This window comes from Caulobacter sp. SRI_008 (assembly GCF_057586355.1).
This window is the reverse complement of sequence record NZ_JBYCZS010000007.1, coordinates 54,281-165,124: the sequence shown is the minus strand read 5'-3', so window position 1 is coordinate 165,124 and position 110,844 is coordinate 54,281. Positions and strand designations below refer to the sequence as shown.

Sequence of the window (110,844 nt, the reverse complement as noted above, 5' to 3'; positions counted from 1 at the left end):
CCATCGGCCCGCCTCGCCGCTTCCAGCCGGTCCAAATCACGATCGCCGCCGCCAATCCCCGTCCGCCCGTCCGCGCCACTCTCGCCGCCCAACCGGAGAGCCCTCATGTCCGCCCAGCCCGCCATCGATCTTCGCCGTCGCCGCCTGTTCCAGGCCGCCGCCGTCCTGGGCGGAGCCGCCGCCCTCACCGCCCTGGCCGCCTCCTCCGCCCGCGCCGCGCCCGCCCAGCCGGGCTGGACCCTGCGCCAGGTCGAGGCTGGCGACCTCGTGGTCGGCTACGCCGAGCAGGGCCCCGCCGACGGCGCCCCGGTGATCCTGCTGCACGGCTGGCCATACGACATCCACGCCTTCGCCGAAGTAGCCCCGATCCTGGCGGCGGCCGGCAAGCGGGTGATCGTCCCGCATCTGCGCGGCTACGGAACGACCCGCTTCCGCTCGGAGGCGACGCCCCGCAACGGCCAGCAGGCCGCCCTGGCGGCCGACGTCATCGCCCTGATGGACGCGCTGAACATCCCCAAGGCCGTGATCGCCGGCTTCGACTGGGGCGCGCGCACCGCCGACATCGTCGCGGCCCTGTGGCCCGGGCGCTGCCAGGCCCTGGTCAGCGTCAGCGGCTACCTGATCGGCAGCCAGCAGGCCAACGCCGCCCCGCTGCCGCCGCAGGCCGAGCTTTCCTGGTGGTACCAGTTCTATTTCGCCACCGAGCGCGGCGCGAAGGGCTACGCCCAGAACACCGACGCCTTCGCCCGGCTGATCTGGAAGACCGCCTCGCCCAAATGGGCCTTCGACGACGCCACCTTCGCCCGCTCGGCCGCCTCGCTGGCCAATCCCGACCACGTGACCATCACGATCCACAACTACCGCTGGCGGCTGGGTTTGGCCCAGGGCGAAACCCGCTTCGACGCGATGGAGGCGAAACTCGCCCAGGCCCCCGTCATCACCGTCCCGACCATCACGATGGAAGGCGACGCCAACGCCGCGCCCCACCCCGCCCCCGCCGCCTACGCCGGCAAGTTCAAGGGCCGCTACGAGCACCGCCTGATCGGCGGCGGCGTCGGCCACAACCTGCCGCAGGAAGCGCCCCAGGCCTTCGCCAAGGCCGTCCTCGACGTCGCCCGCTGGGCCTGACGCTTACCGGAGAAGGAGCCATCGCCATGGCCGATCCGAACCCGCTGTCGCGCCGCGCCTGGCTGAAGGCCGCCGGCCTTAGCGCCCTGTCGCTGGGCGGCGTGCTGGCCCTGCCGCCGGCCCGCCAGGCCCTGGCCCGGGCGCTGGAGCCCTCGCCGGCGCTCAATGCCCTGCGCCTGTCGGGACCCTGGCTCAACAGCCCACCGCTCGACGCCGCCGCCCTGAACGGCAAGGTCGTCGTGGTCTGCTTCTGGACCTATTCCTGCATCAACAGCCTGCGCGCCCTGCCTTACCTGCGCGCCTGGCGGGCCCGCTATGGCGAGCGCCTGGCGATCGTCGGCGTCCACACCCCCGAGTTCGCCTTCGAGGCCGACACCGCCAATGTGCGCCGGGCGCTCACTGATCTCGACGTCGACTTCCCCGTCGTGCTCGACAGCGAGCGACGGATCTGGAGCGCCTTTGGCAACAACGCCTGGCCGTCGTTCCACTTCATCGGCGCCGACGGCCGCCCGCGCGGCCATATCGACGGCGAAGGCGGCTATGACGCCTGCGACCGCCGGATCCAGGAGCTGCTGGCGCAGATCCCCGGCCCCGCCGTTCCCACCGGCCCGACATCGGCCATAGGGCGCGGTCCCGAGGCGGCCGCCGACTGGAACGACCTCGGCTCGGGCGAAAGCTATGTCGGCTATGGCCAGGCCCAGGCCTGCGTCTCGCCGGGCGGCCTGCTCCCCGACCACAGCCACCTCTACAAGGCGCCCGACCGCCTGCCGCTGAACGGCTGGGGCCTGACCGGCGAGTGGACGGCGGGCCGCGAGTTCGCCACCTCCGCCGCCCCGGCCGCCGGCCTCGTCCACCGCTTCCACGCCCGCGACCTGCACATGGTGCTGGCCCCGTCCGATCGGCCGGTGCGCTTCCGCGTCACGCTCGACGGCGCCGCGCCCGGCAAGGATCACGGCTGGGACGTCGCCGCCGACGGCTCGGGCGTGATCGACCGCCCCCGCATGCACCAGCTGATCCGCCAGGCCGGCTCCATCACCGACCGCACCTTCCAGATCGAGTTCCTCGACCCCGGCGCCCGCGCCTACGTCTTCACCTTCGGCTGACCGCCCTTCCCCACGCCTCCAGGAGACCTCCCATGTCCAAGACCGCCCTCGCCTTCGCCCTGGCTTTCAGCCTCACGGGCGTCGCCGCCCAAGCCGCCCCGCCCGCCGCCAAGCCGACCATCGTGCTGGTGCACGGCGCCTTCGCCGACTCCAGCAGCTGGGACGGCGTGGTCGCCGACCTGACCCGCGACGGCTACCACGTGGTGGCCGCCGCCAACCCGCTGCGCGGCGCGGCCTCCGACGCCGCCGCCGTGCGCACGGTGATCAATTCGATCCCCGGCCCGGTGGTGCTGGTCGGCCACTCCTACGGCGGCACGGTGATCTCGGCCGCCGCCGACGGCGCGCCCAACGTCAAGGGCCTCGTCTATGTCGCCGCCTTCGCGCCCGAGGTCGGCGAAAGCACCTTCGACCTGGCCGGCAAGTTCCCGGGCGGCACGCTGGGTGAGGCCCTCGACAAGCCGGTCGACCTGCCCGGCGGCGCCCACGACCTCTACATCCAGCAAGACAAGTTCCCGGCCCAGTTCGCCGCCGACGTGCCGCTGGCCAAGGCCCGGCTGATGGCGATCGCCCAGCGCCCCCTGACCGACGCCGCCGGCGCCGAGAAGGCCGTGGCGACGGCCTGGAAGACCATCCCCTCCTGGTGGGTCTATGGCGAGGCTGACCGCAACATCCCGCCGGCCGCCATGGCCTGGATGGCGAAGCGCGCCCACGCCCGCCAGGTCGTCACCGTGCCCGGCGCCTCGCACGTGGTGATGATCTCGCACCCGCACGCCGTCTCGGCCCTGATCGAGACCGCGGCCCGCTGAGCCGGGCCTGAAAGGAGAACCGCCATGTCCCGCAGATGGCTGATCACCGGCGCCTCGCGCGGCCTTGGCCGGGCCCTGGCCAAGGCCGCGCTCGAGGCCGGCCAGCGCGTCGTCGCCACCGCCCGCGATCCGGCCGCCCTGGCCGACCTCGCCGAGCAGTACGGCGACGCCGTTCGCCTGGCCGCCCTCGACGTCACCGATCCCGAAGCGGCCGAGCGCGCCGTCGCCCTGGCGGCGCGCGACTTCGGCGGCCTCGACGTCGTCGTCAACAACGCCGGCTACGGCGACATCGGCTCGGTGGAGGACACGTCACTCGACGACTTCCGCAAGCAGATCGACGCCAACCTGTTCGGCGCGATCAACGTCACCAAGGCGGCGATCCCGCTGCTGCGCGAGCAGGGCTTTGGCCACTTCATCCAGCTGTCGTCGGTGGGCGGACGCCTGGGCGCCCCCGGCCGCGCGGCCTATTCGGCCGCCAAGTGGGCGATCGAGGGCTTCTCCGAAGTCCTGGCCCAGGAGATGGCCCAAGTCGGGGTGAAGGTGACGATCGTCGAGCCGGGCGGCTTTCGCACCGACTTCGCAGGGTCCTCGACCACCCTGGCCGCCGGCCGGGCCGAGTACGACGCCGTCGTCGGCGCCGCCGCGCGGATGCAGGCCCAGTACCACGGCCGCCAGCCCGGCGATCCGGCGCGGGCCGCCCAGGCCATCCTGCAGCTGGCCGCGATGGACGCGCCGCCCCTGCGCCTGCCCCTCGGCTCCGACGCCCTCGCCGCCATCCGCGCCGCCAGCGCCCGCCGCGCGGCCGAGCTGGAACGCTGGGCGGACTTGAGCGCGTCTACGGATTTCTAGGCCTAGGTTACGGGAGCCATTTTTTCACCGAGCATCCCCGCGAAGGCGGGGACCCAAGCCGAGTCAGCGGGTCGTCCACGGCCGCGCCACATCCGGAACGTCAGCTTGGGTCCCCGCCTTCGCGGGGATTTCACGGGTGGGGTGGCGAACCAGGAGCCCCCCCAACGAAAAAGGGTAGCGCCCTCGCAGGCGCTCCCCCCTCCTCGAACCTTCCGAAGAAGCCCGAGCCTTACTTCCCGGCCTTGGTCGCGGCGATGTAGTCGTCGACCACGCGGTCCAGCACGGTCAGCGGGGTCATGCCCGACAGCAGGCCCGCGTCGTGGAACTTCTTGATGTCGAACTTCTTGCCCAGTTCCTTCTTGGCGCGCTCGCGGGCCCGCAGCCAGGTGATCTTGCCCAGCATGTACGAGCAGGCCTGGCCCGGCCACACGACGTAGCGTTCGATCTCGGTGATCGTGCCGCTTTCCTCGTCGCCCATGGTCTCGGACATGTACTTGACGGCCTGTTCGCGGCTCCACTTCTTGTAGTGCATGCCGCTGTCGACCACGAGGCGGACGGCGCGGAACAGGGCGTCGTGCAGCATGCCGATGTGGCCGCGCGGGTCGCCCTTGTAGATGCCCATCTCGACGGCCAGCTGCTCGGAATAGAGCGCCCAGCCCTCGGCGTAGCCCGAGAAGCCGATCACCTTGCGGATCATCGGCAGGCCTTGCGCCTCGTTCGACAGCGACAGCTGCAGGTGGTGGCCCGGAACGCCTTCGTGCACCGTCAGGGTGGTCAGGGTGTACTTGGCCTGCTCCTTGGTGTCGCGCAGGTTGATCCAGTAGATCCCCGGGCGCTTGCCGTCGAGCGAAGGCGAGTTGTAGTAGCCGCCCGGCGCGCCGGCCTCGATGGCCTTGGGCACGCGACGGATCTCGAGTTCAGCCTTCGGCAGGGCGCCGAAATAGGCCGGCAGCTGCTTCTCGATCCACTTGGCCTTGACGTTCAGGTCGGCGATCAGCTGTTCCTTGGCCGCGTCGGTGTTCTCGTAGATGTCCTTGCCCAGCTCGGCCATCCGCTCGCCGACCGTGCCCTTGGACATGCCGATCGACTTGAACAGCTTGTCGGCCTCGACCGAGATCGACTTCACCAAATCCAGGCCCAGCTGGTGGATGTCGTCCGGGCTCATGGTCGCGGTCGTGTAGTTCTTCAGCGACACGGCGTAGTAGTCGCCGCCGTCCTTCAGGCGCCACACGCCGGCGTCGTGGGTGGCCTTCGGGCGCACGCTTTCCAGCAGGGCGATCTGGCGCTTCAGGGCCGGCAGCACCGAGTTCTCGTAGACCTTCGAAGCCTCGCCGGCCCAGTCGCCGTCGATCTTCTTTTCCTTGGTGCGGCGGGCCACCGACTTGACCAGCGGCGCGTCAGCCGTGGGCGTGTCGGCGAAGGCCTTCATCTGCACCAGGGCCTTGTCGATGACGAAGTCCGGCGGGATCACGCCGTCGGCGTAGTCCTTCTTGGCGATCAGGGTCTCCTGATCCATCAGTCGGGCGAAGCCTTCCATGCGCTGCAGGTAGGCGTCGGCGTCGGCCTTGGTCTCGATGCTGTGCTGGGTGTCGAGGAAGTCGGGCATCGACTGGTAGGCGCCGGTCAGCTGGCTGAGGATGTAGGGCGCGCCCGAACCGCCGCCGGCGTAGCTGAACTTGCGATTGCCCTCGTCCTGCACCGCCAGGGTGAACTCGACGGTGTCGTAGTTGACGGCGTCCATGCCGCTCAGCGCCTTGCGGTCGATCGAGCGCAGCTGGGCCAGTTGCGCCGTCGTCTGGGCCGAGCCGGCGGCGATCGCCTCGAACGAGCGGTCGCTCAGCAGGCCCTTGGTCCAGGCCAGGTCGCCGCTGTCGAGACCGAGGCCCGTCGCCAGTTCGGGGGCCTGGCGCAGCAGCTTGGCCATGGCGTCGTCGAAGAAGGCGTTCAGCTTGGCGGCTTCACCGGCGTTGGACGCCGGCTGGGCGAAGCCCAGCGAGGGCGCGGCGGCGGCGGCGAGGCCGGCGGCCACGGTCGACAGCAGAAGTTCGCGGCGGTTTTGCAAGAGAGAGTCCCCTTCCCTGGAGCCCCTCCCCCAAGGGCGGGCTCGATCCTTACGTCCGGGCGCGACCATGCCGCGCCCAAAACAGCTGGGGCGAAGGCGTAAATGCCCACGTCAGGCGGGGCAACCGGGGACGGATTAATTCCGTGTCATCAAGACCCTGGAAGATCCGTCCCCGCGCGGTCGTTTCAGCGAGCGCCCTTGTAGAGGCGCCACAGGGCCGCGCCGATCTGGCAGGCGAAGATGATCCCGGCCACGAACATCCCGATGTGGAAGCCGGTGTCGACCATGTGCTGCAGCTGGCCCACGTCCTTGGCCGTAGCGGTCACCGGCGTCAGGGAAAACAGCGGCAGAGACTTCCACAGCAGGGTGGTCAGGACCATGCCGCCGATGGCCGTCAGCAGGTCGAACACCGCCCGCGCCCGCACCAGGCCCGGCCGGACCAGGGCGATCAGCGAGGCGACCAGGCTCAAGCCCGCCCAGACCAGGATCGGCCAGTAGAGGGTGGCCCACACCGGCGACGGCGTCAGGGCGATCGCGCCTTTCAGGGTCACGGCCCCGGTCAGGTCCACCCGCCACAGCCCCGTCCACCACAGGATGAACAGCGCCGTGGCGACCACCTCGAACAGGGCCTCGAAGCGCGCCTCGAACATCCCCTTCTTGCGGGTCAGCTGCGGCAGGTCGCGGACGTTCCAGTCGGTCAGGCCGGTCAGCGGCACCCAGCCGCGCTCGATGCCGGCGGCGACCAGGGTCACCAGCCCCGCCAGCATCAGGGCCGAGCGCGGGAAGTCGTGGGTCAGGGCGTCCAGCGTCACGTCCAGCGCCTCGCCCCGGCCCAGCAGGGCGACCACCACCGCCGGCACGACGGTGACGATCGCCGCCAGGGCCACCGCCAGCTTCAGGGCGAAGACGTAGAACGGATAGAGCGTCGGGCCGATCAGGCTCTGCTGCGGGCCGTAGCGGCCGGCCACGGCCAGCGGATGGCCGAAGTCCTTGAGCACCGCCTCGCGCTCCTTGTCGGTCAGGGGAGCGCCCTTGGCCTCCTCCTTTTCCTCGATGCGGTTGAGCAGCACGTCGCGCAGTTCGGCGACGATGTCCTCGCGTTGCGCCTTGGGCAGCAGGGCGCCCACGGCGCCGAGATAGCGGTCGAGCAGGTCCATGTGGGATCCCCTCAGATCAGGTTTTGCAGGGTGTCGTTGATGGCGCGCCACTCGGCGGCCAGGCGGGTCAGTACGGCTTCGCCCTCGGGCGACAGGCGGTAGAAGCGCTTCTTGCGCTTCTCCTCCTCGCGCCATTCGGAGGTCAGCAGGCCCTGGCCCTCGAGCCGGCGCAGCATCGGGTAGAGCGCGCCTTCGTCGATCTCCAGGCCCACTTCCGAAAGGGCCTGGCGCAGGCTGTAGCCGTAGCGCTCGACCTTCAGCTGGGCCAGCACGGCCAGGATCAGCGTCCCGCGACGCAGCTCCTGGCGCAGGGATTCGAAGATGTCGGTATCGGTCGGCATGAGCCTTCCTGTCTTGGTGTGCGCCGCATGGTGTGCAGCACATAGTGTGTGATACACACTGTGTGTCACACAGTAGATTTGCACGCAACCGCCGTTCGCTGAATCTTTCGTAATGTGCGAGGAGCGGAGCGATCACGGCCCCGACCGTCGGCGCCCGGCGTTGCGGCGCGAAGGGCGTCGTGGTCTTAAGGTCCCGCTTAAGTTGGGGGCTTTCGATGAGACGCGTTTCGATCCTGGGGGCGGCCTTGGCCGCGGGACTGTCTGTGGGATCCGCCGCCCGGGCCGACGAAGCGGCCCTGCGGGCGCGCAGCGAGGCGCTCCTCGCCGGACTGCAAGGCGCCCGGCTCCGCGCCTGCGAGGGCGACCTCGCCCAACGCCTGCAAACCGTGATCGACGATCCCGACTTCGATCGCCTCGCGGCCGACCGTCGCGAGAGCCTGCTGTTCGCCGAGCTCGGCTGCCAGCAAAAGGCCAAGGATCCCCCCGCCGTCATCGCGACGGCGCGACGGCTGCTCGGGGTGGCGGTGCGCCCGGAGGTCCGCGCTCAGGCGGCCCTGGCCCTGGTGATCGACGCCAGCCGCCGCGGCGCGCCCGCCGACATGGCGGCCAATGTCCAGATCGTGCTCGAGACCAGCCCGGAGCTGCTCACCCGGGCGCCGGTCCAACTGTTCGACTGGTCTCTGACCGGGCTGACCGACGACCCGGCCGCCGCCGGCGCCTTCGTCTCGGTCCTGCGCCGCGCGCCCTGGACCACCGAGGACGCCCACCAGGCCGTCGACAACCGCTGGGCCCTGCGCGAGGCGACCTTCGCCGCCGACGCGGGCGACATGACCCGCGCCGCCGCCGTCCTGTCCCGGGCCACCGAACTGCCGACCCTGATGGCCGTCTACCAGGACCGCCGCTTCGAGCCCCTGTGGCCGGACATGGCCGCGGCCGGCCGCTTCGACTGGCGCGCCCTGGAGACCGCCCGCCTGGCCGGGATCGACGAACGCATCCGCCGCGAACCGCGCCGCCTGGAGCTCGTCGTCCAGCGCATCCAGGCCCTGCACAATCTCCAGCGCTATGACGAGGCCCGCGCCGTCGGGGTCGACTACATGGCCCGCATGCGGCGCAAGGACGCCTTCGACGATCAGGCCGAACAGAAGGCCTGGGTGCTCTACGCCTACGCCGGCGTGCTCAGCGCCCTGGGCGAGCGCTCGCCCGCCGACCAGGCCCTGGCCGAAGGCGCCCAGGGGCAGGACAAGATCAGCCAGAACGTCAACCGCGCCGCCCTGCAGCTGACCCTCGGACATCCGGCCCAGGCCCTGGAGGCGATCGAGCAGGTTCCTCCGGACTACGGCACGGCCTACGGCCGCATGGTCGTCGCCAGCAACAAGCTGTGCGCCCTGGCCATGCTCGACCGGCGGCCGGAAGCCGAGGCCGAACTACCCGGGCTGCAATCGAACTGGCGCGACGCTCCCGGCGCGACGATCGAAGGCCTGGCCTGCCTCGAACGCGACGACGAGGCGGCCGCCGTTCTCGTCCGCTGGCTGCAGGACCCGGCCTTGCGGGGCGACGCGCTCGCCTGGTTCCGCCATGGCCAGAAGTCGCCCGCCGCCAAGGCCGCCGAGCCGACCCGGCCGGCCTACCTGCGCCGCCAGGGCGCCCTGAAGACCCGCCCCGAGGTCAAGGAGGCCCTGGACAAGGTCGGCCGCGCGCTCTCCGTCGACCTGGGCGGCGAATACGGCGGCTGACGGTCCGGCGGCACGCGGGCGCGAGACAAACGCCCTCACCCGGCCCAAACTCTCGCCATGGCCCACGACCTCCAGCGCTTCGTCGACGCCCAGGCGAGCACCTACGCCGCCGCCCTGGCCGAGCTGCGCGCCGGCGCCAAGCGCAGCCATTGGATGTGGTTCGTCTTCCCGCAGGTCGAAGGCCTGGGCCGCAGTTCGACGGCCCGGTTCTATGCGGTCGCGGGCCTCGACGAGGCCCGCGCCTATCTCGCCCATCCGGTGCTGGGCGCGCGGCTGGCCGAGGTCGTCGACGCCATCCTCGCCCTGCCCGGAAACGACGCCCACGCCGTGTTCGGCTCGCCCGACGACCTCAAGCTGCGCTCCAGCCTGACCCTGTTCGCCGCCGCCGCGCCCGGCGAAGCCCGCTTCCGCGCCGCCCTCGACAAGTACTTCGGCGGCAGGGACGATCCCGCCACCCTGGAGCGCCTGTGACATTCGCCACACCCGCATAGAGCGAATCTGTGCTTTTGTGACTCCTGATTGTTCAACCAGGGGGCCTTGGCCATGCACAGACTCACACCCGCGCGGCTCGTCGTCGCCGGACTCGCCGTCGCGACGCTCGCCCTCGCGCCACAGGCCCTGGCCTTCGGCACGATCCGCAGCCTCGGCCAGAACGCCGAGCACGAGCGCATCACCCGCACGGGCCTGGGCGGCGCCGGCTTCGGCGCCGCCACCCTCGACCTGCTGGCCGGCAAGAACGGAACCTTCGGCGCCGTCGGCGCCCCCGACCGTCCCGGCCGCGGCCTGATCAGCGTCTCCCAGGCCCATTGCGACGACGGCGACTGGTTCGACAGGCCCGGCTACGCCCAGAGCCTGTCCCAGGCCAACGCCGCCCTGCGCGCCTGTCGCAGCCTGATGTACAGCAACCTCGACCAGGCCCTGCTCCGCGCGGGCGACCTGGTTCGTCCCGACCTCTCCTACGGCGACACCACCACCGGCTCGGACTGCCCGTTCGACGGCGAGAAGGGCTCGCCCAAGTGCCGGACCCTGGAATATCTCGGCCTGGCCCTGCACGCCTCGCAGGACTTCTACTCGCACAGCAACTGGGTCGACGCCCCGCGTCCCAAGCCCACCGTCGAGAACCCGCCAGGCCTCAACAACAACGGCCCCGCAGACTGGCTCGGCCCCAGCCTGCCCGCCCAGGTCCCGGCCGGCCTGATCACCGGCTGCTACGGCTTTCCCGAGTGGGCCAGTTGCCGCGGCCGGGTCAAGCACGACTACCTGAACAAGGACACCGCCGGCACGAGCCGCGGCGGCTACGACAAGGCCATGCGCGTCGCCGCCCAGGACACCCGCGCCAAGTGGGACCAGTTCTCCGGCAAGGTCCGCGCCCGCTACGGCGACACCCGGGGCAACAAGATCCTCTGCGTCATCCGCTCGGACCGTCCGCGCGAGAGCTGCGGCTGAGGCTTGAGCAAGCTTCCTGAGTAATTTTTCACCGAGCATCCCCGCGAAGGCGGGGATCCAAGCCGAGCCGGCGGGTCTTTCGACGACTGCGCCTCATCCTGAAAGTCAGCTTGGATCCCCGCCTTCGCGGGGAACACGGATCTAGGGACTGGCGTCGGGCGACCTCCCTTTCGCCCCCTACTTCTTCTTCCTTCCCGCAACCGGCCCCACCTGGAAGCTGCCCAGCCGCGCCTCGCCGTTCTGGCCAGCCTTCAGCTCGATCTCGAACCGCTCCTCGGCCTGGTCCGGCCGGCCCCAGTGGCGGAACAGCCGCACCCGCACCACGGTCGGTCCGTTGGGATCCAGCCGGTCGGGGGCGAAGACATTGGCCCGCACCACGTACTGGCCCGCCGGCGCCCGGCGCAGCAGATACTCCTCGGGGCCATAGCCGGCGGTCATGTCGTTCGACAGCCGCCCGCCGATGCCGGTCGCCGGATTGTCGTAGATCGCCCGTTCACCGGTCGGCTCGTCCACCCACAGGTCCATGTCGCTGTGGTCGGTGTTCCACTCCAGCACCACGCGGATATCGACGTCGAGCAGGGCCGTCAGGCGCGGATCCAGCACGTCCTGCTTCATGCCCTGGGCCGCCATGCGGGCGACCAGGGCGTTGGCCTCCATCAGCGCCGCCATCTCGATGCCGTCATAGGCGCCGTTCCACGGCTTGACGATCACCGCGTTCAGCAAGCCCAGCGCCCGCCGCCAGTCGGCCTCGCGCGCCGCGCCCTTTCGGGCCTCGCCACGCGCGATCAGGGCCAGAGCCAGGTCGCGCCGCGGCTGCGGCCGGTCGGGCTCCAGGAACAGGATCCGCTCCTGCAGCCAGATCGCCCGGTCGAGATCGCCGTAGCGCGCCAGCCGGTCGGCCAGAATGGCCAGGGTCTTCACGCCCGAAGACGGCAGGTCCACGGCGTTGACCGCCACGGCGATCGCCTGCTCGCGGCGGCCGGCGCGGAACGCCTGCTCGGCGACGTCGAAATAGAAGGCCGGCGCGTCGCCGTCGGTCTTCTCCAGCGCCGCGAACCGCTCGGCCCAGGCCTCCGGCGTCTTGGCCGCCGCCAGCGCCTTCAGATAGGGCCGGTCGGGATTCCACTCGGCCGCCTGGATGGCGATGGTCGGCCCGGCCCGCGTCCCGGCCACCACGATGCTTTCGGCGACCGAATCCGCCTCGGCGTTCGCGGCCGGCGCCCGGGCCTCCATGAACCCGTGGGCCGGCTGCGGAGGCGGCGGCGCGGGCGCCGACATCGCCGGCGGCGGGACCGGCACATACATGGCCGGCGGCGCCCACGTCTTCTTCGGCTTGCCGCTCGGCTTGCTCGCCCACCAGGTCTTCTGCGCCGCCCAGGCCGCGACCATCCGGTCCAGGCGCTCGGCGGCGGCCAGGGTGTCGCCCTGCTTCTTGTCGGCCATGCCCTCGCGCCAGGCCGCGATGATCGCCTCGCCGGCCGAGGCGGGCGGCGCGACCCCGGCGTCGACATAGTCCTGAGCGTTCTCCAGCACCACGAAGCTGGCCTCGCCGCTGGCCACGTTGTAGCGCCGCGCCAGGGCCAGGGCCTCGTCGCGGTCGGGGCGGTCGGCAGCCAGCAGATCAGCGATCGCCTCGCGCCCCCACAGCGCCCCCGCGCCGTCGAAAGTCCGCACCGGCAGGCCGGCCAGCGGCAAGGTCCGCCGCGTCCCGTCGGCGCCGGTGAAGACCAGGTCCCCGGCCGGCGTCTTGCCGACGATCTGCCAGCGGCCGGCCGGCCCGGCGATCAGCCGGCTCTCCACCGCCTGGCCGTCGGCCGTGGCCAGGGTGAAGGCCGGGGCCCCGGCGCTGGTCAGCCGCGCCAGGGCCGCCTCCGGGTTCACCGCCGTCAGGTCCACGTGCTGGCCGCCGCCGCGCGTCGCCAGCACGCCCAGGAGGTTGCGGTCGGCGTCCCTGGCGCTCGACAGGGAAAAGGTCCGGCAGGGCGGCGGCCTGGCCGTCCACGCGCCCAGGGTCATGCGGCCGTCCGACACGAAGACGCAGGTGTCGGCCGGCTCCCGCCCGGCCGCGAACACCCCCTCCAGCGTGGTCGCCCCGCCGTAGCTGACGCCGCGCAGCGCCGCGGCCAGGGCCTCGCCCGTCGGCGCCGAAAGCCGCGTCGCCCTGGCCCCGTCGCTGGCGAAGGTCACCAGTTCGACGCCGGCCGGCCGCGCGGCGTCGACATAGCGGGCCAGCAGCGCGATCTCGCCGGCCAGGTCGTCGTCGCGGCGCGAGCGCGAGCGGTCCCAGTAGATCCGCAGGCTCCGCACCGTCGCCGCCCTGGCGTCATAGGGCAGCCGCAGCTCGAAGAAGCGCTCGCCGCTCGCATGGCGGCTCAGCTCCAGCGGCGAGGCCGCGCGCCACGCCCCCACGGCCAGGGCGCCGTCCAGGCTCACGCCCTTGGCCTCGCCCACGGCGGTCGCGCCCTCGGGGCCGTCGCTCCAGGCCAGGGCCAGGCCCGCCGGCGCGGTCACGGCCGGACGCTCGGCCGCCCCGGCGATCGTCACCTTCACCGCCGCCTCGCCCACCGGCTGGTCCGAGGCCAGCGGCAGGCTGAACGACCCATCGGCGGCCAGCGGCGCCACATAGGACAGGCGGATCGTCCGCCCGGATCCCGGCAGAACCGGGAACACCCGCGTGTGGAACGCCCCGTCGTCGGTCACCTCGGCCAGGCCCGGGTCGATCCCGGCCCGCACGCGGTTCTCGTAGACCTCCCTGGCCTGGCGCTTGCCGGTCAGCACCCCGTCGACCATCCGCCCGTCGACGTCGAGGGCGTAGCCGTCGACCACGGCCCCGGCCGGCAGGGCCAGGGTGAAGTCGCCTTCCAGCGCCTGCTTGGTCGGATTGTCGAACCGCGCCTCGACCGTGGTCCTGGCCAGACCCCCAACCAGCACCACCTCCACCTTCAGCCGTGACAGCTTCAGGGCCCTGGCCGGCGCGTCCGGATCGCCGCCGTTGTAGATCTTCGCGGTCAGCGTGGGATTGGCGGCCGGCCCCGCCTGGACGGCGCCTCCACTGATCAAGGCGACGGCGAAAACGGCGATCCAGACGCGGCGCATGACCGGCTCCCAAGCTTAATACTACATTTGTAATCAGATATCGCGACGCTCGCCAAGGGCGAAAAGCCAAGCTCGCACGCCAGAATGTTGTCCCCGGCGTTGCGGCGCGAACGGCGCCGTGATTTCTGAGCCGTCAGTAACGCGGGGGCTTCGCATGATCCGGAAATTCGACCTGGCCGCCCTGGCCGCGGGCGTCGCCATGGCGCTGGCGGCGGCTTCGCCCGCCTCGGCCGCCAAAGCCCCGTCGGCCGGCCTGACCGCCGACGCCGATGCGCTCCTGGCCCGGATCACCGCCCTGCCGGACGACGCCGGTTGCCCCGCCGCCCTGGCCGACCAGATCGACGCCCTGGTCGCCCGCAAGGACTTCGCCAGGCTCGACGCCCCGCGCCGCGACGCGCTGCTGTTCGACGTCCTGGTCTGCCGGGGGTACGACGCCCGGGCGACCGCCGCCGCCCGCCTCCTCGACCGCGACGACGCCGCCCCGCCGCTGGTCGTCCAGGCCAACATCGTGCTGATGATCGACGCCGCCGACCACGAGGACGGCGCGGGCCAGCTGCGCGCCATGCAGCGGGTCGCCGCCCTCGACCCGACGCGCCTGGCCGCCTTCCCGCCCGACAGCTTCAACCAGGCGGTCTCCGACCTGAAGACCGATCCCGCCGGCCAGGCCCGCGCGCTGGACCTGCTGCGCGGTCTGGAATGGCCCACCGAGGACGGCCATCGCCTGGTCGACAACGGCTGGGCCCTGAGGCGCGCCGAGCTGGCCGCCGACGCCGGCGACATGACCCGCGCCGCCGCCGTGCTCGACCGCGCCTCCGACGTCGCCGTCCTGGCCGCCGTCGCCCAGGACCTGCGCTTCGCGCCGCTCTGGCCCGACATGCAGGCCGCCGGCCGCTTCGACTGGATCAAGCTGGTCGAGGCCCAGCTGGCCCGCGGCGAGGAGCAGTCCCGCCGCGAGCCCGGCCGCCTCGACCGCGTCGTCGACCGCATCGACACGCTGCGGGTCCTCGGCCGCTGGGAGGAGGCGCGCGCCCTCGGCGCCGACTACGCCGCCCGTCTGGCCCGCGGCGAGCGCTTCGACGATCTAGACGACCAGCGCCCCTGGCTGCTGACCAGCTACGCCCAGATCCTGGCCGATCTGGGCCAGATCGATGCGGCCGACGCCCAGATGGTCGCCTCGGTCGGCGAGGACAGGATCAGCCAGCACCTCGCCCGCGCCGGCCTGCTGGTCGACGCCGGCCGCGACGCCCAGGCGCTGAAGGTGCTGGCCGACGCCGACATGGCCAACGCCCGCATCGTCGGGCTGCAGTGGGCGCGCGCGCTGCGGGCCTGCGCCAACGTCCACCTGGGCGACAAGGCGGCCGGCGAGCGCGAGCTGCCCGCCCTGCGCAAGGATCGCCGCCAGGAGGCCGCGGCCCTGTCCACCGCCCTGCTGTGCCTGGGCCGCCAGGACGAGGCCGCCGCCCTGATGGTCGAACGCCTGGACGATCCGGAAATGCGCCGCGAAGCCCTCAACGCCTTCCGCACCGGCCGCCAGCCGCCGGTGATCAGCCCGGGCTCGAAGGAGCTGAACGCCCTGCGCGCCGCCCTGCTGGCCCGGCCCGAGGTGCGGGCGACGCTGCGCAAGTACGGCCGGACGCTGGATCTGCCCCTGGCCGGCCCCTACGACGGCGGCGTCTGAGCCTCTCCCGCCACCTGCCGCCAGCCTGCTGACAGGGCCTGTCAGCAGGACCCCTGGCCTTGAGGCCTCCGCGCCCCTAGATTTGGCCCATGCCCAGCAGCCAGAACCCCGGCGTCTCCGACGCCTCGACGCCCTTCGTGCTCGACGCCTCCCCAGAGGCCATGGGAGAAGCCATGGGGGCCGAGGGCATGCCGATGCTGTGGACGCCCCACCGCCCGGCCCGGCCGGAGAAGTCGGAAGGCGGCAAGACCTTCAAGCTGGTGTCGTCCTACGAGCCGGCCGGCGACCAGCCGACCGCCATCAAGGAGCTGGTCGAGGGCATCGAGAACAACGACCAGGACCAGGTGCTGCTCGGCGTCACCGGCTCGGGCAAGACCTTCACCATGGCCAAGGTCATCGAGGCCACCCAGCGCCCGGCGCTGATCCTGGCCCCCAACAAGACCCTGGCGGCCCAGCTCTACAGCGAGATGAAGGCCTTCTTCCCAGAGAACGCGGTCGAGTACTTCGTCAGCTACTACGACTACTACCAGCCCGAAGCCTACGTCCCGCGCACCGACACCTATATCGAGAAGGACAGCTCCATCAACGAGCAGATCGACCGCATGCGCCACTCGGCGACGCGGGCGATCCTGGAGCGCGACGACGTCATCGTCGTGGCCTCGGTGTCGTGCATCTACGGCATCGGCTCGGTCGAGACCTACACCGCCATGACCTTCACCCTGACGGTGGGCGACCGGGTCGACGAGAAGCAGCTGATGGCCGACCTGGTGGCCCAGCAGTACAAGCGCAACGACGCCGCCTTCGAGCGCGGGACCTTCCGCCGCCGCGGCGACACCATCGAGATCTTCCCCGCCCACTACGAGGACCGCGCCTGGCGCGTCACCCTGTTCGGCGACGAGGTCGAGGCCCTGTCGGAATTCGACACCCTGACCGGCAGGAAGACCGCCGAGCTGGAGACCATCAAGGTCTACGCCAACAGCCACCACGTCACCCCGCGCCCCACCCTGCGCCAGGCGATCATCGAGATCCGCAAGGAGCTGAAGGAACGCCTGGAGTGGCTGACCGCCAACGGCAAGCTCCTGGAGGCCCAGCGCCTGGAGCAGCGCACCACCTTCGACCTGGAGATGATCGAGACCACCGGCTCCTGCGCCGGCATCGAGAACTACAGCCGCTATCTCTCGGGCCGCCAGCCCGGCGAGCCGCCGCCGACCTTCTTCGAATACATCCCCGACAACGCCCTCCTCTTCACCGACGAGAGCCACCAGACGGTTCCGCAGATCGGCGCCATGTACAAGGGCGACCGCAACCGCAAATGGACCCTGGCCGAGTTCGGCTTCCGCCTGCCCTCGGCCCTCGATAACCGCCCCCTCAAGTTCGAGGAATGGGACGCCATGCGTCCCCAGTCGGTGCACGTCTCGGCCACCCCCGCCAACTGGGAGCTGGAGCGGGCCGGCGGCGTCTTCGCCGAGCAGGTCATCCGCCCCACCGGCCTGATCGACCCGCCGGTCGAGGTGCGCCCGGTCTCCAAGGACGGCGCCTCACAGGTCGACGACGTCGTCGACGAGATCCGCCAGACCATCCAGAAGGGCTACCGCACCCTGGTCACCGTCCTGACCAAGAAGATGGCCGAGGACCTGACCGAATATCTCAACGAGCAGGGGATCCGCGTCCGCTACATGCACTCGGACGTTGATACTCTGGAGCGCATCGAGATCATCCGCGACCTGCGCCTGGGCAATTTCGACGTGCTGGTCGGCATCAACCTGCTGCGCGAGGGCCTCGACATCCCCGAATGCGGCCTGGTCGCCATCCTCGACGCCGACAAGGAAGGCTTCCTGCGCTCGGAGACCTCCCTGGTGCAGACCATCGGCCGCGCGGCCCGCAACGTCGACGGCAAGGTCATCCTCTACGCCGACCGGATCACCGGCAGCATGGAGCGGGCCATGGCCGAGACCACCCGCCGCCGCGACAAGCAGAACGCCTACAACATCGAGCACGGCATCACGCCCGAGAGCGTCAAGCGCGACATCAAGGACATCCTCGCCAGCCCCTACGAGCGCGGCGACCGCGTCCTGGCGCCCATGGGCGTCAGCGACGCCTCCGGCGCCGAAAAGCCCTTCAGCGGCGACAACTTCAAGTCCGCCCTCCGCGACCTCGAAGCCAAGATGCGCGAAGCCGCCGCCAACCTGGAGTTCGAGACGGCCGCCCGCCTGCGCGACGAGATCAAGCGCATGAAGCTGCTGGACCTGGAGTTCGCCAACGAGATCCTGACGGGGGCTGGGGAGGCGGTGGACAAGTCGGCGCCGAAGCGCGTGCGGGCGGAGCACCGGGCGGAGCAGGCGGAGGCGTTTCGGAAGGGGCGGCGGTAGGGGGGCGACAATTGCCCCTAAAGCATCAGACGCACAGGCATTGGGGGAACGGGTATCATCGAGGCGAAGCCGGCCGCCAAAGGCGCCTCGCAATAGCTGGACAGCGAATGCGGCACACTCGTAAGGTGCAAAACGCAGACAACAACATCGAAGGTATTTTAGATGTCCAGCAATGCCTCGGACAATGAGAAACGCCACCAATCTCAGATTATTTCCGAGCAAATAGCAGGGCGCCTCCATCAGATATTTGATGACCTTGTTATTGTTTTGAAGCAAGGCGGAATGAACGACGCCGATGTAGAGAACAGATTTTTAACTCGCTCCTACGCAGCCCTGACACTACTTAACATGTCTGACGCGAACGTATCGGATGCCGCTCAGTCAATTACTGACGGAGGCAATGATGACGGTATAGACGCTATATATGTAAGTGAAGGGCATAGAAAAATATTTCTTGTCCAATCAAAATGGTTCAACAACACCCGCAACGGAGTCAAACTACCGGACTTCACGCGATTTCGAGATGGCGTAAAAAGACTAGTTAACCTTGTGTGGGATGAAAAAAATAGCGACCTGCACACACAGCGCAGCAAAATTGAACTATTACTGAAAGACATAGATACAGAAATTGTACTTATATTCTGCCACAACAGCGAAAACGGCCTATCCGACGACATTATCAGAGCAAAAGACGAATATCTATCCGAAGCCAATAAATATGGCGAATTAATTTCATTCACTGAATTTACCCTGAAAGAAGCCAGAGAAACAGCACGCTCCCGCACTCGCCCAGAAAATATCAATCTTTCCCTCATGCTCAAAAACTGGGGAATTTTCGAACGTCCATACAAGTCCGTCTACGGCGCCATTGCCGGAACGGAATTGGTGACATGGGCCGATGACAATAAAGAAAAGTTATTCGCGGAGAATTTGCGCTTCGGAATCGAAAAATCTGAAGTGAATGACGGAATTAGGCAAACAGCAAGCGAAGACCCTAATCATTTTTGGTATTTCAATAACGGCGTCACCGCCATATGCGATGAAATAACAAAGCAGCCGGTCGGCGGAAACAACACAGACAGCGGCGTATTTGATGTAAAAAAGATAAGCGTCATAAACGGCGCACAAACCATATCATCATTAGCACGCGCAAAGTCTGAAGGAGCAAATCTTAACGAAGTATTCGTTCACCTCAGGATTATATCACTATCAAATACGCCAGAGAATTTCTCAACAGACGTTACAACCGCCAACAATACTCAAAATGATCTAAGCCCAATTGACTTCGTGGCCGCAGACCCCCACCAAGATCGGATTCGACGTGAAGCGAGCCAACTTGGATTGGTATATACATACCGGAGAGGGGATAAAGACCCCGCCCCAGAGACAGGATTTACAGTCCGGGAAGCCACCGTCGCATCCGCCTGCGCTTCAGGCGAGTTGCGCTTAGCCGTATCCGCCAAGAGATACATTAGTGGACTTTGGGAAAGCACAAAAAAAGAGCCATATACGAAGCTTTTCAACGAAAACACATCAGCTGAATGGCTCTGGAAAACAGTTCGCATAAGCCGAATTGTGGACAGTTCACTTGAATCTAAGGCTAAGAATCTGGAAGGTAGAGAGCGCCTAGTCGCCATCCATGCCAATAGATTCCTCCTGTTTCAGGTTTTTCGATTTATAGAAAAGGAATATTCTATAGATGAAATTGATGATAAATTTTTAGAAATAATACCAGCCATTCTAGATAGCAAATTCGACGACCTATATAAGCTAGTTGAGGAAAAATTCCCCGATGGATACCCGGGAAATTTGTTCAAAAATAGCGAACGGCAAGCAGAACTATCCAAGGATATGGACTGACCACGCTACCCACTGAATTCATCAATCTTAACTCGTAAAAGTTCCTACGGACGCCCCCCCTCCTCGTTTTGGAAAAGACGTTGGCAGAACGAGGGTGGGGGATACCGCCGAAAGCCGGCAGCTGGCATCTCCGAAAACCTACAAAGGCAAAATCGACTCCCCAATCCCCAACCATCGCCGTACAAACCCCAACCCAATCAACGCCCTACACAAAAACACACGTTTCCCATCCGACAGCTCCAAACCGCCCGCATAATCTTCTCCATCCCGTCGCGGGGAGAGGGCGCTAGGATCCGGCCCGATGCGTGCGAGGGGATGCGATCGAGCGGGGCCTCCTGGAGCGGCGTGAGCCGGGCCGGCGGGGCTTGAACGGAGGGCGGGGGACGTAAACCCGCCTATCGGGGGCTTGCCTGCAATAGGCTCCCGCCCGCCCGAGGGTCCGCGCCATACGCGCCTCCCGGCCGTCAAGAAACGGGGAGCCTGCGCGGTGGAAGGGGTGAAGGGCGGAAGAGGCCCGCGCGCCCCGGCCTGAGGTCAAACGATCGCGCGGGGCGTCATGGCTTCGTCGAAACGGTAAACAACACAAAGCTCCGGACGCGGTCCGGACGCCCCGCGCCCTCTCCATTCCCTCAGCGGTTTTCCGCGTGAGCGCGAAGCCGCGTGTCAGTCCGTGCAGACCCCCTCCGGCCCTCCGGGCCACCTCCCCCAAAGGGGGAGGATCCAGCTCGGTAGATGCTCCCCCTCTGGGGGAGCTGTCGCGGAGCGACTGAGGGGGTCTTCGCGGCGGCGACCCCGAACAACGGAAGGAGACGAGCCCATGTCCAACCGCCGCAATCCCCTCCCCGCCCGTCCGCACCGCAAGCGCGGCCTGCCCGACGCCGACGGCGTGATCTGGACCAAGGCCAGGATGGAGGGCCTGAAGGCCGAGCTGGTCGCCCGCATGGCGGCCTTCAAGCAGTCCGCAGAATACAGGCGCCTGCGCGAGCAGGCGAGCCGCGCGGATCCGCAAGGCGCCGCGCCTCCCTCGTGGACGCCCTGATCCCCCGCCCCCAACCGCCCCCAAGGTTGAGCCCGCTCGCGCGGCGGTCCATGGTGGCGCCTCCCGAGGGGGCTCGGGAATTCTTCGCGTATCGGGGGCTTTGCACATGACCGACATCACCGCGGGCGCCGCGCCCGAACTCGAACCCACGCCCACGCCCGAGGCCACGCCGGAAACGGCCGCGCCCGAGACGGCGCCTGCCGCCCGCAAGCCGCATCCGTGGACCGACGCCTCGCCCCAGCCCTGGCGGCGCTATTTCGCCCGCGCGGTCGACACCTTCGTGTTCGGCATGCTCGGCATCGTGCTGGTCGGCGGCTTCGGCGGCCTCTTCGCCCCCGTGCTCACCGAGCAGTTCCTCGGCCTGTTCGACCTGGACATCGTCGGCCGGCTGATCGCCGGGCCGGTCTCGGTGCTGCTGGCCGCGCCGTTCGTGGCCGTTTCGATGGCGCTCAGCGGCGGCAGCCTCGGCAAGTGGCTGTTCGGGGTGCGCGTGGTCCGCGCCGACGGCAACCGCCTCAGCCTGATCCAGTCGATCAAGCGCGAGGCCCGGGTGGCGGTGTTCGGCATGGGCCTCGGCGCGCCGCTGATCTGCCTCTACACCATGTGGCAGGGCAAGGAGACCCTGGAAGACAAGCGCGTCGCCCCGTGGGACGCCGACGGCGACTACCGCGTCACCCACCGGCCGATGGGGATCTGGCAGGGAACGCTGATGGTGGTCGGCGGCCTGATCTGGGGCGGCGAGCGGCTGCTGGGCGTCATCGACCGCTTCTCGTCGATGGCGGGCTAGGCTTCCCGCCGGGACGAGGACCACGCACCGGGGGCGAGGGTCAGAAACTGCAAGACGGGGCGCGCGGGCCGTGGGACTTTCCGGCCCGCGCAACCGCCTCCCCCGGACCGACACGGAGCCCCCCATGATCGACCTCGTCATCGACGCCCGCCGCCGCGACATCGGCGGTTTCGAGGTCGGGCGGGTGCTGCCCTTCGCGCGGCGGCGGATGGTCGGGCCGTTCGTGTTCCTCGACCACATGGGGCCGGCCCACTTCCAGCCGGGCTTTCCCCGGAGCGTCGACGTGCGGCCGCATCCGCACATCGGCCTGTCCACCCTGACCTACCTGTTCGACGGGGCCATCACCCACAAGGACAGCGTCGGCTCCGACATCGAGATCCTGCCCGGCGAGGTCAACTGGATGACCGCCGGCTCGGGCATCACCCACTCCGAGCGCTTCGAGACCCTGCGCCACGACGGCGGGCTGATGGACGGCATGCAGGCCTGGATCGCCCTGCCCACCGAGCTGGAGGAGATCGACCCCGGCTTCACCCACCACGCCGGCGACCTGGACCTGCCCTTCTACGAAAGCGGCGGCCTCAAGGCCCGGCTGATCGCCGGCGAGGCCTTCGGCGCCAAGTCCAAGGTGCCGGTGCATTCGCCGCTGTTCTACGTCCACTGGCAGCTGGCCGCCGGCGCCAAGGCCGCCCTGCCCGCCGAATATCCCGAACGCGCCGCCTACGTCTCCAGCGGCCGGGTGGAGGTCGCCGGCCGCGTGCTGGAAGCCGCCCAGATGGCCGTGTTCGAACCCGGCGAGACCGTGGTCTTCGAGGCCCTGGAGCCCTCGGTCGTCATGCTGCTCGGCGGCGAGCCGATCGGCCCGCGCTTCATCGAGTGGAACTTCGTCTCGACGTCCAAGGACCGCATCGAACAGGCCAAGGCCGACTGGCGCGCCGGGCGCATGAAGCTGCCGGATCTGGACAACGGCGAGTTCATCCCGCTGCCGGAGGATCCGACGCCCCCGGCGCCGCCGATGTCCTAGCCGCTGCGCGGCCCCCTCCGGCCCTCCGGGCCACCTCCCCCAGAGGGGGAGGATCTAGTTAAGCAGATGCTCCCCCTCTGGGGGAGCTGTCGCGGAGCGACTGAGGGGGTCGGCCGCCAGGCCGGCTACGCCGCCTCCTCGAACGCCGCGTAGACCAGCGTCCTAAGCTCCCGCCGGATCGGATAGACGCTCGACGGCATCAGCTGGGTCATGAACACCACCGCCAGGTCCTCGATCGGATCCACCCAGAAGGCGGTCGAGGCCATGCCGCCCCAATAGGCCTCGCCGGGGCTGCCGATATTGCGGGTGCGGGCGAGATCCACGGTGACGGCGAAGCCGAGGCCAAAGCCCAGGCCCTCGAAGACGCTCTCGCTGAACAGCGACTTCGACAGCTCGGTCAGCTCGCGCCCGCCCGGCAGGTGATTGAGCATCATCGCCTTCAGCGTCTTGGGGCTGACGATGCGGGCGCCGTCCAGCTGGCCGCCGTTCAGGATCATGCGGCAGAAGCGCATATAGTCCGAGGCCGTCGAGACCAGCCCGCCGCCGCCCGACTTGAACAGCGGATCCTTCAGGAACGGGCTGGTCGCCGGATCGTCCTGCAGCACCACCCGGCCCTTGGGATCCAGGCTGTAGCAGGCGGCCAGGCGCCCGTGATCAGCCTCGGGCGCGAAGAACCCGGTGTCGACCATCTTCAGCGGCTCGAAGATCCGGGTCTTGAAAAACTCATCCAGCGGCTGGCCGGAGATCTGCTGGACGAGGTAGCCCAGCACGTCGGTGCAGACCGAATAGTTCCAGGCCTCGCCCGGGCTGAACTCCAGGGGCAGCTTGGCCAGCTCGGCGATGAAGCCGTCCAGGTCGCGCGGCCCCGGCAGGTCGTCCAGGTGCAGCTTGCGATAGGCCGCGTCGATATTGCCCCGCTGCTGGAAGCCGTAGGTGAAGCCGGCCGTGTGCCGCAGCAGGTCGATCATCCGCATCGGCTCGGCCAGCGGCCTGGTCTGGAACGCGCCCAGCGCCCCGGCGGCGAAGACGCCGAGATCCTTGAAGGCCGGGATGAAGCGGTGGACCGGATCCTCCAGCGCCACCCTGCCCTCCTCGACCAGCATCATGAAGGCGATCGAGGTGATCGGCTTGGTCATCGAGTAGATGCGATAGAGGCTGTCGGCCTTCAGCGGCGCGCCGCGCTCACGGTCGGCCAGGCCCAGCACGGCCTCGTGGGCCAGCTGTCCGCGCCGCCAGACCTGCACCTGGGCGCCGGGCAGCAGGCCGGGTCCGACGTACTTTTCCTGCAGAAAGGCGTCGATGCGTTTCAGTCGGCTGGATGACAGACCGACGGATTCAGGCGTGCTCACTTGCGTTCTTCCCCACACTGGCGCGACCTTGCGTCACGGTCGCCTTCTTTTCGCGGATCGAATAGGCGGTACGGATAACGCAACCTTCACCTCATCCTGCGTTGATCGATTGAAGACGAGGGGAGCTTGATGGGCAAGGGGCCGGACGAAGAGACGCCCGCCACCAGCACCGACCGCGCCGCGGCCGACTGGTTTTTCCGCAGCAGCCTCGACATGTTCGTGGTGGTGCAGGGCCGCGCCATCGTCCGCGTCAATCCGGCCTGGAGCCAGATCGCCGGCTGGAGCGCCGAGGAGAGTCTCGGCCGCCACATCCGCGACTTCCTGCATCTGCACGACACCGAGGTGCTGGAAAGCGCCGGCCGCATCCTGCGGGCCGAGGGCCAGGTGCAGTCCGAGCACCGCCTGGCCCGCAAGGGCGGCGGCTGGCTGTGGGTGCGCTCGCGTTCGAAGATCCTGCCCGACGGGGCGCTGCTGATCGTCTTCCAGGACTTCTCCGAGGAGCGCGTGCGCCGCCTCCAGCGCCAGCAGGCCGACCGCGCCAACGAGATGCTGCGCAACGCCGCCGGCGTCTATGTCTGGCGGTTCGAGACCCGCAAGGGGATCTATTTCTTCGAGCAGGAGATCACCACCCTGGCCGCCCCGATGGGCGACGCCCGGCAGATGACCGTGCCGGAGATGATGGCCGCCATCCACCCCGACGACCGGACGATGATGAGCCAGGCCTTCGTCCGCACCCAGGAGACCGGCGAGCACGCCCAGCTGGTCTATCGCCACGCCGACCCGACCAGCCGCAACTGGATCTGGATGCGCACCGACTGGCGCGGCGTGCGGGCCGGGGCCGGTGAGCTCTTCGACGTCATCGGCATCAGCCAGGACGTCACCGAACTGCTGGTCGCCCGCAACGCCGCCCTCGACGCCGCCGAGGCCAAGTCGCGCTTCCTGGCCAATATGAGCCACGAGATCCGCACCCCGATGAACGGGGTGCTGGGCGTGCTGCACCTGCTGGAGCACGAGCGCCTGTCCGACGACGGCCGCAACCTGCTGGCCGAGGCCCAGGGCTGCGGCGCCATGCTGGCGGAGCTGCTCAACGACATCATCGACTTCTCCAAAATCGAGGCCGGCAAGCTGGAGCTTTCCCCCGAGCCGCTCGATCCGTCGGCCCTGCTGCGCAGCGTCGCCCACCTGCTGGAGCCCCAGGCCGACCAGAAGGGCCTGCGTTTGACGGTCGAGGCCCCGCCCGTGGGCGCCGGCTGGGCCCTGGCCGACCCGGTCCGCCTGCGCCAGGCGCTGTTCAACCTGATCGGCAACGCCGTGAAGTTCACCCTGGAGGGCGGCGTCACCGCGCGCCTTTCCGTCTCGCCCGACCCTGATGGCCTGCGCCTGCGCTTCGAGGTCGAGGACACCGGCGTCGGCATCTCGCCCGAGGCGGCCGAAAACCTGTTCGAGCGCTTCAGCCAGGCCGACGGCTCGACCACCCGGCGGTTCGGCGGGGCGGGCCTTGGCCTGTCGATCACCCGCCGGCTGGCGGGGATGATGGGCGGCGATATCGGCTTTTCCAGCACGCCGGGCCAGGGCTCGACCTTCTGGCTGGAGATCCTGGCCGCCCCGGCCGAGGCCCCGGCCCGCAACCCCGCTCCCGCCGAGCCCGACGCGCCGATGCTGGCGGGCCTGGACGTGCTGCTGGTCGAGGACAACGCGGTCAACCGGCTGATCGCCACCCGCATGCTCGAGGCCCTCGGGGCCCGCGTGGCCACGGCCGAGGACGGCGCGGCCGGCATCGCCGCCGCCCGCCTGGGCTACGACCTGATCTTCATGGACATCCAGATGCCGGTGATGGACGGCGTCGAGGCCACCCGCGCCATCCGCAAGCTGCCTGGCCGGGCCGGCGCCGCGCCGATCCTGGCCATGACCGCCAACGCCATGGCCCACCAGCAGGCCGCCTATGTCGAGGCCGGCATGAACGGCGCGGTGGCCAAGCCGCTGTCGCCGGCCGCCCTGATCCGCGCGGTCGCCAACGCCCTGCCTGCCCGCACGCTGGAGACCTCCTGAACGAAGGCCTTTCTGCCGCCTCGTTCCAGGCCTAGATTGGACCAGAGAGTCCAACGCCTGCACGAGGCGTTGCAGGGGGCCTGACCATGGACGACGGCCACACCGTCACCGCCGCGACGGCGCGTTACGCACAGAAGAAGGAAGCCATACTGGCGGCCGCGACGGCGGTGCTGAACCGCCAGGGCGTCAAGGGCATGACCCTGGCCGACGTCGCCGCCAAGGTCGGGCTGATCACCACCAGCGTCACCTACTACTACCGCAAGAAGGACGACCTGGCCGCCGCCTGCTTCATCCGCGGGCTGGAGCGGTTGGACGCCATGATCGACGAGGCCGCGGCGCAGCCGGACGCCGCCGCGCGCATCCGCAAGTTCCTGACCCTCTATCTCGATCTTTCCCGCCAGGTCCGCGCCGGCGAGGCCCCGCCCCTGGCCAGCTTCACCGAGATCCGCGCCCTCAAGGAGCCGATGCGGGCCTCGGTCCAGGCCGCCTTCGCCGACATCTTCCGCCGGGTGCGCGGCTTCTTCGACGGCGAGGCCTTCGCTCATCTCGACAAGGCCGAGCGCAACGCCCGCGCCCACCTGCTGCTCGAACAGGTCTTCTGGACCGGCGCCTGGCTGCGCCGCTTCGACCTGGACGACTACGAGCGGGTGCGCGAGCGGATGTACGACATTCTCGTGGGCGGCATCGCCGCGGCCGGCCGCGACTGGGCGCCGCCCGCCCTGCCCGACCCGACCCCGGCCTCCGACGAAGGACAGGAATGGCGCGAGACCTTCCTCGTGGCCGCCACCCGCCTGATCAACCAGCGCGGCTATCGCGGAGCCTCGGTCGAGGACATCTCGGCGGCGCTGAACGTCACCAAGGGCTCGTTCTACCACCACCACGATGACAAGGACGCCCTGGTGGTCGAGTGCTTCAAGCGCACCTTCGCGGTCACCCGCCGCGCGCAGCTTGCTGCTCTGAGCCTGCCCCAGTCAGATCTTCAAGGCGGCGGCTGGACGGCGGTGTCGGCGGCGACGGCGGCCCTGGTCGAGTACCAGCTGTCCGACCACGGCCCGCTGCTGCGCGCCTCGTCGATGGGCGCCCTGCCGATCGAGATCCGCCACGAGATGAGCGACGGCTACGCCCGCGGCTCCAACCGCTTCGCCGGCATGATCGCCGATGGGATCGCCGACGGCTCGGTGCGCGCGGTCGATCCGCTGGTGGCCGCCCACATGATCAACTCCATGCTCAACGCCGCCGCCTCGCTGCAGGCCTGGGCGCCGGGGGTGACGCGCGAAGACGCCGCGCGGCTGTTCGCCCGGCCGCTGCTGATGGGGCTGATGGCGCGGTAGGGGTCCGCGTCCTTACCCTCCACGCACCGAAAGCTCGTCATCCCGGAAAGCGCGCAGCGCTTATCCGGGACCCAGGGGACTGGGCTCGACGGTCAGATCAACCGCCGCTGACGCTCGCCATCGCATTGCGCCGGCCCCTGGGTCCCGGCTCTACGCTTCGCTTCGGCCGGGATGACGGCGGGAGTGGGTCGCGACCGCCCTTTAGGCGAAGGCGCCAATTCAACGGCTCATGCCGAGGTTTGCCCTGTACGGCGGCCCAGGCTTGCGCCAAGCCGGAAGCGTTCATTTCGGGGAAGCGTCCATGCCCAAGTCCACGATCCGCGCCCTCCTGCTGGCGAGCGCGGCCCTGCTCGCCGCGCCCGGCCTGGCCAGCGCCGCCGACAAGGCCGTCCAGGCTGGCAAGCTGTTCGATGGCGCCAAGCTGCGCGGCCCCAGCACCGTCGTGATCCGCGACGACCGCGTGATCGCCGTCGAGGACGGCTGGACCGCCCCGGCGGGCGCGGAGATCGTCGACCTGAAGACCCAGACCGTCCTGCCCGGCCTGATCGACGCCCACGTCCACATCGGCGCGGCCCTGCCCAGCAAGACCAACGCCGTCGAGTACGGCGTCACCCACTCCGACATCGACCGCGCCTTCGACGGCGCGCTCTATGCCCGCCAGATGCTGCTGCAGGGCTTCACCACCGCCCGCGACCTCGGCGGCGGCCCGGAGACGGCGGCCGTCCGCGACGCCATCGACGGCGGCAAGATCGCCGGGCCGCGCCTGTGGATCGCCCTGGAGCCGCTCGGCCCCACCGCCGGCCATGGCGACAGCCGCAGCGGCGTCGACCCGGCCCTCTCCAACCCCGGCTGGGATAACGGGATCGTCAACTCGCCGCTGGAGGCCCGGCTGAAGGTGCGTGAGCATAAGCGCCGCGGGGCCACGGTGATCAAGCTGATGCCGTCCGGCGGCATCGCCTCGATCGGCGACGATCCGCGCCACCAGACCATGGCCCAGGACGAGATCGAGGAAGCCGTCCGCACCGCCCACGGCCTGGGCCTCAAGGTCGCCGCCCACATCTATCCCGCCCCCGCCATCGAGACGGCGGTCAAGGCCGGGATCGACTCCGTCGAGCACGGCTCGTTCGCCACGCCCGAGGCGCTGAAGCTGATGAAGGAGCGCGGCGTCTATCTGGTGCCGACGCTCAGCGTCTACGACGTCTTCTACGAGACGGCCTCCAAGCATCCCGAGTTGCTGCCGCCCGGCACGGCCGAGAAGGAGCTCGCCAACGACCTGATCCCCAAGCGGAACTTCCCCAACGCCGTGAAGGCCGGGGTCAAGATCGCCTACGGCACCGACCTGGGCGAAGGCGACCACACGCTGGAGTTCGACCTCTTGGTCCAGGGCGGCCTCACACCCACCCAGGCCCTGACCGCCGCCACCGGCGCCGCCGGCGACCTGATCGGCGATCCCGCCGTGGGCCGGGTGGCGCCGGGTAGCTGGGCCGACCTCGTGGCCGTGAGCGGTGATCCGACCGCCGACATCAGCCTGATGCGCAAGGTGGCGTTCGTGATGAAGGGCGGGGTGGTCTACAAGGCCGGCGGGGTGGAAGTGCTGCCGCACTGACCGCTCCGCCAGACCCCTCTCTCTTTGAGAGAGGGAGGGGCCCGCCGCGCAGCGGTGGGAGGGTGAGAGGTTTCACCGCTGGCAGGCAAACCCGCGGGGGGAACCGCAGCCCAACCACCGCGCCTCATCCGGAGAGAGTGTAACCTCTCACCCTCCCACGCCTTCGGCGTGGGCCCCTCCCTCTCTCTCAGAGAGAGGGATTTTCAGCCACGTACGCATCCACCTGCGCCAGCCGCCGCGCCTTCTCAGCCTCGTCGAGGAACGAGCCAGAGAAGCTGTTCTTCGCCAGCACCACCAGGTCGTCGCGCGTCAGGTCCACGGCCTTGGCCGTCTGCAGATAGTTGTCCAGCAGGTAGCCGCCGAAATAGGCCGGGTCGTCGGAGTTCACCGTCGCCTTCAGGCCGAGATCCAGCATCTTCCGCATCGGGTGCGCCGTCAGATCCGGCACCACGCAGAGCTTCAGGTTCGACAGCGGGCAGACCGTCAGGGTCGTCCCGTCCGCGACCAGACGGGCCGTCAGCGCCTCGTCCTCCAGCGCCCGGTTGCCGTGGTCGATGCGGTCGACGCCCACCAGGTCGATGGCTTCCCAGACATATTCCGGCGGCCCCTCCTCGCCCGCGTGGGCGACGATCTTCAGGCCCAGCTCGCGCGCGGCCTTGAACACCCGGGCGAACTTGGCCGGCGGATGGCCGACCTCCGAGGAGTCCAGGCCCACGCCGGCGATCTTGGAAAGGTGCGGCTTGGCCAGTTCCAGCGTCTCGAAGGCGCTGTCTTCCGACAGGTGGCGCAGGAAGCAGAGGATCAGCTTCGACGTCACGCCCCAGCGGCTTTCGGCTTCCGCCATGCCGTCCAGCAGGCCGTCGATCACCGTCTCGAAGGCGATCCCGCGCTCGGTGTGGGTCTGCGGGTCGAAGAAGATCTCGGCGTGGACTCCACCATCAGCCGCCAGGCGCTCGAAATAGGCCAGCGCCAGGTCCTTGAAGTCGACCCGCGTGATCAGCACGCCCGCGCCCTGGTAATAGATATCCAGGAAGTCCTGCAGGTTCGAAAAGGCGTAGGCCGCGCGGATCTCCTCCACCGACTTGTACGGCAGGGCGATCCCGTTGCGTTCGGCCAGGGCGAACATCAGTTCCGGTTCGAGGCTGCCCTCGATGTGCATGTGCAGTTCGGCCTTGGGCAGGCCGCGGGCGAAGGCTTCGAGCGTGGTGTCGGTCATGGGAATTCCATCGGCTCGCGACGTGGCGGGGTCAAGTCCGCACGTCAGGCCCACACGTCAGGCCCGCACAAGGCGGCGCGGGAACCTTGAGCTCCCGCGCCGAGGTGCGCTTCACCTCTTAGTTTCGACGCGTCGTATGCACCGCGTCGCGCTCGCGCCTGAAACGGTCTTGGAATGTCCCGCACGCCTGCAAGCGGCGGCGGCCGGCCGGTCCTGGTGCGAACTCCCTCCCCAGTTTGGCCGATTATCTTGGGAGACCGTAGGCTTACGCGCCGACGTGGGCGTCACGTCGGCCCGCACCGGCAGGTGCTCTCTCGGCCGAAACTGAACCCTTCGAATGTCCAGTACGACGCCCACGGCGTCAACCTGCGGCGCCCGAAAAAGCGGCGCCGTCCGCGCCCCTCTGGACTCTCGCGCGGCGTCGTGCAGGCTAGGATCAAACAAGCGTTCAAACGAACCAAAAGGGTGGAACCGCATGGCCGCGATCAACGCCGTCACCGATCTGACCATCGAAGGCGACATCGGCATCGTCACGCTGAACTCGCCTCCCGTCAACGCCCTGTCGGCCCAGGTCCGCGAAGGGCTGAAGAACGCCTTCGAGGCGGCGATCGGCGATCCGGCCGTCCAGGCCATCGTGCTGATCTGCGAGGGCAAGACCTTCATCGCCGGCGCCGACATCAGCGAGTTCGGCAAGGCCATGACCGGCCCGTCGCTGCAGGACGTGCAGAACACCATCGAAAACTCGCCCAAGCCGGTGATCGCCGCCATCCACGGCACGGTGCTGGGCGGCGGGCTGGAGGTGGCGCTGGTCGCCCACTACCGCGTCGCCGTGCCGTCCGCGAAGGCGGGCCTGCCGGAAGTGAACATCGGCCTGCTGCCCGGCGCCGGCGGCACCCAGCGCCTGCCGCGCATCGTCGGCGTCGAGAAGGCGCTGGAGATGGTCACCACCGGCCAGCACGTGCCGGCCAAGGCGGCTCTCGCCATGGGCCTGTTCGACAGCCTGGTCGAGGAAGGCGCCCTGCGCGACGGGGCCATCGCCTTCGCCCGCGTGGTGCTGGCCGAGGACAAGCCGCTGGCCAAGGTCCGCGACCTTTCCGCCAAGGTCGAGGCCGCCCGCGGCAAGCCCGAGATCTTCGCCGAATTCCGCAAGGCCAACGCCAAGAAGTTCCGCGGCTTCCTCGCGCCCGAGAACAACATCAAGTGCATCGAGGCGGCGGTGAACCTGCCCTTCGACGAGGGCCTGAAGGAAGAGCGGCGCCTGTTCATGGAGCTGATGACCGGCAGCCAGTCGGCCGCCCAGCGCTACGTGTTCTTCGCCGAGCGCCAGGCCGCCAAGATCCCCGACGTGCCGGACGACACCCCGACCATTCCCGTCAAGAAGGTCGGCGTCATCGGGGCCGGCACCATGGGCGGCGGCATCTCGATGAACTTCCTCAACGCCGGCGTCCCGGTGACGATCATCGAGGCCAAGTCGGAGAACCTCGACCGCGGCGTCGCCACCATCCGCAAGAACTACGAGAACACCGCCAAGAAGGGCCGCCTCACCCAGGACGACGTCGAAAAGCGCATGGGGCTGCTGACCCCCTCCATGCATCTGGAAGACCTGGCCGACTGCGACCTGATCATCGAGGCCGTGTTCGAGCTGATGGAGATCAAGAAGGAGGTCTTCACCAAGCTCGACAAGATCGCCAAGCCGGGCGCGATCCTCGCCACCAACACCTCCTATCTCGACGTCGACGCCATCGCCGCCGTCACCAGCCGGCCGGAAAGCGTGATCGGCCTGCACTTCTTCTCGCCGGCCAACGTCATGCGCCTGCTGGAGATCGTGCGCGGCGAAAAGACCGACAAGTCGGTGATCGCCACCGCCATGCAGACCGGCAAGAAGATCGGCAAGGTCGCGGTGCTGGTCGGCAACTGCTTCGGCTTCGTCGGCAACCGCATGCTGGCCCAGCGCCAGCGCGAGGCCCAGAAGCTGATCCTCGAAGGCGCCATGCCCTGGGACGTCGACCGCGTGCTCTACGACTTCGGCCTGCCGATGGGGCCGTTCGCCATGAGCGACCTGGCCGGCCTCGACATCGGCTGGGACCCGGCCAAGACCAGCTCCTCCACCGTCCGCGAAGTGCTGTGCGAGATGGACCGCCGCGGCCAGAAGAACGGCAAGGGCTTCTACGACTACGACGAAAACCGCGTCGCCAAACCGTCGGCCGAAGTCGAGAAGGTCATCCTCGACTTCGCCGAGAAGCGCCAGATCCAGCGCCGGCCGATCAGCGACGAAGAGATCCTCGAGCGCTGCCTCTACCCGATGGTCAACGAGGGCGCGAAGATCCTCGAAGAGGGCAAGGCCATCCGCGCCTCGGACATCGATATCGTGTGGATCAACGGCTACGGCTGGCCCGTCTATCGCGGCGGCCCGATGTTCTGGGGCGAACTGGTCGGGCTCGACAAGGTCCTGGCCAAGATGAAGGAGTTCCAGGCCAAGCACGGCGACGACTTCAAGCCGTCGGCCCTGCTGGAACGGCTGGTCGCCGAGGGCAAGGGCTTCAAGGACGCGTAGCCGCCGCTGCGCGGCGCCCCCTCAGTCGCTCCGCGACAGCTCCCCCAGAAGGGGAGCATCTACGCCGCAAGATCCTCCCCCTCTGGGGGAGGTGGCCCGGAGGGCCGGAGGGGGCCAGCGCAGGCGCCCGCAAAGTGCAAGGAGTCCCCATGACCATCCCCTCCATGATCACCGCCGACTACGGCGTGATGGGCGACATCCTCCGCGAGCGCGCCCTTGAGGCCCCAGACCACCCCGCCGTGATCATGGAGACTGGCGAGGCCGTCACTTACCGCCAGTTCAACGCCCTGGCCGACCGCGTCGCCGCCGCCCTGCAGCGCGACGGCGTCCAGCCCGGCGAGGCGGTCGCCATCTGCGCCCTGTCGTCGATCCCCTATGCGGCCGTGTTCCTCGGCGGCCTGCGAGCCGGGGTGGCGGTCGCGCCGCTGGCGCCGTCCTCCACGCCGCAGGCCATCGCCGGCATGGTCGCCGACTGCGGGGCCCGGCTGTTCTTTGTCGACGCCGGCGTCGCCGAAGCGCAGAAGCCCGCCCCGGTCGCCACCCGCACCATCGCGCTGGACGGCTCGGCCGCCGGCGAGGCGTTCGACGCCTGGCTAGCGCCTGAAGGCGCGACGCCGACGCCGGTCGAGATCGGCCCCGAGCATCCGTTCAACATCATCTATTCCAGCGGCACCACCGGCGCGCCCAAGGGCATCGTCCAGTCGCACGGCATGCGCTGGAAGCACGTCTTCCGCGGCGACGCCGTCGGCTATGGGGCGGACGCGGTCACCCTGCTGTCGACCCCGCTCTATTCCAACACCACCCTGGTCTGCTTCTTCCCCACCCTGGCCGGCGGCGGGACCGTGGTGCTGATGAAGAAGTTCGACGCCGGCCGCTTCCTGGAGCTGGCCCAGCAGCACCGCATGACCCACGCCATGCTAGTGCCCGTGCAGTACCGCCGCCTGCTGGCCCTTCCGGACTTCGACGCCTTCGACCTGTCGACCACGCGCCTGAAGTTCTGCACCAGCGCCCCGTTCGCCCCCGAACTGAAGGCCGAGGTCCTGCGCCGCTGGCCCGGCGGCCTCGTCGAATATTTCGGCATGACCGAGGGCGGCGGCACCTGCATCCTCATGGCCCACGAGCACCCCGACAAGCTGCACACGGTGGGTCGTCCCGCCCCTGGCCACGACATCCGCCTGATCGACGAGGACGGCGTAGAGGTCGGTCCCGGCGTGGTCGGCGAGATCGTCGGCCGCTCGGCCGGCATGATGAACGGCTATCACGGCCAGCCCGGCAAGACGGCCGAGGCGACCTGGACCTCGCCCGAGGGCCTCTCCTTCATCCGCACCGGCGACGTCGGCCGCTTCGACGACGAGGGCTTCCTCACCCTGATGGATCGCAAGAAGGACATGATCATCAGCGGCGGCTTCAACATCTATCCCAGCGACCTGGAGGCCGTGATCGCCGCCCATCCCGACGTGCTGGAGGCCGCCGTGGTCGGCGTGCCGTCCGAGGCCTGGGGCGAGACCCCCATCGCCTTCGTCGCCCTGCGGCCCGGCGCCGCGGCCGACGCGCAGACCGTCCACGCCTTCGCCAACGAGCGCCTGGGCAAGACCCAGCGCCTGGCCGACCTCGTCCTCGTCGACGCCCTGCCCCGCAGCCACATCGGCAAGGTGCTCAAGCGCGAACTGCGCGACGGGTGGAACGCCAAGACCCCTCTCTCATAGAGAGAGGGAGGGGCCCATGGCGAAGCCATGGGAGGGTGAGAGGTTACACTCTCACAGGATAAGGCGCTGCAATTCGGCCCGCGGCCCCTCGCCGGCGATCTTGGTGGACATCGCACCAGCGCCCATAGCCGATCGGAAGGCGACGAGGATTGACCCGCCAACGGTGAAACCTCTCACCCTCCCACCGCTTCGCGGCGGGTCCCTCCCTCTCTCAAAGAGAGAGGGATCAAAGTGCAAAACCCGCAAAAGCCGCAATCTGCACCGCGACGGCGCGCCGCATCGGGCGGCCCCGAGTCACTCGATACCTTCAGTTAACCATGATGGCGTCGTCGGGGCGCCTTTGTTGCGGAAGCGTTGATCGCATGTCCTCTCTCACAGCCGCCGTTCTGGCGTCGCAGCCGAAAGTCCAGGGTCCAGCCTCCGACGCGCCGATCGATTTCGACGCCGTCTCCCGCGCCCTGGTCCCGGCCGACGACCTGAACGGGCGACTGGCCCAGCGCTTCTCCCGCCCCACCGCCGTGCGCGCCGCCGCCGACCGCGCCGCCGCCACCGCCGACCTGCTGGCCGCCCAGGGCGCCCGCCCCGGCGGGGTCTGCATCGTCTCGGCCCTGGCCGGCCGCGAAACCCTCGAAGGCGTCGCCGCCGCCGGCCTGACGCCGTGGCTGGTCGACGTCGATCCGTTCACCTGGATGGTCGACACCGCCCACCTGCGCGAGCGCCTGACCGAGGCCCCCTGCCCGCTCGAGGCCATCGTCACCACCTGCGCCTTCGGCCGCGCCCCCGACCTCGCCGCCCTGGCCGCCTTCCAGGCCGAGACCGGCCTGCCGATCGTGGTCGACGCCACCTTCGGCTACGACGTGATCATGGACGCCCCGGTCCCGGTGGTCGTCGGCCTGCCGGGCGGCCAGGGCGTGTTCGTCGCCGCCGAGGACGCCGACCTGATTAGCCGCCTCGAAGCCCCCGCCTTCGAAGGCGAGGCCGGCCTCGACGGCTGGACCCTCAAGCGCCAGCAGCTGGCCACCAACGCCCAGCGCCTGCGCATGCTGCTGCTCGGCTCGCCGATCCAGTTCCAGCCCGGCTGGGGCCTGTCGTGGGTGTCCAGCGCCTGTGTCGTCAGCGTCGCCGAGGGCTGCGCCCCGGCCGTCGCCGCCCTGCTGGCCGTCGAGGGCCGCTTCGTCACCTGCGTCGGCGTGCGCGACCCCGAAGCCGCCGCCGACGCCGTTCCCGTCGTCGACCACCTGGCCGGCAAGATGCTCGGCCTGCCCTTCGCCGCCGACCTCGACATCGCCGACCTCGACGACCTGGCCGAAGCGGTGCGGCGGGCGGTGGCGCAGGTCTGAGCTGAAAGACCCCCTCCGGCCCTCCGGGCCACCTCCCCCAGAGGGGGAGGATCTTGGCGCTTCAGATGCTCCCCCTCTGGGGGAGCTGTCGCGGAGCGACTGAGGGGGCCGCCCTCAGGGCGAAGCAACAGAAAGGCCGGAGACTTTCGCCTCCGGCCCAGGGAGATCGACGGAGGAAGTCGATCGCCAGTTCCCCGAGGCGGGGATCTCAAAACTTTTTACGCAGGCTCAGCTTGTAGGTCCGGCCCAGCGGATCGCCGGTGAACGGGTCGTAGCCGAGGTCGAGGCGGGCGTAGGACGGGTCCTTGTCGAACAGGTTGGTGATCGCGATGCTCGCCGTCGCATCCCGCGGCAGGATCACGCGATAGGCCAGGTCGGTCAGCACCTGGGCGTCGATGGTCTTGCCGTTGGCCACCGTCACGGCCGCCCCGGTCGTGTCCTTGTAGGCCCCGGTCGCGAACGGCGCGGTGCGCTGGTCGGTGTACTCGCCGATGTAGTGCACCGTCAGGCGCAGGTTGTGCGGCCCCCGGCTCCATTCGGCGAAGACGTCGCCCTTCCACTGCGGGATCGGCACGACGGTGGTCTGGTAGTTCAGCAGGCCCACCGCGTCGAAGGCCTTCTCGACCACCACGCCCTCGACGCTGGTCGCCCCCACCTCGTACTTCTGGATCCAGGTCGCGCTGCCGCCGACGGCCAGCTCCCCGCCCAGCACGCCCTGGAAGGCGTAGTCGGCCGAGAAGTCGAAGCCCGAATTCTCGATCGGCGCGCCGTTGATGTAGAAGGTCTTCAGCCGCGCGATGCTGGTGGTCGGCGTGCCGCACGCGCCGTTGAAGGTGAAGCGCGCCTGCAAGGCCGCGTAAGCGCTGTTCCCGCAGTTGTTGGTCCCCGCCGCCCCGTTCGGATAGAGCGCGCTGGTGATGCCCGCCACCGGCTCGGCCACGATCGGGTTTTTGAAGTCGAACCGGAAGTAGTCGACGCTGGCCTTGAAGGCGCCGGCCTTGAACAGCAGGCCGAAATTGTAGGTGTTGGCCTTCTCGGGCTTCAGGTCCGGATTGCCGAAGATGTCGACCGCCCGGAAGACGCCCAGGATCCCCTGCAGCGAGGTCACCGAGGTCGTGGTGGTCAGCGGGTCCGGCGGCCCGCGGAAGGTCGAGCCGGCCGAGGCCCGCACCGCCATCCACGGCGTCGCCTGCCAGCGCACCGAGGCCTTGGGGTTGAAGGTCGAACCCACCGCCCCGCCATAGTCCTCGTAGCGCGCCGCCAGCTGGGCCTGCACCGTCTCTGTGATCGGCAGGCTGAGTTCGCCAAAGGTCGCCACCACGTCGCTCTGATTATCAGCCGGGGTGTTGACGCCCAGGAACATGAACGGCCCGTTCCGCGCCGAGCCCGTGCAGTTGGTCACGCCGTAGTCCGGCGTGTTGACGCACGGATTGATCAGGGCGTTGGAGATGTCGTTGAAGGTCGAGGTGAAATAGGTCCGGCGGTACTGCACCCCGGCCGCCCAGGCGATGTCGCCGCCCGGCAGGGTGATGACCGTCTTGCCGTTCAGCACCGCCTCGGCCACGAACAATCGCGAGGTCTGCTTGGTCGACAGCTTCTTGAAGAACCAGTCGGTCAGTTCCTTGCTGTTGGCCAGGCTGGAGACGTAGCCGGGATTGGCGACGCCGGTGATGGCGTTGCCCGGGATCGCGCTGGCGAAGGGGTTGTAATACAGGCACCCGCCGACGCCCGGCGTGCCCTGGATCCCCGCGGTGTTCGGATCGGTGTCGCAGTTGGGCCCGCCCAGCCCGCGCAGCGCCAGGGCGAAGCGGTTGACCAGGGTGTCGTAGCCGGTGCGGATCCCCACCTCCTGGGAATAGGTCAGCGCCGCCTCCCAGCCGATGCCGTTGGAGAACTCGCCCTTCAGGTCGGCCGAGACGCGATAGGCGTCGAACGAACGCGAGCCGATCGACGGGCCGTAGCCGAACTTGGGATTGCCGCCGATGCCGTAGGGCCGGTTGGCCGCGTTGATGGCCCCGAAGGCGAACACCGTCGCCGTCGGCACGGTGATCTGGGCGCCGGTGCCCAGGCCCGTCAGGGTCACGGTCGGGTTGGCGGCGATGAAGGCGGCCAGGCCCGGATTGGTCGCCGGCACGTAATAGCGGCCGATCAGGCTGGTCGAGGCCGCCACCTCGGCGGTCGGCACGGCCAGGGCGGCGTAGGACGGCGAGGTGTTCCAGTCGGGCACGTCGGTGTGCGACCACAGGGCCTCGACGTGCAGCTTGGTGGTGTCGGAAAGCCTGGCGTTGACCTCGCCATAGACCTGCACGGCGTTGGACTTTTCCACCAGGTTGTCGAACGGCGTGTAGTGCCAGTAGCAGACCGGCGTCAGGCCGCTGAAGCCGGGAAAGCCGCCCAGGCTGGCGCATGCCGGATCGCGCATGCCGTTGGTCGGACTGGCGGCCGGGATGAAGGTCGAGGGATTGCCCGCCGCCGACCAGCCGGCTTCCGGATTGTCGAGATAGCCGCGATTGGCCCAGTCGCGCTCGGCGACGCTGAGCTTGGAGCGGTGCTGCCAGCCGGCGCTCAGCAGCATGTCGCCGTGCTCCCACCGCTTGCCGTAGGTCAGGCTGAGGCCGTAGTCGCCGTCCGAGCCGTCGATGGCCCGGTAGTCGGCGGCCATCTCCAGCCCGTCGACGTTCTTCTTGGTGATGAAGTTGACCACCCCGGCGATGGCGTCCGAGCCATAGGTCGCCGCCGCCCCGTCCTTCAGCACCTCGACGCGCCCGATGGCGGCGGCGGGAATGATGTTGGTGTCGACGATGCCCGCCCCGGCCGCGGCCAGCGGATTGATCGCCAGGCGCCGGCCGTTCAGCAAGACGAGCGTGCGTTGCGAGCCCAACCCCCGCAGGTTCACCGAGCCCGAGCCTTCCGAGCCCTGGGCGCGGCTGTCGAACTGGTTGGTGTCGCCCAGCACCCCGTTCGACACCGACAGGGCCTTGATCATCTCGACGGTCGAGGGCGAGCCGCGCTTCTGCAGTTCCTCGGCCCCGATCACGTCCACCGGCAGGGCCGCGTCCTCGGGCGTGCCGCGGATGAACGAGCCGGTGACCACCACCTCCTCGACCTGCGTCGCCTCCTGCCCCCACGCCGCGCCCGCCGTCGCGGCGAGCGCCATCGCCAGCGCGCCGGCCGAGCCCGCGCGCAGATAGGTCTTCCTGGTCATCTTCCCTCTCCCGGTCTGTCTCTTCTTTTTCGGAGCGCTTGGGCGAGGACGGATCTCTCTCTAGGGGTCGACGGTATCCTCCACGCGCCAACGCCTCGGACGGCCGCCCGCCGTCGCGAAATCACGCGTTTCGAAAATGGAAGATGCGAACTTAGACGCCGACACCTTGGGATCCCCCTCTCGCCGGATACTTTGTACGCAAAGCTTTCTTGGCCGCTCGGCCGCAGGACGAGCGGGCTCGACATCGAGAGTCGAACGACTGTTTCGATGATTGAGTATGTTTTCCCAAGCGTCAACCGCCGTAATTTTCCGGCAAGCTCGGGCGTCTTGAATTCCGGGTATCGAGACGCAGCGACCACCCCGGGCGTCCGCCGCGCAGGCGCCAAGCCGGGACGAGGTCATCTACGTAGTGACCGCAATCGGGGACAATTCCCGTCGCACAGCGGCGAGACGGGCTTTTTTCCTGTGAGTTGTCGCCCTAATTGAGCGAACGACGGTCCTGTCTATCCGTTATGGGTCGGTCGTCCGACAGTGTGGGGTGAAATCTCGATGAGTTCCGACGCGATCGCGGATCGCCGGCCGACGGCTGCGCGCCTCTCCGCCCTGGCGGGCGCGAGCCTGGCCGCCCTGCTGCTGGCCGGCTGCAACACCGCCGCCCCGCGCACGCCCGACACCCGCCTGCCGACGGCCTTCGAGGCCCCGGCCGGCGCGCCCCTGCCCGCCGCCGCCCTCGACCAGTGGTGGACCCAGTTCGGCGATCCCCAGCTCGACGCCCTGATCGCCACCGCCCTGGAGCGCAGCCCCGACGCCCGCAGCGCCGCCGCCGTGCTGGAAGAGGCCCGCGCCGTCCGCAAGAGCAACATCCGCCAGCTCTACATCCCGTCGGGTCAGGTGAAGGGCGCGGCCAGCCGCAAGCACACCGAGATCCTCGACCAGAGCGGCGGGACCAGCTTCACCCTCGGCGGCGACACCGACAGCTACAGCGCCAATTTCGACGTCTCGTGGGAGCTCGACTATCTGGGCCGCCGCAAGGCCGGCCTCCAGGTGGTGAACAACGACCTGGCCGCCGCCCGCTTCGCCTATGAGGGCGCCCGCGCGGCCCTGGCCGCCAACGTCGCCCAGTCCTATTTCGAGGCCAAGGGTCTGGCCGTGCAGCTGGCCGACGCCCGCGAGAGCGCCCGCATCAGCCAGTCGCTGGGCGAGCTGGCGACCAGGAAGGCCAGGCTTGGCCTGTCGGCCGGTTCGGAAGCCGACAGCGCCGCCGCCACCCTGGCTCAATCCGAGGCCCAGGCGGCCGACTACGAAGCCCAGCTCCAGGCCGCCCGCCGCAGCCTGCTGATCCTGGTCGGACGCGGGATCGACCCGCTGGCCAGCCTGAACGTCGAGGCCGCCCTCGACGCCCCGCCGCCGGTTCCGGCCACCGTGCCGGGCGCCCTGCTGGAGCGCCGTCCCGACGTGCGCGAGGCCCAGGCCCGCCTGGCCTCGGCCGCCGGCAATCTCAAGGTCAACCAGCTGGCCCTCTTCCCGACCTTCAACCTGACCCCGGGTCTGGGCTGGGCCAAGAGCGTCTCGCCGGCCTTCGACTTCACCGGCAGCGGCGCCAGCGGCGGCACGACCTCGACCACCACCGGCTCCTGGACCCTCGGCGGCGGCCTCACCATCCCGCTGCTCAACATCCCCCAGCTGCTGGCCGACATCGACGCCCAGGACGCCCGCACCGAGCAGGCCGCCGTCGCCTACGAGAAGGCCGTGCAGACGGCCTATGGCGAGGCCGAGAACGCCATCACCCAGCTGGCCGCCGACAACCGCCGCGTCGCCCTGCTGAAGGCCGGCGAGGCCCGCGCCGCCAGCGCCTACGCCGCCAGCCGCAAGGGCTATGGCCTGGGGCTCGTCGATCAGACGACCAACCTGCAGAACGAGCAGACCTGGCGCAGCGCCCGCAGCGCCCTGACCGGCGCCCAGACCCAGGCCCTGCAACGCGCCGTCCAGACCTACAAGGCGCTCGGCGGCGGCTGGTCGCCGAACGTCCCCGCCCCGCTTCCGCCCCGCGCGTCCGCCGACGCCGCCGCTTCCGAACGCGCTCCGCGATGAGAACCCCGCCCATGACGATGAAAACCGCCCGCGCGCTCGCCCTGCTGACCGCGTCCGCCCTGGTCCTGACGGCTTGCGGCGGCAAGGACGAGAAGAAGACCGCGCCCGCCAGCCAGGCCCGCGCCGTCAGCGTCGGCGAGGTCCAGACCCGCCCCCTGGGCGGCGGGATCGAGGCCTCGGGCGTGCTGATCGCCCGCGACGAGGCCGCCGTCGGCTCCGAACTCTCCGGCTACCGCGTCGCCCGCATCTACGCCGACGAAGGCGACTGGGTGCGCGCCGGCCAGCCGCTGGTCCAGCTCGACGCCACCCTGCTGAGCGCCCAGATCGGCCAGCAGGCCGCCGTCGCCGCCCAGGCCCAGGCCGAATCCGCCCGCGTCTCGGGCCTCGACGGCCAGGGCGTGCTCAGCCAGGAACAGATCGAAAGCCGCCGCTACAACGCCAAGGCCCAGGCCGCGGCGCTGGCCGAACTCCAGACCCGCCAGGGCCGCCTGACCATCGTCGCCCCCGTCGGCGGCCGGGTCATCGAACGCGGCGTCAAGCCGGGCGAGATCGCCGGCAGCGGCACGACGGCCTGGTTCCGCATCGTCCGCGACGGTCTCGTCGAACTGGAAGCCGACGTCAACGAAAGCGACCTGGCGGGCCTGTCGGTCGGCCAGCCGGCCACCGTCACACTGCCCGGCGGCGCGCAGGTCTCGGGCGCGATCCGCCTGATCAGCCCGCGCGTCAATTCCGACACCCGCCTGGGCAAGGTCCGCATCCGCCTGCCCGTGCGCGAGGACCTGCGGGCCGGCGGCTTCGGCAAGGCGATCTTCGGCGCTTCGGGCGCGGCGGTCGTCGCCGTGCCGGAGGCGGCCATCCGCTACGACGCCTCGGGCCTGTCGGTGGTCGTCATCGACGCCCAGAACCGCGCCAAGCAGGTTCCGGTCCGCACCGGCCGCCGCGGCGGCGGCTGGGTCGAGCTGGTCCAGGGCCCCGCCCCCGGCGCGCGCGTCGTGATCGGCTCGGGCGCCTTCATCGGCGACGGCGACGTCGTCAAGCCGATCCCGGTGGCCGCCAACGGGCAGAAGGCCGCCAACTGATGGCCGACCTCCGCATCTCAGCCTGGTCGATCAGGAACCCGATCCCGGTCGCGGTCGTCTTCATCGCCCTGATCATCGCCGGCGTCGGGGCCTACCTGTCGCTGCCGGTCAAGCAGTTCCCGAACGTCACCTTCCCGGCCGTGACCGTCTCGGTCACCCAGAGCGGCGCGGCCCCGGGCGAGCTTGAGACCCAGGTCACCCGCGTCGTCGAGGACGCGGTCTCGGGCATCTCCAACGTCAAGACGATCCGCTCGTCGGTGACGCAGGGCGCCTCGACCACCACCATCGAGTTCGAACTCGGCGAGGACCTGCAGAAGGTCACCGACGAGGTCCGCTCCAAGGTCGACCAGGCCCGCGCCAGCCTGCCCAAGGAGGTCGACGAGCCGATCGTCCAGCGCCTCGAGATCGACAGCGCCCCGATCATCACCTACGCGGTCTCGGCCCCGTCGATGAGCACGGCCGACCTGTCGTGGTTCGTCGACGACACCATCACCCGCGCCCTCCAGGGCGAAAAGGGCGTGGCCCAGGTGGCCCGCGTCGGCGGCGCCGAGCGCGAGATCAACGTCGTCCTCGATCCGGCCCGCATGGCCGCCTTCGGCGTGACCGCGCCCCAGCTCAACCAGGCCCTGGCCAATTTCAGCCTCGACGCCCCCGGCGGCCGGGCCACGGTCGGCGGTCGCGAGCAGACCCTGCGGGTGCTCGGCGCGGCCAACACCCTGGAGCAGCTGCAGCAGATCACCATCCCGGTCGGCTCGCGCTACGTGAAGCTGACCGACGTCGCCGACGTCGGCCAGGGCGCCGGCGAGGAACGCGGCTTCGCTCGCCTCGACGGCAAGCCCGTCGTCGCCTTCCAGGTGATGAAGACCCGCGAGTCCAGCGACGTCGAGGTCGAGGACCGCGTCAAGCAGGCCGTCGAGACCCTGGGCCAGAAGCACGCCGGGGTGAGCTTCACCAAGATCTACTCCACCGTCGACGAAACCCGCGCCAGCTTCGAGGCCACCAAGCACACCCTGCTGGAAGGCATGCTGCTGGCCTCGCTGGTGGTGTTCCTGTTCCTGCGCGAGTGGCGCGCCACCCTGATCACCGCCATCGCCATGCCGGTGTCGCTGATCCCGACCTTCGCCTTCATGGGCATGGTCGGCTTCTCGCTGAACGTCGTCACCCTGCTGGCCCTGACCCTGGTCATCGGCATCCTCGTCGACGACGCCATCGTCGAGATCGAGAACATCGAAAAACGCGTCGCCAAGGGCCAGCGGCCCTATCACGCGGCGATGGAGGGGGCCGACGCCATCGGCCTGGCCGTGGTCGCCACCACCTTCACCATCGTCGCGGTGTTCGTGCCGGTGTCGTACATGCCCGGCATCCCCGGCCAGTTCTTCAAGGAATTCGGCCTGACGGTCGCCGTCGCGGTGCTGTTCTCGCTGGTCGTGGCCCGCCTGCTGACCCCGCTGCTGGCCGCCTACTTCCTCAAGCCCGTCCTGCGCCCGCACGAGCGCAAGCCGTTCGAGGGCCTCTATCGCAAGAGCCTCGACTGGGCGCTGGACCACCGGATCATCGCCTTCATCATCGGCGGCGTGCTGACCCTTGGCTCGATCGCCGGCGCCGGCTTCCTGGCCTCGATCGGCGTCCTGGCCGTCGGCTTCCAGCCGGCCGGCAACGCCAACTACTACTACATCAAGCTGCAAGGCCCGCCCGGCGCGACCATCGCCGACATGGACCGCACGGCCCAGGCGGCGACGAAGATGTTCGCGGCCCGGCCTGAGACCGCCCACGTCTTCGTCCAGGTCGGCTCCAACATCGCCAGCGGCTTCAGCGGCCAGAGCGGCGCCGACGTTCGCGACGGCACCGTCACCGTGGTGCTCAAGGGCGACCGCAAGCTGACCGTCACGGAGATCAAGCAGGAGATCCGCGCCGGCCTGCGCGACATCCCCGACGCCCGCGTCAACCTGCAGGGCGATTGGGGCTCGTCCGACATCCAGAACATCATCACCTCGGACGACGGCGCGGCCCTCGACAAGGCGGCTCTCCAGATCGAACGCGAGATGCGCGGCCTGAAAACCGTCGCCGACCCGCGTCCGTCCTCGCCGCCCAGCGGTCCGGAGATCGTCATCCGGCCCCGCGCCGACGAGGCCGCGCGCCTGGGCGTCTCGGTCACCGACATCGCCTCCATCGCCCGCGTGGCCACGGTGGGCGACATCGACGCCAACGTCGCCAAGATGACCCAGGGCGAGCGCCGGATCCCGATCCGCATCCGCCTGCCGGAAGGCGCGCGATCGGACCTGGCGGCCATCGGCGCCCTGCAGGTGCCCACCGCCGCCGGCGGGATCACCCGCCTCGACAGCGTCGCCGACATCAGCTTCCAGGCCGGTCCGGCCAAGATCGACCGCTTCGGCCGCAAGCGGCAGCTGACCATCGAGGCCGACCTCAACGGCGGCGCCCAGCTGGGCCAGGCCCTGGCCGAGATCAACGCCCTGCCGACCATGAAGAACATGCCCGCCGGCGTGGCCCCGGCCTCGGCCGGCGACCAGGAGGCCTTCACCGAGCTCTTCACGGGCTTCGCGGTGGCCCTGCTGTCGGCCGTGGGCCTGGTGTTCGGCGTGCTGGTGCTGCTGTTCCGCAGCTTCTTCAAGCCGATCACCATCCTCTCGGCCCTGCCGCTGGCGATCAGCGGCGCCCTGGTGGCCCTGGTGGTCTGCGGCCAGCCGCTGTCGATGCCGTCGCTGATCGGCTTCCTGATGCTGATGGGCCTGGCGGCCAAGAACTCGATCCTGCTGGTCGAGTACGCCATCGAGCAGGAGCGGGCCGGCATGAGCCAGCGCGAGGCCCTGATCGACGCCTGCCACGAACGGGCCCGCCCGATCGTCATGACCACCCTGGCCATGATGGCCGGCATGCTGCCCACCGCGCTCGGCCTCGGCCAGGGCTCGGAGTTCCGCCAGCCCATGGCAGTGGCGGTGATCGGCGGCCTGATCACCTCGACCATCCTGTCGCTGGTGCTGGTGCCGGTGGTTTACGAGGTGATCGACGACTTCGAGCGCTGGATCACCCCCAAGATGGCCCGCTGGACCACGCCGCGAGAAGCCTCGGGCGAAGCCGCGACGCCGGTCGACAGGCTCTGATCCCTCTCCCCTTGCGGGAGAGGGTGGCCCCCGAAGGGGGTCGGGTGAGGGGTCTCTCAAAAGCAAAACGCCGCGACAGCCGATCAGCCGTCGCGGCGTTTTCATTCGTGTAACCCCTCATCCGTCGCCTTTCGGCGACACCTTCTCCCGCAAGGGGAGAAGGATCACTCGACCGCCGTCGTCTCCGGCCCCACCGTCCCGCCGCAGGCCGCGCAGATCACCACCGCCTCCAGCCGCTGGCCGCACGGAACGTGGGTCAGCACCTCCGGCGGACCTTCCGGCTCCGCCAGCCACCGATCCCCCCAGGCCATCAGCGCCACGATCAGCGGGAAGAGCTCGCGCCCCACCCCGGTCAGCCGATACTCCCAGCGCTCGGGCCGCTCCTGGTAGCGGACCTTCTCCAGCACCCCCAGCGCCACCAGCCGCGCCAGGCGGTCCGACAGGATGTTGCTGGCCACGTTCAACTCGGCCTGGAAATCGCCGAACCGCCTCAGGCCGTAGAAGGCCGCCGCCGCCAGGTACGAGGTCCAGCGGTCGCCGAGCACCGCCACGGCCCGCTCCACCGCCGGGTCGCCCCGCCCCTCCCCTTCGGCGATCGAGCGGCGCTGGGCGCGCGGCGGGGGCGCGGGATCGAAACCGGCGCCCGGTCCCGGGGCCACGGTCACCTCGCGCGCGCTCACCACCCCGCCGCAGGCCTTGCAGGCCATTTCGGTCTTCAGCACGCAGCCGCAGGGCTTGTGGATCACCCGCTGGGCGGGCTCGCCGCTGCGCCTTTCCTCCCAGCGCAGGATCATCAGGGCCGCGTCGAACAGCCCCCGGCCCTTTTCGGTCAGATGATAGCCGTGCCGCGCCGGCCGCTCCTGGTAGAGCCGCTTCTCCAGCACGCCGGCCGCCTCCAGCCGCGCCAGGCGGTCGGTCAGCAGCGAGCGGGCCATGCCGGTCTGCGCCACGAAGCCGTCGAACCGGTTCACGCCCCGGAACGCCGCGTACAGCACCAGCAGCGTCCAGCGGTCACCGATCAGATTCAGAGCCCGCGCCGCCGAACTCGCGCGCACCGTGCGAAAACTGTGGTTTTCAGGCGACATCGTTCTGTCGTGATGGCGTTCGCCCATCCCTGTCAATTGCCTCGCCGCACCCTCGCTTTTATAACGAGACTAACAAGAGCGGGGGACGGGAAACTCGCCTGCCGGTGCGGAGAAGAGCGATGGCCTACATCCTGGGGGGATGGCAGAGCGACTTTTCCGCCAACTGGTCGCGCCAGGGTTGGGGCCTGGCCGACGCTTTCAGCGAGGCGGTGGCGCAGGGACTTACCGCCACCGACCTCGCGCCTTCCGACATCGACACCGGCCACGTCGGCAACTTCGCCGGCGAGCTGTTCGCGGGCCAGGGCCTGCTGGGCGGCTTCTTCGGCCTCGTCCATCCCGACCTCGACGGCCTGCCGACCATGCGCCACGAGGCCGCCTGCGCCTCGGGCAGCGTCGCCATCCTGTCGGCCGCCGCCGAGCTCGAGGCCGGCCGCTACGACCTGGCCTGCGTGGTCGGCATCGAGCAGATGCGCAACGTCTCTGGCCAGACCGCCGCCGAGCACCTGGGCGCGGCCGCCTGGACCGGCCACGAGCACCAGGACGCCCGCTTCCTGTGGCCCGCCGCCTTCTCCGACCTGGCCGACGTCTACGACCAGCGCTTCGGCCTGCGTTACGAACACCTGATGGCGATCTCGGAAAACAACTTCGCCAACGCCCGCCGCAATCCCAACGCCCAGACCCGCGACTGGCGCTTTCCGCCCGAGGCCTTCACCGCCGACGACGTCGCCAATCCGGTCGTCGAGGGCCGCACCCGCAAGCAGGACTGCGGCCAGGTCACCGACGGAACCGCCGTGCTCTTCCTGGCCTCGCCCGAACGCGCCCGGTCCTACGCCGAGGCTCGCGGGATCCCGCTCGACAGCCTGCCGCGCATCAAGGGCTGGGGCCATCGCTCGGCGCCCATCCCGCTCGACCGCAAGCTGGCCAAGAGCCAGGAGGGCGGTCACGTCTTCCCGCAGGTGCGCCGCGCCATCGACGACGCCCGCGCCCGGGCCGGGATCGGCCACCTGTCGGAGATCCACGCCGTCGAGACCCACGACTGCTTCGCCATCACCGAATACATGGCCATCGACCATCTGGGCCTCACCGCGCCGGGCGAGGCCTGGAAGGCGATCGAGACTGGCGACATCGCCATGGGTGGACGCCTGCCGGTCAATCCGTCCGGCGGGCTGATCGGCGCCGGCCATCCGGTCGGGGCCACGGGGGTGCGCATGGCGCTGGACGCCTTCAAGCAGACCACGGGAACGGCCGGCGACGGCCAGGTTGAGGGCGCCCGCACCGTCCAGACCCTCAATATCGGCGGCTCGACCACCACCACGGTCAGCCTGGTGATCGGAACCTGAGATGCTGCAGATCCTGCTCGTCGACGCCGCCGTCTCGGCGCTGGCCTTCCTGGTCCTGTGGGGCGTCAGCTTGAAGATCCGCGACGTCAGCTTCATCGACGCCTGGTGGGGCGTCGGCATGGCCCTGATCGCCTGGACCGCCTTCCTGCAAGGCCCGCCCACCCCGCGCGGCCTGCTGCTGACCGCGCTCTGCACCGTCTGGGCCGCGCGCCTGGGCGGCTATCTCTTCTGGCGCTGGCGCAAGCACGGGGCCGACCGCCGCTATGTCGCCATGCTGGGCCACGCCGAGAAGGCGCGCGGCTGGAGCTTCGCCAAGGCCTCGTTGCTGCTCGTTTTCGCCCTGCAATACGCCATGCAGTACGTCGTCGCCCTGCCCGTCCAGCTCGGCCAGGCGGCCGGACCGCTCGGCCCGCTGGCCGCGATCGGCGCGGCCCTGGCGGTGCTGGGTATCGCCTTCGAGACCGTCGGCGACGCCCAGCTCGTGCGCTTCAAGGCCGATCCCGCCAACGCCGGCAAGGTGATGGACCGAGGCCTGTGGCGCTACACCCGCCACCCCAACTATTTCGGCGACGCCTGCGTCTGGTGGGGCCTCTTCCTGATCGCCGCCGAAGCCCTGCCCTGGGGCGCGGCCTCGATCGTCGGCCCGATCCTGCTGACCATCACCCTGACCCGCTGGAGCGGCGTGCCGACGACGGAGGGCCGCCTGAAGAAGACGCGGCCGGAGTATGCGGCGTACGTGGCGCGGACCTCGGGGTTCGTGCCGTGGTTTCCTCAGAAAACCCCTCTCCCATAGGGAGAGGGAGGGGCCCATGGCGAAGCCATGGGAGGGTGAGGGGTTAGGAACCCTGGCCGCCTTGCCTAAGATCGTGCCAGCACGCCGGCCGACGGTGTAACCCCTCATCCTCCCACGCCTGCGGCGCGGGCCCCTCCTTCTCCCTATGGGAGAAGGGCCTGAAGGATATCCCTCCCTCTCCCTATGGGAGAGGTTTCAGCTCCGACCGCCCCGCCCAGACGCTGTGCGTCCCGCTGCTGATCTTGTGCGGCAGCGCCACGCGACACACCGGCTCCATGCTCCGCGCATCCACGATCAAACACTCCGACGTGCCGGCAGTCTCGTCGATGACGAAGCTCACCAGCCAGCCGTCGTCTTCCTCCACCGCCCCCGGCCGCGCCGCGAACGGCGCTTCGCTGGCGTAGCGGCCTTCCGGCAGCTTCAGTTCGAGGCTCTCGCCCGAAACCAGGTCGTGCTTGACGAAGCCGTCGAACAGGAACCACCCCGGCTTGGCCGTAGTCGAATAGGCGTAGCGATAGGGCTTGCCCGCCCAGGCCTGGTTGAACATGCCGAACTCCAGCACCCGGTCGTCCAGCCGCTGCTCGAGCGTCTGCCCGGTCGCCAGGTTGAACCGCCAGCGATGGAGCTTGGGCCGAAAGCTGTGCTCGTCCAGATAGGCCATCAGATGGGCGTACTGTTCGGGCGCGTCGGCCAGGGGCCTGGGCGTCGGGTTCTCCTGGAAATAGCCGTCGACCACCACCTCGTCGCCCTCCTCATAGGCATTGAGGAAGTGCAGCACATAGGTCGGCGCGGCCTCGAACCAGCGAGGCTCCCCGCCCTGGCGCGGCACGAGGGCGAAGCGCGACGGCACGCCCTTGTGCAGCCGCACCGCGTGGATCCCCCGCTCCAGCAGGCCCGCATCCCAGAACACCGGCAGGTCGTTGAAGATCGCCCAGTTGGCGCTGAACGCCATGTCGTGCGGCAGGCGCGGCCCCGGCAGCGGCACGGGCTGGTACAGCGTCCGCCGTCCGCTCGCGTCGACCACGCCATAATGCATGTAGGGCGCGTGCTTGGAGTAGTTGAAGAACAACAGCTCCCCGGTCGCCGGATCGACCTTGGTATGGGCCGAGACCCCGTCGATCGGGGCCCAGGGCGCCGGCCCCAGGGTCTCCAGCGTCAGGGGATCCAGCCGATAGGCCTCGCCGCACTGGTAGAAGGTGGCGATCGCCTCGCCGGCGTGGACGACGATGTCGGTGCTGGCGCTGTCCTTCAGCCCCCCATGGGCGCCGAAGCCCTGCCGCAGAGACACGCCCGGACCATCGGCCAGGCCGCCCCACAGGCTCTGGCCCGCCTCCTGCTCGGCCTCGAAGCCGCGCGTGCGCACGAACCGGTTGCGATACCGCGCCCGGCCGCCCTGGAAGTCGATCTGGTGCACCATGCCGTCGCCGTCGAACGGGTGGTAGCGACCCAGCGGGTCGTGCACCGGGTTCTCGGTGTTGCGCAGATAGACCCCGTCCAGCTCCGCCGGGATCGCGCCCTCCAGCACCACCAGGTCCTCGGCGTTGAGCTCCTCGTGCTGCGGCGTCCAGGCGCCGGTCATGTACGGATGGTCGGTAGGTCGCAGCGATGTGCGGACCGATGGTTGGCGCGCGACTTTCATGCCGTCCTCCCCAGGCTGGCCCGGGAAGCTTAGACCCCAAGTCTCGTTATGCAAGCTTCATCATTCGGCGGCCGACTTGCTGCATCGCAAACAAAAGAAAGGCCCGCGTGCCGGAGCGCGCGGGCCATTTCCTCGGACGCCCCGAAAGAGGCGCTTACGCAGCCGAAATCAGAGGACGGCGCGGTTCTTGTAGGCCGAAACGGCCAGGGCGATCAGGGTCAGCATGGGAGATCCAGTCATCTTCGTCGCCAGGGCCGAATTGCCCCGACGCCCGCCATGTATGCTGACAACGTTGTCATTTCAAGGCCGAATGCTGCGACGCAACAACGCATCCTTTCGCGTGAAACGGGGGAGAGGGACCACGAAGTGGTGGAGGGGGCGAGACTGGGCTCCGTGCCTGACCGCTCTCTCCTCCGTAAAATCCCCGCGAAAGCGGGGACCCAGGTGTTTTATCGTCGAGCGCCTCGCGTTTCAGAAAAAGCCTGGGTCCCCGCTTTCGCGGGGATTTTACGGTTGGGGGTCTGCGGACGGGGACAGACGAAGCTGGATCCCCGTCGCGTCCGGACCAAACCTCAACCAATCCAACCCCTTACAACTTTCTCACCGCCCTGGATCAGACGCGCTCAAACCAGCCGCATAATCACTGGGTCTCGCCGCACCGAAGGGGCGCGCGGCCAGCGACCAAGCGGCGGCGGGATGCGATCGAGCGGGACTGGGGCGGATTGGGAAGATCCGTCGCGTCCGGGGACCTGGCGCTGGCCAGGCCCGCCCGCCGTCGGCTTGGGCGAGGATTACAGAGCACCCCTCTCCTCGTCGCCGCTTGAAAGGGAAACCTCGAAGGCGGTCCTGGTAAGGCGTTAAGAGCGCCGCCGCCCGGGAAGCCGGCAGCCAAACGACCGCGCGGAGCGCCTGGGCTTCGTCGAAACGGTAACAACACACAGCACCTCCGGGCGTCGCCCGGGCGCTCCGCTCCCCTTCATCAGCTCGCAGCGAAAGCGCGGGGACGAAGCGCCGTGCTTACCCCCTCAGTCGCTCCGCGACAGCTCCCCCAGAGGGGGAGCATCTTGGAGAGCGCCGCGCCAACCAGATCCTCCCCCTCTGGGGGAGGTGGCCCGGAGGGCCGGAGGGGGCCCGCGAAGCGGGTCTACTCCCCCCTCGCCTCCTCGCCCAGGAACCGCACCTTGGCTCCTTTCTCCACCGCCGCCCCCAGCTGCTGCGCGTCCCAGTTGGTCAGGCGCACGCAGCCGTGCGAGGCGCGCTTGTTGACCAGCTTGGGATCAGGCGTGCCGTGGATGCCGTAGGTGTCCTTGGTCAGGTCGATCCAGGTCGAGCCGACCGGATTGTTCGGCCCGGCCTTGATGGTCAGCTTGCCCTTGGGCTTGCCGAAGGTCAGGCGCGAGGGGTCGTAGGTGTAGGTCGGGCGCGGCGCGACGGTGCGCACCGCCCACTCGCCGCTCGGGGCCGGACGCTCGGTGCTGCCCACCGTGGCCGGATAGACCGCCAGCAGGTTGTCCTGGCCGTCATAGGCCCGCACCTGGCCGACGCCCTTGTCGATGTCGATCCGCGTCACCTTGGCCGGCAGCTCGCTCGGACCCAGGGCCGCCACGGCGATGCGGGTCCCGACCTTGCCGAAGTCGGCCCCGGGATTGAGGGCCTGCAGCAGCGCCTCGTCCATGTGGAAGCGCTCGGCCAGGGCTTCCAGCGGACTGGTGTAGGAAAGCGCCGGCAGCCTGGCCATCGCCTCATAGTCGTCCTTGGGAATCGTCTTTGCGTACGGCCCGTCCGCGTCCGCCTGCGTGATCACGTAGTCGGTCAGCACCTGGCCGCCGTCGGCCTCGATCAGCGCCTTCCACAGGTCGGGCGTCACCTCGCCGTCGACCGTGAGGCCCTGCGCCTGCTGGAAGGCCTCGATGGCCAGCCTCAGGTTCGTGCCGGTCACCCCGTCGATCGATCCCGGCGAGAAGCGGGCCCGGTCGAGCAGCACCTGCACCCGCACGAGGGAAGGCGCGATCATCGACGGATCGGCCGGCGGCGCGGTCTGCGGGCCGGCCGCCTCGACGGCCTGGGCCAGGGGCGAGCGGTCGGCCGAAGCGACCTTCGACGACTGTGGGGCCTGAGCCGCCGCGGGCGGCGGCGGCGCCTCGGCCTTCCGCTCCCCGCGCGAGCAGGCCGCCGCCAGGACGCATCCGGCCAGCAGGGCCGCGAGACGAAGGGTCGAAGGCATCGCATACTCCACGCACGAGGAACGTCTTGCAGGTCTCAAGCCTTGAGCCATGGCGAAGTTCCGGAGGCGGTGCGCTTGGCGGCTCGATGGCGAAGGGGGACGAGGGAACGGCGGCGCGGCCGGCGGCTGGGCTCGATCCTGCTCGTCCTGCTGCTGACCGGCTGCGTCGGGACCGGCGCCTGGCTGCTGTGGCCGACGGACGCCCCACCGGCCCCGGAGACCCCGACCGGCGACGGCGCCGACGAGCCGGTCGCCGCCGCCCCGCAATACGTGCCGTCCAACGATCCGCCGGCCGCGCCGCTGGCGCCCCTGCCGCTGGACGAGACCTGCGAAGGCTCCGCCCCGCCCGGCGCGGCCCAGGCCAACGCCGACAGCCTCAACACCATGAGCTGGGCGCCGTTCGGCCGCCAGGAGGTCGGCTGGACGATCTACGCCCCGCGCATCGGCGCCGAGCTGGCCACCGCCTGCGGCCCCGGCACGACCCGCTTCGCCGGCGCCCTGGCCGGCTGGCAGGCCGGCCATCGCCTGGCGCCCACCGGCGTGCTCGACGGCGCCACCTTCGACGTCATGAAAACCCGCTGGACCCTGGCCCGCCCCTTCGCGGCCATCAACGCCCGCGGCGAATGCCCCAACGCCCCCGCCCTCTCGGGCCTGAACGCCGCCCGTTCTGACGAAGTCTATGGGAGCAAGCCGGCCTATCTGCGGCCCGGCGCGCTCGACGCCTATCGCCGGCTTGTGGAGGCCGCGCGGAAGGACGGCGTGGTCTCGGCCCGCGACCCGCGCGTGCTGACCATCTTCTCCAGCTTCCGCGACCCCGCCGCCGACGCCGCCCGCTGCGCCCGCGACAACAACTGCCAGGGCGTCAGCCGCACCATCTGCTCGGCCCACCGCACGGGCCTGGCCATCGACCTCTTCGTCGCCGCCGCCCCGGGCTACGGCCCCGACTCCAGCGCCGACGACAACCGCCGCTTCATGGCCCGATCGGACGTCTATCGCTGGCTGGTGGTCAACGCCGGCCGCTTCGGCTTCATCAACTACGTGTTCGAGCCCTGGCACTGGGAATGGACCGGCGAACCGCCCCTGCCCGGCGTGCCGATCTCAAGCCTGCCTCAAGAAGGATCACAACCTCTCGATCAGGGGGCGCCTGCGCCTCAACCCGGCCAGAAAGCCTCCCCAAGTAAGACGCATGAAGTTCGCTGACGCTCACATGCCCGGCCGGCGCGAGATCTTGGCCGGCCTCTTCGCCCTCCCCGCCGGCTCGGTCCTGGCGGCGCCGCGCGTGGCCGCCCCGCCGCGCCCGCCGATCGTCACCGTGCTGGGCGACTCGATCACCGCCGGCCTGGGCGTGCGCCCCGGCGAGGCGATGCCGGCCCGCTTGCAAGCGGCACTGGCCGCGCGCGGCGTGAACGTCCAGGTGCGCGCCGCCGGCCGCAACGGCGACACCAGCGCCGGCGGTCTCTCCCGCCTGGAAGGGGCGTTGGGCGCCGACACCACCCTCTGCGTCGTGGCCCTGGGCGGCAACGACCTGCTGCAAGGTCTGCGCCCCGAGGCGACGCGCGCCAACCTGCGGGCCATCCTCACCCGCCTGCGCGAACGGCGCATCCCCGCCGTCCTGGCCGGCGTCAACGCCCCGGCCCTGCTCGGCGCCGACTACGCCCGCCGCTTCAACGCCGTCTACACCGACCTGGCCCGCGACTTCGCCGTCCCCCTGCTGCCCAACCTCCTGGCCGGCATCGGCGGCTCCCGCCGCTACATGCAGAACGACGGCATCCACCCCAATGCGGAAGGCGCGAGGGTGATCGCGGCCAACCTGGCGCCGGTCGTGGCCCAGGCCCTGGCGCGGGGGACGGTGGTGGCGGTGCGCTGACCCCCTCAGTCGGCTTCGCCGACAGCTCCCCCAGAGGGGGAGCATCTTGGCGCTCAGATCCTCCCCCTCTGGGGGAGGTGGCCCGGAGGGCCGGAGGGGGTCGCCGTCAGGCGATCAAAGGAAGAACTCCACCGCCACCAGCACTACCCCGGCTATCCAGGCCGTCTCCACGACCATCAGCGCCACGGGCCGCCAGCCGGCGGTCATCACGTCCTTGAACGAGGTCTTCATGCCCAGGCCCGCGATCGCCGTGACCAGGCACCAGCGGCTGATCTCGGCCGCGCCGTCGACAGCGACTTTCGGCAGCCAGCCCAGGCTGTTCACCACCACCAGGGCCGCGAAGGCCACCAGGAACAGCGGCAGCTGCGGCCTGGCCCCCGCTCCGCCGCCCGGCAGCATCCGCGCCGCCAGGAAGGCGATGGTGAACACCACCGGCAGCAGCATCGAGACGCGAAGGAGCTTCACATAGGTCGCCACGTCGCCGGTGTGCGGCGAGATCATGTAGCCAGCCCCAACCACCTGGGCGACGTCATGGATCGTGCCGCCCAGGAACACCCCGGCCTTGGTCTGGTCCAGGTGCAGGGCCGCCGTCAGCAGCGGATAGGTGATCATGGCGATGGTCGACAGGGTGGTGACCACCACCACGGTCAGGATCGTGTCGCGCTCGCCGTCCTTGTCGCGCGGCAAAACGGACGCGATCGCCAGGGCCGCCGAGGCGCCGCAGATGCCCACAGCCCCGCCCGACAGCACGCCGAAGCCCTGCCGCAGCCCCATCCGCTTGGACAGGAACGCCCCCAGCAGGATCGTCGAGACCACCGCCACGATCACGGTGACGATCGGCGTCAGGCCCAGGCTCAGGATCTGCCCCGCCGTGATCCGCGCCCCCAGCAGGGCGACGCCGAACCGCAGTATGGCCTTGGACGAGAACTCGATGCCCGGAACGCAGCGCCCCTCCTGGTGCAGAAAGTGGAACGTCATGCCCAGCAGCAGCGAGAACAGCATCACCGGCGCGCCGTAGTGCTGGGCCAGCCAGGTCGAGGCCAGGGCGATGGTCCCGGCCACCAGCACGCCGGGATAGAGCTTGATCAACGCCGCCTGGCCGGGGAACCGCGCCTTGGCGGCGGTCGCGGGCTCGGGGCGCGACAGGCCCTCCATGCCTTCCAAGGATTGGAAAAGCGCCCGCGCGGCGGCCGCGTCGGTGTCGAGATCGGAATTCATCGCCAGGCCCTTTGACGAGTCGCCATGCCGACGACGCCTTTCGTCTGGACCCGGAGCGCTAGCGTGGCAAGGCGCGCTAGGCCCTCCGCACCGCCACCAGCGCCGAGATATAGGCCTCCATCAACCGCACGAGTTCGTCCTCCAGGGCCTGCGGATCCAACTCGAGGCCCGGCTCGGCGGCCGCCGCGCGCAGCAGGCCGACGGCGGCGTGGGTGAGCACGAAGGCCGACTCCGGTGTCAGGTCGATCTGCAGCCGGGCCTTGCCGGCGATCGAGGCGAGGAAGGCCTGGTGATGCTGCTCCAGCACCGCGTCTCCCCGATGGAACATGGCCCCCAGCAGCGCCTGGCGCGTGGCCGGCGAGCCCTCGAAGCCGTTCATCAGCGCCCGCACGATCGGCCGCACGCTGCCCAGGTCCGGCCGTTCGATCAGGGTCTGGGCGATCGCGTCGCGCACCGCGCTGGTCCGCCGCTGGGCCAGGGCCGCCAGGATGTCCTGCTTGTCGGCGAAGTACTGGTAGACCGTGCCGACGCTGACCCCCGCCCGCTCAGCCACGTGATTGGTGGTCAGGCGCTCGGGTCCGCCGCTCTCCAGAAGCTGAAAGGCCGCGTCGAGAATGGCGTCCACCGTGGCCTGGGCGCGGCCCTGACTCGGCGCTCTGCGTTGCTTTTCAGCCACTTGCGGACCCTCTTCACGCGCTCTCCCTGCCTGAAGACAAGGCGAGTAGGAACATGAGCAATGCTTACATACGCTTGAGGCCGAGAACAGGTTCGCCGTCGCCGGCGGACCGGAAGGAGCCCTGATGATCCGTCCTATCGAAGACGTCCGCGCCCGCGTCGCCTCGCAGAAGACCCGCCTGCCGGGCTTCTACGGCCAGATCGATTTCGACCGCACGCCCGAGCGCTTCACCGAGGATCCGAGTTTCGCCGTCGCCCGCGACCGCAATCCGCTGGGCGTTTCCGTCACCCAGGACGACCTCGACCGGGTGCGGGCCTACACCATGCTGGGCGACATCGTCGCCGACGCCTATGCCGCCCTGATCCCGCAGTACGGCTTTCGCCGGCTGATCGACATGCTGACCACCGCCTGCGACCAGGGGATCGAGGCCGTGCCGGACGCGCCCCCCGAACTGGCCGCCTTCGTCGCCGAGATGGCGGCTGCGCCCGACTGGATCGACATGGACCTGGTGCGCGAGGGCCAGCGGCTGGAGCGCAACGCCGCCGCCTTCCTGGCCCCCTTCGCCATCCGCGGCGCGTTCGTGGCCACCTTCCTCAACAAGTACTCGGCCCTGCCCATGGCCCTGACCGGAACCCTGGGGGCCGAGACCGCCGCCAAGCGGGTCAACGAGACGGCCGCCTTCTTCGCCACCACCATCCTGCCCGGCGCGCTGGAGCCGCACGGTGAGGGCTTCAAGGCCGCCGCCATGGTGCGGCTGATGCACTCGATGGTGCGCTTCAACGCCCTGCGCTCGGGCCGCTGGGACTCGGAGGTCTACGGCGTGCCGATCCCGCAGGTCGACCAGATGCCGGCCGGCCTGATCCCGGTCTTCCTGATGTCGTTCCAGATGCTGCGCAAGGGCCGCCGCCAGTTCACCCCGGCCGAGCGGGCCAAGGTCGAGCTCAGCCGCTATCGCTGCTTCCTGCTGGGCCTGCCGGAGGACCTTCTGGCCGACACGCCCGAGGGCGTGGTGCGGATGATGACCGCCCGCGACAGCACCCTGCGCCGGGGCTTCGACGACGAGACCTGCGGCGCGCTGATCCGCGCCACCCTGGGCGCCTATCTGCCGCCGGACGAGAGCCCGGCCAACCGCCTGCACGACCGCATCGAGCGCCGCTTCGCCAAGGCCTTCTTCCTGCGCCACTTCCTGCGCGGCGACCGCAAGCGCGCGGCGAGCATGGGGATCGAGGTAGGACCAGCCGACGAGGTCGTTTTCGTGATCGTGGCCCTGCTGGTCACCCTGCAGATGAAGGCCTTCGAACTGGCCGACCACGTGCCGGGCGTCCGCGAGTTGGCCGATGCGGCGCTGGTCCGCCGGATGCGCAGCCTGCTCAAGCGCTACGGCCACGCCGAATTCACCACCGATGCGGCGAACTACCGGCCGACCAACGCGAGGCCTGCGGCGGCCTGACCGCTGCGCGGCCCCCTCAGTCGCTCCGCGACAGCTCCCCCAGAAGGGGAGCATCTGCTCGGACTAGATCCTCCCCCTCTGGGGGAGGTGGCCCGAAGGGCCGGAGGGGGCTCGCCGCAGGCGAGCTAGTCCGCGTCGTCGAAGTCGCCTTCGCCCGCCGTCTCCTCGTCGCCCGTCAGCGCTGTGTCCAGGCTGTCGATGATCTCGTCCATCTGCTCTGAGGTGATCGAGACGTAGATGGCGTCGCCGCCGACGGCCGAGACCAACAGACGGTAGCCGTCTTCGGTTTCCTGCAGGGAGAAGGTTTCCAGGGGCTGCAGCTTGGCCATCGAGGCGTCTTTCGTCGGGAGAGATCGGGAGCCCGCCGATGTAGGCCCGCGCTCGCCCCGTTTCAACGAGCGTCTTTAGCGGACGTCTTTCAAGGTTCCCCGCCGCAGCAGGGCGATGTGGCAGGCGATCAGCACCTCGCGCTCGACCCACGGGAAGTCGGCGCGGGCGATCAGCAGCGAAACCAAGCCGTGCAGGCCCGCCCACAGGGTCTGGGTCATGCTCTGGATGTCATCGTCGTGGGTCAGGCCCGCGTCGCGCATTTCGCCCACGATCTCGGCGAAACGCTGGAAGGCGCCGATGCCCGCCATCATCGGCCGGTCGCCGACCCGCTCCTTGTAGGACCCGTCCAGGCCCTTCTCGACCATGAAGGCCACACGATAGGCGTCGGGCTCCTCCAGGCCGAAATCGACATAGACCCGCAGCGCCCGCTCGAAGCATTCGGCCGTGGGCTTGAAGCTGGCCCGCGCCTCCTCCATCCGCTCGACCAGAGTGGCGAAGGCCCGCACGCACAGTTCGGCGGTGATGTCGTCCTTGGTGGCGAAATAGGCGTAGAGGGCCGGCTGCGAGACGCCCGTGGCCTCGGCGATCTGGCGGGTCGAGACCGCGTGCAGGCCCTTCTCGCTGAACAGCCGCAGGGCCGCGTCCAGGATCTCCTCGCGTCGTTCGGCGCCCTGTCCCTTGGGTTTGCGGGGAGAACGGATCTTCGGCGCGGTCATCGTCCCTCCTTTCCGCAGCGGGGCCGGCTTGACAACCCACAATAATCGATCAGTGATTACTTATCACCGATCGATGATAGGGGCGAGGGCATGGACGGGGCGCGTGCTGGATATGGAGGCGTCGTCCTGCTCACGGCGCTGGCGACGGCCTCGGCCCTCGCCCTGGCGGCCTGCGGCGGCAAGGCGGCAGCGCCCGAGGCCGCTCCGCCGCCCGCGGTGGAAGCCGTCAGCGTCGGCACGCCCGGCGCGGCGTCGGACCTCACTGCGTCCGGAACCCTGGAACGCCGCCGCGAGATGGCGCTGTCGTTCCGCATCCCCGGCGTCCTGACCCGCATGGCGGTCGAGGCCGGCGACAGCATCGCCGCCGGCCAGACCCTGGCCAGCATCGACCCGGCCGGGGTCGACGCCCGCCAGACCCAGGCGACCGCAGACCTGGAGCGCGCCCGCCGCGAGGCCGAGCGGGCCCGCAAGCTCTACGCCTCCGGCTTCGTCGCAAAGGCCCGGCTGGACGACGCCGAAAGCGCGCTGAAGGCGGCCCAGGCGGCCAACGCCGGCGCGGCCTTCGACCGGCGCTGGGCGCGGCTGGCCTCGCCGGTCTCGGGCGTCGTCCTGGCCCGCGCCGCCCAGGCCGGCGAGGTGGTGGCGGCCGGCCAGACGGTGCTGACCGTCGCCGATCTCTCCAGCCCGCTGGTCCTGCGCCTGCCCCTCCCCGCCCGCGACGCCGCGCGGGTCAGGGTCGGCTCCAGCGCCGCCATCACCGCCGACGCCCTGCCCGGCCAGACCCTCAACGGCGTCGTCACGCGCCTTGGCCAGGCCGCCGATGCCCGCACCGGCGCCGTCACGGTCGAGATCGAGGTCCAGGCCCGCCCCGAGCTGAAGAGCGGCCAGATCGCCTCGGCCCGGCTCAGCGCGCCGGCCGCCGACGCCTCGGCCCGCGCCGAATTCGCCCGCATCCCGGCCGAGGCCCTGCTGGAGGCCTCGGGCGACAAGGCCGCCGTGCTGCGCCTCGACGGAACCACCGCCCGACGCACGCCGGTGCGGTTCGGCGGCTTCGACGGCGACGACGCCCTGGTCGCCGGCCTGCCGCCCGGCAGCCGGGTGATCACGGCCGGCGCCGGCTTCGTCTCCGACGGCGAGAAGGTCAGCGTGGTGGACCCGCGCGCGCTCGCCGCGCCGACCCGCAAGGTCGCGGCCCAATGAACCTGAACCTCGCCGCCTTCGCCGTCCGGCGCTGGCAGTTCACCATCGTCGTCTTCGGCCTGCTGGTGATGCTGGGCGTCAACGCGCTGATGACCGTGCCGCGGTCGGAGGATCCGCACTTCCCGATCCCGATCGTGCTGATCCGCGCGGTGCTCCCCGGGGCCGAACCGGCCGAGATGGAGCAGCTGGTCGCCGACCCGATCGAGACGGCGGTTTATGGCCTCGACAGCATCGACAAGGTCGAGAGCACCAGCCTCGACGGCGCGGCCGTGGTCCGCGTCTTCTTCACCTGGGACGTCGATCCCGAGCGCAAGTTCGACCAGGTGGTGCGCGAGGTGAACGCCATCCGCGGCAGCCTGCCCGCCGGCCTGCAACGCCTGGACATCGAGCGGGTGCGCACCACCGAGGTGGCCATCGTCCAGGTGGCCCTGGTCAGCGACAGCCTGCCCATGCGCCGGCTGGAAAAGGTCGCCGACAGGCTGTCCGAACGGCTCGACCGCGTGCCCGGCGTGCGCCAGACCCGCTACTACGGCGCCCCGGCCTCGGAGGTTCGGGTGTCGCTGGATCTGGCTCGCCTCGCGGCCCTCAAGCTGCCGGCCTCCGCCGTCGCCGACGCCCTGAAATCGGCCGGCATCGAGGCCCCGATCGGCGCGGTCCAGGCCGGCGGCCGACGCTTCAACGTCAAGTCCGGCGGGGCCTTCCGCTCGCTGGACACCGTCAAGAACACCCCCGTCCGCTCGCTCGGCGGCCAGGTCGTGCGGGTGCGCGACGTCGCCGACGTCGCCTGGGCCCAGGAGGAGCCGACGCACCTGACCCGCTTCGATGGCAAGCGCGCCGTCTTCGTCGCCGTCACCCAGAAGGACGGCCAGGACGTCGGCCGCATCACCAAATCCGTCGAAAAGGTGCTGGACGACTACGAGAAGGTGCTGCCGGCCGGGGTGAAGCTGGAGCGCGGCTTCGTCCAGGCCCACAATGTCGACCACCGCCTGAAGAACCTGTTCCGCGACTTCGCCGTCGCCCTCGTTTTGGTGCTGATCACCCTACTGCCGCTGGGGCCGCGCGCGGGCCTGGTGGTGATGGTGTCGATCCCGCTGTCCCTGCTGATCGGCCTGTCGCTGATCCAGGCCTTCGGCTTCACCCTGAACCAGCTGACCATCGCCGGCTTCGTGCTGGCGCTGGGCCTGCTGGTCGACGACAGCATCGTCATCACCGAGAACATCGCCCGCCGGATCCGCGAGGGCGAGGAGCGCACCTCCGCCGCGATCAACGGCTCGGGCCAGATCGCCCTGGCGGTGATCGGCTGCACGGCGACCCTGATGCTGGCCTTCCTGCCGCTGATGGCCCTGCCGGCCGGCTCGGGGGCCTATATCCGCTCGCTGCCGGTGACGGTGCTGTGCACGGTGGGCGCGTCGCTCTTCGTGTCGCTGACCATCATCCCGTTCCTGGCCAGCCGGGTGCTCGACAAGCATTCCGATCCCGAGGGCAACCGCCTGCTGCAAGCCGTCAACGGCGTGATCCACACCGTCTATCGGCCCGTGCTGCACCGAGCTCTGGCCCGGCCCTGGCTGGCGCTGGCCATCATGCTGGCCCTCTGCGCCACCGCCGTGCCGATGCTGAAGGCGGCCGGCTCCAGCCTGTTCCCCGCCGCCGAGACCCCGCAGTTCGTGGTGCGGGTGTTCACCCCCGACGGCTCGTCCCTGGCCCGCACCGACGCGGCCCTGCGCTATGTCGACCAGCGCCTCTCGCGCGAGCCCGATGTCGTCTGGCGCGCCGCCAACCTGGGCCGCGGCAATCCGCAGGTGTTCTACAACCAGTCCCAGCGCGAGAGCGCGGTGACCTATGGCGAGATGTTCGCCAGCCTGAAGGCCTGGGAGCCGGGCAAGAGCGAGCAGTTGCTCGATCGCCTGCGCGCCGACTTCGCCCGCTATCCGGGCGCGCGGATCAGCGTCGAGGTGTTCGAGAACGGCCCGCCGATCGAGGCCCCGGTCGCCGTGCGGGTCACCGGCCGCGACCTGGGCGTGCTCAAAGCCCTGGCCGCGCGCGCCGAGGCGATCCTCAAGAGCACGCCCGGCACGCGCGACGTCGGCAACCCGGTGCGCCTGGACCGCACCGACCTCGACCTCGGCGTCGACGAGGCCAAGGCCGCCGCCCTGGGCGTGCCGGCCGGCGCGGCCCGCCGCGTGGCGCGCCTGGCGCTGTCCGGCGAGGAGACCGCCCGCTTCCGCGACGCCGACGGCGACGACTACGCGGTCAAGGTGCGCCTGCCGATGGAGGCCGTCGACGGCGCCGACCGCAACGCCCTGTCGGCCCTGTCGAGCGTCTATGTGCCCACCGCCGACGGCGAGGCGGCGCCGCTGTCGGCCATCGCCGCGCCGAACCTGAAATCCAGCCCCGCCCGCATCGACCGCTTCGACCGCGAGCGCACGGTGACGGTCACCGCCTTCGTCCGCACCGGCTACCTGACGGACAATGTGACCAAGGACGTGCTGGCGCGCCTGCAGAAGGAGCTGCCCATGCCGCCGGGCTACGCCCTGAGCCTGGGCGGCCAGGCCGAGGCGCAGTCGGAAAGCTTCGCAGGGCTGGGCGCGGCGGTGATGGTCGCCGTGTTCGGGATCCTGGCGGTGCTGGTTCTGGAGTTCCGCAAGTTCAAGACCGCGCTGGTCGTGGCCGGGATCATCCCGTTCGGGGTGTTCGGCGCCGCGGCGGCCCTGTGGCTGACCGGCAATTCGCTGTCGTTCACGGCCACCATCGGCCTGATCGCCCTCATCGGCATCGAGATCAAGAACTCGATCCTGCTGGTCGACTTCACCGAACAGCTGCGCCGCGACGGCATGAGCCTGCACGACGCCATCGAGAAGGCCGGCGAGGTGCGCTTCCTGCCGGTTCTGCTGACCTCGGCCACGGCGATCGGCGGGCTGATGCCCCTGGCGCTCGAACGCTCGGGCCTCTACTCGCCCCTGGCCATCGCTATCATCGGCGGTCTGGTGACCTCGACCGTGCTGTCGCGGGTGGCGACGCCGGTGATGTACTGGCTGACGGCGCGGGGGGAGGAATCTTCCCCTCTCCCAGAGGGAGAGGGAGGGGCCCAGGCGGAGCCTGGGAGGGTGAGGGGTTAGGGACTGAAGACGGCGTGCCGGCACGACGGCCAACAGCGTACGCCCTCACCCTCCCACCGCTTCGCGGCAGGCCCCTCCCTCTCCCCACGGGAGAGGGTCTCCTTGCGCAAAATGGCTTGCTACCGGTGTCATGTTTCGTGCTAGCCCTTGCGGCAAGCTCGCCAGAAGCGCCGGAGGAAGACCAACATGGATCGTCGCAGCCTGCTGCTGACCGCCGGAGCGGCGGCCGCCGCCAGCGCCCTTCCGGCCCATGCGGCCAAGTCTCCAGCAGCGCCGATCGTGACCACAGCCGCCGGCAAGGTGCGCGGCGCGACCACCGCCGACGGCGTCCACGTGTTCAAGGGCCTGCGCTACGGGGCCGACACCGGGGGGGCCCACCGCTTTTCCCCGCCTCGCAAGCCCCAGCCCTGGACCGGCGTCGCCGACGCCCTGGCCTATGGCGCGGCCTCGATGCAGACCGGCAAGGGCGAAGAGGGCGAGACCCTCTCCGAGGACTGCCTGTTCCTCAACGTCTGGACCCCGGCCAAGGCCGGCAAGGCGGGCCTGGCCGACGGCGGCAAGCGGCCGGTGATGTTCTACATCCACGGCGGCGCCTACAACGGCGGCTCGGGCGGCAGCCCCTGGTACGAGGGGACCAAGCTGGCCAGGCGCGGCGACGTCGTGGTGGTCACCGTCAACCACCGCCTCAACGCCTTCGGCTATCTCTATCTGGCCCGCCTGTTCGACGATCCCAGCGTCGCCGACAGCGGCAATGTCGGCCAGCTCGACCTCGTTCTGGCCCTGCAATGGGTGCGGGACAACATCGCGCAGTTCGGCGGCGATCCAGACCGGGTGATGCTGTTTGGCCAGTCCGGCGGCGGGGCCAAGATCGCGACCCTGCTGGCCATGCCCAGCGCCAAGGGCCTGTTCCATCGCGCCGTGACCATGAGCGGCCAGCAGGTCACCGCCGGCGGCCCGTTCAACGCCACCAAGCGGGCCAAGCTGTTCCTGGAGAAGCTGGGGATCAGCGACCTGGCGGCCCTGCGCGCCCTGCCCGCCGACCAGCTGCTGAACGGCCTGAAGGCTGTCGATCCGGTCGCCGGCTCCGGCGGCGTCTATATGGGTCCGGTGCTGGACGAGCGGTCGCTGACCCGCCATCCGTTCTTCCCCGACGCCTCGCCGCTGGGCCTCGACGTGCCGCTGATCTGCGGCAACACCCACGACGAGACGCGCGGCTTCGCCGGCTGGGACCGCAAGGTGTTCGACATGACCTGGGAGCAGGTGGTCGAGAAGCTGCCCGGCCAGTTCAACGCCCGCATCGACATCGACCCGGCCACGGTGGTGGCGGCCTATCGCAAGATGTATCCGGCCTATTCGCCGTCGGACGTCTATTTCGCCGCCTCGACCGCCGGCCGCTCGTGGAAAGCCGCGATCCTGCAGGCCGAGGCCCGCGCGGTCACCGCTGCGCCGGCGTGGGTCTATCAGGTCGACTGGAAGTCGCCCAAGGACGGCGGCGTCTGGGGCGCGCCGCACACCATCGATATCGGCCTGGTGTTCGGCACGCTGGACGCCAAGGGCTCGATCGTCGGGACCGGCCCCCGCAGCGAGGCTATGTCCAACACCATGATGGACGCCTTCGTCGCCTTCGCCCGCACCGGCGATCCCAACTGCGCGGCCATTCCCAAGTGGGATCCCTACACCCTGCCCCGCCGCCAGACCCTGGTGTTCGACGAGACGACCCGCATGGCCGACGACCCACGCGGCGGCGAGCGGGAGCTGTTCAACAAGGTGCCGTTCACGCAGTTCGGGACGTAAATCCCCTCTCCCCTTGCGGGAGAGGGTGGCCTCCCGGAGGGAGGTCGGGTGAGGGGTCTCTCAAGCCTCAAAGCCGCGTGCGGCGGTAAGGCCGGGCGAGGTGTCTCATGTTTGAGAGACCCCTCATCCGTCGGCTTCGCCGCCACCTTCTCCCGCAAGGGGAGAAGGATCAGGCCGCGACCTCGCCCTCTTCGTCGCCGTCCTCGTCGTCGAACTCGTCCTCGTCGGGACCCAGGGACTCATCCCGCAGGATCTCGATCTGGTCGGCGACGTCGGCGATGGTCTCGTCATCGACGCCGGCGGCTTCGAGGGCCGCGGCCAGGTGGCCGATGACGAGGTCGAGCTCGTCGTCTTCCAGGCTGTTGGCGCCCAGCCAGACGAAGGCCAGATCCTGGTCGCCACGAGCTTCGGCGGCGTCGGGATCAAGGGCGGCGGCCACGAAGGCGCGGGCGCCGGGGGCGATCTCGCCGCCGAACAGGTCCTTCAGCCGTTCGTCGGCCTGGGCGCGGGCGAAGAAGTCGGAGATCACCGACTGGGCGGCGGCCTCGCCGCCGATGCGTTCATAGGCCGTCATGCCGTCCTCGCGGGAATTGGGGAACGGCGAAAACGTTAACACGGGCCGCGAAGGCCGTGCGTGAACCCTGGGCGATGGTTTCGTGACACCGCCAGGCCCTGGAGCCCTAAACGAAAAACGCCCCGCCTTTCGGCGGGGCGTTTCGTCTTACTTCGCCTTGTCCATCAGGCCGGCGAAGCGCTCGAAGATGTAGAGGCTGTCGGTCGGGCCGGGCGAGGCTTCCGGGTGGTGCTGGACGCTGAACACCGGCTTGTCCTTCAGGGCGATGCCCGCGTTGGTGCCGTCGAACAGCGAGACGTGGGTCTCCTGCACCGGCTCGGGCAGGCTTTCGCTGTCCACGGTGAAGCCGTGGTTCATCGACACGATCTCGACCTTGCCCGTGGTCAGGTCCTTGACCGGGTGGTTGGCGCCGTGGTGGCCCTGTTCCATCTTCACGGTCTTGGCGCCCAGGGCCAGGGCCAGCATCTGGTGGCCAAGGCAGATGCCGAACACCGGCTTGCCGCTCTCAACCAGCTTCTTGATTTCCGGCACGGCGTACTCGCCGGTCGCGGCCGGATCGCCCGGGCCGTTGGACAGCAGCACGCCGTCGGGATTGCGGGCCAGGATGTCCTCGGCCGAGGTGCTGGCCGGCACCACCGTGGCGCGGGCGCCGACATGGGCCAGGGCGCGCAGGATGTTGCGCTTCACGCCGTAGTCGATGACGACCACTTCGTACTTGGGCTTGTCGAGCTTGGCGTAACCCGCCGGCCACGACCACAGGCCCTCGTCCCAGGTGAAGGTCTGGGTGGTGGAGGCGTCCTTGGCCAGGTCCAGGCCGACCACGCCCGACCAGTCGCGAGCCTTGGCCTTCAGGGCCTCCAGGTCGAACTTGCCGTCCGGCGAGTGGGCGATGACGCCGTGCGGCATGCCGGTCTCGCGGATCTTGCGGGTCAGGGCGCGGGTGTCGACGCCGGCCAGGCCGACGACGCCGCGGCGCTGCATCCAGCCGTCGAAGTCGCTGTTGGCGCGCCAGTTGGCCGGATCGGTCGGGACGTCGCGGAAGATCGCGCCGCGGGCGGCCGTCTCGGCCACGCCGGTGACCTGCTCGACGTCTTCGGCGTTCGTGCCGACATTGCCGACGTGCGGGAAGGTGAAGGCCACGATCTGGGCCATGTAGGACGGGTCGGTCAGGATTTCCTGATAGCCGGTCATGGCGGTGTTGAAGCACACCTCGCCGACCGCATCGCCGACCGCGCCGCAGCCGACGCCTTGCAGCACCGTGCCGTCAGCCAGGACCAGAACGCCAGTAACGCCGGGGAGAAGGTCTTGGGACATCTCGAAAAGCGCCTCCAGAACGCATGGTCATTTTCGCAAAAAGGCGGGCCGGGGAGAACCCCGCCCGCCTGCGCAAACGGCGGCGTGTTTAGGGACCTTGGGAGGGGGGGTCAACCCCTTGGATCACGCGTTTTCCCGCCGCCCGCCACATTACCGTGATCGACGAAGACGCCCCCTCGCGCGCGCGGCCCTCAAGCCCTTATGGTGCGGGGCTTCAACGCATAAGAACACGGGAGGACGGCCCATGCTCGAACTGCGCCCCAATTGCGAATGCTGCGACCGCGACCTGCCGCCCCAGAGCGACCAGGCCCGTATCTGCACCTTCGAGTGCACCTTCTGCGCCGATTGCGCCGACGCCCGATTCCAGGGCGTCTGCCCCAATTGCGAGGGCGACCTGGTCGCCCGGCCAATTCGGCCCGACGGCAAGCTGCACCGCTTTCCCGCCTCGCTGCGGCGGATCAACAAGGCCCACTCGGCCTGTCCGCAGCCGCCTCCTCGCCCCGCTCCCGGACCGGCTCCGGACGGCCGGGGTGTGGCGCTTTAAGCGCACACTGGATCAATCGGTCGCACGTCTGGATCGTTCGGCGGTTCACGGTCGTTAACTCGTCAGGCCCCACAAGCTTGGGCGTAAACGAGGAGACCAGAGCCATGACCGTCGCCGTCCACGATCGCACCGTCGCCGCCCCGCGCGCGTCGAAGATCGCCTGGTCGCGCCTCCCCGGTCAGAGCCTGGCGGGTCAGGCCCTCGGCCTGGTGCTGAGCGCCGGCATCGTCGCCAGCGGCGCCCTATTCGTAATCCTCAGCTTCTGAACTTAAACGGGTCCGGCCGATTGCCTTCGGGCTCTGGTCGTGCACCGTGCGGGCGCCTCTCAGTTGCGAAGGAGCCCGTTCGATGTGCGACGACGACATCCACCAAGGCCTTGTCCATGACCCGCGCGTTTCGCGCCGCGCCTTCGGCCTGATGACGGCCGCTGCGGGTGGCCTCGTCGCCACCGCCGCCCGCGCGGACGACAAGGTCGTGGAGACCGACGTCGTCATCAAGACGCCCGACGGCGAGGCCGACGCGGCCCTGTTCAAGCCGGCCGGCAAGGGCAAATGGCCCGCCGTGCTGATCTGGCCCGACGTCATGAGCCTGCGCCCCGTCTTCCGCGACATGGGCCGCCGCCTGGCCGCCCAGGGCTATGTCGTGCTGGTCCCCAACCTCTATTACCGGGTCAAGAAGGCGCCGGTGGTCGAGGGCACGTTCAACTTCGCCAATCCCGAAGACCGCGCCAAGATCACGCCGCTGCGCGCCACCGTCACCCCCGAGGGGACCGACAAGGACGCCCTGGCCTATGTCGCCTTCCTCGACGCCCAGAAGGAAACCGACAAGGCCAAGAAGGTCGGGGTGCAGGGCTACTGCATGGGCGGGCCGCTGGCCTTCCGCACGGCCGCCGCAGCGCCGGGCCGCATCGCCGCCGTCGCCAGCTTCCACGGCGGGGGCCTAGTCACCGACCAGCCGACCAGCCCGCACCTGCTGATCCCCAAGACCCACGCCGAGTTCCTGATCGAGATCGCCGACAACGACGACCAGAAGGAGCCGGAGACCAAGGACAAGCTGAAGGCCGCCTTCGCCGCCGCCAAGCGTCCGGCCAAGGTCGAGGTCTTCGCCGGCGCCGCCCACGGTTGGACGGTCAAGGGCAGCCAAGTCTACAACGAGACCGCCGCCGAAACGGCCTGGGCCAACCTGCTGGACCTCTACAAGCGAACCCTGGGGTGATGTAGACGGAGGACATGAGCCTCATCACCACGGTCGGCGTCGACGCCGACGACACCCTCTGGCACTGCGAGACGCTGTTTCGCCTGTCGCACCAGCGGTTCGTCGAACTGCTGGCGGAATTCGGCGACGAGGAGCGGATCAACGCCCAGCTGGCCGTGACCGAGAAGAAGAACCTCCGGGTCTACGGCTACGGGGCCAAGGGCTTCACCCTGTCGATGATCGAGACCGCGCTGGACCTGACGGACGGCGCGGTCTCCACTCGGGTGATCCGCGAAATCCTGGCCGTCGGCCGCGAGATGCTGACCGAGCCGGTCGAGCCCCTGCCCGGCGTCGAAAAGGCCCTGGCCGAGCTTTCCAAGCGCTACCGCCTGATCCTGATCACCAAGGGCGACCTGCTGCACCAGGAGCAGAAGCTGGCGGCCTCGGGGCTCGGCGACCTGTTCGCCGCCGTCGAGATCGTCTCGGAGAAGGACGCCGGCACCTATCGCCGGGTGTTCGAGCGCTACGGCACGGGCGCCGAGCAGGCCCTGATGGCCGGCAACTCGATGCGGTCCGACATCCTGCCGGCGCTCGAGGCCGGGGCCTGGGGGGCCCTGATCCCCTACCCGCTGGTCTGGGCGCATGAGGCGGCCGAAGCGCCGGTCGGGCATGAACGCTACGTCGAGCTGGCTTCGATAGCCGAACTGCCGGCCTTCGTGGATCACGTATCCAGATCGTGACCTTCTCCCACCGTCCAACCCTTCTCCCATAGGGAGAAGGAGGGGCCCGCGCCGCAGGCGTGGGAGGATGAGGGGTTTCGGCGGTCGAGGGTGTAACCCCTCACCCTCCCACCGCTTCGCGGCGGGCCCCTCCCTCTCCCTATGGGAGAGGTTTCTTTTTCTTCCCCCACCCTGCGATCGCATCCCGCGCCGGCTTCTCGAAATATGTCAGCGACGCATAGCTGACCGGGATCAGCGCCAGCCCCCAGGCCAGGCACCACAGGCGCATGACGTCGCCGGTCAGCTGCAGCATGCCAAGGCCCACCCAGTTCAAGGCAATCTTCAGCACGATCGGGTGGAGCATGTAGATCGAGTAGGAAAGCTGCCCCCACGGCGCCAGCCAGCGCACGACAGAGCCGGCCTTGACCGGCGCGTTGTCGGCCGCCACGCCCAGCAGACCGACGGCGTAGCAGGCGAACAGCAGGATGCCGCGGTCCAGCTGCACGGCCGCGCCGGCCACGAAGCCGACGCACGATCCGAAGAACCACCAGCGGGCGCCCGGCAGCCGGGCGAGCGGTCCACGAATCCCATAGGCGATCATGCCGATCATGAAGCCCGGCGCGGCGCGGGCGATCCCGAAGTCGGCGGTCCACATGTGGAAGGGCTGGCTGGCGGCTGGCACGAACAGCGGCACGGCGAACAGCGCCGCCAGGATCGCCGCCGTGGCCAGGGTCAGCCAGGCCGTCCCCCGTCCCGCCAGCCACAGCAGGACCGGCAGGATCAGATACATCGCCCACTCGGCGCTGATCGACCAGCTGACGAAGTTGAAGGTCTGGGCCCGGCAGATGCCGAAGGCCTGCAGGTTCAGCAGGTTGGGCACGACGCAGGCCGGGTCGTAGCGGCTGGGGTCGCGGTCGTTGATCAGGCCCACCACCCCGGCGACGGCGATCACCACGAACACGCCAAGGGTCAGCCAGTGCAACGGCATCAGCCGCGCCACTCGCTTCTGCAGGAACCAGCGGAAGTCCGAGACCGTGCGGATCCGGCCCGTATAGACGGCGCTGATCACGTAACCCGAGATGACGAAGAACAGGTCGACGAGCAGGCTGAAGCTCTTGACCGTGTCGTCCACCGCCTGCCAGCGGCCGTCGATATTGATGAACCGGTTGAAGTGGAAGACGACGATCAGCACCGCCCCCAGCGCCCGCAGGGCGTCCAGGTGCAGCATGTCGTCGGAATCGGTCTTGAGCGGCGGAAACGGTTTCACGCCGCAGTGGTGAGCGCCCCCGTAACGACGGTCAAGCTCGGCCGATCAAGCTCGGCCGGCGGGGAGCTTGCGACGGATCACGCCCACCACGCTGTAGGCATAGGCCGCCGACACCCCGCAGAAGTCGGCGATCAGGTCGCCGAATGACATGTCGCGGCCCACGAAGTGCTGCACCACCTCGATCAGCGCGCCGAACGCCACCAGCACCGCCCCGATCCGCCACAGCCGGCTCTTGGGCATGGCCAGGCACCCCAGCACGGCCAGGACGTAGAAGACGATGAAGTGCTTGGCCTTGTCCCACGGGATCAGCCCGACGCTGTCGTCGCCGGGCGTGACCGCCTTCCAGAAGGCGTAGGCGGCGGCCGCCGCGAACACGGCGAAGGCCAGCCAGTTGATCTTGCGCTTGAAGCTGCGGGACATCAGGGCTCCTGGAGAGACGCGAGCCCTGCCCTAGCCGCTCACCTGGGGCTTGAAAATGGCGGCGACGCTTGCGCGGCCATTCTTGTCGGGCTCTGCACGCGATCTGCATCGGCGTGGCGCAACTGCTCCCCCCTTCCCGCCTCCCTCGCCCCTGTGGCGAGGGTCCATGCCAGAAACAGCTCAGACCTCGACCGTTTCCGGCGAAGTCTGAGCGGCTGAACGATGGATCCTGGGCACAAGGCCCAGGAAGGCAGGAAGAGAACGGTGAAAGGAAGTGTCCCTCCATCCACCGCCAGGTCACCCTCAGAAGGTCAGCGCGCGGGCTTCCTTCACGTGCGGCAGGGCCTGGATCTTGGCCAGCAGCTCTTCGCTCGGGGCCTGGTCGACGCCGACCAGGGCGATGGCGTCCTCGTCGGCCGAGACGCGGCCGAGGTTGAAGGTGGCGATGTTGACGCCCGCTTCGCCCAGCAGCATGCCCAGCGCGCCGATGAAGCCCGGCTTGTCCAGGTTGTTGATGTAGAGCATGGCCGGCGAGAAGCCCGCGTCCAGCTCCATGCCCTTGACCTCGACGACGCGCGGGGCGCCGGCGATCACCGTGCCGGCGAAGACGCGCTTGCCCTTCTCGGTGGTGATGGTCACGCGCAGCAGCGAGTCGTAGGTCGGGCTCTTTTCCTGGCGGCTCTCGGAGACGGTGATGCCGCGCTCCTTGGCCACGGCCGGGGCCGAAACCATGTTGATCTCGGCCAGCATCGGCTTCAGCACGCCGGCGAGAGCCGCCGAGGTCAGCGGCTTGACGTTCAGGGCGGCGACTTCACCTTCGAAGGCGATGTCGATGGCCTTGATGCCGAAGTCGACCATCTGGCCGGCCAGGGCGCCGATCTTCTCGGCCAGGGCCACGAACGGCTTCAGCTTCGGGGCTTCCTCGGCGCTGACCGAGGGGCTGTTCAGGGCGTTGGTCACGGCGCCGGTCAGCAGGTAGTCGCTGACCTGCTCGGCGACCTGCAGGGCCACGTTCTCCTGGGCTTCCGAGGTCGAGGCGCCCAGGTGCGGGGTGGCCACAACCTTGTCCGAACCGAACAGCGGGTTTTCCTTGGCTGGCTCGGTGACGAACACGTCGAAGGCAGCCCCGCCCACGTGGCCGTCGTCCAGCAGCTTGCGCAGGGCCACTTCGTCGACCAGGCCGCCGCGGGCGCAGTTGACGATCAGCACGCCCTTCTTGGTCTTGGCCAGGTTCTCGGCCGACAGGATGTTGCGGGTCTTGTCGGTCAGCGGGGTGTGCAGGGTGATGACGTCGGCGCGGGCCAGCAGGTCTTCCAGCTCGACCTTCTCGACGCCCATCTCGATGGCGCGCTCGGGCGACAGGAAGGGGTCGTAGGCGACGACCTTCATCTTCAGGCCCAGGGCGCGGTCGGCGACGATGCCGCCGATGTTGCCGGCGCCGATCAGGCCCAGGGTCTTGGCGTACAACTCCACGCCCATGAAGCGGTTCTTTTCCCACTTGCCGGCCTGGGTGCTGGCGTCGGCGGCCGGCAGCTGGCGGGCCAGGGCGAACATCATGGCGATGGCGTGCTCGGCCGTGGTGATCGAGTTGCCGAACGGGGTGTTCATCACCACCACGCCCTTGGCGGTGGCGGCCGGGATGTCGACGTTGTCGACGCCGATGCCGGCGCGCGCGATGACCTGCAGCTTGTTGGCGGCGGCGATGACGTCCTTGTCGAGCTTGGCGCCCGAGCGGATGGCGATGCCGTCATAGTCGCCGATGACGGCGATCAGTTCGTCTTTCGACAGGCCGACCTTGATGTCGAAGTCGACGCCGCGGTTCTTGAAGATGTCGACGGCGGCGGGGCTGAGCTTGTCGGCGATGAGGACGCGAGGAGCCATGGGCTAAGTTCCTTGATCGGTGGCGGCCGGTCAGGCCGCGATGTCTGTCTTAAAAGCCGCGCTCAGCGAAGCCAGCGCAGCATGTGCGGGAAGGGAGGGACGCCGCGTTCGGCCGCCAGGCGGGGCTCGACGCAGAGGCCGTAGTACTGGAGCAGCGGCACGCCGATGGCGCCGCCCGACGCGAAGGTCTCGGCCAGCCAGGCCGCCTCGCCCTTGTAGCCTTCCGGATGGAAGACCACGGCGGGATCCAGACCCAGATGGGTCAGGGCCGCCCAGGACCAGGCCAGCGTGGCCATTTCCTCGCCGTCGGTGGGCTCGAGCCGTTCGGCCTGGCGGCTTTCGGGCTCGGTGACGGCGATGTGGCCGGCCTCGTGCAGGATGTCGCCGGGATGGGCCAGGCGCCGCTCGTCGATCACCAACCCGCCGAACCGGATGTCCAGTCCCGGCAGGAAGGTGTCGTCGGGCAGCTCGCCCGCCCTCACGTCGATGCCGAGGCCGATGACGAAATCGGCCAGGCGCTGCGTGAGGGGGTCGGCGAACACCAGCGTCAGGCCGCTTGCAGGACCGCCGCCTTGGTTTCCGAGAAGGCCCAGTCGAGCCACGGGGTCAGGGCTTCGAGGTCCGAGGCCTCGACCGTGGCGCCGCACCAGATGCGCAGGCCGGCCGGAGCGTCGCGGTAGCCGCCGATGTCGAGGGCCGCGCCCTCCTTCTCGAGCAGGCTGGCCAGCTTCTTGGCGAAGTCGGCCTGGGCGTCGGCCGGCAGGGCGGCGATTTCGGCGTCGACCACCTTCAGGCACACCGAGGTGTTGGAGCGGATTTCCGGGCTGGCGGCCAGGAAGTCGACCCAGGCGGTCTTCTCGACCCAGTCGGCCAGGACCTTGAGGTTCTGGTCGGCGCGGCCCTGCATGGCCTGCAGGCCGCCGATCGAGGCGCCCCATTGCAGGGCGTCCAGGGCGTCTTCCACGCACAGCATCGACGGGGTGTTGATCGTCGCGCCCTCGAACAGGTCGAGCGTGACCTTCCCGTTCTTGGTCATGCGGAACAGCTTCGGCATCGGCCAGGCCGGGACGTAGCTTTCCAGGCGGGCCACGGCGCGCGGCGACAGGATCAGGATCCCGTGCGCGCCCTCGCCGCCCAGCGCCTTCTGCCAGGAGAAGGTCACGACATCGAGCTTGGTCCAGTCCAGGTCCTGGGCGAAGGCGGCGCTGGTGGCGTCGCAGATGGTGATGCCTTCACGGTCGTCCGAGATGAAGTCGGCGTTGGGCACGCGCACGCCCGAGGTCGTGCCGTTCCAGGTGAAGACCAGATCCTTGGCCGGATCGACCTTGGCGGTGTCGGGCAGCTCGCCGTACGGGGCGCTCAGCACCTCGACATCGGGCAGCTTCAGTTGCTTGGTGACGTCCGTGACCCAGTCCTTGCCGAAGGACTCGAAGGCCAGCAGTTGTACGGGGCGGGCGCCGAGCATCGACCACATGGCCATCTCGACGGCGCCGGTGTCCGAACCGGGGACGATGCCGATCAGGAAGTCGGCGGGCACTTCGAGCACGTCGCGCGTCTGGTCGATGGCGGCCTTCAGGCGCGCCTTGCCCAGCTTCGAGCGGTGCGAGCGGCCCAGGACCGCGTTCCTCAGATTTTCGGGGGACCAGCCGGGGCGCTTGGCGCACGGGCCGGAAGAGAACTCGGGGCGAGCCGGACGGATTGCCGGCTTGGCGAGGGTAGTCATGGCGATGTCTCCCATCCTTACAGATGGACTGCGCCCCGTTGGGGGGGCGTGGCCCGCCGGCGAAAAACCCCGTTTTCGATCGGAAGGCAAGAGCCATTTTCTGGAATTTTATTCCGCTGGGCGCGACCGATCGTCCGCGCTCGGCAATTATTTTGCGGAACGGGCCTTGCGGCGCCAGGCCAGGATCGTGCCCAGCAGGATGCAGGCCAGCACCCCGATCGTGTTGATGTTGTTGACCATCTTGTAGAGGTTGTCGTGCGCCTTCTCGGCCACGAGGTAGTAGGCGTGCAGGCTGAACTGCACCGCCTGCAGCAGCATCGCCACGCCCAGCCAGGCGCTGACGAAACGCATGGCCAGCAGCAGGAAGACTACCGCCAGGGCCGCATCGTCGATCAGCAGAATCACCGGCTGGATCGCCGGCGGCAGCAGCAGGTGGATGGCCGAAACGCCGACGCTGCCGATCACCACCGCCAGGGCGGCCAGCCGTTCGGCCTTACCGCCCTTCGCCCACGCGAGCGCCGCCAGCGCGATGATCGCGCCCCATATGACGACGGCGATGAGGTTTCCAAACATGCGCAAGGCCCCTAACGCAAATTAGGGGCCTTGCTAAGTTAAAGTCTTGCAACTTCGCCGTCAGGCGACGCCGCGCAGGTCCGTCGACTTCTGACCGGTGGTCGTGACGTTGTCTTCCTTGACTTCCACACCCGCGAGCTTGGTGCGGATACCCACGCGGAGTTTCACTTCGCTGAGCTCGTTGTGCATGCCGACCATGGCGCTGCGGGCTTCTCCCAGCGCGGCCAGGGCCTCGACCAGCTTCGCGCTGGCCTTGTCGCCGACGACGGCCGACAGACCAAGGTCCTTACGGGCCTTCAGCATGTCCGACATCAGTTCGGCGGCGTTCACCATCGCCGCATCGACGGCGTTTTCGGTCGCAAACAACTTGTTGGCGACACGTTGAGCAACAAACACTTTTTCCACGTACCCGACTCCTCCAGAGAACCGAGTCAAAAGGTAAACGAATCATTAATGTCGCCGCAATCGAAAATGCGCCCTAGCGTTGTTTTGTCGCGACTGCACCTGGGGCTGGAAGCGAAGCGTTAGGAACCTGCCGGCAAAATGCGCGTGCTTGACCTGCCGGAAGGCCCATGGACGACACGAGGCACATCTCCGAAACTTCGGCTCACGCGCCTTTACAGGCGCGGATCGCCGGCGTTGCGCTGGGCACGACGATCGCCGCCCTGACCGCCGCATGCCTGTGCTTCATGCTCCAGCAGTGGAGCGTCGCCCGCCAGGAAGCCCGCGAGAACCATCGCGTCCTGGCCGAGATGGTCGCCGCCGGCGCCGCCTCCTCTCTCGCCGACCATAACGCCGCCGGCGCCAGCCGGGCCCTCGACGCGGTCATCAAGGCCCCGCACGTGGCCGGCGCCCGCCTCACCGACACCTCGGGCCAGATCGTGGCCCGCATCGGCGTCGAGAACGAAGACAACGTCGAGACCCTGACCCGTCCGGTGACCCTGTCGGGCCGCAAGGTCGGCGAACTGTCGCTGGTGGCGCGCCAGCCGAGCCTGGTCGAGATCCTGGCCCGCGACCTGGCCCTGACCGGCGCCCTGTTCTTCGGCGCCGCGGGCCTGGCCATCCTTCTGGCCAACAGCCTGGCCCGGCGGATGACCAAGCCGATGCAGCGGCTGTCGGACGCCATGCACGACATGGCCCAGGGCGGCCGCTACAGCCCCGTCCAGCAGGCCAGCGACGATGACGTCTTCCACAGCCTGACCGACAGCTTCAACCACCTGGTGGCCCGCCTCGAGGCCAACGACCACGACCTGCGCTCGGCCATGGGCGAACTGGTCAAGGCGCGCGACGACGCCAACGCCGCCAACGTGCTGAAGTCGCACTTCCTGGCCAATATGAGCCACGAGATCCGCACCCCCCTGAACGGCGTGCTGGCCATGACCGAAGTGATGGCCATGGACGACCTGTCGTCCAAGCAGCGCGAGCGCCTGTCGGTGATCCGCGAGTCCGGCGGCCTGCTGCTGGCCGTGCTCAACGACGTGCTCGACCTGTCGAAGATCGAGGCCGGCCGCCTGGAGCTGGTCGAGCGCGACTTCGACCTTTCCACCCTCGCCTCCTCGCTGCGCGAGACCTTCGTCGACCAGGCCCGCGACAAGGGCCTGGACTTCGGCGTCATGGTCGCCCCCGAAGCCCTGGGCGGCTGGCACGGCGACGTGGATCGCCTGCGCCAGATCCTCAACAACCTGGTGTCCAACGCCCTGAAGTTCACGCTGGAGGGCGCGGTCTCGGTCCGCTTCGCCTCGGCCGAGGACGGCTCGGGCCTGCGCATCGACGTCACCGACACCGGCATCGGCATCGCCACCGACATCCTGCCGCGCCTGTTCGACAAGTTCGTCCAGGCCGACAGCTCGACCACCCGCCGCTTCGGCGGTTCGGGCCTGGGCCTGTCGATCTGCCGCGAACTGGCCGCCGTCATGGGCGGGGGCATTCACGTCCAGAGCCGAGAGGGCCAGGGCTCGACCTTCACCGTCGTCGTGGCCATGCCGCGCGGCGAGGGCGAGATCGCCCAGGCCGCTCCGGTCGACGAGCCGTCCGACGCCGCCGCCGGCCGCCGTCTGCGCGTGCTGGCCGCCGACGACAACCTGACCAACCAGAAGGTCATCGCCGCCGTCCTCGCCCCGCTGGGCGCCGAGGTGGCGCTGGTCGCCGACGGCGCGGCCTGCGTCGAGGCCTGGCGCGCCGGCGGTCATGACGTGATCCTGATGGACATCCACATGCCGGTGATGGACGGCGTCGAGGCCGCCCGCACCATCCGTTCGCTGGAAGCCGCCGAGGGCCGCGCCCGCACCCCGATCGTGGCGGTCACCGCCAACGCCCTGGTCCACCAGGTCGAGGGCTATCTGGCCGCCGGCATGGACGGCCACGTGGCCAAGCCGATCGAGGTCACCAAGCTCTACGCCGCCATCGAGGACGCCGTGGCCGCCGCGGCCCGCATGGCGGCCGCCGCCTGACCTCTCCCTCGTCCTGAGCTTGTCCAGGGACGCCCTCAGGTAGATGAACCCAACATAACGACGGGCTCAGAACCGCTTCAGGCGGGACGTGGTTTCTTCTCCTCAACGCCGCCGACAAGGACGGCGGATCAGATTGAGAAGGAACCGAACCGATGAAGAAGATCATTCTCCCGATCGTTGCGGTCTCGGCCCTGGCGGCCGCCACCCTCCCCGCCGCGGCCATGGCCCAGCCCATCAACCAGCGCCAGGCGCAGCTTGAGCAGCGGATCGACCGCGGCGTGCGCAACGGCGACCTGAACCGCCAGGAAGCCCGCCGCCTGAACGGCGAACTGCGCGAAGTGGCCCGCCTCGAGCACCGCTACCGCGCCGGCGGCCTGAACGGCTGGGAACGCGCCGACCTCGACCGTCGCCTGGACCGCATCAGCGCCCAGATCCGCTACGAGCGTCATGACCGCGACTACGGCCAAGGCTACGGCCGCGGCGACCGCAACGACCACCGCGGTCGCTGGTAACAGCTACTAGAAGGCCGGCTCCACCCGGAGCCGGCTTTCCACCACCGTAAGGCCGCGGCCGCGCAGGATCACGCGCGCGCCGCGGCTTTCGCATGAGAGGTCCCCGCCCCGGCCCGGATAGGCCTGGTGGAACTCCAGCGCCGTCTTGCCCAGCTTGTCGCCATAGAGCGGCATCAGGATGCAGTGGGCCGAGCCCGTGGTCGGATCCTCCGGGATGCCCGCCGCCGGCGCGAAGAAGCGGCTGACCACCGCATAGGGCCGGCCCGCATCGGCCAAGGCGACGGCGATGACCTGGCCCTTGCCGTCGGTCGCCTCGCTTTCGAGGCGATTGAGAGCGGCGAAATCCGGCTCCAGCCGCCGCACGGCCGCCTCGTCCTCCAGCACCGCCACCAGATAGGCGCCGGCCCAGGCCTCGACCACCGGCGCGCCCAGGGCGTCGGCCAGACCCGCCGGGATCTCGACCCGGCGCGGCGGATTGGCCGGAAAGTCCATCTCCAGCCGTTCGCCGTCCCGCCGCACGCGCAATTCGCCCGACAGGGTGTCGAAGGCCAGCACCTCGACGTCCGCGCCCAGTTCGGCGAACAGGGCGTGGGCCGACGCCAGCGTGGCGTGACCGCACAGCGGGGCCTCCCGGGCCGGGGTGAACCAGCGCAGGCCGTAGCGGGCCGGGTCGGCGGTCTTCAGCAGGAAGGCCGTCTCGGCCTGGTTGTTCTCGGCCGCCAGGGCCTGCATCCAGGCGTCGCTCGGCCAGCGATCGAACGGCTCGACCACGCAGGCCGGGTTGCCCTTGAAGGGGGCGGACGCAAAGGCGTCGATGGTCCATTGGCGCATGGGGCTTCTCCCGAAAATCAGGCGGCGACGTCTTCGGCCGGCAGGAACGGCGTGATCGCCGCAAGGGCGCGGGCGACGTAGACGTCCTTCTCCCCCACCGGCGCGACGTAGCGGATGGCCTCCTCGGCCTCGGCCAGGCCCGCCAGCCGCGCGATCGTCCAGGCGGCCAGATACTGCGAGGCCAGGCACCCGCCGGCGGTGGCGACATTGCCGTGAGCCACGAACGGCGCGTCCAGCACCTGGACCCCCGCCTCGATCACCCAGGGCTTGGTCGTAAGATCGGTGCAGGCCGGCAGGTCGCCGACGAGGCCGAGCTTGGCCAGCAGCAGCGTGCCCGAGCACTGGGCGCCGATAAGCTGGCGCGAGGGGTCCAGCGTCAGCCGCGACAGCAGGTCCGCGTCGGCGGCGATCTCTCGGGTCTTCGACCCGCTGCCGATCAGCACGGCGTCTGCCTCGGCGGCGAATTCGAGGGGCTGCTGGCGCTGCACCGTCACCCCGTTCAGCGAGGTGACCTCCGGCGTCGGCGCGGTGATGTAAGCCGCCCAGCCCTTGGCCTTCATGCGATTGAGGATCGCCGCGGCGATGAACGAGTCCAGCTCGTTGTAGCCATCGAACGTCAGAACCGCGATCCGCACCGGAGCCTCCTCTTGCGTGAGGCTCAAGCGGTAACGGGCAATGATCCATGAAGCAAAAGGAGTATTGTCATCGTGACAATACTCCTTCGCAGGTCGCCATGCGGTTGGCATAGCCTTGCTCGTTCACCGGCGATCGAGAAGGACGACGATGCCGAAGGCCAAGAAGAAGCTGCTGCCCAAGGACTTCGACGCGCTGCTGAAGGCCGGCGATCTCGCCGCGCAGCAGGCGGTGTTCGAGACCTGCGAACTCGACGCCCGGGGCGGCTACGGCAAGCAGACCGCCCTGGGCTTCCACAGTTGCTCCGACGATCTGGCGCGCTGGCTGGTCGGCCAGGGCGCCGATATCGAGGCCAAGGACACCTACGGCCGCACGCCCCTGCACAACCGCGCCTCCAGCCTGTTCGGCAATGTCGAGACCCTGCTGGCGCTGGGCGCCGACGTGCACGTCCTCGACAACGACGGCGCCACGCCGCTGCACCACGCCGCCCAGTTCGCCAATCTCGACGCCGTGCGCCGGCTGCTCGAGCGCGGCGCACGGGCCGACGTGCTCGACACCGCCGGGCTGACGCCCCTGGTCGCGGGCCTGCAGCGGTGCAGCAACGCCCAGATCGCGGCGATGGCCGGGGTCGCCGAGCTGCTGCTGGCGGCCGAGCCGCCGCGCAAGCAGGGTCTGGGCGAGCTCTTCAGACGCTTCACGGGCAAGTCCGGCGACCGCGCCAACGTCACGCCGCAGATGCAGGCCTTTGTCCAGCGCATCGGCGAGAATTTCGAGTTCCACCGCCAGGGCTTCAATCCCGACTTTCTGGAAGAGACCAGCGCCGGGCTCGACCGGCTCTACGCGCTGTTCGAGGTTCCGCCCGTCCCGCACCGGCTCATGCATGACGAGCGCGCGCCGATCGTCGCCAGATCGGCCCGCTGGCAGGATCAGCACCAGGAACTGTGGGAACTGCTGGTTCCCTCCCGCGGCGCGGCCTCCACCGTGCAGGGCGAGGTGATCCGCATCACGGGAAAGGTCACCAACGAGATCGACGGCAATGGCGCCGCCAACTGGGACGCCGACTACCGCAAGATGCTGCGCGCCTTCCTGGCGCATATCGGTTCCGGCGAGCCTCTGCCCCCCACCGATCGCGACCGGGCCGCGCGGCTGGCCGCCGAGATCAAGACCTCCGAAGGGGCCGGCGCGGACCTTTGCGAACTGGCCGTCCGCTGGGTCGCGCTCAACCCGACGCCAGCGCCCCTGCCGGCGCCGGACTACACGCGGTGACGCCCGCCTAGCTCTCGACCGTCTTGGGCAGGCCGGCGCGGTAGACGAAGTTGCGCAGCCGCGCCTCGCCCTCCCCGGCAGCGTAGATCCCGACCTTCAGGCTGATGAAGCCGCCGAACACGTTGTGGTGCAGACCCGAAACCTCCATGCGCGTGCCGTGGCGGGTCCAGGTCGCGCCGTCATCGTAGGAATACCAGTACGTGACGACATGCTCGTCGTTGCGCACCTTCAGGCGGACGCTGCGGGTCTCGTGCTTGATCCGGGCCCAGGCCAGTTCCTCGGAGTACTGGAAGGTCTTCAGCGCCGTCGGGGTGACGCCTAGGCCGACGAAGGCCTTGTGATTGTAGAACAGCAGGATCCCCGCCTCGGCGTCGCCGATCAGGTCCAGCGAGATCTCGGCCTCGTACGAACGGTCGCCGACAATGCAAGTCAGGGGCGCGCTGTCGATCGGCGAGGTTCCCGAACCCTTCAGACGCAGGCCCCTGGCCTCGAAGGCCGTACGCTCGCCCTCGCCCGGCTTGGGATCGTGGAACGCCCACTGCAGGCCGAAGCGATCGGCCGAGAAGTCGTCCGACAGGTTGAAGCCCGACGGTCCGGCCTTGCCGCCGCGCGGCTTGCGGATCGGCTTGGAGAGGTCGCCGCCCAGGGGCTTGAACCAGCCGTCGGCGGTCCATTCGATCGGCTCCAGCAGGGTCTGGCGGCCCAGGGTGCGGAAGCCGTTCTCGTAGGCGTGATAGACCATCCACCAGTCGCCGGCCGGGCCTTCCACCAGGCTGGCGTGACCGCGCGACCACCAGGGCTCGGCCTCGCCGCGGGTGCGCACCAGCGGATTGTGCGGGCAGTGCTCCCACGGCCCGTTCACCGAACGCGAGCGGGCGGCGATGACCATGTGGCCGGTCACCGGCCCGGCCGTGCCGCCGACGGCGGTGATCAGGTAGAACCAGCCGTTGTGACGCAGCAGCTTGGGGCCTTCGGGCGCGAAATTCTCGACGATCCAGTCGTCGGGATAGCGCCAGGGGTCATAGGCCTTCTCCAACTGGCCGTCGGTGGCCAGGCCGTCGTCGGTCAGGCGGATCCTGCGCACGCCGTTGACGAACAGGTAGCGCTTGCCGTCCTCGCCGACGACGTGGCCGGGATCGATGCAGCCGCTGATCTTCAGGTCGACCGGATCGCTCCACGGTCCCTCGATGCTATCGGCCCAGATGGCGAAGATCGACCAGCCCTGCCCCGTCGGATCGGCCGGGATGTAGATGAAGTAGCGGCCGTCGTGCCTGACCAGGTCCACGGCCCAGATCGTGCCGAGCGGCTTGCGCAGCGCCGGGCCGACCGGGGTCCAGTTCACCAGGTCCGTCGACTTCCAGATCACCAGGCCCGGATAGGCCAGGAACGACGAGAACGTCATGTAGTAGACGTCGCCGTCCTTGAGGATCGTCGGGTCGGGGTGATCGCCGGCGATGATCGGGTTCAGATAGGTCCCGTCGCCCAGGTCGGCCGTGCGGCGGCCGTCGGGCCCCTTGCCCCAGGTCGGGACCTTCACCTTGGCCGCCGGCTTGGCCTCGGCGGCTTGCGCGGCCAAGACCGGCGCGGCGGCGGCGCCCGCCAGGAGGCCTTTGAACAGGGTGCGGCGCGGCAGGGCCATGGAGGTCGCTCACGAAAATGATAGCGCTATCAAATTCCGTAGAGCGGTACGCGGCGAACGTCCATCGCAGAAGATCCAAGGCGGAAGTCGCGCCCGAGCCCGCTCACATTCCAGACGCGTGAATGGACAGCCAGTCGCGATGCCTCGCCTTGAGCTCGGCGACCTGCTCGGCTTTCGCCAGGAAGAGATCGACCCCGCCGTCATAGGGCGCGAAGATCGAGCCGGTCGCCTCCGACATCCAGAGCGTCGGGCCGGCGATGTCTTCGGCGATGCTCGTGAGCAGATTGTCGAAGGCGCCGTCCGTCCAGCGGACTGGTCCCGCATGAGCACGCCACTCCGCCGGGTCTTCGTCGTCTTCGCCGGGATCCACGAAGTCGAAGGTCGGTTCGAGAGCGAACTGCCGGGTCGCGGCGAAGGGATCGTGCTGGTCGGCCCAATCGATCGTCCCGTCCGGCGTCACCCAATGCGTCTGGACCAGCCAGCACGGATCCGAGGCCAGCACCGCCGCGGCCAGGGCGTTCTGGCGACGCAGGATGACGCCGCGCTCGTCGTCGGTTTCGGCGTAGCGCTTGGATTCCGGCAGCGAATGGAAGCGGACCCAGTTCGCCGCGCCGCTCTGCCTGAGCATGTAGCCGATGGGCAAATGGCCTTCGTGAAAGCGCGACCACAGGTGCTGGAACGGGTTCATGCGGAAATCCTGGCCAAGCAGAGGTCAGCCCTCGACGGTGATCTCCGGCCAGCGGGCCTTGGCCGAGCCGGTGGTGCGGGCCCAGCCGCCCGCCCCCTTCACCCGCAGCGGATTAGGCCGCAGGCGCATGGCGAAGAGGTCGTCCAGGCCGAACGGCGCCCAGACGCGCAAGGACTCGTCCGCCTCAAGCCGCACGCCGACGCAGAAGGCGGTGGCCACGAACCGCTCCAGGGCCTCGGCGCTGGAGCGCAGGGCCGGATAGGGCTCGTCGGCGCCGAACTTCTTCTCGAACCACAGGTGCACCCGGGCCTGGTTGCGCACCTCGACCAGCTCGCGCAGCGGCGGCTCGAAGGCGGCGGCGACGCGCTGGATCACCACGTCCTCGGCCTCGTAGGAGGTGTCGCGATCGTCGTGATAGGCGACGTCGTAGTCCTTGATGCCGTAGTCCAGCGGCCGGCCGGTCAGGCTGTTGAACACCGGCTGGTAGACCGCGCCGGAGAAGATCATCCAGTCGGGCAAATCAAGGTCGCGGACGGTGCGCAGCACCTGCATCGTCGTCGGCGTGGCGCGGACGATCTCGATCAGGCGGGTTTCCAGGGTCTCAGGGGTCAAGGCCCACGCCTCCATCGTTCGTCACCAGCAGCCGGGAGGGCGGCGCGCAGAACCCCTGCGGGACGCCGTCCATCGGACGCTTGCTCTTGTAGATCTTGTAGACGCCGACCACCCGGCAGCCCTTCAGGCCGACGAAGACGCTTTCCTCGACCGCCAGAAAGCTGAACGGGATGTCGCGCTTGCCGATGTTGGGACAGACGGCGCGGACGGACTGGACGGCGTCGTGCGTGTTGTCGTCGGTGTAGAGCGTGCTCGCATCGGGCGGCGACTTGATGCCGGGCGTGAACTCGCACACCGTGTCCGAGCCCGGAAAGTGTCGCGCCAGCCGCTCACTCGGCGCGCCGGCGATCTCGACGCGGCTCACGCCGCCGTCCCGCACGCCGCCATGCGTGACGTAGACATAGGCCACGACGAGCACCGCCGCGGCGACGATCCAGAAAAGCTTCGCGCCTTTCGGGCTCGATTTCATCCCCGCACCGGCCAGGCGTGGTCGAGCGGACCGTGGCCCTTGCCCAGGCCCGGGGCGCGCAGCATGGCCTCGTGGACGTAGTTCCAGGCCCGGGCGACGGCCTGCGTCAGCGGCAGGCCCTGCGACAGGCCGGTGGCGATGGCGCTGGCCAGGGTGCAGCCGGTGCCGTGGGTGTGGCGGGTGTCGATCCGCTCGCCCTCGAAGCTGGTCTCGCCCTGGCGGGTGATCAGAAGGTCCACGACCCGTTCGCCCGCGACGTGACCGCCCTTCATCAGGACGGCGTGGGCGCCGAGTTCCAGCAGGGCCTCGCCGGCCCGGCGCTGGTCGTCGATGGTCTCGACCGGCAGACCGGTCAGGGCCGAAGCCTCCGGCGCATTGGGGGTCAGCAGCGTGGCGCGAGGGATCATCAGCGCCTTGACCGCGTCGATCGCCCGGTCGGCCAGCAGCGGGGCGCCGCCCTTGGCGATCATCACCGGATCGACGACGGCCGGCACGTGCGGGGCGCTGGCCAGCACCCGGGCCACGGTCTCGACCACGCCGACGTCGCCCAGCATGCCGGTCTTGAAGGCGTCGGCCCCGATGTCGTCGAGCACGGCGCGGGCCTGGGCTTCGATCACATCGAGCGGGATCGGATGCACCCCGGTGACGCCCAGGGTGTTCTGCACGGTGATGGCGGTGATCGCCGTGGCCGCGTAGCCGCCCAGGGCGGTGACGGTCTTGATGTCGGCCTGGACGCCCGCCCCGCCGCCGGAATCGGATCCGGCCAGGATGAGGACGCGGCCCAGGAAGGGTCCGGCGGGAATGGCGGAATCGGGGGAAGGCGCTTGGGTCACGCGCCTGTCCTACCCCGCTTTGAAGTCGGTTTGAACGGGGATCAGGCGACGCCGAAGGCGCCCAAGAAAGACGTTAGGCGACGCCGAAGGCGCCCAAGAAAGATGTCAGGCGACGCCGAAGGCGGCGGTCAGGCGGTCGAACTGGGCCTGGACGGGGCGCGGGGCCTCGTCGACGGCGGCGGCCTCGACATACATGCGGCGGTCCAGGTGGCGGACCCGCTCGTACAGGCGCTCGGAGCGCTGCAGCAGGTTCACCAGGCCAAAGGGCAGGTCCTCGATCGCCGCGGCCTGCTCGCTGGTCTCGACCGCGAGGCGGTAGTTCTCGGCGCAGGCGGCCTCGGGGGCCATCTCGCCTTCCTTGACTGCGCGCTGCACCAGCAGCCACGAGGCCACCTGCATCAGACGCGTGGTCAGGCGCATGCTTTCACTGGCGTAGGCCAGGGCGGCGTTGCGCGACAGGATCTTGCTGTCATGACGGCCGGCCCCGTCGAGATAGGCCGCGGTCTCCTCGACCAGCAGCATGCCCTCGTCGAAGGTGCGGTCGAACAGTTCGGAGCGCGCGAAGTCCTGGATGACTCCCGCCCGCCAGGGGGCCGTGGACGCGTTCGGATCGGTCATGTCTACTCAATGCCTCTAAGGCCGCGAGGACGTCTCGCTTGAGGAGGCGGACTGCAACCCCCGTGCCAAGTCTTAACGTCCCGTTTCGCGACCGCCCCGACTCACTGTGACCGACGGACGCGCCTTAAGGGTCCACGGGTAGCGTAAACCATTCGTTAGTCGAGGCGACCAAACAGCGCATCGGCCGCGGCGCGCCCGGCTTTCTTCTTGCTGAGCTGGGCTTTGGTGCGGGCGATTTCGGCTTCGAGAGCCTCGATCCGCTCTTCCAGTTCGATGACGCCGTAGGTCTCGAGATCCTCGTGCGCGGCGCTGTTCAGCGCATCGCCACGGAACGCGCGCGGCTCGACCGGCTCTTCCATCATCGGCCATCCTCCCTTTCCGATCGGCCATCAGACGCCTACCTAGGGCGCGACGCAAGCGCGACGGAGCCGCCAGCATGTCCCAGACCATGACCGCGATCGAGATCGAAGGCGGCAAGGGGGCGGCCGACGCCCTGCGCCCAGCCCAGGTGGAACGTCCCGTTCCAGGGCCCGGCGAGATCCTGATCCGGGTGCGCGCGGCGGGCGTCAATCGTCCGGACCTGTTGCAGCGCCTGGGGTTCTATCCGCCGCCGCCCGGCGCGCCGACGACGCTGGGCCTGGAGGTCGCCGGCGAGGTCGAGGTCGCCGCCGGACGCTGGAAGGTCGGCGACAAGGTCTGCGCGCTGCTGGGCGGCGGGGGGTATGCCGAATACGCCGTGGTCGACGCCCGCCAGGCCCTGCCCGTGCCCGAAGGCTTTGATTTCGTTCACGCCGCGGCCCTGCCCGAAACGGTCTTCACCGTCTTCGCCAATGTGTTCGAACACGGCGCGCTGAAGCCTGGCGAGACCATTTTGATTCATGGTGGGACGTCCGGGATCGGGACAACGGCGATCGCCATGGCCAAGGCGGCCGGCGCGATCGTCATCGCCACCGGTCGCGGGGCCGACAAGAAGGCCAAGGCGCTCGAACTCGGCGCCGACCTGGCGGTCGACGCCAAGACCGAGGACTTCGCCGAGATCGCCAAGGCCGCCGGCGGGGTCGACGTGGTGCTCGACATGGTCGGGGCCGCCTATTTCGACAAGAATCTCGACGCCCTGAAGACCGGCGGCCGCATCGTCTACATCGCCGCCCTGGCCGGCGGGGTGCTGGAGGTCCCGGTGATGAAGGTGATGCAGAAACGCGCCGTGATCACCGGCTCGACCCTGCGCCCCCGTCCCGCCGACGAAAAGGCCCGCCTGGCCGCCGAGGTCGAGCGGGTGGTTTGGCCATGGATCGCGGCCGGCAAGCTCAAACCCATTGTCGATGCGACCTTCCCCCTGGCCGACGCGGCCAAGGCCCATGCGCACCTGGAGGCGGGCGAGCATGTGGGCAAGGTGGTGTTGACCACCTGATCCTTCTCCCGGTTTTCCTTCTCCCCTTGCGGGAGAAGGTGGCGGCGAAGCCGTCGGATGAGGGGTCTCTCAAACGTTGGACGCTGCGCCCGCCTGACCGCTGCACGCGGCTTCGAGATCTGAGAGACCCCTCACCCGACCTGCTTCGCAGGCCACCCTCTCCCGCAAGGGGAGAGGGAACGGGTGGGCGATCTCACGCGCGATTGCGCTGAGCTGACGAAGGAGAGCGGAGCGCCCGGGCGACGCCCGGAGGTGCTGTGTGTTGTTACCGTTTCGACGAAGCCCGTGCGCTCCGCGCGGTCGTTCTGACTGCCGGCTTCCCGGGCAGCGGCGCTCTTAACGCCTTACCAGGACCATCCGCCGGGTTTCCCGTTTGGACGGCGACGAGGAGAGGGGGGCTCTGTAATCCTCGCCCAAGCCGACGGCGGGCGGGCCTGGCCAGCGCCAGGTCCCCGGACGCGACGGATCTTCCCAATCCGCCCCAGTCCCGCTCGATCGCATCCCGCCGCCGCATGGTCGCTGGCCGCGCGCCCCTTCGGTGCGGCGAGACCCAGTGATTATGCGGGTGGTTTGAGCGCGTCTGATCCAGAGCGCTGAGAAAGTTGTAAGGGGTTGGATTGGTTGGGGTTTGGTTCGCAGTCGCCGGGGATCCAGCTTCGTCTATCCCCGTCCGCAGACCCTCCCTCCGTAAAATCCCCGCGAAAGCGGGGACCCAGGCTTTTTCTGAAACCCCCGGCGCTCGACGATAAAACACCTGGGTCCCCGCTTTCGCGGGGATTTTACGGAGGAGAGAGCGGTCAGGCACGGAGCCCAGCCTCGCCCCCTCCACCACTTCGTGGTCCCCCTCCCCCGTTGCACGGGGGAGGAGCAAGCAACTGACAGGTCTGAGAGACCCCTCACCCGACCTCCTTCGGAGGCCACCCTCTCCCGCAAGGGGAGAGGGATCAGGCATTGCCCCCCCCGCTAGTTCGGCGGCGGAGGCGGCGCGGTGCGGGGGACGCGTTTGACCAAGCGCACCGTGTCGACCAGCTGGAGGCGCCCGCCCGGCAGCTCCTTCATCTTCAGGTCGGCGCTGTTGAGGTTGATGGTCTTGTAGTAGGCGCCTTCGCGCGGCGCGGCGATGCAGGCCCGGTCGCCATTGCAGCCGACGACGATGGTGATGCGCGGGAACATGCCGCGCTCGTCCTTGCGCACCGCGATTTCCAGGTTGCCCTCGGTGAAGTCCACGACGTCAGGGCGCAGGACGGCGAAGGTGTCGCCGCCGTAGTCCTCAATGTTGGCGCCGTCCAGCTGCACCGTCGCGTTGATCGTCCAGAACTGCGAGCGGGAGCGGTCGATGCGGTCGTTCAGGTCGACGATGAAGGGCGCGGCGACGGCGAACAGGATCAGGTAGGCGGCGAACGCGCCCCCGGCGTTGAAGGTTATGCCCGCCAGGACCCCCGTCGCCCGCACGGGCGACTTGGGAAACAGCCGGTAGATCAGAATGCTCGGCAGCAGAGGCAGCAGAAACCACATGCAAAGAGCGACAATCGAGAGTATCACGACCACGACATGCACTCCGATCGGGCTGGAGATGGAATCATGGGATGCAAAGCCAAATCCCTGATCGCACTTTGCGCCACGACCATCCTTTTGACCACCCCGGTCAATTCCATTGCGGACAGCAACACACAATCTTGCAGCGCCGAGTTTTTCAACACGTCGAACCAGTTTCTATACTATTTCGATCGCGGAAAATTCGATGACGCCTTCCGCTTCGTTCGATCCGAATATCGACCGATGCGGAACCTGCCAGAATTCAAGAAATACTTTTCCGACCGCCGCAAGAAAGTGGGCGGAAACCCGATCTATGTTGAATACAGCGAAAACGCGCTGAAGTATAAAAAATCAACCGCAGAGAGATTGAAGAACAATTTTCAACGGAAAGTCACAAAGAGCTCGCTCTATAGACTCAACGGTCGCGCCACCTGCGCCATCACCTACGAAGTCGAATACCCCACTGCTTTCGCCAGTGAATACATATACATAACCAAGACCGGCGACACGCTGAAGGTGTTGCGCTTCGACGACGGAGCCTGGTGAGGGCGCCCCGCCCTCGCCCTCAGTTCCAGGCGCCGGCCTTCAGGGCCTTTTCGAAGGTGGCGGCGTAGCCGGCGATCTGAGCGGCCTTGTCGTTGCCGTTGATGACGTAGCGCGCCAGGCCGTAGGCCTTCTGGGTGGCCGAGCCGGCGGCCTTGTCGATGTAGCGGCCCAGGCCCTTGGCCGTGAACCAGCCTTCCTCCATGCCCAGCGCCATGATCGCGGCGGCGAGGTCCGGACGCTTGGCCAGGGTCGGCTGCTGGTCGATCGGCTCGTCCAGCTCCTTGGCGGCGCGGACATAGTTGTTCTTCCAGGTCAGCTGCACGTAGCCCCGGCCGTGATAGCGCACGCCGTCGCCGGGCGCGGTGTTGCCGTTGGCCTTGGCGCGCTTGGGGTTGATGCCCTCGACGTCATAGAGCCGGCGGAAATAGGCGTCGCCGCCCTGCTCGTCGATCGGCTGCATGGTCTGGGCGGTCTCGTGATAGGCGGTGGCCAGGCCGTAGGCGGTCCAGGCCGCGCCCCAGCCGTGGGCGCCGAGCGCGGTGAGGACGGCGTTGCAGCCGGCCACCTCCGTCTGGCTCAGGGTCGGCCCCAGCATCTTGGAGCCGCGGATGGAATCGAAGAAAGCGTCACTGTCCTTCAGAGCCATGGCGCGCCTCCCGCTTTCGCCTTTTCGGCGAGGTTAGCAGAATGCACGCATCGCGATCAATGCGGCGCGTGACAGCCTTGTCGCGAGCCGCATTGATCCCCGTTCCCTTTCCGGGAGAACCGGATTATAGGTCTCGTTGAACAACCCCGCCCGGCCGAAAGGTCGGGCGCCGTCATTTCTGGAGGACCGCATGTCCGACATTCTGATGCCCAAGGCGACCGCCGTCTGGCTCGTGGACAACACCTCGCTGAGCTTCGAGCAGATCGCCGACTTCTGCGGTCTGCACCCGCTGGAAGTTCGCGGCATCGCCGACGGCGAAGTGGCGCGCGACATCCGCGGCGCCGATCCGATCGGCAACGGCCAGCTGACCCGCGAAGAGCTCGACAAGGCCCAGCGCGCCCCGCAGTACCGCATGAAGGCCCAGGTGAGCCGTCACGCCGAGCTGCTGAAGCCGCAGAAGAAGGCCCCGCGCTACACCCCGGTGTCGCGTCGCCAGGACCGTCCGGACGCCATCGCCTGGTTCATCCGCCACCACCCGGAAGTGACCGACGCCCAGATCTCGAAGATCCTCGGCACGACCAAGGCCACCATCGAGCAGGTGCGCAACCGCACCCACTGGAACGCGGCCAACATCAAGCCGGTCGATCCGGTGACCCTGGGCCTGGTCGGCCAGCTGGAACTCGACGCCCTCGTCAAGAAGGCGGCCGAGAAGAAGGCCAAGGACGACGCCAAGAAGGGCATCGTCGCCGAGGATCCGACCCTGCGTCCGGCGGCCGAAACGGCCTACATCTCCGAGGAAGAGCAGGAAGAGCGCGACATCCGCGCCGCCCGCGCCGAACCGAAGGCCGAGGACGTGTTCGGCTCGTTCAAGGGCAATGTCGACGACGAAGACGACGAGGACTGATCCCTTCTCCCCGTCCGCGAGGACGGGGAAAGCCGGACAGCAAAAAGGCCCATCCGAGCATCGGATGGGCCTTTTCCTTGCCTTGGCCTGGAGCGTGGCGCGCCGCGCTCCAGATCTTTGAGAGGCGAGCCTGCTTATCCGTTTCCGATGTCCATCGGAAACGGGCAGGCTCTAGTGGAGCCTCGCTCGAAGTCCCTCTATCTCCTCCTTGAGCCTGAGCTTCTGCCGCTTCAGCTCTCGAAGCCTGGTGGCGTCGCTACCCGGTCGACTGGTCTCCTCCTGGATCGTGCGGTCGAGGTTCTCGTGACGGGACCCCAGCTCGCGGATACGGGATTCGATGGCCATGGGCTCGGCCTCCTTTTGGGCTGTTGACGGAGGGAGTGAACACCCGCTGGTCCGGACTGTCAGATCACATATGATTGCAATCGGCGGCGCTTGACGTGGCGACGCTTCCTCCCGTGACGGACGAAAATTCACCATGACGGACGCCGCCGCCTCCCCTTTCAAGCCGCGCCTGGTGATCGGAATCTCCGGCGCGTCGGGGGCTCTGTATGGCCTGCGCGCCCTGGCCGCCTGCCGCGACCTGGGGGTCGAGAGCCACCTCGTGATGAGCAAGTCGGCGGCCCTGACCCTGGCCCAGGAGACCGGCCTTTCGGTCGCCGAGGCCGCCGAGACGGCCGACGTCGTGCACCGGATCGGCGACGTCGGGGCCTCGATCGCCTCGGGCTCCTACCGCACCCTGGGCATGATCGTCGCGCCCTGCTCGGTTCGGACGATGAGCGAGATCGCCACCGGCGTAACCTCCTCCCTGCTGACCCGCGCCGCCGACGTCACCCTGAAGGAGCGCCGGCCGCTGGTGCTGATGGTGCGCGAGAGCCCGCTGCACCTGGGCCACCTGCGCACCCTGACGCGCCTTGCCGAAATGGGCGCGGTGATCGCCCCGCCGGTGCCGGCCTTCTATGCGAAACCCGTCTCGATCGAGGAGATGGTCGACCAGTCGGTGGGCCGGGCGCTCGACCTCTTCGGCCTGACCTGGGGGCCGGTGAAGCGCTGGGGCGAGGATCTTCCGCCCATCGGCGCCCCACCCGAAACGACGGTCAACGAAACGGACGAAAATTAACGGCCATGCGGTTCTGGGACTGGGCGCTTTCCGTCTATGCGCGACAGCCTGTCGCAGTCGCCTGCCTGCACCTGCAGGACGCGCACGGCCAGAACGTGCCGTTCCTGCTGTGGGCGGCCTGGACGGCGCTGGAGGGACGGCCCGCCGACCTGGCGCGCGCCGCGGCCCTGGTCCGCGCCTGGGACGTCGAGATCGGCGCGCCCCTGCGCGGCGTGCGCCGGGCGCTGAAGCCCCAGCGTCCCGACGTCGCCGATCCGGCGCGGGAGACCTTCCGCGACCAGGTCAAGGCGGCCGAACTGGCCGGCGAGAAGCTGCTGATGGAGAGCCTGGAGGCGATCTGCGGCCCGGTGGGGGCCACGGCAGACGTCTACGGCGCCCTGCTGGCGGCGGCCCGGGCCTCCGGCGAGCCGCCGCAGGACGCGGCTTTGGCGCGGTTGGCCGATGCTTTGGCTTGAAATGGAGGCTCGGCGCGCTCCAGCCTTTACCGCCCGTCAGGCTTTGCTATCTATCACCGCCTTCGGACCAGTGCTCAGAGTGGGGGAACGTCCATGAACGATGACGATCCTTCGGAAGAAACCTCCATCGCCATCGAGCGCCGCCTGGCGATCCTGCGCGAGGAGCACCAGGACCTGTCGGACGCCGTCGCGGCCCTGGAAGAGCGCCCCCAGCCCGACATGCTGCAGATCGCCCGCCTCAAGCGCCGCAAGCTTGCCCTGAAGGACGAGATCGTCCGCCTGGAAGACCAGGTGACGCCGGACATCATCGCTTAAGCGCTGCGCGCGCCCCCTCAGTCGCTCCGCGACAGCTCCCCCAGAGGGGGAGCATCTGAGGCCGTAGATCCTCCCCCTTTGGGGGAGGTAGCCCGGAGGGCCGGAGGGGGTCTCCCCCGCCCCTACTCCAGATCCCCTGGCCCGAACGCCTCGGGCAGCAGGCTCCAGAACGGCGTGCGCTTCGTGGCCGCCCCGCCTTGCACCGAGACGATCTCGCAGGTCTTGACCGCGAACTCGCCGATGCGCTGGCGGCAGGCGCCGCAGGGCTGGACGACGGCGTCGGAGCCGGCGGCGATGTAGACGCGTTCGATGCGGCGACCGCCGGCCGTGACCATGGCCCCGATGGCCGTCTGCTCGGCGCAGGTGCCCGACGGATAGGCGGCGTTCTCGACATTGACGCCGAAATGCACCCCGCCCAGGTCGTCGACGACGGCGCTGGCGACGGTGAAGTTCGAATAGCGGGCGTAGGACCGCTCAAGATAGGCCGGCAGCGCGGCGGCGATGGCCGCTTCGTCGGAAGCCTGGATTTCAGAAAAAGATTTCGCGGCGCTCATGCCATCCCTCGGGTCCCGGCAGGATCGCGCCGGGAACCGAGGCAATCAGTCGCGGCCCGCTTATGCAAGCGCAAAGAGGCGGGCTGCGGTCAGGTTTCGCCGGGCGCCAGGGCGACGATCGACAGGGCGTGCACGGGACCCGCCATCTCCTCGGCCAGGGCCTGGAAAATCAGCCGTTGGCGGGCCACGCGGCCCTTGCCCACGAAGGCCTCGGCCTCGATCGTCAGGTTGAAGTGGCTATCGCCGCCTTCGCGGTGGCCGGCATGGCCCTGGTGGCGGGCGCTGTCGTCCACGACCTCGAGCCGGGAGGGCGAAAAAGCGGTGGTCAACTTGGCTTCGATGGCGTCTGAGACGGCGCCCATGGTGATCTCCGGCATGTCAATCCTTGAACGGAAATAGCCTGGGCTTACTCTAAGCGCCATGAGCCGTGCGTTCGAATACCGCCCCAAGTTTTTCGACATCCGCGTCCGCCCGCCCAAGCCGGGCGAGGAGGAGGGTCCGCGCGCCGACGACGTCAACCGGCTGAAGCCCGGTCAGCGTCGGTGCGAGCATGCCGACTGCCTGCGTCCGGCCGAGGCCAAGGCGCCCAAGAGCCGCGACCTGCCGGGCCAGTACTACCATTTCTGTCAGCCGCACGCGGCCGAGTACAACAAGAACTGGAACTTCTACGCCGGCATGAACGAGGGCCAGATCCGCGCCGAGCAGGAGCGTGAGAAGGTCACCGGCGGCCGGCCGACCTGGAGCATGAAGGCCGACGCCGGCTCGCGCGAGGCCGCCGCCGCCGCCGCCCGCGACGCCCGCAACATGGCCGACCCGTTCGGCCTGTTCCGCGCCCAGCAGCGCAAGGCCGAATCGGCCGCCGCCGGCCGCGCCGTCGGCAAGCTGGAGCGCCAGGCCCTGGCCGACATGGATCTCGACGTCGACGCCGACGCCGCGGCCATCCGCGCCCGCTACAAGGACCTGCTCAAGCGCTGCCACCCCGACATGAACGGCGGCGACCGCAGCGCCGAGCACAAGCTCCAGCGGGTGATCAAGGCCTACAAGACCCTGCAGAAGTCCGGGATGGCGAAGTAGCGACGACTCAGGGCGCGAGGCGGCGATAGCCCTTCTCGCTCCAGCCTTCGTAGAAGTCGCCCGGCTCGCCCTCCTCGGTCGCGATGGCGTCCAGCGGCTCGCGCTTGCCGTCCGGGAAGACCAGCGACCAGCCGCCGTCCGTCGCGCGCGCCAGGACCGCCTCGACGCGGCTGGCCTCGCCGATCGGTCCGACGAGGCAGCTCATGCGCAGGCGAGTCGCCGACAGCCAAGTCTGGGGCCGGCAGGACGCCCCCTTCGAGGCCGTGGGAACCAGGTCCGCGCCGTCAGCCCGATAGACGGTCACGCCGCCGCCGTCGTCGCTCTCGTTGCCGAACACCAGCCAAGCGCCGTCGGGCGAACCTGAAGGGGTTCCGACGTCCGCGACCCGCGGCCGACCGTCGGCGCCGATCAGCAGCGACAGGAGCTCGCCCTCACCGTGGGTGAAGGTGAGATGGGGCAGCCGCTCGCGGCCCACAGTCACGACGCCCGCCATGCGCCAGCGCGCGCACTGGTCGAAGCCGTCGCAGAAGCCGCCGTCGGCGAAGCTGGCCACGTCGCCCCGGGGGCCGCGGGGGCCGCGCACAAACAGGACATCGCCCTCGCGGCGGGCCAGATCGGGGAAACGGGCCAGGACCTTGGCCTCTTCGGGACGCCCCTGGTCGAGATTCTCGCGCAGCTGCCGGGCGTAGGCGCGATCGTCTTCGGCTTGAGACACCGTGACGTCCGGCGAGGCGGCGGCGGAGCGGGCGGCTTCGGCGCGGTCGCGGCGGATCGTCAGTCCGCCGGCGACGGCGAAGGTGGCCGCCATGACGGCGACCGTGACGATCCAGGGAAAGGCGCGCTTGAAGGCCATGGCCGAGCTTTAGGCCCGGCCGGGTAGTCGCGCGAGTCTCAAAGCGGACTCGCGCTTAAATTCAGCGAATGCGGATGCGGATCGGCACGTCGATGAACGAACCGGCGCGGCTCTTGCCGTCCGGACCCAGCAGGTCGACCTGGATCTGCGAGGCCATCTGCAGGGCGGCGTCGCCGACGCCCAGATCGTTGGGGCTCTCGGCCTGGACGCTGCAAGCGGTGAGACCGCCGTTGTTCTTGACCATGCAGGAAAGCAGGGCCACCGCTTCGCGCGGTTGCGCCACCTGGACGACACGGGCCTGCGGCTCGGCCGAGGCGGACGGAGCGGCGGCGGTCACGGCGGCGGCGAGAACGAACGAAGCGATCACTGTATCATCCCTATTATCTTGCGGAGGGCCCTGGGCTTTCCCGGGAGCCTCCGGTGTCATTTTGGGTCAGGCGGCGTTCGCCTGCTTGAGCCGTTGCAACCCCTGGGCCGCCAGGTCGGTCAGCGACCGCAGGCCCAGCTCGGCGAAGACGTCGAACGCGACCGCAAGAGCGGTGGCCGCCCGGTCCAGGCGACCGTCGTCGCGGCCGGTGATCTCGACCCGCGCTTCATAGAGACGGGCCAGGTTCATCTGGGCCACGGCCCAGCCGGCCGGATCGCGCGCGCCCGGATGGGCGGAAAGCTCGGCCTTGAAGGCCATCTCGGCGGCGTCGAGCACGGCCAGGTCCGCCGTCAGCTCGGCGCAGCGGGCTAGGCTGAGGGCGCGGTTGTTGGCGACGGCGGCGCGCAGGGACAGGGCCGGCTGCACCTTCACGATGTGGGTGGCGCGGTCGTAGCAGGTGACGGCCTGCTCGAAGCAGCGGTCCGAGGTGGTGGCCTCGCCCATCATCTGCAGGGCCTCGCCCAGGCCGGCCTGGGCGCGGGCCCAGTCCAGCGGGCTGTGGCCGGGATCGAGCGGCTCGAGCGCCTGGGTGGCGGCCTCGACGCCGTCGGCGATCAGGGAAAGCTCGCCGTCGAAATCGCCCAGGCGCGTCAGGGCCTCGGCGCGCAGCAGCTCCAGGCGCGACCAGGTCAGGGGTTCGAAATCGGGATCGAGGGCGGCGACGGCGACACGGGCCTCGGCCAGGGCGACCTCGACCAGCGAGCGGTCCTTCAGGCGGACGGCGCAGGCCAGCAGCAGGTCGATGCGGGCGGCGCGCTGGTCGGCCAGTTGCAGGCGACCGCCGCCGGCCTTGGCGCCGCGATCGCTCGCCAGCACGTCCAGCGGGGCCTCGAAGGCCTGGGCGCAGGCCAGGGCGCGGTCGATATCGTTGTCGGACAGCGCCATGCGGCCGTCGACGGCGGCCATCAGGGCCGAGGCCAGGGGCGCGTGCGGGCCGTGGGCCGACTTGGCCAGGGAAAGCGTGGCGCCGGCGGCCGCGTGCAGGCCCTCGTCGCCGAACAGCTCTGCGCCCAGCATGGCCAGCACCGCCTGCTCGCAGCGGGCGGCGGCGGTCAGCTCGGGCTTGCGCTCGGTCTCGCCCAGCCGGGCGGCGGCCTCGGCCTGGGCCGCGCCTTTACGTAAAGCAGCGGCGTCGCCGGTGCGGCGGGCCACCTCGCGCCAGACCACGGCGGCTTCCAGCAGGCGCACCGCGCGGTCCTTGCAGCCGATGCGGCCGGCGGCCACGTCGGCGGCGCGGGCCTCGTTGGTCAGCAGGCGCAGGTCCATCAGTTCCAGCAGCGCGGTGTCGCCGCCGGTCAGCCCTTCGCGATGGGCGGCGGCATGGGACACGCGGCCCTGGCCGTCGACGCCCAGCAAACGCTTCAGGTCCCGTCCAACGAATTCGAACATCGCTCGCGCACTCCGCACCCGGATCGTCCCACCTCGGCACGCCCGAGATGGATTTAACGCGATATCAGCAAAACCGGAGCCAACGCTCTTAACAAGGGGTTAACAGGTGTGAATCCGCGGTTAACCACGAATATTTAGATCACATTAACTTTGATCGCCGCGACGGCCCGGAAATCTGGGTTTTTGACCCATTCTGGCACGCTTTTTGCTTGATCCATCCACAACCAGCGGGCGGTGCGCTTGCACGAATTATAACTTCGTTCACCGAAGTGAAAATGACGTTAACCCTAATATTTAGGACCTTGTTTACACTTTGTTCAGGGTCGTTACCGCGTGGAGTGGCGAATTCCGACGCAAGGCGCTAGGAAACCGCCATGACCAGCCCCTCCGTGACCCTCTGGACCGCCGCCCTCTGCAAGCAGGATCCCGGCTATGGCGGCTGGGCGTTCGTCCGCCGGCAGGATGGCCAGTCGGGCGCGGCGGCGATCAAGGGCGCGGCCGGCGGCGAGCGTCGCACCAGCCTGGCGAAGATGAGTCTCACGGCGCTGATCGAGGCCCTGACCAGCCTGTCGGACCTGCCGGCCGATGCGGCCGTGACCCTGCGTTTCGCCGATCCCGCCCTGGCCGGCGAGCTGGTGGCCAGCGACGGCGCCTATGCGGCAGCCGAACCCGAAGCCTGGGCCGCCGCCCGCGCCCTGGTCGCCGCCCGGCCGGTGCTGAACCTGGTCCCGCTGGCGGCCAGCGCCCCGGCGAGCGGGTTCCTGTCGGCCTGGGCCGAGTTCGGGCTCGACACGTCCAAGAGCCGCGGCAGCTTCAAGGCCGCGATCCCCAAGCCGAATTTGCTGAAGTTTCCGGGTTAGCCGCCTGCGGCGGCCCCTTACGTCGCTTCGCTTATCGTCGAACCCGCGCTCCTAGCTCCTCCCCCGAGAAACGGGGGAGGTGGCGCGCTGCGGATACGCAGCGTGACGGAGGGGGCGAGGGACAGAGCTCTGCGCCCAGTCTCGCCCCCTCCACCGCTTCGCGGTCCCCCTCCCCCGTTCCACGGGGGAGGAGTTGGGGCGCAGGAGAAACCTCCCCCTTTGGGGGAGGCGATCGCGTAGCGATCGGTGGGGGGTGTTTTTGCAAGGGCGGCCAGCGCGGCTGCGGCTGAAACCGTCCCCCCGCCGGCCTTCGGCCGCCTCCCCCAGAGGGGGAGGTTCCTTACCCCAGCCCCTTTACCACCAGCGTCGCGGTCGCCGCGTTGCAGGCGAAGGGGATGTCGGCGAGGGTGGCCAGGCGGATCAGGGCCTTGACGTCGACGTCGTGCGGCTGGGGCGACAGCGGGTCGACGAAGAAGATCAGAATGTCGAGCCGGCCCTCGGCGATCATCGCGCCCAACTGCTGGTCGCCGCCCAGGGGGCCGCTCTTGAGGCGGGTCAGCTGCAACTGCGGCAGGGCCTGCAGGATGCGGCCGCCGGTGGTGCCGGTACCGTAGAGCACGTGCTTTTCCAGGAACGCCGCGTGGGCCAGGGCCCAGTCGACCAGCTCGGCCTTCTTGTCGTCGTGGGCCACGAGGCCGATGGCGAACTGGCGGGACATGCGGGACGGCTCCGGTTGAAGGCGTCCCTCCTATAGCGGCTGGCGAGGCCGCCGCCAGCCACCCCTTCCCTTCGGCGGGCCACTTCCCTTTTCACGCGCAATGCCGCTAGGATACATATTGAAACGATATCTCAAATAATGAGATCGCCAGCCACAGCGATCCTGGAGGAAGACGCCGATGACCCTGGACCGCCGCGCCTTCGCCATGGGCCTGACCGCCCTGCCCCTGCTGTCGGCCGCGCCTCGCGCCCTCGCTGCGTCTCCCGGCGCCCGCCCCGGCCCGTTCCTGCTGGGCGCCGACATCACCTGGATTCCGCAGGACGAGGCCGACGGCGCGACCTTCTACGCCAATGGCCAGAAGCGCGACATCCTGGCGATCCTGGGCGACGCCGGCTTCAACGCCATCAAGATCCGCATCTTCGTCAATCCCGAGAACGGCTACTCCAAGGGCCGCCAGACCGATCCCTGGGCGGGCCTTGGCCAAACCGTGGCGATGGCCAGGCGGATCAAGGCCGCCGGCATGCACCTGACGATCAGCTTCCACTACAGCGACAACTGGGCCGATCCGCAGAAGCAGGTGAAACCCGCCGCCTGGACCGACCTGCCGTTCGATGCGCTGGTCAAGGCGGTCGGCGACCACACCCGCACGGTGCTGAGCGCCCTGACCAAGGCCGGCGCCAAGCCCGACATGGTGGTGATCGGCAACGAGATCACCTTCGGCATGCTGTGGCCCGACGGCCGCGTGCCCCTGCCCGTTCCCACCGGCAACCCGGCCACCGACGCGGTGCACCTGAACGTTCCCGACGCCGGCGGCTTCGACAAGCTGGCCAAACTGCTCAGCGCGGGCCTGGACGCCTCGCGCGAGACGGTTCCGGGCGTCAAGACCAGCCTGCACAACCACCTGGGCCGCCACTGGACGATCGTCAGCCACTGGACCGACAGCCTTCTGGCGCGCGGCGTGCGCTTCGACGCCGTCGGCTTCTCCTGTTACCAGCAGGCCGCCGAGGGCGACTGGGCCAACACCTTCACCCGCTTCGGCGAGCGCTACCGCGACCACGGCTTCTACGTGGCCGAATATTCCAGCCGGAAGCGCTACGTGAACGACCTCGTCTTCGACGCCCCCGGCCAGCGCGGCTGGGGCACGTTCATCTGGGAGCCGACCCGGCACCAGGAGGCGATCTTCGATCAGGACGGGCACAACGCCGGCGAGGGTCCGCGCCCCAACCTGCTGTCGCAGGGCATCAACGCCGCCGAGGCCCCCGGCGCGGCGATCGCCGGCGCCCCGCCCTCGCCGCCCGAAAAGACCGAGCACGGCGGCCGCTACGACGCCAACGCCTTCATGGAGCTCTATCGCCAGATGGCGCGGGATTATGGGGCGCCCAGAGCGTGAGCGGACGATCCGCCTTCAGGCTCTCGATCATAAAACTCGCCACGGAAATACACGCAAAGAGAGAAACATTCTTCTCCGCACGTCCGCCATGGTTAATGGTGAAGCTGTAGCTTCACCAGACGGACAGCCCGATGCGCGCGTGCCCATTGGAGAGTAACGCCAAGCGCCGCAGGCTCAGCCATCTGGCTCGATTTGTGTTGGGGGTGTTCGCCCTCGCCGCGGCGACATCGGCGGCCGGGTCCGATCGGCTCACGGTCGACACCGTGCAGGCGGACTGGCTGGCTCAGCCTCGCATGGTGGCGAGAGAGTTCGCCGGCGAGGCGCTGTCCCTTTACCGGACCACCAGCCTGGCCCCCGCCGCGGGTTCGATCGCCATCAACTATCCGAACGGTGACATCGAGATGTGCAGCGGCGCGCTGGTCGCCCCGCGTCAGGTGCTCACAGCCGCCCACTGCGTCTGCGGCAGGCCCTATACCGCCGACTACGGACCGGACACAGCCGCCTGCTCGAAAACGCTGTCCGATCTTCGGATCAGCGTCTATCTGCCGAGTTCGGGCTTCTTCGAAGCTTCGGCCCCCGCCATCGTTCATCCCCACTACCTGGCCGACGACGACAGCGTGGGTTTGCGTCGCCGTTCGGTTTTCGACCTGGCGATCATCACCCTTGACCGGACACCTTCGGCGCGCCCCTTGCCCCGCGCAAGGATCGACCCGCGCATGGTGCAGGTCGGCTATGGCCTGCTCGCCGAAACGCCCCCCACCAGCCTCGATCTCGAAAATCAGCCTACGGGCGGCAATCAGGAATACCTCCCTGGGGTCGGCCAGGCCGCTATGCAGACCATCCGTGCGGGCAAGACCGATTGCGGCCTGCATGCGCCGCCGGAAGCGGTCTGCGCGGCCTACAGCCCGCTCCCCGTACTTGACCCTCGCAGCCACTCAACAACGGCCTGCGGCGGCGACTCCGGCGCGCCGCTGCTGGCCTTCCGTGACGGCCAGGTCGTCGGTGTCGCCGCCGTGGCCTTCTTGGTCGCCGGCTCCAGCAGCGACCCTGAAGCCTGCCTGCGGGCCGGCGCCCGCTACACGCTCTATACCGACCTTTCCTGGCCCGAGGTCGCCCGCTGGCTGGACGCCGAACTGCGCCCCTCGGCCGTCGACGCCGAGGGCCTGATATGCGGCGACAACCCGCTGAGCGCGGAAGATCCGGACGTGCGTCTGGTGGACGGTCCCGAGATCGTTTCGGCCAGCGCCGTTCGGCGACGCGGCGCCCTGGCGCCGCGTATCGCGATCGAAGGCGCCGCCCCCGGCGACTGCACGACTGACGAGGGTCGGGTCGCAATCTCCTGTCGCATAACCCCCGGCCGCAGGCCGATCGTTCGCCATGAGGGTCCGGTGCAAGTCACCGCCTGCTGGTCTCCCCAAAGGAGTGGTTCATGACCTTGTCCCGCCGCGGCCTCTTCGCCGCTCCAGCCCTCGCGACCAGCGTCGTGGCATCCACGGTCGCCGCGCAGCCGCAGTCCACGCCGCAGGCGGACTCGATCTTCGCCGACTTCATCGGACCGCAGTTCGATCCGGAGCACGATCATCGCAATGCCGCGATCGGCACGGGTTCACCCCTGCATGACGAGATCGCCGTCGCGGTCCGCCTGCTGCTGGGCGCGGGAAAATACGACCATCACCTGGACGTCGCCCGCTACTTCCAGAACATCAAGGAGCGCAATATCCAGGGCGAGCCCTACAATCGAGAATGGTCCAAGCGGGGAAATCCGCTGATCACCGGCCTGTTTTCGATGACCCAAACTCTGCCGGCGAAGGGCGACGAAACGCCTTGGTGCGCGGCCTTCGTCAGCTTCTGCCTCTACGCCGCCGGTCGGCCCACCGAAAGAACGGCCCGTGCGCGCGACTACGTCGGCTATCGCAACCAGGCCCGGACGTCGGATCCGCGCCCTGGCGACCTCGCCGTCTTCAAACGCAACGAGGCCGACGGCCACGTCGGTTTCTTCACGCGCTGGCAGACCAACGCCGCCGGCGCTCGGACCGGCAAGTTCATGGTGCTGGGCGGCAACCAGAGCGACGGGGTCAGCGAGGCCGCCTATCCGACGGCGAAAACCGCATTGATCGGCTTCTACCGCGTAGACGACTAACCAGGGAACGCAACGCCATGAGCGACCAGCAAGACCAGAAGCCGTCCCTCGCCTCGCAAGACGCCCCGCCCCGCAACGCGGTTTCGGATCAAGCGTCCGTGCCGGCGCCGCAGGCAAATCCCGTCGACGCCCCGAAGATCGTGGCGCCGCGGCTCACCGGCCTTGCGCGCCTGCGGCAGTTCTTCGTGCAGCGCCTTGGCGGGCCGCAGGGCGCGACCACCTGCATCGTCTGCGGACGCGTGAAGGTGAACGGTCGCTGCCCTGAGCACGGCTAGCGCCGAGACTAACCCCGCTCCTTCGTCCGCTCGAAGCGCACCTTCGGGTAGCGCTCCGCCACGTAGTTGATCTCCCAGCCGCTCTTGCCCAGGAATACCGGCTGGTCGTCGATGTCGCGGCCCATGGCCGTCTTGTGCTTGTTCTCGAAGTCCTCGACGTCGGCGCGCTCGCCGACCAGCCAGCGGGCCTCGGCGTAGGGGCTGTTCTCGAAGATCACGTCCAGCTGGTACTCGTTGGCCAGGCGGTCGGCCATGACCTCGAACTGCAGCTGGCCGACGGCGCCGACGATGAAGTCGGACCCGATCATCGGCCGGAACAGCTGGGTGACGCCTTCCTCGGCCAGGCCCTCCAGCGCCTTCTTCAGGTGCTTGGCCTTCAGCGGATCCTTGACCCGCACGCGGCGCAGGATTTCCGGGGCGAAGTTGGGCAGGCCGGCGAAGCGCAGCGACCCGGTCTCCGACAGGCTGTCGCCCACCCGCAGCACGCCATGGTTCGGAATCCCAATGACGTCGCCGGCGAAGGCGTCTTCGGCCAGTTCCCGGTCGGACGCGAAGAACATGATCGGCGCGTTGACGCTCATGGCCTTGCCGGTGTTCTGGGCCTTCAGCTTCATGCCGCGCGTGAAGCGGCCGCTGGTCAGGCGCAGGAAGGCGATCCGGTCGCGGTGATTGGGGTCCATGTTGGCCTGGACCTTGAAGACGAAGCCCGAGACCTCGCCGTCGCCCGGGGCGACATGGGTCTCGGCCCCGGCCTTGCTGGCCTTGGCCGGCTTGGGCGCGGGGGCGTAGGCGCCGATGCCGGCCAGCAGCTGCTCGACGCCGAAGTGGCGCAGGGCCGAGCCGAAGAACACCGGCGTCATGTGGCCTTCCAGGAACGACTGCACGTCGAACGGCTTGCCGGCCTCGGTGACCAGCATGGCGTTCTCTTCCAGCTCGGCGCGCTCGTCGGGCTCGAGGTACTGGACGATGGCGTTGCCGTTGAAGGCGACGGCGTCGGGGTGGCCCTCCTCGTCGGTCGAGCTCTTCTTGGCGTAGGGCAGGAACTGCTGGCTGCGCAGGTCGAGCATGCCCTTGAAGCGCCCGCCCGAGCCAGCCGGCCAGTAGAGCGGCGCGGGGTCGAGGGCGAGCTTCGACGAGACCTCGTCGAGCAGCTCGAACGGGTCCTGGGCCTCGCGGTCCATCTTGTTGATGAAGGTGATGATCGGGATGTCGCGCAGGCGGCACACCTCGAACAGCTTCAGGGTCTGGGGCTCGATGCCCTTGGCGGCGTCCAGCACCATGACCGCGGCGTCGGCGGCGGTGAGGGTGCGGTAGGTGTCTTCCGAGAAGTCCTCGTGGCCCGGGGTGTCCAGCAGGTTGAACATCAGGCCGTCGTGGTCGAACGTCATCACCGAAGCCGAGACCGAGATGCCGCGCTCGCGCTCGATCTTCATCCAGTCCGACTGGGTGCGCCGCGCCTGGCCGCGCGCCCGCACCGCGCCGGCCGCGCGGATCGCCCCGCCGGCCAGCAGCAGGTTTTCCGTCAGCGTCGTCTTGCCGGCGTCGGGGTGGCTGATGATGGCGAAGGTGCGCCGACGGGCGGCTTCAGCGGCGGGAGAAGTGCTCATCCGGCGGAACTACCGCCCCCGCGCGTCCTTGTCACCTTTTCCGGGGCGGGAACCGGAAGCCGCCGGCTCAGCCGGCGGGCTTGGCACCGCCCTTGGCCGGTCCCTTGGACGCGCCGCCGCCGGAGGTCCTGGCCGGCGGCTTGGTCGAGGCCGGGGCGGGCGTCGGGGCCGCGACCTGGGCGGGCGGCGGCGGCCGGTCGGCCTTGCCCTCCAGCTCCTTGAGCATGTTGGCCGCCATCTTCGCCGCGCCGCCGCCGTGCGGGTTGGCCGCGATCGGCGTCAGCATGTCGCGCGCCACGCCGTACTGGCCCGCGCGCGTGAATAGGCTGGCGGCGTTCATCCGGATCGTCGGGCTCTGCGGGGCGATCTCGGCGGCGCGGAAGACGACGTTCAGCGTGTTCTGCGACGGATCGCGATCGAAGGACCGCGCCTCGGCGTAGCCGTAGAGCGTCAGATAGTTGTCGCCGTCGATCTTGTGGGCCCGTCCCAGATACTTGGCCGCCTCGGCGTAGATCGCCTTGGCGTCGTCGTAGTCGGCGTGGCGGGCGGCGGCCAGGCGGCTGTAGGCCATGACCTGCAGGGCTTCCAGGTCGGTCGGCCGCTCGTCCAGCAGGGTCTTGAGGATCTTCTCGCCGGCCGCGCGGTCGCCCAGGTCGCATTCGGCGCGGGCCAGGACCAGGCGGCTGTAGAACTCGCCGGGACGCTTGGCGGCCAGCTCGCGCACCTTCTTCAGCAGCACCGCGCCCTGATCGTCGCTGACGCCGCGCTTCAGAAGCTGGGCCTCGAGGATCAGGTCGTCGGCGCCCGCCGGCATGCGGGTGAAGGCGATCTGCGGCGGCGGCGGCGGCGTGCGGGTGATCGCCACGCCCATCAGCGGCTTGCGCATATAGGTCCGCAGGTTGCGCTCCAGGGTCTTGGAGTCCTCGCCGAAGGCCTTGGTCCAGCTCTCCATCGGGTCGCCGCCCGCGCGGATGGCGGCGAGATAGTCCTGCAGCTTGGTCCAGCGCTGCTTGTCGGTCCAGACGTAGTGGGTCAGCAGCCAGGCCTGGGCGTAGAAGGTGGCCATGTCGTCGGAGCGCAGCTCGCCGGGCTCCTTGCCCAGCAGGTCCTCCATCGGCAGCCAGCGCTCATTGTAGAGCGAATAGCCCCGGCCGGCGTTGGCGCTGCCGACCAGCACCTTCTTGGGCTGGAGGTCGGCGGTCATGTAGTACTCGGCCAGCCCCTCGATCATCCAGCCGGGATAACCGTTGGGGAAGTACTGCATCATGAAGTGGTGCACGTACTCGTGCAGCACCACGTCGTCGCTGCCGTTCGAGGCGCTGCCGCGCTCGGCCCGGATGGCGATGGCGAAGATGTCGTTCAGCGCGTTGAAATAGACGCCGCCCAGCCGCTCGTCGGCGTCGGGATAGGCGCGTCGCAGCTGGTTGATGTTGCTCACCAGATAGACCGGCAGCTTGCGCGGGGTCTCGGCGGTCGTGCGGTTCTGCAGCACGCGCAGAACGCCGTCGAAGTCCTCCAGCATGGTCACGTAGCCGCGCAGCGTGGGCTCGCCGCGATCGGAATAGACGATGAAATGCTCGCTCTCGGCCCGCAGCCAGCGGCCGGGCGCATCGGCGCTCGGCGCCGGCTTGGCGGCGGCCGCCGTCGCGGCCTGATCCTGCGCCCGCGCCACGACCGGCGCCGCGCCAAGGCCAATAGCCAGCGCGCCCGCCACGCCGGCGAGCAAGAACTCACGGAAAGCCACTGTAGTCCCCCAACCGCAACCCCACGTGGATATGGCGGAGAAGGCCGGCGCCTGACAAGTCGTCTGCAGCGCGCGAACGGCCGCCGACGTAAAAAACCCTGTGCACGCTATGGGATTGGAGTCATGCTGCTCGCGTCGCCGACGTTCGGCCCCCGAGAGCCGTCGGGGCGACGGAGGAACCGACATGGCCCTGGCCGAAGACCCTCGCCGCCATATCCGTCACCGCTCCCTGGGACAGAGCACGCTCTGCCTCGGCACGGTCCTGGCGGGACTGGTGGTTCTCGCCCTCGCCCTGAACCTGCTGGCCGGCCTGCTGATCTAGCAGCCCAACCCGCCCGTCAGGCGGCCAGCCGACGCCAGACCTGGCGATCGGCTTCCAGATTGGTCAGTTGGCCGGCCTTCTGACGCTGGTGCAGCGCGCCCATGACCTCGATGCCGATCTGGGCGTAGCGCACCTGCACCTGCTCGATCAGGCAGCCCCGAGCCGGGGCGATGAAAAGGGCCGCGTTGATCTCCGGCGCCTTGGCGATCACCAGGGCGGCCAGGCGCTTGGCCTTCTCCACCTGCTTGTGATGCAGCAGCGGCTCCTGGGCGTAGAGCTCCTTGCCCAGCTCGGCGACGAAGTTCAGCGACAGGGCCGCGAAACGGTCGCGCGTCATCGGCGGCGACAGTTCGGCGGCGTCCAGGCTGAGCACGACGTCGTTCATCAAAAAGAGCATGGGCGGTTTGCGGGGGCTGCTAGGAGACCTGCGACATCCTGCCGCGCCGGACTTTCGGTCTGGTTTAGCGGCAAGGTTAATGCTGTGGATCGTTGCAGAGAACTTTGCTCCCCCAGATCCGGCGTCGAGGGGCCGCCGTCAGGCCTCGACCGGCTCGGTCAGGAAGTGGCGGCCCTCGCGATCCTCGATCTCCACCACCCAGACATCCGGATCGATGCGGGCAGCGCGCTCGGCATAGGCGTCGAGGTCGGGCTCGAAGTCCGAGCGGATCGGCTGCATCCACACCCGTTCGCCGTCGCCGCGCGTGGCCTCGCTGTAGAGCCGCACGGTTCCAGCCCGGCGATCGACCACCTTGACCAGCACGGCGCCGGCCCGGACGTCGCCCTTGCGGGCCACCATGGCGAAGGCGCCGCCCAGTTCGGCGCGGCGGATCAACGCGCCCACCCAGAGATCCGTCGAAAGAAGCATCGCTAACCGAACCGCAACCAGAGGCGGCTAAGGTCCGCCCGAACATCCTGTCTCGCAGAATACGAGAAAATGGCCACCAAGAAGACTGACCGCGCGCGCAAGCGGCGCTCGATGGCGACCGTGTTCGCCCTCGCGTCCCTGTGCGCAGCCCAGACGGCGGCCGCCACGCCCTCCGACCTTTTCTACGAACGCAGCCTGATGAGCGCCGCCGGCGCGCGCTGCGGCCTGTTCAGCCCGTCGCTGTCGGGCGCGCTGGACGCGGGCAAGGCCCAGGCCCGGGGCGCGGCCCTGCGCGCCGGCGCCAGCAGCGACCAGCTGGACGGCGTGCAGCAGCGCGCCCACGCCAAGGCCGCCTCGGTGCCCTGCAATTCCAAGGACCTGGGCACGGCCGCCGGCCGGGTGCGCAAGGCCTTCGAAGGCTACGCCCTGCTGCAGCGGATGAACTATCCGGGCGACCGGGCCACCTGGATAGCCGACCGCGCCAGCTCGGCGACCATCCCGTTCTGGCGGCTGTCGCAGCCCTCGAGCTTCGGCGGCGACCGGCTGGTGTTCGGCCTGGCCGGTCGCAACATCGAGCTGCTGGCCGTGGCGACCTTCGCCGATGGCGCGCGCCCCTACGCCGCCCGCCTGGTGATGCGCGACCCGACCCGCACCCAGGGACCGTATCTGAAGGCCCGCAACGGCGGCGGCCTGGCCGACAACGCCGCCCCGCGCGTCGCCAGCCGGGTGTTCGGGGCCGAGACCCGCGATCCCGCGCCCGCCCCCACCCTGCTGCCGACCAGCGCCAAGACCGGCATGAGCTTCCGCTTCCCGCGCGAGGCCGGCGACGTCATCGCCCGGCTCGACCCGCGCGAGGCGATCACCATCGAGTTCGTGATCCAGGGCCGCGACGGCGGCGAGACCGTGCGCCGAGCCTATGTGGAAGTGGGCGACTTCGCCGCCGGCCGGGCCTTCCTGCGCGTCAGCTGACAGATTTGGGATCGCGCCGTTTGGCGTGAGACCGGGCGGGGGCCATATTGGCTCCATGCAGCGTGTCCGCGTCATCGACCTGGAGACCGCCGGAAACGGCCCGCACGACGTCTGCGAGATCGGCTGGCAGGACGTGGTCCAAGACGCCGGCGGCCCGTGGCGCGTCGATGACGGGGCTCGCGGGTCGCAGTTGATCAATCCGGGCCGCCCGATCTCGCCCGAGACCATGGCCGTGCACCACATCCTCGACGCCGACGTCGCCGGCGCGCCATTCTGGAAGGACGCCGCGCCGGACGCGCTGCGGCCCGAAGGCGGCGTCGCGGCACTGGCCGCGCATCGCGCCTCGTTCGAGCAGCGCTACTGCACGCCCAAGCTGGCCGGGCCCGCGCCGTGGATCTGCACCTGGAAATGCGCCCTGCGCCTGTGGCCGCACCTTCAGAGCTTCTCCAACCAGATGCTGCGCTACCAGCGCATGCCCGACGGCCTGGTCCACCAGCTGGGCCTGCCGGCCCACCGCGCCCTGCCCGACGCCTATGTCACCGCCCACCACCTGCGCGACATGCTGAACGTCGCCTCGCTGGAGCAGCTGCTGGCCTGGAGCGAGCAGCCCGGCCTGCTGCCCCGCGTGCCGACCGGCGCCCATCGCGGCAAGGCCTGGGACCAGCTCGACGGCGACGCCCTGCTGACCCTGGCCAAGGACCGCGACGTCAACCTGCGCTTCAGCGCCGAGACCGAGCTGCGCCGGCGGGGGGATGCGGTGGAAGTCGAGCCGGCCGAACCGGCCCAGCGCACGCTGCTGTAGCCCCCCCGCGCCGGCATTGACGCCGGAACGCAGCCTGCTCCAATTGGGCATGGAAGAAGATCCGCGCGGCTGGCCCGACGACATGATCGCCGTGTTCGCGGCGCTGGGCAGGGCCATGGGCGAGCAGCGGCTGAGGCCCGAGATCCTCGCGCGATTGTCGCAAGGCCAGGGCGCGATCGTCGAGGACCACCTCGTCGAGATCACCCACGCTTCGGGGCGCGACCTGGGCGAAAAGCAGGGCCGCTATGCGATCGAGATCCGCGGCGACCGCTGGCTCGACGGCGGCCGATGGACCTTCGTTTCCGGAGAGTTGGAGCGGCTCGCTCGCCTCAACGTCAGATGAGAGCCTAGTCCGCCCCCATGTACGACGAAGAAAACGACGACGACGGCTATCAGACCGTCGGGAAGATCGTGGGCGTGGTGCTGGCGCTCCTGCTGGCCCTGTGCGGCATCGCGGCGACGGGATGGGGCGACGCTACCGTCGAGCCGCGCATGGAGGCCTTCGCCCGGGAGACGCCCGGCATGATCCTGTGGTGGCGCGAGGACGTGGGCCTGCTCATGGTGATCGGCGTCCTGCTGGTCATCGCGCCCCTGGTGCTGGTGCCGGGCGCCTTCGGCGTGCGCTACCGCCGCTTGATGCCGACGCTGCGGCCGCGATGGCGCGCGGTGCTGGTGGCGGGACTGGCCATTGCGATCGGGGCCGAGGCCGTCGCCTATCGCATGCTGGGCGGCCGCGAGATCGGCGTGGCGACAATGGACGGCGTGCAATGGCTCCGCGACGGAACGCCCCATGATCAATGGCGCTGGGAGCAGGCGACCCGGGTCAGCGGCGGCTGCAGCGCCGATGGTCGGTCTTCGCAGTCCAAGCGCGGCTACGTCGTGGAGTACGTCGTCGCCTTTCCGGACGAGCGGGAAGCGCGGCTGTCCTTCAGGATGGAAGACGCGGCCGCGTGGGTCAAAACCCTGAAGCCGATCGACGACAGGCTGACCGCCGCCGGCGTGGACCGCGCGATGGCGCGCGACGCCGATTGCCTGGCGCACTACCAGGCGGCGATGAACGACGACGACCAGGCCCTGTTCCAGCAGGTGCTCAGGCCGGCGGACTGAAGGTCCTACCCCGCCCCTACCCCGCGTCAGCCGGGGCCAGGCACTCGACCGGCTTGCCGCTGGCGACGTCCTCGCCGGGCTTGAGTTCGGAGACCAGGCCGTCGGTCATGCCCTTGGTCCACCACTGCAGGCCGTCGCCGACGTAGCGCGCGCCGCTGGCCGACATGGCGACGGTGAGGGTGCGGGTCTTGCCGCCGTATTCGACGACGGCGGTCTTGTCGTCGAGATAGCGGGCCTTCAGCGCCTGGCCGTCGGCGCAGGCGTAGACGATCTCCTTGACCGCCGGGGCGGCGGGGGTCGCCGGCGCGGGGCTCTGGGCCAGGCCATCGGGCGTCGGCGCCGGCTTGGGCGCCTCGGTCTTCTTTTCGCAAGCAGCCAGGGCCAGAACGGCCAGGCCGGCGACGAACAGCGGGCGGATCATCGGCAAGCTCCCCGAAAGCGAAGGTTCCACGCCCCTATAACGTCGGCTGGCCGACCTTCGTTGCCGATCACTCGCCGTCGCGGTCGGCCTTCAGCCGGGCGCTCTCGGCCCGCAGCGGCTTGGCGACCGGACAGACCTCCTGGACGAAGTCGTTCAGCGTGTTGACCAGACTGTCGCGCACCAGGCTGTAGTGCACGAACTGGCCGCGCTTCTCGCTGCTGACCAGGCCCGCGGCCTCCAGGATCGACAGATGCTGCGACACCGCCGGCTTGGAGATCGAAAAGCGCGAGGCGATCTCGCCCGCCGTCAGGTCGGCATGGGCCAGATAGGCCAGGATCTTGCGCCGGACCGTCGACGACAGGGCTTCGAAAACACGCTGCATGGAGCCGTATTTAAGCGCTTCGCTAATCGCTTTCAAATTAGTGATGAGGTATTTAAGGAATAACTTACACAAAAGGAACATCCCGTGCGGCTTTCCGAACCCGATCCGGCCCGGTTCATCAGCGCCCTGTTCATCGGCGGCCTGACCGGCGCGGCGCTCACCGGCGCGACCCTGATCTTGATCGGCGCGATCCCCGCCCTGCTCTCCAGCGAGCTCGCCGGCCTCGGCTCGGGCCTGGGCGTGGGGCTGATGGTGGCGCCGTTCGCCCTGATCGTCTGGATGGGGGGATACTGGTGGTCGGCGCGCCCTTCTGGGCCCTGCTCCACGTTCTCAAGATCCGCTCGTCCCAGGCCGGAGCGATCCTCGGCGCGGTCCTGGTCTTCGCCGTCGTGGCCGGCCTGTCGACGTCCTTTGTGCCGCAGGACGGGCGCTGGCCCTGGTTCGTCGCGATCTGGCTGGCCGCCATCGGCGCGGCCGTCGGCTGGATCATGGCGCGCGTGGCCTATGGAAAGGACGCCCCGCGATGAGCGAGCGCCCCCCGCCGGAAACAAGTTCCTTCCAGGTAGTCGTCGCCCTGCTGGCCGGCTCGACCGTCGGCGCCGGGCTCCATGCCGGTTGGGCGCAGGTCGAGAGCCTGCTCATCGGCGACATGACGCTGGTCGTGGCCAGCCCGGTCCTGGTGAT

General features: G+C 69.3%; 102 protein-coding genes and 2 pseudogenes (1 of these 104 running past the window's edge). 56 read left to right on the top strand and 48 right to left on the bottom strand.

All coding sequences use genetic code 11. The features are described 5' to 3' along the window. The first annotated feature begins 105 nt into the window (after positions 1 to 105). The 4 genes from AC2YHT_RS08635 to AC2YHT_RS08620 are packed head-to-tail and all read left to right on the top strand — an operon-like array spanning position 106 to position 3,886. On the top strand, positions 106 to 1,128 hold the full coding sequence (locus tag AC2YHT_RS08635) for an alpha/beta fold hydrolase (protein ID WP_487289191.1): 1,023 nt from the start codon (positions 106 to 108) through the stop codon (positions 1,126 to 1,128). A gap of 26 nt (positions 1,129 to 1,154) precedes the next feature. Further along, the gene (locus AC2YHT_RS08630) at positions 1,155 to 2,231 is read left to right on the top strand and encodes a hypothetical protein (protein WP_487289190.1); all 1,077 of its coding nucleotides are present in this window, start codon (positions 1,155 to 1,157) and stop codon (positions 2,229 to 2,231) included. Positions 2,232 to 2,263: 32 nt separating this feature from the next. Beyond that, positions 2,264 to 3,037 carry an alpha/beta fold hydrolase gene (locus AC2YHT_RS08625; RefSeq protein ID WP_487289189.1) on the top strand — a complete coding sequence of 258 codons (774 nt, stop codon included), beginning with the start codon at positions 2,264 to 2,266 and terminating at the stop codon, positions 3,035 to 3,037. Between the two features lie 24 nt (positions 3,038 to 3,061). Further along, the gene (locus AC2YHT_RS08620; protein WP_487289188.1) at positions 3,062 to 3,886 is read left to right on the top strand and encodes an oxidoreductase; all 825 of its coding nucleotides are present in this window, start codon (positions 3,062 to 3,064) and stop codon (positions 3,884 to 3,886) included. A gap of 229 nt (positions 3,887 to 4,115) precedes the next feature. Here the strand turns inward: AC2YHT_RS08620 and AC2YHT_RS08615 are convergent, their stop codons facing one another. From AC2YHT_RS08615 to AC2YHT_RS08605, 3 genes are all read right to left on the bottom strand, one after another. Further along, positions 4,116 to 5,948, bottom strand: coding sequence for a DUF885 domain-containing protein (locus tag AC2YHT_RS08615; protein WP_487289187.1), 1,833 nt, complete (start codon positions 5,946 to 5,948; stop codon positions 4,116 to 4,118). 185 nt (positions 5,949 to 6,133) lie between these two features. Beyond that, on the bottom strand, positions 6,134 to 7,105 hold the full coding sequence (locus AC2YHT_RS08610; protein ID WP_487289185.1) for an HAAS signaling domain-containing protein: 972 nt from the start codon (positions 7,103 to 7,105) through the stop codon (positions 6,134 to 6,136). A gap of 11 nt (positions 7,106 to 7,116) precedes the next feature. Next, positions 7,117 to 7,446 (bottom strand): PadR family transcriptional regulator, encoded by a 330-nt coding sequence (locus tag AC2YHT_RS08605; protein WP_110118688.1) that lies wholly within the window; start codon positions 7,444 to 7,446, stop codon positions 7,117 to 7,119. A gap of 215 nt (positions 7,447 to 7,661) precedes the next feature. On the opposite strand from AC2YHT_RS08605, the gene AC2YHT_RS08600 reads away from it, so the two are divergent. The 3 genes from AC2YHT_RS08600 (at position 7,662) to AC2YHT_RS08590 (ending at position 10,625) form a co-directional block, all read left to right on the top strand. After that, positions 7,662 to 9,179: a hypothetical protein gene (locus AC2YHT_RS08600; RefSeq protein WP_487289184.1), complete on the top strand. Its 1,518-nt coding sequence runs from the start codon at positions 7,662 to 7,664 to the stop codon at positions 9,177 to 9,179. A 57-nt stretch (positions 9,180 to 9,236) separates the two neighbouring features. Beyond that, complete coding sequence (locus AC2YHT_RS08595) at positions 9,237 to 9,650, top strand: DUF1810 domain-containing protein (RefSeq protein ID WP_487289183.1); 414 nt, start codon at positions 9,237 to 9,239, stop codon at positions 9,648 to 9,650. Between the two features lie 72 nt (positions 9,651 to 9,722). Further along, positions 9,723 to 10,625, top strand: a complete 903-nt coding sequence (locus tag AC2YHT_RS08590) for a hypothetical protein (protein ID WP_487289182.1) — start codon at positions 9,723 to 9,725, stop codon at positions 10,623 to 10,625. 177 nt (positions 10,626 to 10,802) lie between these two features. On the opposite strand, the gene AC2YHT_RS08585 is transcribed toward AC2YHT_RS08590, so the two are convergent. Continuing rightward, positions 10,803 to 13,721 carry a DUF2135 domain-containing protein gene (locus AC2YHT_RS08585; protein ID WP_487289181.1) on the bottom strand — a complete coding sequence of 973 codons (2,919 nt, stop codon included), beginning with the start codon at positions 13,719 to 13,721 and terminating at the stop codon, positions 10,803 to 10,805. A 154-nt stretch (positions 13,722 to 13,875) separates the two neighbouring features. On the opposite strand from AC2YHT_RS08585, the gene AC2YHT_RS08580 reads away from it, so the two are divergent. The 6 genes from AC2YHT_RS08580 (at position 13,876) to AC2YHT_RS08555 (ending at position 22,475) form a co-directional block, all read left to right on the top strand. Continuing rightward, complete coding sequence (locus AC2YHT_RS08580; RefSeq protein ID WP_487289179.1) at positions 13,876 to 15,399, top strand: tetratricopeptide repeat protein; 1,524 nt, start codon at positions 13,876 to 13,878, stop codon at positions 15,397 to 15,399. Between the two features lie 89 nt (positions 15,400 to 15,488). After that, positions 15,489 to 17,768 carry an excinuclease ABC subunit UvrB gene (gene uvrB / locus AC2YHT_RS08575; RefSeq protein ID WP_487289178.1) on the top strand — a complete coding sequence of 760 codons (2,280 nt, stop codon included), beginning with the start codon at positions 15,489 to 15,491 and terminating at the stop codon, positions 17,766 to 17,768. A gap of 162 nt (positions 17,769 to 17,930) precedes the next feature. Next, complete coding sequence (locus AC2YHT_RS08570; RefSeq protein WP_487289177.1) at positions 17,931 to 19,628, top strand: AIPR family protein; 1,698 nt, start codon at positions 17,931 to 17,933, stop codon at positions 19,626 to 19,628. An 817-nt stretch (positions 19,629 to 20,445) separates the two neighbouring features. After that, the gene (locus AC2YHT_RS08565; RefSeq protein ID WP_487289176.1) at positions 20,446 to 20,667 is read left to right on the top strand and encodes a hypothetical protein; all 222 of its coding nucleotides are present in this window, start codon (positions 20,446 to 20,448) and stop codon (positions 20,665 to 20,667) included. Between the two features lie 106 nt (positions 20,668 to 20,773). Continuing rightward, positions 20,774 to 21,454 carry an RDD family protein gene (locus tag AC2YHT_RS08560; RefSeq protein WP_487289175.1) on the top strand — a complete coding sequence of 227 codons (681 nt, stop codon included), beginning with the start codon at positions 20,774 to 20,776 and terminating at the stop codon, positions 21,452 to 21,454. Positions 21,455 to 21,578: 124 nt separating this feature from the next. After that, positions 21,579 to 22,475, top strand: a complete 897-nt coding sequence (locus AC2YHT_RS08555; protein WP_487289173.1) for a pirin family protein — start codon at positions 21,579 to 21,581, stop codon at positions 22,473 to 22,475. A gap of 125 nt (positions 22,476 to 22,600) precedes the next feature. Here the strand turns inward: AC2YHT_RS08555 and AC2YHT_RS08550 are convergent, their stop codons facing one another. Continuing rightward, positions 22,601 to 23,824, bottom strand: a complete 1,224-nt coding sequence (locus AC2YHT_RS08550) for a serine hydrolase domain-containing protein (protein ID WP_487289171.1) — start codon at positions 23,822 to 23,824, stop codon at positions 22,601 to 22,603. Between the two features lie 129 nt (positions 23,825 to 23,953). Between AC2YHT_RS08550 and AC2YHT_RS08545 the strand changes: the two genes are divergently transcribed. From AC2YHT_RS08545 to AC2YHT_RS08535, 3 genes are all read left to right on the top strand, one after another. Next, positions 23,954 to 25,873 carry a hybrid sensor histidine kinase/response regulator gene (locus AC2YHT_RS08545; protein WP_487289169.1) on the top strand — a complete coding sequence of 640 codons (1,920 nt, stop codon included), beginning with the start codon at positions 23,954 to 23,956 and terminating at the stop codon, positions 25,871 to 25,873. A gap of 86 nt (positions 25,874 to 25,959) precedes the next feature. Continuing rightward, a complete protein-coding gene (locus AC2YHT_RS08540) occupies positions 25,960 to 27,204 on the top strand; it encodes a TetR/AcrR family transcriptional regulator (protein ID WP_487289168.1) in 1,245 nt (414 codons plus the stop codon). Between the two features lie 301 nt (positions 27,205 to 27,505). After that, positions 27,506 to 28,810 (top strand): metal-dependent hydrolase family protein, encoded by a 1,305-nt coding sequence (locus tag AC2YHT_RS08535; RefSeq protein ID WP_487289167.1) that lies wholly within the window; start codon positions 27,506 to 27,508, stop codon positions 28,808 to 28,810. Between the two features lie 187 nt (positions 28,811 to 28,997). On the opposite strand, the gene AC2YHT_RS08530 is transcribed toward AC2YHT_RS08535, so the two are convergent. Then, positions 28,998 to 30,026, bottom strand: a complete 1,029-nt coding sequence (locus tag AC2YHT_RS08530; protein ID WP_487289166.1) for an adenosine deaminase — start codon at positions 30,024 to 30,026, stop codon at positions 28,998 to 29,000. A 475-nt stretch (positions 30,027 to 30,501) separates the two neighbouring features. Between AC2YHT_RS08530 and AC2YHT_RS08525 the strand changes: the two genes are divergently transcribed. The 3 genes from AC2YHT_RS08525 (at position 30,502) to AC2YHT_RS08515 (ending at position 35,626) form a co-directional block, all read left to right on the top strand. Continuing rightward, positions 30,502 to 32,580, top strand: coding sequence for a 3-hydroxyacyl-CoA dehydrogenase NAD-binding domain-containing protein (locus tag AC2YHT_RS08525; protein ID WP_487289165.1), 2,079 nt, complete (start codon positions 30,502 to 30,504; stop codon positions 32,578 to 32,580). A gap of 149 nt (positions 32,581 to 32,729) precedes the next feature. Next, entirely contained in the window at positions 32,730 to 34,286 is a 1,557-nt protein-coding gene (locus AC2YHT_RS08520; protein WP_487289164.1) for a class I adenylate-forming enzyme family protein, read from the top strand. 362 nt (positions 34,287 to 34,648) lie between these two features. Beyond that, positions 34,649 to 35,626, top strand: coding sequence for a DegT/DnrJ/EryC1/StrS family aminotransferase (locus AC2YHT_RS08515; RefSeq protein WP_487289163.1), 978 nt, complete (start codon positions 34,649 to 34,651; stop codon positions 35,624 to 35,626). 208 nt (positions 35,627 to 35,834) lie between these two features. Here the strand turns inward: AC2YHT_RS08515 and AC2YHT_RS08510 are convergent. After that, positions 35,835 to 39,173: pseudogene (locus AC2YHT_RS08510) on the bottom strand (TonB-dependent receptor). A 207-nt stretch (positions 39,174 to 39,380) separates the two neighbouring features. On the opposite strand from AC2YHT_RS08510, the gene AC2YHT_RS08505 reads away from it, so the two are divergent. From AC2YHT_RS08505 to AC2YHT_RS08495, 3 genes are read left to right on the top strand one after another with little or no spacing between them, the layout of a single operon-like run. Next, positions 39,381 to 40,922 carry an efflux transporter outer membrane subunit gene (locus AC2YHT_RS08505; protein ID WP_487289162.1) on the top strand — a complete coding sequence of 514 codons (1,542 nt, stop codon included), beginning with the start codon at positions 39,381 to 39,383 and terminating at the stop codon, positions 40,920 to 40,922. A gap of 11 nt (positions 40,923 to 40,933) precedes the next feature. Continuing rightward, complete coding sequence (locus AC2YHT_RS08500; RefSeq protein ID WP_487289161.1) at positions 40,934 to 42,001, top strand: efflux RND transporter periplasmic adaptor subunit; 1,068 nt, start codon at positions 40,934 to 40,936, stop codon at positions 41,999 to 42,001. Beyond that, positions 42,001 to 45,120: an efflux RND transporter permease subunit gene (locus AC2YHT_RS08495; RefSeq protein ID WP_487289160.1), complete on the top strand. Its 3,120-nt coding sequence runs from the start codon at positions 42,001 to 42,003 to the stop codon at positions 45,118 to 45,120. Before AC2YHT_RS08500 ends, AC2YHT_RS08495 begins: the two co-directional genes overlap by 1 nt. A gap of 164 nt (positions 45,121 to 45,284) precedes the next feature. Here AC2YHT_RS08495 and AC2YHT_RS08490 read toward each other — a convergent pair whose 3' ends face one another. Continuing rightward, entirely contained in the window at positions 45,285 to 46,205 is a 921-nt protein-coding gene (locus AC2YHT_RS08490; protein WP_487289159.1) for a winged helix-turn-helix transcriptional regulator, read from the bottom strand. Between the two features lie 119 nt (positions 46,206 to 46,324). On the opposite strand from AC2YHT_RS08490, the gene AC2YHT_RS08485 reads away from it, so the two are divergent. Next, complete coding sequence (locus AC2YHT_RS08485) at positions 46,325 to 47,545, top strand: acetyl-CoA acetyltransferase (RefSeq protein WP_487289158.1); 1,221 nt, start codon at positions 46,325 to 46,327, stop codon at positions 47,543 to 47,545. A 1-nt stretch (position 47,546) separates the two neighbouring features. Beyond that, positions 47,547 to 48,338: a DUF1295 domain-containing protein gene (locus AC2YHT_RS08480; protein WP_487289157.1), complete on the top strand. Its 792-nt coding sequence runs from the start codon at positions 47,547 to 47,549 to the stop codon at positions 48,336 to 48,338. Positions 48,339 to 48,519: 181 nt separating this feature from the next. Here AC2YHT_RS08480 and AC2YHT_RS08475 read toward each other — a convergent pair whose 3' ends face one another. Beyond that, complete coding sequence (locus AC2YHT_RS08475) at positions 48,520 to 49,977, bottom strand: carotenoid oxygenase family protein (RefSeq protein WP_487289155.1); 1,458 nt, start codon at positions 49,975 to 49,977, stop codon at positions 48,520 to 48,522. A gap of 1,144 nt (positions 49,978 to 51,121) precedes the next feature. Continuing rightward, complete coding sequence (locus AC2YHT_RS08470; protein WP_487289154.1) at positions 51,122 to 52,201, bottom strand: L,D-transpeptidase family protein; 1,080 nt, start codon at positions 52,199 to 52,201, stop codon at positions 51,122 to 51,124. Positions 52,202 to 52,276: 75 nt separating this feature from the next. On the opposite strand from AC2YHT_RS08470, the gene AC2YHT_RS08465 reads away from it, so the two are divergent. Beyond that, positions 52,277 to 53,401, top strand: a complete 1,125-nt coding sequence (locus AC2YHT_RS08465) for a D-alanyl-D-alanine carboxypeptidase family protein (RefSeq protein WP_487289153.1) — start codon at positions 52,277 to 52,279, stop codon at positions 53,399 to 53,401. Beyond that, positions 53,388 to 54,068: an arylesterase gene (locus AC2YHT_RS08460; protein ID WP_487289152.1), complete on the top strand. Its 681-nt coding sequence runs from the start codon at positions 53,388 to 53,390 to the stop codon at positions 54,066 to 54,068. The genes AC2YHT_RS08465 and AC2YHT_RS08460 overlap by 14 nt, the downstream gene beginning before the upstream one ends. Before the next feature lie 114 nt (positions 54,069 to 54,182). On the opposite strand, the gene AC2YHT_RS08455 is transcribed toward AC2YHT_RS08460, so the two are convergent. After that, positions 54,183 to 55,286: a YeiH family protein gene (locus tag AC2YHT_RS08455; protein WP_487289151.1), complete on the bottom strand. Its 1,104-nt coding sequence runs from the start codon at positions 55,284 to 55,286 to the stop codon at positions 54,183 to 54,185. Between the two features lie 76 nt (positions 55,287 to 55,362). Continuing rightward, positions 55,363 to 55,962, bottom strand: coding sequence for a TetR/AcrR family transcriptional regulator (locus tag AC2YHT_RS08450; RefSeq protein ID WP_487289149.1), 600 nt, complete (start codon positions 55,960 to 55,962; stop codon positions 55,363 to 55,365). Between the two features lie 124 nt (positions 55,963 to 56,086). Between AC2YHT_RS08450 and AC2YHT_RS08445 the strand changes: the two genes are divergently transcribed. Further along, entirely contained in the window at positions 56,087 to 57,412 is a 1,326-nt protein-coding gene (locus AC2YHT_RS08445; protein WP_487289148.1) for an oxygenase MpaB family protein, read from the top strand. A 125-nt stretch (positions 57,413 to 57,537) separates the two neighbouring features. Here the strand turns inward: AC2YHT_RS08445 and AC2YHT_RS08440 are convergent, their stop codons facing one another. After that, a complete protein-coding gene (locus AC2YHT_RS08440; protein ID WP_110117952.1) occupies positions 57,538 to 57,741 on the bottom strand; it encodes a hypothetical protein in 204 nt (67 codons plus the stop codon). A gap of 75 nt (positions 57,742 to 57,816) precedes the next feature. Beyond that, positions 57,817 to 58,458 carry a TetR/AcrR family transcriptional regulator gene (locus AC2YHT_RS08435; protein ID WP_487289146.1) on the bottom strand — a complete coding sequence of 214 codons (642 nt, stop codon included), beginning with the start codon at positions 58,456 to 58,458 and terminating at the stop codon, positions 57,817 to 57,819. 90 nt (positions 58,459 to 58,548) lie between these two features. Between AC2YHT_RS08435 and AC2YHT_RS08430 the strand changes: the two genes are divergently transcribed. From AC2YHT_RS08430 to AC2YHT_RS08420, 3 genes are all read left to right on the top strand, one after another. Further along, positions 58,549 to 59,658 carry an efflux RND transporter periplasmic adaptor subunit gene (locus AC2YHT_RS08430; protein ID WP_487289145.1) on the top strand — a complete coding sequence of 370 codons (1,110 nt, stop codon included), beginning with the start codon at positions 58,549 to 58,551 and terminating at the stop codon, positions 59,656 to 59,658. After that, positions 59,655 to 62,774, top strand: a complete 3,120-nt coding sequence (locus AC2YHT_RS08425; RefSeq protein ID WP_487289144.1) for an efflux RND transporter permease subunit — start codon at positions 59,655 to 59,657, stop codon at positions 62,772 to 62,774. Before AC2YHT_RS08430 ends, AC2YHT_RS08425 begins: the two co-directional genes overlap by 4 nt. A gap of 186 nt (positions 62,775 to 62,960) precedes the next feature. Beyond that, positions 62,961 to 64,568 (top strand): carboxylesterase/lipase family protein, encoded by a 1,608-nt coding sequence (locus AC2YHT_RS08420; protein WP_487289143.1) that lies wholly within the window; start codon positions 62,961 to 62,963, stop codon positions 64,566 to 64,568. A gap of 169 nt (positions 64,569 to 64,737) precedes the next feature. On the opposite strand, the gene AC2YHT_RS08415 is transcribed toward AC2YHT_RS08420, so the two are convergent. Then, on the bottom strand, positions 64,738 to 65,142 hold the full coding sequence (locus tag AC2YHT_RS08415) for a globin domain-containing protein (protein ID WP_487289141.1): 405 nt from the start codon (positions 65,140 to 65,142) through the stop codon (positions 64,738 to 64,740). Positions 65,143 to 65,289: 147 nt separating this feature from the next. Continuing rightward, complete coding sequence (carA, locus tag AC2YHT_RS08410; protein WP_487289140.1) at positions 65,290 to 66,456, bottom strand: glutamine-hydrolyzing carbamoyl-phosphate synthase small subunit; 1,167 nt, start codon at positions 66,454 to 66,456, stop codon at positions 65,290 to 65,292. Between the two features lie 244 nt (positions 66,457 to 66,700). On the opposite strand from carA, the gene AC2YHT_RS08405 reads away from it, so the two are divergent. The 4 genes from AC2YHT_RS08405 (at position 66,701) to AC2YHT_RS08390 (ending at position 68,934) form a co-directional block, all read left to right on the top strand. After that, the gene (locus tag AC2YHT_RS08405; RefSeq protein ID WP_487289138.1) at positions 66,701 to 67,000 is read left to right on the top strand and encodes a DUF1272 domain-containing protein; all 300 of its coding nucleotides are present in this window, start codon (positions 66,701 to 66,703) and stop codon (positions 66,998 to 67,000) included. Positions 67,001 to 67,104: 104 nt separating this feature from the next. Continuing rightward, positions 67,105 to 67,266, top strand: coding sequence for a hypothetical protein (locus tag AC2YHT_RS08400; RefSeq protein ID WP_487289136.1), 162 nt, complete (start codon positions 67,105 to 67,107; stop codon positions 67,264 to 67,266). A gap of 82 nt (positions 67,267 to 67,348) precedes the next feature. Beyond that, entirely contained in the window at positions 67,349 to 68,215 is an 867-nt protein-coding gene (locus tag AC2YHT_RS08395) for a dienelactone hydrolase family protein (protein WP_487289135.1), read from the top strand. A gap of 14 nt (positions 68,216 to 68,229) precedes the next feature. Further along, a complete protein-coding gene (locus AC2YHT_RS08390) occupies positions 68,230 to 68,934 on the top strand; it encodes an HAD family hydrolase (protein ID WP_487289134.1) in 705 nt (234 codons plus the stop codon). Positions 68,935 to 69,073: 139 nt separating this feature from the next. On the opposite strand, the gene AC2YHT_RS08385 is transcribed toward AC2YHT_RS08390, so the two are convergent. From AC2YHT_RS08385 to AC2YHT_RS08355, 7 genes are all read right to left on the bottom strand, one after another. After that, the gene (locus AC2YHT_RS08385) at positions 69,074 to 70,180 is read right to left on the bottom strand and encodes an acyltransferase family protein (protein ID WP_487289133.1); all 1,107 of its coding nucleotides are present in this window, start codon (positions 70,178 to 70,180) and stop codon (positions 69,074 to 69,076) included. Positions 70,181 to 70,225: 45 nt separating this feature from the next. Next, on the bottom strand, positions 70,226 to 70,600 hold the full coding sequence (locus AC2YHT_RS08380) for a VanZ family protein (RefSeq protein ID WP_110121608.1): 375 nt from the start codon (positions 70,598 to 70,600) through the stop codon (positions 70,226 to 70,228). Between the two features lie 303 nt (positions 70,601 to 70,903). Further along, entirely contained in the window at positions 70,904 to 72,481 is a 1,578-nt protein-coding gene (gene serA / locus AC2YHT_RS08375) for a phosphoglycerate dehydrogenase (RefSeq protein WP_487289131.1), read from the bottom strand. A gap of 62 nt (positions 72,482 to 72,543) precedes the next feature. Next, complete coding sequence (locus AC2YHT_RS08370) at positions 72,544 to 73,023, bottom strand: hypothetical protein (protein ID WP_487289130.1); 480 nt, start codon at positions 73,021 to 73,023, stop codon at positions 72,544 to 72,546. Positions 73,024 to 73,028: 5 nt separating this feature from the next. Beyond that, positions 73,029 to 74,204 (bottom strand): phosphoserine transaminase, encoded by a 1,176-nt coding sequence (locus AC2YHT_RS08365; protein ID WP_110121611.1) that lies wholly within the window; start codon positions 74,202 to 74,204, stop codon positions 73,029 to 73,031. Between the two features lie 147 nt (positions 74,205 to 74,351). Beyond that, complete coding sequence (locus AC2YHT_RS08360; RefSeq protein ID WP_487289129.1) at positions 74,352 to 74,777, bottom strand: hypothetical protein; 426 nt, start codon at positions 74,775 to 74,777, stop codon at positions 74,352 to 74,354. Between the two features lie 60 nt (positions 74,778 to 74,837). Continuing rightward, entirely contained in the window at positions 74,838 to 75,182 is a 345-nt protein-coding gene (locus AC2YHT_RS08355) for a hypothetical protein (RefSeq protein WP_110121613.1), read from the bottom strand. Between the two features lie 167 nt (positions 75,183 to 75,349). On the opposite strand from AC2YHT_RS08355, the gene AC2YHT_RS08350 reads away from it, so the two are divergent. Beyond that, positions 75,350 to 77,227 (top strand): ATP-binding protein, encoded by a 1,878-nt coding sequence (locus tag AC2YHT_RS08350; protein WP_487289128.1) that lies wholly within the window; start codon positions 75,350 to 75,352, stop codon positions 77,225 to 77,227. Between the two features lie 152 nt (positions 77,228 to 77,379). Then, on the top strand, positions 77,380 to 77,739 hold the full coding sequence (locus AC2YHT_RS08345; protein ID WP_487289127.1) for a hypothetical protein: 360 nt from the start codon (positions 77,380 to 77,382) through the stop codon (positions 77,737 to 77,739). Positions 77,740 to 77,745: 6 nt separating this feature from the next. Here AC2YHT_RS08345 and AC2YHT_RS08340 read toward each other — a convergent pair whose 3' ends face one another. Continuing rightward, positions 77,746 to 78,570 (bottom strand): PhzF family phenazine biosynthesis protein, encoded by an 825-nt coding sequence (locus AC2YHT_RS08340; RefSeq protein ID WP_487289126.1) that lies wholly within the window; start codon positions 78,568 to 78,570, stop codon positions 77,746 to 77,748. A 17-nt stretch (positions 78,571 to 78,587) separates the two neighbouring features. Then, a complete protein-coding gene (locus AC2YHT_RS08335; RefSeq protein ID WP_487289125.1) occupies positions 78,588 to 79,205 on the bottom strand; it encodes a DJ-1/PfpI family protein in 618 nt (205 codons plus the stop codon). A 148-nt stretch (positions 79,206 to 79,353) separates the two neighbouring features. Between AC2YHT_RS08335 and AC2YHT_RS08330 the strand changes: the two genes are divergently transcribed. Next, positions 79,354 to 80,469, top strand: coding sequence for an ankyrin repeat domain-containing protein (locus AC2YHT_RS08330; RefSeq protein ID WP_487289124.1), 1,116 nt, complete (start codon positions 79,354 to 79,356; stop codon positions 80,467 to 80,469). A gap of 7 nt (positions 80,470 to 80,476) precedes the next feature. On the opposite strand, the gene AC2YHT_RS08325 is transcribed toward AC2YHT_RS08330, so the two are convergent. The 7 genes from AC2YHT_RS08325 to AC2YHT_RS08295 all read right to left on the bottom strand — a co-directional run bounded on the left by AC2YHT_RS08325 (position 80,477) and on the right by AC2YHT_RS08295 (position 85,690). Beyond that, positions 80,477 to 82,108: a family 43 glycosylhydrolase gene (locus AC2YHT_RS08325; protein ID WP_487289123.1), complete on the bottom strand. Its 1,632-nt coding sequence runs from the start codon at positions 82,106 to 82,108 to the stop codon at positions 80,477 to 80,479. Positions 82,109 to 82,211: 103 nt separating this feature from the next. Then, positions 82,212 to 82,796 (bottom strand): DUF3885 domain-containing protein, encoded by a 585-nt coding sequence (locus AC2YHT_RS08320; protein ID WP_487289122.1) that lies wholly within the window; start codon positions 82,794 to 82,796, stop codon positions 82,212 to 82,214. A gap of 24 nt (positions 82,797 to 82,820) precedes the next feature. Then, a complete protein-coding gene (locus AC2YHT_RS08315; protein WP_487289224.1) occupies positions 82,821 to 83,348 on the bottom strand; it encodes a nucleotidyltransferase family protein in 528 nt (175 codons plus the stop codon). Positions 83,349 to 83,397: 49 nt separating this feature from the next. Further along, entirely contained in the window at positions 83,398 to 83,877 is a 480-nt protein-coding gene (locus AC2YHT_RS08310) for a hypothetical protein (protein WP_487289120.1), read from the bottom strand. Beyond that, the gene (gene thiD / locus AC2YHT_RS08305; RefSeq protein WP_487289222.1) at positions 83,874 to 84,662 is read right to left on the bottom strand and encodes a bifunctional hydroxymethylpyrimidine kinase/phosphomethylpyrimidine kinase; all 789 of its coding nucleotides are present in this window, start codon (positions 84,660 to 84,662) and stop codon (positions 83,874 to 83,876) included. The genes AC2YHT_RS08310 and thiD overlap by 4 nt, the downstream gene beginning before the upstream one ends. A gap of 153 nt (positions 84,663 to 84,815) precedes the next feature. Continuing rightward, positions 84,816 to 85,328: a protease adaptor protein RcdA gene (rcdA, locus tag AC2YHT_RS08300; RefSeq protein WP_487289119.1), complete on the bottom strand. Its 513-nt coding sequence runs from the start codon at positions 85,326 to 85,328 to the stop codon at positions 84,816 to 84,818. Between the two features lie 155 nt (positions 85,329 to 85,483). After that, positions 85,484 to 85,690 (bottom strand): DUF1192 domain-containing protein, encoded by a 207-nt coding sequence (locus AC2YHT_RS08295; RefSeq protein WP_487289117.1) that lies wholly within the window; start codon positions 85,688 to 85,690, stop codon positions 85,484 to 85,486. 74 nt (positions 85,691 to 85,764) lie between these two features. On the opposite strand from AC2YHT_RS08295, the gene AC2YHT_RS08290 reads away from it, so the two are divergent. Next, the gene (locus tag AC2YHT_RS08290) at positions 85,765 to 86,739 is read left to right on the top strand and encodes an NAD(P)H-quinone oxidoreductase (protein WP_487289116.1); all 975 of its coding nucleotides are present in this window, start codon (positions 85,765 to 85,767) and stop codon (positions 86,737 to 86,739) included. Positions 86,740 to 87,702: 963 nt separating this feature from the next. On the opposite strand, the gene AC2YHT_RS08285 is transcribed toward AC2YHT_RS08290, so the two are convergent. Beyond that, positions 87,703 to 88,254, bottom strand: coding sequence for a hypothetical protein (locus AC2YHT_RS08285; protein WP_487289115.1), 552 nt, complete (start codon positions 88,252 to 88,254; stop codon positions 87,703 to 87,705). 66 nt (positions 88,255 to 88,320) lie between these two features. Here AC2YHT_RS08285 and AC2YHT_RS08280 point away from each other — a divergent pair, with 66 nt between their 5' ends. Beyond that, positions 88,321 to 88,821 carry a hypothetical protein gene (locus tag AC2YHT_RS08280; protein WP_487289114.1) on the top strand — a complete coding sequence of 167 codons (501 nt, stop codon included), beginning with the start codon at positions 88,321 to 88,323 and terminating at the stop codon, positions 88,819 to 88,821. 19 nt (positions 88,822 to 88,840) lie between these two features. On the opposite strand, the gene AC2YHT_RS08275 is transcribed toward AC2YHT_RS08280, so the two are convergent. Then, a complete protein-coding gene (locus tag AC2YHT_RS08275; RefSeq protein WP_487289112.1) occupies positions 88,841 to 89,467 on the bottom strand; it encodes a hypothetical protein in 627 nt (208 codons plus the stop codon). Between the two features lie 190 nt (positions 89,468 to 89,657). On the opposite strand from AC2YHT_RS08275, the gene AC2YHT_RS08270 reads away from it, so the two are divergent. Then, entirely contained in the window at positions 89,658 to 90,371 is a 714-nt protein-coding gene (locus tag AC2YHT_RS08270) for a DUF1013 domain-containing protein (protein WP_110117943.1), read from the top strand. Between the two features lie 171 nt (positions 90,372 to 90,542). Here the strand turns inward: AC2YHT_RS08270 and AC2YHT_RS08265 are convergent, their stop codons facing one another. Then, positions 90,543 to 90,716: a YdcH family protein gene (locus AC2YHT_RS08265; RefSeq protein ID WP_110117944.1), complete on the bottom strand. Its 174-nt coding sequence runs from the start codon at positions 90,714 to 90,716 to the stop codon at positions 90,543 to 90,545. A 133-nt stretch (positions 90,717 to 90,849) separates the two neighbouring features. On the opposite strand from AC2YHT_RS08265, the gene AC2YHT_RS08260 reads away from it, so the two are divergent. From AC2YHT_RS08260 to AC2YHT_RS08250, 3 genes are all read left to right on the top strand, one after another. Continuing rightward, positions 90,850 to 91,491: a UbiX family flavin prenyltransferase gene (locus AC2YHT_RS08260; protein WP_487289110.1), complete on the top strand. Its 642-nt coding sequence runs from the start codon at positions 90,850 to 90,852 to the stop codon at positions 91,489 to 91,491. Positions 91,492 to 91,496: 5 nt separating this feature from the next. After that, on the top strand, positions 91,497 to 91,946 hold the full coding sequence (locus AC2YHT_RS08255; RefSeq protein ID WP_487289109.1) for a TIGR02444 family protein: 450 nt from the start codon (positions 91,497 to 91,499) through the stop codon (positions 91,944 to 91,946). 93 nt (positions 91,947 to 92,039) lie between these two features. After that, on the top strand, positions 92,040 to 92,261 hold the full coding sequence (locus tag AC2YHT_RS08250; protein WP_110133432.1) for a YdcH family protein: 222 nt from the start codon (positions 92,040 to 92,042) through the stop codon (positions 92,259 to 92,261). 122 nt (positions 92,262 to 92,383) lie between these two features. On the opposite strand, the gene cdd is transcribed toward AC2YHT_RS08250, so the two are convergent. Then, on the bottom strand, positions 92,384 to 92,815 hold the full coding sequence (gene cdd / locus AC2YHT_RS08245; RefSeq protein ID WP_487289107.1) for a cytidine deaminase: 432 nt from the start codon (positions 92,813 to 92,815) through the stop codon (positions 92,384 to 92,386). An 89-nt stretch (positions 92,816 to 92,904) separates the two neighbouring features. Continuing rightward, a complete protein-coding gene (locus AC2YHT_RS08240) occupies positions 92,905 to 93,177 on the bottom strand; it encodes a BolA family protein (RefSeq protein ID WP_487289105.1) in 273 nt (90 codons plus the stop codon). A gap of 58 nt (positions 93,178 to 93,235) precedes the next feature. Between AC2YHT_RS08240 and AC2YHT_RS08235 the strand changes: the two genes are divergently transcribed. After that, positions 93,236 to 93,889, top strand: a complete 654-nt coding sequence (locus AC2YHT_RS08235) for a J domain-containing protein (protein ID WP_487289103.1) — start codon at positions 93,236 to 93,238, stop codon at positions 93,887 to 93,889. Between the two features lie 7 nt (positions 93,890 to 93,896). On the opposite strand, the gene AC2YHT_RS08230 is transcribed toward AC2YHT_RS08235, so the two are convergent. The 3 genes from AC2YHT_RS08230 to AC2YHT_RS08220 all read right to left on the bottom strand — a co-directional run bounded on the left by AC2YHT_RS08230 (position 93,897) and on the right by AC2YHT_RS08220 (position 96,558). Next, the gene (locus tag AC2YHT_RS08230) at positions 93,897 to 94,742 is read right to left on the bottom strand and encodes a hypothetical protein (RefSeq protein WP_487289101.1); all 846 of its coding nucleotides are present in this window, start codon (positions 94,740 to 94,742) and stop codon (positions 93,897 to 93,899) included. A 61-nt stretch (positions 94,743 to 94,803) separates the two neighbouring features. Continuing rightward, a complete protein-coding gene (locus AC2YHT_RS08225) occupies positions 94,804 to 95,109 on the bottom strand; it encodes a hypothetical protein (RefSeq protein ID WP_110121324.1) in 306 nt (101 codons plus the stop codon). A 66-nt stretch (positions 95,110 to 95,175) separates the two neighbouring features. Then, positions 95,176 to 96,558, bottom strand: a complete 1,383-nt coding sequence (locus AC2YHT_RS08220) for a hypothetical protein (protein ID WP_487289100.1) — start codon at positions 96,556 to 96,558, stop codon at positions 95,176 to 95,178. Between the two features lie 374 nt (positions 96,559 to 96,932). Between AC2YHT_RS08220 and AC2YHT_RS08215 the strand changes: the two genes are divergently transcribed. Then, on the top strand, positions 96,933 to 97,418 hold the full coding sequence (locus AC2YHT_RS08215; protein WP_487289099.1) for a ribonuclease H family protein: 486 nt from the start codon (positions 96,933 to 96,935) through the stop codon (positions 97,416 to 97,418). 31 nt (positions 97,419 to 97,449) lie between these two features. Here AC2YHT_RS08215 and AC2YHT_RS08210 read toward each other — a convergent pair. Both AC2YHT_RS08210 and AC2YHT_RS08205 read right to left on the bottom strand, forming a co-directional pair. After that, positions 97,450 to 97,614, bottom strand: a pseudogene (locus tag AC2YHT_RS08210) (hypothetical protein); the annotation flags it as partial. A gap of 144 nt (positions 97,615 to 97,758) precedes the next feature. Then, complete coding sequence (locus AC2YHT_RS08205; protein ID WP_487289098.1) at positions 97,759 to 98,136, bottom strand: methylglyoxal synthase; 378 nt, start codon at positions 98,134 to 98,136, stop codon at positions 97,759 to 97,761. A gap of 178 nt (positions 98,137 to 98,314) precedes the next feature. On the opposite strand from AC2YHT_RS08205, the gene AC2YHT_RS08200 reads away from it, so the two are divergent. The 4 genes from AC2YHT_RS08200 to AC2YHT_RS08185 all read left to right on the top strand — a co-directional run bounded on the left by AC2YHT_RS08200 (position 98,315) and on the right by AC2YHT_RS08185 (position 101,941). After that, positions 98,315 to 99,526, top strand: coding sequence for a glycosyl hydrolase 53 family protein (locus AC2YHT_RS08200; protein ID WP_487289097.1), 1,212 nt, complete (start codon positions 98,315 to 98,317; stop codon positions 99,524 to 99,526). 203 nt (positions 99,527 to 99,729) lie between these two features. Further along, positions 99,730 to 100,959 carry a trypsin-like serine protease gene (locus tag AC2YHT_RS08195; protein ID WP_487289096.1) on the top strand — a complete coding sequence of 410 codons (1,230 nt, stop codon included), beginning with the start codon at positions 99,730 to 99,732 and terminating at the stop codon, positions 100,957 to 100,959. A 2-nt stretch (positions 100,960 to 100,961) separates the two neighbouring features. Further along, entirely contained in the window at positions 100,962 to 101,666 is a 705-nt protein-coding gene (locus AC2YHT_RS08190; RefSeq protein WP_487289094.1) for a TIGR02594 family protein, read from the top strand. Between the two features lie 17 nt (positions 101,667 to 101,683). Then, complete coding sequence (locus AC2YHT_RS08185) at positions 101,684 to 101,941, top strand: hypothetical protein (RefSeq protein WP_487289093.1); 258 nt, start codon at positions 101,684 to 101,686, stop codon at positions 101,939 to 101,941. 8 nt (positions 101,942 to 101,949) lie between these two features. Here AC2YHT_RS08185 and AC2YHT_RS08180 read toward each other — a convergent pair whose 3' ends face one another. Continuing rightward, a complete protein-coding gene (locus tag AC2YHT_RS08180) occupies positions 101,950 to 103,548 on the bottom strand; it encodes a peptide chain release factor 3 (protein WP_487289092.1) in 1,599 nt (532 codons plus the stop codon). 67 nt (positions 103,549 to 103,615) lie between these two features. Then, positions 103,616 to 105,292 (bottom strand): DUF1570 domain-containing protein, encoded by a 1,677-nt coding sequence (locus AC2YHT_RS08175; RefSeq protein WP_487289091.1) that lies wholly within the window; start codon positions 105,290 to 105,292, stop codon positions 103,616 to 103,618. Positions 105,293 to 105,476: 184 nt separating this feature from the next. On the opposite strand from AC2YHT_RS08175, the gene AC2YHT_RS08170 reads away from it, so the two are divergent. After that, a complete protein-coding gene (locus tag AC2YHT_RS08170; protein ID WP_158285896.1) occupies positions 105,477 to 105,614 on the top strand; it encodes a hypothetical protein in 138 nt (45 codons plus the stop codon). Positions 105,615 to 105,630: 16 nt separating this feature from the next. Here AC2YHT_RS08170 and AC2YHT_RS08165 read toward each other — a convergent pair whose 3' ends face one another. Both AC2YHT_RS08165 and AC2YHT_RS08160 read right to left on the bottom strand, forming a co-directional pair. Then, positions 105,631 to 106,011: a hypothetical protein gene (locus tag AC2YHT_RS08165; RefSeq protein ID WP_487289090.1), complete on the bottom strand. Its 381-nt coding sequence runs from the start codon at positions 106,009 to 106,011 to the stop codon at positions 105,631 to 105,633. A 138-nt stretch (positions 106,012 to 106,149) separates the two neighbouring features. Continuing rightward, on the bottom strand, positions 106,150 to 106,479 hold the full coding sequence (locus AC2YHT_RS08160; protein WP_110118447.1) for a DUF1491 family protein: 330 nt from the start codon (positions 106,477 to 106,479) through the stop codon (positions 106,150 to 106,152). A gap of 69 nt (positions 106,480 to 106,548) precedes the next feature. Between AC2YHT_RS08160 and AC2YHT_RS08155 the strand changes: the two genes are divergently transcribed. Genes AC2YHT_RS08155 through AC2YHT_RS08140 form a run of 4 tightly spaced genes read left to right on the top strand, consistent with a single transcriptional unit; the run spans position 106,549 to position 109,357 of the window. Beyond that, positions 106,549 to 107,448, top strand: a complete 900-nt coding sequence (locus AC2YHT_RS08155) for a hypothetical protein (protein WP_487289088.1) — start codon at positions 106,549 to 106,551, stop codon at positions 107,446 to 107,448. A 55-nt stretch (positions 107,449 to 107,503) separates the two neighbouring features. Beyond that, positions 107,504 to 108,250 (top strand): exonuclease domain-containing protein, encoded by a 747-nt coding sequence (locus AC2YHT_RS08150; protein WP_487289086.1) that lies wholly within the window; start codon positions 107,504 to 107,506, stop codon positions 108,248 to 108,250. A gap of 49 nt (positions 108,251 to 108,299) precedes the next feature. Continuing rightward, positions 108,300 to 108,593, top strand: coding sequence for a hypothetical protein (locus tag AC2YHT_RS08145; protein WP_487289084.1), 294 nt, complete (start codon positions 108,300 to 108,302; stop codon positions 108,591 to 108,593). A gap of 17 nt (positions 108,594 to 108,610) precedes the next feature. After that, complete coding sequence (locus AC2YHT_RS08140; protein ID WP_487289083.1) at positions 108,611 to 109,357, top strand: hypothetical protein; 747 nt, start codon at positions 108,611 to 108,613, stop codon at positions 109,355 to 109,357. A 16-nt stretch (positions 109,358 to 109,373) separates the two neighbouring features. Here the strand turns inward: AC2YHT_RS08140 and AC2YHT_RS08135 are convergent, their stop codons facing one another. Together AC2YHT_RS08135 and AC2YHT_RS08130 are read right to left on the bottom strand one after the other, a co-directional pair. Then, positions 109,374 to 109,778, bottom strand: coding sequence for an MliC family protein (locus AC2YHT_RS08135; protein ID WP_487289081.1), 405 nt, complete (start codon positions 109,776 to 109,778; stop codon positions 109,374 to 109,376). Positions 109,779 to 109,845: 67 nt separating this feature from the next. Then, positions 109,846 to 110,160: a metalloregulator ArsR/SmtB family transcription factor gene (locus AC2YHT_RS08130; protein ID WP_487289080.1), complete on the bottom strand. Its 315-nt coding sequence runs from the start codon at positions 110,158 to 110,160 to the stop codon at positions 109,846 to 109,848. Positions 110,161 to 110,453: 293 nt separating this feature from the next. On the opposite strand from AC2YHT_RS08130, the gene AC2YHT_RS08125 reads away from it, so the two are divergent. Together AC2YHT_RS08125 and AC2YHT_RS08120 are read left to right on the top strand one after the other, a co-directional pair. After that, entirely contained in the window at positions 110,454 to 110,687 is a 234-nt protein-coding gene (locus AC2YHT_RS08125; RefSeq protein WP_487289079.1) for a hypothetical protein, read from the top strand. Continuing rightward, a protein-coding gene (locus AC2YHT_RS08120; protein ID WP_487289077.1) for a hypothetical protein crosses the window boundary here: on the top strand, positions 110,684 to 110,844 show its 5' end (the start). 292 nt of this gene lie beyond the right edge of the window; 161 of the gene's 453 nt are visible here — the first part of the coding sequence; it begins with the start codon at positions 110,684 to 110,686; the stop codon falls past the right edge of the window. The genes AC2YHT_RS08125 and AC2YHT_RS08120 overlap by 4 nt, the downstream gene beginning before the upstream one ends.

Bases quoted from the DNA above. Each gene is read 5' to 3' on its own strand.
- AC2YHT_RS08635 (WP_487289191.1), top strand. From the start codon at position 106: ATGTCCGCCCAGCCCGCCATCGATCTTCGCCGTCGCCGCCTGTTCCAG.
- AC2YHT_RS08630 (WP_487289190.1), top strand. From the start codon at position 1,155: ATGGCCGATCCGAACCCGCTGTCGCGCCGCGCCTGGCTGAAGGCCGCC.
- AC2YHT_RS08625 (WP_487289189.1), top strand. From the start codon at position 2,264: ATGTCCAAGACCGCCCTCGCCTTCGCCCTGGCTTTCAGCCTCACGGGC.
- AC2YHT_RS08620 (WP_487289188.1), top strand. From the start codon at position 3,062: ATGTCCCGCAGATGGCTGATCACCGGCGCCTCGCGCGGCCTTGGCCGG.
- AC2YHT_RS08610 (WP_487289185.1), bottom strand. From the start codon at position 7,105: ATGGACCTGCTCGACCGCTATCTCGGCGCCGTGGGCGCCCTGCTGCCC.
- AC2YHT_RS08605 (WP_110118688.1), bottom strand. From the start codon at position 7,446: ATGCCGACCGATACCGACATCTTCGAATCCCTGCGCCAGGAGCTGCGT.
- AC2YHT_RS08600 (WP_487289184.1), top strand. From the start codon at position 7,662: ATGAGACGCGTTTCGATCCTGGGGGCGGCCTTGGCCGCGGGACTGTCT.
- AC2YHT_RS08595 (WP_487289183.1), top strand. From the start codon at position 9,237: ATGGCCCACGACCTCCAGCGCTTCGTCGACGCCCAGGCGAGCACCTAC.
- AC2YHT_RS08590 (WP_487289182.1), top strand. From the start codon at position 9,723: ATGCACAGACTCACACCCGCGCGGCTCGTCGTCGCCGGACTCGCCGTC.
- AC2YHT_RS08585 (WP_487289181.1), bottom strand. From the start codon at position 13,721: ATGCGCCGCGTCTGGATCGCCGTTTTCGCCGTCGCCTTGATCAGTGGA.
- AC2YHT_RS08580 (WP_487289179.1), top strand. From the start codon at position 13,876: ATGATCCGGAAATTCGACCTGGCCGCCCTGGCCGCGGGCGTCGCCATG.
- uvrB (WP_487289178.1), top strand. From the start codon at position 15,489: ATGCCCAGCAGCCAGAACCCCGGCGTCTCCGACGCCTCGACGCCCTTC.
- AC2YHT_RS08570 (WP_487289177.1), top strand. From the start codon at position 17,931: ATGTCCAGCAATGCCTCGGACAATGAGAAACGCCACCAATCTCAGATT.
- AC2YHT_RS08565 (WP_487289176.1), top strand. From the start codon at position 20,446: ATGTCCAACCGCCGCAATCCCCTCCCCGCCCGTCCGCACCGCAAGCGC.
- AC2YHT_RS08560 (WP_487289175.1), top strand. From the start codon at position 20,774: ATGACCGACATCACCGCGGGCGCCGCGCCCGAACTCGAACCCACGCCC.
- AC2YHT_RS08555 (WP_487289173.1), top strand. From the start codon at position 21,579: ATGATCGACCTCGTCATCGACGCCCGCCGCCGCGACATCGGCGGTTTC.
- AC2YHT_RS08545 (WP_487289169.1), top strand. From the start codon at position 23,954: ATGGGCAAGGGGCCGGACGAAGAGACGCCCGCCACCAGCACCGACCGC.
- AC2YHT_RS08540 (WP_487289168.1), top strand. From the start codon at position 25,960: ATGGACGACGGCCACACCGTCACCGCCGCGACGGCGCGTTACGCACAG.
- AC2YHT_RS08535 (WP_487289167.1), top strand. From the start codon at position 27,506: ATGCCCAAGTCCACGATCCGCGCCCTCCTGCTGGCGAGCGCGGCCCTG.
- AC2YHT_RS08530 (WP_487289166.1), bottom strand. From the start codon at position 30,026: ATGACCGACACCACGCTCGAAGCCTTCGCCCGCGGCCTGCCCAAGGCC.
- AC2YHT_RS08525 (WP_487289165.1), top strand. From the start codon at position 30,502: ATGGCCGCGATCAACGCCGTCACCGATCTGACCATCGAAGGCGACATC.
- AC2YHT_RS08520 (WP_487289164.1), top strand. From the start codon at position 32,730: ATGACCATCCCCTCCATGATCACCGCCGACTACGGCGTGATGGGCGAC.
- AC2YHT_RS08515 (WP_487289163.1), top strand. From the start codon at position 34,649: ATGTCCTCTCTCACAGCCGCCGTTCTGGCGTCGCAGCCGAAAGTCCAG.
- AC2YHT_RS08505 (WP_487289162.1), top strand. From the start codon at position 39,381: ATGAGTTCCGACGCGATCGCGGATCGCCGGCCGACGGCTGCGCGCCTC.
- AC2YHT_RS08500 (WP_487289161.1), top strand. From the start codon at position 40,934: ATGACGATGAAAACCGCCCGCGCGCTCGCCCTGCTGACCGCGTCCGCC.
- AC2YHT_RS08495 (WP_487289160.1), top strand. From the start codon at position 42,001: ATGGCCGACCTCCGCATCTCAGCCTGGTCGATCAGGAACCCGATCCCG.
- AC2YHT_RS08490 (WP_487289159.1), bottom strand. From the start codon at position 46,205: ATGTCGCCTGAAAACCACAGTTTTCGCACGGTGCGCGCGAGTTCGGCG.
- AC2YHT_RS08485 (WP_487289158.1), top strand. From the start codon at position 46,325: ATGGCCTACATCCTGGGGGGATGGCAGAGCGACTTTTCCGCCAACTGG.
- AC2YHT_RS08480 (WP_487289157.1), top strand. From the start codon at position 47,547: ATGCTGCAGATCCTGCTCGTCGACGCCGCCGTCTCGGCGCTGGCCTTC.
- AC2YHT_RS08475 (WP_487289155.1), bottom strand. From the start codon at position 49,977: ATGAAAGTCGCGCGCCAACCATCGGTCCGCACATCGCTGCGACCTACC.
- AC2YHT_RS08470 (WP_487289154.1), bottom strand. From the start codon at position 52,201: ATGCCTTCGACCCTTCGTCTCGCGGCCCTGCTGGCCGGATGCGTCCTG.
- AC2YHT_RS08460 (WP_487289152.1), top strand. From the start codon at position 53,388: ATGAAGTTCGCTGACGCTCACATGCCCGGCCGGCGCGAGATCTTGGCC.
- AC2YHT_RS08455 (WP_487289151.1), bottom strand. From the start codon at position 55,286: ATGAATTCCGATCTCGACACCGACGCGGCCGCCGCGCGGGCGCTTTTC.
- AC2YHT_RS08445 (WP_487289148.1), top strand. From the start codon at position 56,087: ATGATCCGTCCTATCGAAGACGTCCGCGCCCGCGTCGCCTCGCAGAAG.
- AC2YHT_RS08440 (WP_110117952.1), bottom strand. From the start codon at position 57,741: ATGGCCAAGCTGCAGCCCCTGGAAACCTTCTCCCTGCAGGAAACCGAA.
- AC2YHT_RS08435 (WP_487289146.1), bottom strand. From the start codon at position 58,458: ATGACCGCGCCGAAGATCCGTTCTCCCCGCAAACCCAAGGGACAGGGC.
- AC2YHT_RS08430 (WP_487289145.1), top strand. From the start codon at position 58,549: ATGGACGGGGCGCGTGCTGGATATGGAGGCGTCGTCCTGCTCACGGCG.
- AC2YHT_RS08425 (WP_487289144.1), top strand. From the start codon at position 59,655: ATGAACCTGAACCTCGCCGCCTTCGCCGTCCGGCGCTGGCAGTTCACC.
- AC2YHT_RS08420 (WP_487289143.1), top strand. From the start codon at position 62,961: ATGGATCGTCGCAGCCTGCTGCTGACCGCCGGAGCGGCGGCCGCCGCC.
- AC2YHT_RS08415 (WP_487289141.1), bottom strand. From the start codon at position 65,142: ATGACGGCCTATGAACGCATCGGCGGCGAGGCCGCCGCCCAGTCGGTG.
- carA (WP_487289140.1), bottom strand. From the start codon at position 66,456: ATGTCCCAAGACCTTCTCCCCGGCGTTACTGGCGTTCTGGTCCTGGCT.
- AC2YHT_RS08405 (WP_487289138.1), top strand. From the start codon at position 66,701: ATGCTCGAACTGCGCCCCAATTGCGAATGCTGCGACCGCGACCTGCCG.
- AC2YHT_RS08400 (WP_487289136.1), top strand. From the start codon at position 67,105: ATGACCGTCGCCGTCCACGATCGCACCGTCGCCGCCCCGCGCGCGTCG.
- AC2YHT_RS08395 (WP_487289135.1), top strand. From the start codon at position 67,349: ATGTGCGACGACGACATCCACCAAGGCCTTGTCCATGACCCGCGCGTT.
- AC2YHT_RS08390 (WP_487289134.1), top strand. From the start codon at position 68,230: ATGAGCCTCATCACCACGGTCGGCGTCGACGCCGACGACACCCTCTGG.
- AC2YHT_RS08380 (WP_110121608.1), bottom strand. From the start codon at position 70,600: ATGTCCCGCAGCTTCAAGCGCAAGATCAACTGGCTGGCCTTCGCCGTG.
- serA (WP_487289131.1), bottom strand. From the start codon at position 72,481: ATGGCTCCTCGCGTCCTCATCGCCGACAAGCTCAGCCCCGCCGCCGTC.
- AC2YHT_RS08365 (WP_110121611.1), bottom strand. From the start codon at position 74,204: ATGACTACCCTCGCCAAGCCGGCAATCCGTCCGGCTCGCCCCGAGTTC.
- AC2YHT_RS08360 (WP_487289129.1), bottom strand. From the start codon at position 74,777: ATGTTTGGAAACCTCATCGCCGTCGTCATATGGGGCGCGATCATCGCG.
- AC2YHT_RS08350 (WP_487289128.1), top strand. From the start codon at position 75,350: ATGGACGACACGAGGCACATCTCCGAAACTTCGGCTCACGCGCCTTTA.
- AC2YHT_RS08345 (WP_487289127.1), top strand. From the start codon at position 77,380: ATGAAGAAGATCATTCTCCCGATCGTTGCGGTCTCGGCCCTGGCGGCC.
- AC2YHT_RS08340 (WP_487289126.1), bottom strand. From the start codon at position 78,570: ATGCGCCAATGGACCATCGACGCCTTTGCGTCCGCCCCCTTCAAGGGC.
- AC2YHT_RS08330 (WP_487289124.1), top strand. From the start codon at position 79,354: ATGCCGAAGGCCAAGAAGAAGCTGCTGCCCAAGGACTTCGACGCGCTG.
- AC2YHT_RS08325 (WP_487289123.1), bottom strand. From the start codon at position 82,108: ATGGCCCTGCCGCGCCGCACCCTGTTCAAAGGCCTCCTGGCGGGCGCC.
- AC2YHT_RS08320 (WP_487289122.1), bottom strand. From the start codon at position 82,796: ATGAACCCGTTCCAGCACCTGTGGTCGCGCTTTCACGAAGGCCATTTG.
- AC2YHT_RS08315 (WP_487289224.1), bottom strand. From the start codon at position 83,348: ATGCAGGTGCTGCGCACCGTCCGCGACCTTGATTTGCCCGACTGGATG.
- AC2YHT_RS08310 (WP_487289120.1), bottom strand. From the start codon at position 83,877: ATGAAATCGAGCCCGAAAGGCGCGAAGCTTTTCTGGATCGTCGCCGCG.
- rcdA (WP_487289119.1), bottom strand. From the start codon at position 85,328: ATGACCGATCCGAACGCGTCCACGGCCCCCTGGCGGGCGGGAGTCATC.
- AC2YHT_RS08295 (WP_487289117.1), bottom strand. From the start codon at position 85,690: ATGATGGAAGAGCCGGTCGAGCCGCGCGCGTTCCGTGGCGATGCGCTG.
- AC2YHT_RS08290 (WP_487289116.1), top strand. From the start codon at position 85,765: ATGTCCCAGACCATGACCGCGATCGAGATCGAAGGCGGCAAGGGGGCG.
- AC2YHT_RS08285 (WP_487289115.1), bottom strand. From the start codon at position 88,254: ATGTGGTTTCTGCTGCCTCTGCTGCCGAGCATTCTGATCTACCGGCTG.
- AC2YHT_RS08280 (WP_487289114.1), top strand. From the start codon at position 88,321: ATGGGATGCAAAGCCAAATCCCTGATCGCACTTTGCGCCACGACCATC.
- AC2YHT_RS08275 (WP_487289112.1), bottom strand. From the start codon at position 89,467: ATGGCTCTGAAGGACAGTGACGCTTTCTTCGATTCCATCCGCGGCTCC.
- AC2YHT_RS08270 (WP_110117943.1), top strand. From the start codon at position 89,658: ATGTCCGACATTCTGATGCCCAAGGCGACCGCCGTCTGGCTCGTGGAC.
- AC2YHT_RS08265 (WP_110117944.1), bottom strand. From the start codon at position 90,716: ATGGCCATCGAATCCCGTATCCGCGAGCTGGGGTCCCGTCACGAGAAC.
- AC2YHT_RS08260 (WP_487289110.1), top strand. From the start codon at position 90,850: ATGACGGACGCCGCCGCCTCCCCTTTCAAGCCGCGCCTGGTGATCGGA.
- AC2YHT_RS08255 (WP_487289109.1), top strand. From the start codon at position 91,497: ATGCGGTTCTGGGACTGGGCGCTTTCCGTCTATGCGCGACAGCCTGTC.
- AC2YHT_RS08250 (WP_110133432.1), top strand. From the start codon at position 92,040: ATGAACGATGACGATCCTTCGGAAGAAACCTCCATCGCCATCGAGCGC.
- cdd (WP_487289107.1), bottom strand. From the start codon at position 92,815: ATGAGCGCCGCGAAATCTTTTTCTGAAATCCAGGCTTCCGACGAAGCG.
- AC2YHT_RS08240 (WP_487289105.1), bottom strand. From the start codon at position 93,177: ATGGGCGCCGTCTCAGACGCCATCGAAGCCAAGTTGACCACCGCTTTT.
- AC2YHT_RS08235 (WP_487289103.1), top strand. From the start codon at position 93,236: ATGAGCCGTGCGTTCGAATACCGCCCCAAGTTTTTCGACATCCGCGTC.
- AC2YHT_RS08230 (WP_487289101.1), bottom strand. From the start codon at position 94,742: ATGGCCTTCAAGCGCGCCTTTCCCTGGATCGTCACGGTCGCCGTCATG.
- AC2YHT_RS08220 (WP_487289100.1), bottom strand. From the start codon at position 96,558: ATGTTCGAATTCGTTGGACGGGACCTGAAGCGTTTGCTGGGCGTCGAC.
- AC2YHT_RS08215 (WP_487289099.1), top strand. From the start codon at position 96,933: ATGACCAGCCCCTCCGTGACCCTCTGGACCGCCGCCCTCTGCAAGCAG.
- AC2YHT_RS08205 (WP_487289098.1), bottom strand. From the start codon at position 98,136: ATGTCCCGCCAGTTCGCCATCGGCCTCGTGGCCCACGACGACAAGAAG.
- AC2YHT_RS08200 (WP_487289097.1), top strand. From the start codon at position 98,315: ATGACCCTGGACCGCCGCGCCTTCGCCATGGGCCTGACCGCCCTGCCC.
- AC2YHT_RS08185 (WP_487289093.1), top strand. From the start codon at position 101,684: ATGAGCGACCAGCAAGACCAGAAGCCGTCCCTCGCCTCGCAAGACGCC.
- AC2YHT_RS08180 (WP_487289092.1), bottom strand. From the start codon at position 103,548: ATGAGCACTTCTCCCGCCGCTGAAGCCGCCCGTCGGCGCACCTTCGCC.
- AC2YHT_RS08170 (WP_158285896.1), top strand. From the start codon at position 105,477: ATGGCCCTGGCCGAAGACCCTCGCCGCCATATCCGTCACCGCTCCCTG.
- AC2YHT_RS08165 (WP_487289090.1), bottom strand. From the start codon at position 106,011: ATGCTCTTTTTGATGAACGACGTCGTGCTCAGCCTGGACGCCGCCGAA.
- AC2YHT_RS08160 (WP_110118447.1), bottom strand. From the start codon at position 106,479: ATGCTTCTTTCGACGGATCTCTGGGTGGGCGCGTTGATCCGCCGCGCC.
- AC2YHT_RS08155 (WP_487289088.1), top strand. From the start codon at position 106,549: ATGGCCACCAAGAAGACTGACCGCGCGCGCAAGCGGCGCTCGATGGCG.
- AC2YHT_RS08150 (WP_487289086.1), top strand. From the start codon at position 107,504: ATGCAGCGTGTCCGCGTCATCGACCTGGAGACCGCCGGAAACGGCCCG.
- AC2YHT_RS08145 (WP_487289084.1), top strand. From the start codon at position 108,300: ATGGAAGAAGATCCGCGCGGCTGGCCCGACGACATGATCGCCGTGTTC.
- AC2YHT_RS08140 (WP_487289083.1), top strand. From the start codon at position 108,611: ATGTACGACGAAGAAAACGACGACGACGGCTATCAGACCGTCGGGAAG.
- AC2YHT_RS08135 (WP_487289081.1), bottom strand. From the start codon at position 109,778: ATGATCCGCCCGCTGTTCGTCGCCGGCCTGGCCGTTCTGGCCCTGGCT.
- AC2YHT_RS08130 (WP_487289080.1), bottom strand. From the start codon at position 110,160: ATGCAGCGTGTTTTCGAAGCCCTGTCGTCGACGGTCCGGCGCAAGATC.